The 113034-nt window shown below is 68.4% G+C and carries 114 protein-coding genes and 1 tRNA gene (2 of these 115 running past the window's edge); 57 read left to right on the top strand and 58 right to left on the bottom strand.

Features of this window, described 5'->3' with window-relative positions:
- The 3 genes from AMK34_RS36230 to AMK34_RS36220 all read right to left on the bottom strand — a co-directional run.
- Nucleotides 1-1739, bottom strand: partial view of an MMPL family transporter gene (locus AMK34_RS36230; protein ID WP_073848425.1) — the 5' portion only. It extends 361 nt beyond the left edge of the window; 1739 of the gene's 2100 nt are visible here — the first part of the coding sequence; its start codon is at nt 1737-1739; its stop codon lies beyond the left edge, outside the window.
- Nucleotides 1740-1848: 109 nt separating this feature from the next.
- Nucleotides 1849-2517 carry a response regulator gene (locus AMK34_RS36225; RefSeq protein WP_038508744.1) on the bottom strand — a complete coding sequence of 223 codons (669 nt, stop codon included), beginning with the start codon at nt 2515-2517 and terminating at the stop codon, nt 1849-1851.
- Nucleotides 2514-3590 carry a sensor histidine kinase gene (locus AMK34_RS36220; protein WP_038508746.1) on the bottom strand — a complete coding sequence of 359 codons (1077 nt, stop codon included), beginning with the start codon at nt 3588-3590 and terminating at the stop codon, nt 2514-2516. Before AMK34_RS36220 ends, AMK34_RS36225 begins: the two co-directional genes overlap by 4 nt.
- A gap of 84 nt (nt 3591-3674) precedes the next feature.
- On the opposite strand from AMK34_RS36220, the gene AMK34_RS36215 reads away from it, so the two are divergent.
- From AMK34_RS36215 to AMK34_RS36195, 5 genes are all read left to right on the top strand, one after another.
- Nucleotides 3675-4232 (top strand): ArsR/SmtB family transcription factor, encoded by a 558-nt coding sequence (locus AMK34_RS36215; protein ID WP_073848347.1) that lies wholly within the window; start codon nt 3675-3677, stop codon nt 4230-4232.
- The gene (locus AMK34_RS36210) at nt 4225-5112 is read left to right on the top strand and encodes an SRPBCC family protein (RefSeq protein WP_073848346.1); all 888 of its coding nucleotides are present in this window, start codon (nt 4225-4227) and stop codon (nt 5110-5112) included. The genes AMK34_RS36215 and AMK34_RS36210 overlap by 8 nt, the downstream gene beginning before the upstream one ends.
- A 9-nt stretch (nt 5113-5121) precedes the next feature.
- Entirely contained in the window at nt 5122-5874 is a 753-nt protein-coding gene (locus tag AMK34_RS36205; RefSeq protein ID WP_073848345.1) for an SDR family NAD(P)-dependent oxidoreductase, read from the top strand.
- 72 nt (nt 5875-5946) lie between these two features.
- Complete coding sequence (locus AMK34_RS36200) at nt 5947-6423, top strand: DUF3761 domain-containing protein (protein ID WP_241832941.1); 477 nt, start codon at nt 5947-5949, stop codon at nt 6421-6423.
- A 57-nt stretch (nt 6424-6480) separates the two neighbouring features.
- A complete protein-coding gene (locus AMK34_RS36195) occupies nt 6481-7908 on the top strand; it encodes an MFS transporter (RefSeq protein ID WP_073848343.1) in 1428 nt (475 codons plus the stop codon).
- Between the two features lie 51 nt (nt 7909-7959).
- Here AMK34_RS36195 and AMK34_RS36190 read toward each other — a convergent pair whose 3' ends face one another.
- The gene (locus AMK34_RS36190) at nt 7960-9513 is read right to left on the bottom strand and encodes an acetolactate synthase large subunit (RefSeq protein ID WP_038508753.1); all 1554 of its coding nucleotides are present in this window, start codon (nt 9511-9513) and stop codon (nt 7960-7962) included.
- A gap of 12 nt (nt 9514-9525) precedes the next feature.
- Entirely contained in the window at nt 9526-10908 is a 1383-nt protein-coding gene (locus tag AMK34_RS36185; RefSeq protein ID WP_038508755.1) for an FAD-binding oxidoreductase, read from the bottom strand.
- A gap of 188 nt (nt 10909-11096) precedes the next feature.
- Between AMK34_RS36185 and AMK34_RS36180 the strand changes: the two genes are divergently transcribed.
- A complete protein-coding gene (locus AMK34_RS36180; protein ID WP_073848342.1) occupies nt 11097-11888 on the top strand; it encodes a Calx-beta domain-containing protein in 792 nt (263 codons plus the stop codon).
- On the opposite strand, the gene AMK34_RS36175 is transcribed toward AMK34_RS36180, so the two are convergent.
- Nucleotides 11872-14859, bottom strand: coding sequence for a BTAD domain-containing putative transcriptional regulator (locus AMK34_RS36175; protein WP_241832940.1), 2988 nt, complete (start codon nt 14857-14859; stop codon nt 11872-11874). The genes AMK34_RS36180 and AMK34_RS36175 overlap by 17 nt on opposite strands.
- 149 nt (nt 14860-15008) lie before the next feature.
- Between AMK34_RS36175 and AMK34_RS36170 the strand changes: the two genes are divergently transcribed.
- Nucleotides 15009-15995 (top strand): hypothetical protein, encoded by a 987-nt coding sequence (locus AMK34_RS36170; RefSeq protein WP_073848340.1) that lies wholly within the window; start codon nt 15009-15011, stop codon nt 15993-15995.
- Between the two features lie 60 nt (nt 15996-16055).
- Here the strand turns inward: AMK34_RS36170 and AMK34_RS36165 are convergent, their stop codons facing one another.
- Together AMK34_RS36165 and AMK34_RS36160 are read right to left on the bottom strand one after the other, a co-directional pair.
- On the bottom strand, nt 16056-16553 hold the full coding sequence (locus tag AMK34_RS36165) for a DUF3830 family protein (RefSeq protein ID WP_073848339.1): 498 nt from the start codon (nt 16551-16553) through the stop codon (nt 16056-16058).
- The gene (locus AMK34_RS36160) at nt 16553-17803 is read right to left on the bottom strand and encodes an aspartate aminotransferase family protein (protein WP_038508766.1); all 1251 of its coding nucleotides are present in this window, start codon (nt 17801-17803) and stop codon (nt 16553-16555) included. Before AMK34_RS36160 ends, AMK34_RS36165 begins: the two co-directional genes overlap by 1 nt.
- An 88-nt stretch (nt 17804-17891) precedes the next feature.
- Between AMK34_RS36160 and AMK34_RS36155 the strand changes: the two genes are divergently transcribed.
- From AMK34_RS36155 to AMK34_RS36145, 3 genes are all read left to right on the top strand, one after another.
- Entirely contained in the window at nt 17892-19355 is a 1464-nt protein-coding gene (locus AMK34_RS36155) for an NAD-dependent succinate-semialdehyde dehydrogenase (RefSeq protein ID WP_073848338.1), read from the top strand.
- Entirely contained in the window at nt 19352-20413 is a 1062-nt protein-coding gene (locus AMK34_RS36150; protein WP_038508770.1) for a tartrate dehydrogenase, read from the top strand. Before AMK34_RS36155 ends, AMK34_RS36150 begins: the two co-directional genes overlap by 4 nt.
- Nucleotides 20414-20842: 429 nt before the next feature.
- Nucleotides 20843-21319, top strand: coding sequence for a DUF4262 domain-containing protein (locus AMK34_RS36145; protein ID WP_038508772.1), 477 nt, complete (start codon nt 20843-20845; stop codon nt 21317-21319).
- A 4-nt stretch (nt 21320-21323) separates the two neighbouring features.
- Here AMK34_RS36145 and AMK34_RS36140 read toward each other — a convergent pair whose 3' ends face one another.
- Genes AMK34_RS36140 through AMK34_RS36130 form a run of 3 tightly spaced genes read right to left on the bottom strand, consistent with a single transcriptional unit; the run spans nt 21324 to nt 23575 of the window.
- Nucleotides 21324-22016: a GntR family transcriptional regulator gene (locus AMK34_RS36140; RefSeq protein WP_073848337.1), complete on the bottom strand. Its 693-nt coding sequence runs from the start codon at nt 22014-22016 to the stop codon at nt 21324-21326.
- Between the two features lie 3 nt (nt 22017-22019).
- Nucleotides 22020-22790, bottom strand: a complete 771-nt coding sequence (locus AMK34_RS36135) for a maleate cis-trans isomerase family protein (protein ID WP_073848336.1) — start codon at nt 22788-22790, stop codon at nt 22020-22022.
- Between the two features lie 44 nt (nt 22791-22834).
- Nucleotides 22835-23575 (bottom strand): maleate cis-trans isomerase family protein, encoded by a 741-nt coding sequence (locus AMK34_RS36130; RefSeq protein WP_016336992.1) that lies wholly within the window; start codon nt 23573-23575, stop codon nt 22835-22837.
- 100 nt (nt 23576-23675) lie between these two features.
- On the opposite strand from AMK34_RS36130, the gene AMK34_RS36125 reads away from it, so the two are divergent.
- Together AMK34_RS36125 and AMK34_RS36120 are read left to right on the top strand one after the other, a co-directional pair.
- Nucleotides 23676-24665 carry a D-2-hydroxyacid dehydrogenase gene (locus tag AMK34_RS36125; protein ID WP_083650099.1) on the top strand — a complete coding sequence of 330 codons (990 nt, stop codon included), beginning with the start codon at nt 23676-23678 and terminating at the stop codon, nt 24663-24665.
- Nucleotides 24666-24673: 8 nt separating this feature from the next.
- Nucleotides 24674-26050 carry an amidase gene (locus AMK34_RS36120; RefSeq protein WP_073848335.1) on the top strand — a complete coding sequence of 459 codons (1377 nt, stop codon included), beginning with the start codon at nt 24674-24676 and terminating at the stop codon, nt 26048-26050.
- 52 nt (nt 26051-26102) lie between these two features.
- Here the strand turns inward: AMK34_RS36120 and AMK34_RS36115 are convergent, their stop codons facing one another.
- Nucleotides 26103-27323 (bottom strand): MFS transporter, encoded by a 1221-nt coding sequence (locus tag AMK34_RS36115; protein WP_073848334.1) that lies wholly within the window; start codon nt 27321-27323, stop codon nt 26103-26105.
- On the bottom strand, nt 27320-27838 hold the full coding sequence (locus tag AMK34_RS36110; RefSeq protein ID WP_073848333.1) for a winged helix-turn-helix domain-containing protein: 519 nt from the start codon (nt 27836-27838) through the stop codon (nt 27320-27322). Before AMK34_RS36110 ends, AMK34_RS36115 begins: the two co-directional genes overlap by 4 nt.
- A 107-nt stretch (nt 27839-27945) precedes the next feature.
- On the opposite strand from AMK34_RS36110, the gene AMK34_RS36105 reads away from it, so the two are divergent.
- Nucleotides 27946-28920 carry an aldo/keto reductase gene (locus tag AMK34_RS36105; RefSeq protein WP_073848332.1) on the top strand — a complete coding sequence of 325 codons (975 nt, stop codon included), beginning with the start codon at nt 27946-27948 and terminating at the stop codon, nt 28918-28920.
- Here the strand turns inward: AMK34_RS36105 and pqqB are convergent.
- From pqqB to pqqA, 5 genes are all read right to left on the bottom strand, one after another.
- Nucleotides 28917-29780: a pyrroloquinoline quinone biosynthesis protein PqqB gene (gene pqqB / locus AMK34_RS36100; RefSeq protein WP_073848331.1), complete on the bottom strand. Its 864-nt coding sequence runs from the start codon at nt 29778-29780 to the stop codon at nt 28917-28919. The two genes, AMK34_RS36105 and pqqB, sit on opposite strands and share 4 nt — an antisense overlap.
- A complete protein-coding gene (pqqE, locus tag AMK34_RS36095; RefSeq protein WP_198941818.1) occupies nt 29777-30856 on the bottom strand; it encodes a pyrroloquinoline quinone biosynthesis protein PqqE in 1080 nt (359 codons plus the stop codon). The genes pqqB and pqqE overlap by 4 nt, the downstream gene beginning before the upstream one ends.
- Complete coding sequence (gene pqqD, locus AMK34_RS36090; RefSeq protein ID WP_073848330.1) at nt 30847-31119, bottom strand: pyrroloquinoline quinone biosynthesis peptide chaperone PqqD; 273 nt, start codon at nt 31117-31119, stop codon at nt 30847-30849. Before pqqD ends, pqqE begins: the two co-directional genes overlap by 10 nt.
- A gap of 2 nt (nt 31120-31121) precedes the next feature.
- Nucleotides 31122-31811: a pyrroloquinoline-quinone synthase PqqC gene (gene pqqC, locus AMK34_RS36085; protein ID WP_038508790.1), complete on the bottom strand. Its 690-nt coding sequence runs from the start codon at nt 31809-31811 to the stop codon at nt 31122-31124.
- A gap of 76 nt (nt 31812-31887) precedes the next feature.
- Complete coding sequence (gene pqqA / locus AMK34_RS36080; protein ID WP_007033797.1) at nt 31888-31983, bottom strand: pyrroloquinoline quinone precursor peptide PqqA; 96 nt, start codon at nt 31981-31983, stop codon at nt 31888-31890.
- A gap of 254 nt (nt 31984-32237) precedes the next feature.
- Here pqqA and AMK34_RS36075 point away from each other — a divergent pair, with 254 nt between their 5' ends.
- Complete coding sequence (locus AMK34_RS36075; RefSeq protein WP_073848329.1) at nt 32238-33224, top strand: PQQ-dependent sugar dehydrogenase; 987 nt, start codon at nt 32238-32240, stop codon at nt 33222-33224.
- 51 nt (nt 33225-33275) lie between these two features.
- Here the strand turns inward: AMK34_RS36075 and AMK34_RS36070 are convergent, their stop codons facing one another.
- Nucleotides 33276-34652: a WS/DGAT/MGAT family O-acyltransferase gene (locus tag AMK34_RS36070; RefSeq protein WP_038508792.1), complete on the bottom strand. Its 1377-nt coding sequence runs from the start codon at nt 34650-34652 to the stop codon at nt 33276-33278.
- 96 nt (nt 34653-34748) lie between these two features.
- Between AMK34_RS36070 and AMK34_RS36065 the strand changes: the two genes are divergently transcribed.
- The 8 genes from AMK34_RS36065 to AMK34_RS36030 are packed head-to-tail and all read left to right on the top strand — an operon-like array spanning nt 34749 to nt 44435.
- Nucleotides 34749-35762, top strand: coding sequence for a glutathione S-transferase family protein (locus tag AMK34_RS36065; protein ID WP_073848328.1), 1014 nt, complete (start codon nt 34749-34751; stop codon nt 35760-35762).
- Entirely contained in the window at nt 35746-36903 is a 1158-nt protein-coding gene (locus AMK34_RS36060) for an NAD(P)/FAD-dependent oxidoreductase (protein WP_073848327.1), read from the top strand. Before AMK34_RS36065 ends, AMK34_RS36060 begins: the two co-directional genes overlap by 17 nt.
- The gene (locus AMK34_RS36055) at nt 36896-37519 is read left to right on the top strand and encodes a pyridoxamine 5'-phosphate oxidase family protein (RefSeq protein ID WP_073848326.1); all 624 of its coding nucleotides are present in this window, start codon (nt 36896-36898) and stop codon (nt 37517-37519) included. The genes AMK34_RS36060 and AMK34_RS36055 overlap by 8 nt, the downstream gene beginning before the upstream one ends.
- A gap of 51 nt (nt 37520-37570) precedes the next feature.
- Nucleotides 37571-39202 carry a thiamine pyrophosphate-binding protein gene (locus AMK34_RS36050; RefSeq protein WP_073848325.1) on the top strand — a complete coding sequence of 544 codons (1632 nt, stop codon included), beginning with the start codon at nt 37571-37573 and terminating at the stop codon, nt 39200-39202.
- Nucleotides 39199-41253: a hydantoinase/oxoprolinase family protein gene (locus AMK34_RS36045; protein WP_073848324.1), complete on the top strand. Its 2055-nt coding sequence runs from the start codon at nt 39199-39201 to the stop codon at nt 41251-41253. The genes AMK34_RS36050 and AMK34_RS36045 overlap by 4 nt, the downstream gene beginning before the upstream one ends.
- Complete coding sequence (locus AMK34_RS36040; RefSeq protein WP_073848323.1) at nt 41250-42947, top strand: hydantoinase B/oxoprolinase family protein; 1698 nt, start codon at nt 41250-41252, stop codon at nt 42945-42947. The genes AMK34_RS36045 and AMK34_RS36040 overlap by 4 nt, the downstream gene beginning before the upstream one ends.
- A 2-nt stretch (nt 42948-42949) precedes the next feature.
- Nucleotides 42950-43735 (top strand): SDR family NAD(P)-dependent oxidoreductase, encoded by a 786-nt coding sequence (locus tag AMK34_RS36035; RefSeq protein ID WP_073848322.1) that lies wholly within the window; start codon nt 42950-42952, stop codon nt 43733-43735.
- Between the two features lie 4 nt (nt 43736-43739).
- Nucleotides 43740-44435: a GntR family transcriptional regulator gene (locus tag AMK34_RS36030; protein ID WP_073848321.1), complete on the top strand. Its 696-nt coding sequence runs from the start codon at nt 43740-43742 to the stop codon at nt 44433-44435.
- Nucleotides 44436-44608: 173 nt separating this feature from the next.
- Here AMK34_RS36030 and AMK34_RS36025 read toward each other — a convergent pair whose 3' ends face one another.
- Entirely contained in the window at nt 44609-46561 is a 1953-nt protein-coding gene (locus AMK34_RS36025; protein ID WP_073848320.1) for an NPCBM/NEW2 domain-containing protein, read from the bottom strand.
- Between the two features lie 216 nt (nt 46562-46777).
- Here AMK34_RS36025 and AMK34_RS36020 point away from each other — a divergent pair, with 216 nt between their 5' ends.
- On the top strand, nt 46778-48049 hold the full coding sequence (locus tag AMK34_RS36020) for an aminotransferase family protein (protein ID WP_073848319.1): 1272 nt from the start codon (nt 46778-46780) through the stop codon (nt 48047-48049).
- 152 nt (nt 48050-48201) lie between these two features.
- Here the strand turns inward: AMK34_RS36020 and AMK34_RS36015 are convergent, their stop codons facing one another.
- From AMK34_RS36015 to AMK34_RS36005, 3 genes are all read right to left on the bottom strand, one after another.
- A complete protein-coding gene (locus AMK34_RS36015) occupies nt 48202-48624 on the bottom strand; it encodes a VOC family protein (protein ID WP_038508810.1) in 423 nt (140 codons plus the stop codon).
- Nucleotides 48603-48797, bottom strand: a complete 195-nt coding sequence (locus AMK34_RS36010; protein WP_007028443.1) for a hypothetical protein — start codon at nt 48795-48797, stop codon at nt 48603-48605. The genes AMK34_RS36015 and AMK34_RS36010 overlap by 22 nt, the downstream gene beginning before the upstream one ends.
- A gap of 134 nt (nt 48798-48931) precedes the next feature.
- Nucleotides 48932-49522 (bottom strand): TetR/AcrR family transcriptional regulator, encoded by a 591-nt coding sequence (locus AMK34_RS36005; protein WP_073848318.1) that lies wholly within the window; start codon nt 49520-49522, stop codon nt 48932-48934.
- Between the two features lie 60 nt (nt 49523-49582).
- Here AMK34_RS36005 and AMK34_RS36000 point away from each other — a divergent pair, with 60 nt between their 5' ends.
- On the top strand, nt 49583-50935 hold the full coding sequence (locus AMK34_RS36000; protein ID WP_073848422.1) for a flavin monoamine oxidase family protein: 1353 nt from the start codon (nt 49583-49585) through the stop codon (nt 50933-50935).
- A 10-nt stretch (nt 50936-50945) separates the two neighbouring features.
- Here the strand turns inward: AMK34_RS36000 and AMK34_RS35995 are convergent, their stop codons facing one another.
- Together AMK34_RS35995 and AMK34_RS35990 are read right to left on the bottom strand one after the other, a co-directional pair.
- A complete protein-coding gene (locus AMK34_RS35995; RefSeq protein ID WP_038508812.1) occupies nt 50946-51440 on the bottom strand; it encodes a GNAT family N-acetyltransferase in 495 nt (164 codons plus the stop codon).
- 41 nt (nt 51441-51481) lie between these two features.
- Entirely contained in the window at nt 51482-52261 is a 780-nt protein-coding gene (locus AMK34_RS35990; RefSeq protein ID WP_038508814.1) for an IclR family transcriptional regulator, read from the bottom strand.
- Between the two features lie 111 nt (nt 52262-52372).
- On the opposite strand from AMK34_RS35990, the gene AMK34_RS35985 reads away from it, so the two are divergent.
- Nucleotides 52373-53281, top strand: coding sequence for an SDR family oxidoreductase (locus AMK34_RS35985; protein WP_073848317.1), 909 nt, complete (start codon nt 52373-52375; stop codon nt 53279-53281).
- Here the strand turns inward: AMK34_RS35985 and AMK34_RS35980 are convergent.
- Both AMK34_RS35980 and AMK34_RS35975 read right to left on the bottom strand, forming a co-directional pair.
- Entirely contained in the window at nt 53272-54792 is a 1521-nt protein-coding gene (locus AMK34_RS35980) for a PH domain-containing protein (RefSeq protein ID WP_073848316.1), read from the bottom strand. The genes AMK34_RS35985 and AMK34_RS35980 overlap by 10 nt on opposite strands.
- Nucleotides 54789-55328: a PH domain-containing protein gene (locus AMK34_RS35975; RefSeq protein ID WP_073848315.1), complete on the bottom strand. Its 540-nt coding sequence runs from the start codon at nt 55326-55328 to the stop codon at nt 54789-54791. The genes AMK34_RS35980 and AMK34_RS35975 overlap by 4 nt, the downstream gene beginning before the upstream one ends.
- A 105-nt stretch (nt 55329-55433) precedes the next feature.
- On the opposite strand from AMK34_RS35975, the gene AMK34_RS35970 reads away from it, so the two are divergent.
- Nucleotides 55434-56354: a proteasome assembly chaperone family protein gene (locus AMK34_RS35970; RefSeq protein ID WP_038508819.1), complete on the top strand. Its 921-nt coding sequence runs from the start codon at nt 55434-55436 to the stop codon at nt 56352-56354.
- Nucleotides 56355-56453: 99 nt separating this feature from the next.
- Here AMK34_RS35970 and AMK34_RS35965 read toward each other — a convergent pair whose 3' ends face one another.
- Entirely contained in the window at nt 56454-57107 is a 654-nt protein-coding gene (locus AMK34_RS35965) for an NAD(P)-dependent oxidoreductase (RefSeq protein WP_083650097.1), read from the bottom strand.
- A gap of 141 nt (nt 57108-57248) precedes the next feature.
- On the opposite strand from AMK34_RS35965, the gene AMK34_RS35960 reads away from it, so the two are divergent.
- The gene (locus AMK34_RS35960; RefSeq protein ID WP_228694865.1) at nt 57249-58073 is read left to right on the top strand and encodes a class I SAM-dependent methyltransferase; all 825 of its coding nucleotides are present in this window, start codon (nt 57249-57251) and stop codon (nt 58071-58073) included.
- On the opposite strand, the gene AMK34_RS35955 is transcribed toward AMK34_RS35960, so the two are convergent.
- Nucleotides 58070-58396, bottom strand: coding sequence for a YciI family protein (locus AMK34_RS35955; RefSeq protein ID WP_038508823.1), 327 nt, complete (start codon nt 58394-58396; stop codon nt 58070-58072). The two genes, AMK34_RS35960 and AMK34_RS35955, sit on opposite strands and share 4 nt — an antisense overlap.
- An 8-nt stretch (nt 58397-58404) precedes the next feature.
- Nucleotides 58405-58839 (bottom strand): MarR family winged helix-turn-helix transcriptional regulator, encoded by a 435-nt coding sequence (locus tag AMK34_RS35950; RefSeq protein ID WP_038508825.1) that lies wholly within the window; start codon nt 58837-58839, stop codon nt 58405-58407.
- A gap of 110 nt (nt 58840-58949) precedes the next feature.
- On the opposite strand from AMK34_RS35950, the gene AMK34_RS35945 reads away from it, so the two are divergent.
- On the top strand, nt 58950-59621 hold the full coding sequence (locus AMK34_RS35945; protein ID WP_038508827.1) for a nitroreductase/quinone reductase family protein: 672 nt from the start codon (nt 58950-58952) through the stop codon (nt 59619-59621).
- Between the two features lie 166 nt (nt 59622-59787).
- Entirely contained in the window at nt 59788-60591 is an 804-nt protein-coding gene (locus AMK34_RS35940; protein ID WP_241832946.1) for a hypothetical protein, read from the top strand.
- A gap of 45 nt (nt 60592-60636) precedes the next feature.
- Here AMK34_RS35940 and AMK34_RS35935 read toward each other — a convergent pair whose 3' ends face one another.
- The 8 genes from AMK34_RS35935 to AMK34_RS35900 form a co-directional block, all read right to left on the bottom strand.
- Complete coding sequence (locus AMK34_RS35935) at nt 60637-61833, bottom strand: RNA polymerase sigma factor (protein WP_073848313.1); 1197 nt, start codon at nt 61831-61833, stop codon at nt 60637-60639.
- On the bottom strand, nt 61834-62226 hold the full coding sequence (locus AMK34_RS35930; RefSeq protein WP_241832945.1) for a YciI family protein: 393 nt from the start codon (nt 62224-62226) through the stop codon (nt 61834-61836). It abuts the gene before it with no gap.
- A 106-nt stretch (nt 62227-62332) separates the two neighbouring features.
- A complete protein-coding gene (locus AMK34_RS35925) occupies nt 62333-63325 on the bottom strand; it encodes an isopenicillin N synthase family dioxygenase (RefSeq protein ID WP_073848311.1) in 993 nt (330 codons plus the stop codon).
- A 31-nt stretch (nt 63326-63356) separates the two neighbouring features.
- Nucleotides 63357-64934: an MDR family MFS transporter gene (locus tag AMK34_RS35920; protein WP_073848310.1), complete on the bottom strand. Its 1578-nt coding sequence runs from the start codon at nt 64932-64934 to the stop codon at nt 63357-63359.
- Between the two features lie 69 nt (nt 64935-65003).
- Complete coding sequence (locus tag AMK34_RS35915; protein WP_038508836.1) at nt 65004-66353, bottom strand: UDP-glucose dehydrogenase family protein; 1350 nt, start codon at nt 66351-66353, stop codon at nt 65004-65006.
- A gap of 101 nt (nt 66354-66454) precedes the next feature.
- Nucleotides 66455-67645, bottom strand: coding sequence for a hypothetical protein (locus AMK34_RS35910; protein WP_038508838.1), 1191 nt, complete (start codon nt 67643-67645; stop codon nt 66455-66457).
- Nucleotides 67642-68739: a Gfo/Idh/MocA family oxidoreductase gene (locus AMK34_RS35905; protein ID WP_073848309.1), complete on the bottom strand. Its 1098-nt coding sequence runs from the start codon at nt 68737-68739 to the stop codon at nt 67642-67644. The genes AMK34_RS35910 and AMK34_RS35905 overlap by 4 nt, the downstream gene beginning before the upstream one ends.
- On the bottom strand, nt 68717-70159 hold the full coding sequence (locus AMK34_RS35900; protein ID WP_073848308.1) for an FAD-dependent oxidoreductase: 1443 nt from the start codon (nt 70157-70159) through the stop codon (nt 68717-68719). The genes AMK34_RS35905 and AMK34_RS35900 overlap by 23 nt, the downstream gene beginning before the upstream one ends.
- 574 nt (nt 70160-70733) lie before the next feature.
- Here AMK34_RS35900 and AMK34_RS35895 point away from each other — a divergent pair.
- The 7 genes from AMK34_RS35895 to AMK34_RS35865 all read left to right on the top strand — a co-directional run bounded on the left by AMK34_RS35895 (nt 70734) and on the right by AMK34_RS35865 (nt 77935).
- Nucleotides 70734-71729, top strand: coding sequence for an XRE family transcriptional regulator (locus AMK34_RS35895; RefSeq protein WP_274534460.1), 996 nt, complete (start codon nt 70734-70736; stop codon nt 71727-71729).
- A gap of 386 nt (nt 71730-72115) precedes the next feature.
- Complete coding sequence (locus tag AMK34_RS35890) at nt 72116-72853, top strand: class I SAM-dependent methyltransferase (RefSeq protein ID WP_038522435.1); 738 nt, start codon at nt 72116-72118, stop codon at nt 72851-72853.
- Nucleotides 72837-73928, top strand: coding sequence for a FecCD family ABC transporter permease (locus tag AMK34_RS35885; protein WP_073848307.1), 1092 nt, complete (start codon nt 72837-72839; stop codon nt 73926-73928). Before AMK34_RS35890 ends, AMK34_RS35885 begins: the two co-directional genes overlap by 17 nt.
- Nucleotides 73928-74716: an ABC transporter ATP-binding protein gene (locus tag AMK34_RS35880; RefSeq protein ID WP_083650094.1), complete on the top strand. Its 789-nt coding sequence runs from the start codon at nt 73928-73930 to the stop codon at nt 74714-74716. The genes AMK34_RS35885 and AMK34_RS35880 overlap by 1 nt, the downstream gene beginning before the upstream one ends.
- Complete coding sequence (locus tag AMK34_RS35875) at nt 74713-75696, top strand: ABC transporter substrate-binding protein (protein ID WP_073848306.1); 984 nt, start codon at nt 74713-74715, stop codon at nt 75694-75696. Before AMK34_RS35880 ends, AMK34_RS35875 begins: the two co-directional genes overlap by 4 nt.
- Entirely contained in the window at nt 75693-76748 is a 1056-nt protein-coding gene (locus tag AMK34_RS35870) for a cysteine synthase family protein (protein ID WP_073848305.1), read from the top strand. The genes AMK34_RS35875 and AMK34_RS35870 overlap by 4 nt, the downstream gene beginning before the upstream one ends.
- On the top strand, nt 76745-77935 hold the full coding sequence (locus tag AMK34_RS35865; RefSeq protein ID WP_073848304.1) for an ATP-grasp domain-containing protein: 1191 nt from the start codon (nt 76745-76747) through the stop codon (nt 77933-77935). The genes AMK34_RS35870 and AMK34_RS35865 overlap by 4 nt, the downstream gene beginning before the upstream one ends.
- A 102-nt stretch (nt 77936-78037) precedes the next feature.
- Here the strand turns inward: AMK34_RS35865 and AMK34_RS35860 are convergent, their stop codons facing one another.
- Nucleotides 78038-78616 carry a hypothetical protein gene (locus AMK34_RS35860; protein WP_073848303.1) on the bottom strand — a complete coding sequence of 193 codons (579 nt, stop codon included), beginning with the start codon at nt 78614-78616 and terminating at the stop codon, nt 78038-78040.
- A 48-nt stretch (nt 78617-78664) separates the two neighbouring features.
- A complete protein-coding gene (locus tag AMK34_RS35855) occupies nt 78665-79282 on the bottom strand; it encodes a TetR/AcrR family transcriptional regulator (RefSeq protein WP_073848302.1) in 618 nt (205 codons plus the stop codon).
- Between the two features lie 90 nt (nt 79283-79372).
- Here AMK34_RS35855 and AMK34_RS35850 point away from each other — a divergent pair, with 90 nt between their 5' ends.
- Nucleotides 79373-80077: an SDR family NAD(P)-dependent oxidoreductase gene (locus AMK34_RS35850; protein WP_073848301.1), complete on the top strand. Its 705-nt coding sequence runs from the start codon at nt 79373-79375 to the stop codon at nt 80075-80077.
- Nucleotide 80078: 1 nt separating this feature from the next.
- Here the strand turns inward: AMK34_RS35850 and AMK34_RS35845 are convergent, their stop codons facing one another.
- From AMK34_RS35845 to AMK34_RS35830, 4 genes are read right to left on the bottom strand one after another with little or no spacing between them, the layout of a single operon-like run.
- Nucleotides 80079-80456 (bottom strand): RidA family protein, encoded by a 378-nt coding sequence (locus AMK34_RS35845; RefSeq protein ID WP_037341290.1) that lies wholly within the window; start codon nt 80454-80456, stop codon nt 80079-80081.
- Nucleotides 80457-80514: 58 nt separating this feature from the next.
- The gene (locus AMK34_RS35840; RefSeq protein WP_073848300.1) at nt 80515-81774 is read right to left on the bottom strand and encodes a hypothetical protein; all 1260 of its coding nucleotides are present in this window, start codon (nt 81772-81774) and stop codon (nt 80515-80517) included.
- A complete protein-coding gene (locus tag AMK34_RS35835) occupies nt 81771-82106 on the bottom strand; it encodes a type VII secretion target (RefSeq protein ID WP_037341293.1) in 336 nt (111 codons plus the stop codon). The genes AMK34_RS35840 and AMK34_RS35835 overlap by 4 nt, the downstream gene beginning before the upstream one ends.
- Nucleotides 82100-82675: a YbaB/EbfC family nucleoid-associated protein gene (locus AMK34_RS35830; RefSeq protein WP_038508860.1), complete on the bottom strand. Its 576-nt coding sequence runs from the start codon at nt 82673-82675 to the stop codon at nt 82100-82102. The genes AMK34_RS35835 and AMK34_RS35830 overlap by 7 nt, the downstream gene beginning before the upstream one ends.
- A 151-nt stretch (nt 82676-82826) precedes the next feature.
- Here AMK34_RS35830 and AMK34_RS35825 point away from each other — a divergent pair, with 151 nt between their 5' ends.
- Nucleotides 82827-83288 (top strand): GNAT family N-acetyltransferase, encoded by a 462-nt coding sequence (locus AMK34_RS35825; RefSeq protein ID WP_073848299.1) that lies wholly within the window; start codon nt 82827-82829, stop codon nt 83286-83288.
- 25 nt (nt 83289-83313) lie between these two features.
- Here AMK34_RS35825 and AMK34_RS35820 read toward each other — a convergent pair whose 3' ends face one another.
- The 7 genes from AMK34_RS35820 to AMK34_RS35790 form a co-directional block, all read right to left on the bottom strand.
- Nucleotides 83314-83931, bottom strand: a complete 618-nt coding sequence (locus AMK34_RS35820) for an SRPBCC family protein (protein ID WP_038508864.1) — start codon at nt 83929-83931, stop codon at nt 83314-83316.
- 427 nt (nt 83932-84358) lie between these two features.
- Nucleotides 84359-84964, bottom strand: a complete 606-nt coding sequence (locus tag AMK34_RS35815; protein WP_038522440.1) for a response regulator transcription factor — start codon at nt 84962-84964, stop codon at nt 84359-84361.
- A gap of 156 nt (nt 84965-85120) precedes the next feature.
- Nucleotides 85121-85402 (bottom strand): DUF6235 family protein, encoded by a 282-nt coding sequence (locus tag AMK34_RS35810; protein ID WP_073848298.1) that lies wholly within the window; start codon nt 85400-85402, stop codon nt 85121-85123.
- A 93-nt stretch (nt 85403-85495) separates the two neighbouring features.
- The gene (locus AMK34_RS35805; protein WP_241832939.1) at nt 85496-87805 is read right to left on the bottom strand and encodes an ATP-binding cassette domain-containing protein; all 2310 of its coding nucleotides are present in this window, start codon (nt 87803-87805) and stop codon (nt 85496-85498) included.
- A gap of 125 nt (nt 87806-87930) precedes the next feature.
- Entirely contained in the window at nt 87931-88368 is a 438-nt protein-coding gene (locus AMK34_RS35800; protein ID WP_038508868.1) for an SgcJ/EcaC family oxidoreductase, read from the bottom strand.
- Nucleotides 88369-88380: 12 nt separating this feature from the next.
- A complete protein-coding gene (locus tag AMK34_RS35795; RefSeq protein WP_073848297.1) occupies nt 88381-89550 on the bottom strand; it encodes an acyl-CoA dehydrogenase family protein in 1170 nt (389 codons plus the stop codon).
- A gap of 76 nt (nt 89551-89626) precedes the next feature.
- A complete protein-coding gene (locus tag AMK34_RS35790; protein ID WP_073848296.1) occupies nt 89627-91027 on the bottom strand; it encodes a cation:proton antiporter domain-containing protein in 1401 nt (466 codons plus the stop codon).
- A 421-nt stretch (nt 91028-91448) separates the two neighbouring features.
- On the opposite strand from AMK34_RS35790, the gene AMK34_RS35785 reads away from it, so the two are divergent.
- The 4 genes from AMK34_RS35785 (at nt 91449) to AMK34_RS35770 (ending at nt 93160) form a co-directional block, all read left to right on the top strand.
- A complete protein-coding gene (locus AMK34_RS35785) occupies nt 91449-91862 on the top strand; it encodes a hypothetical protein (RefSeq protein WP_073848295.1) in 414 nt (137 codons plus the stop codon).
- 50 nt (nt 91863-91912) lie between these two features.
- Nucleotides 91913-92221: a hypothetical protein gene (locus AMK34_RS35780; RefSeq protein ID WP_038508875.1), complete on the top strand. Its 309-nt coding sequence runs from the start codon at nt 91913-91915 to the stop codon at nt 92219-92221.
- A 24-nt stretch (nt 92222-92245) separates the two neighbouring features.
- Nucleotides 92246-92764: a hypothetical protein gene (locus AMK34_RS35775; RefSeq protein ID WP_073848293.1), complete on the top strand. Its 519-nt coding sequence runs from the start codon at nt 92246-92248 to the stop codon at nt 92762-92764.
- Nucleotides 92765-92836: 72 nt separating this feature from the next.
- Complete coding sequence (locus AMK34_RS35770; protein WP_073848292.1) at nt 92837-93160, top strand: ankyrin repeat domain-containing protein; 324 nt, start codon at nt 92837-92839, stop codon at nt 93158-93160.
- A gap of 71 nt (nt 93161-93231) precedes the next feature.
- Here the strand turns inward: AMK34_RS35770 and AMK34_RS35765 are convergent, their stop codons facing one another.
- Nucleotides 93232-93852 (bottom strand): dihydrofolate reductase family protein, encoded by a 621-nt coding sequence (locus tag AMK34_RS35765; RefSeq protein ID WP_073848291.1) that lies wholly within the window; start codon nt 93850-93852, stop codon nt 93232-93234.
- Between the two features lie 519 nt (nt 93853-94371).
- Here AMK34_RS35765 and AMK34_RS35760 point away from each other — a divergent pair.
- From AMK34_RS35760 to AMK34_RS35740, 5 genes are read left to right on the top strand one after another with little or no spacing between them, the layout of a single operon-like run.
- A complete protein-coding gene (locus tag AMK34_RS35760) occupies nt 94372-94845 on the top strand; it encodes a YbaB/EbfC family nucleoid-associated protein (protein WP_241832938.1) in 474 nt (157 codons plus the stop codon).
- Nucleotides 94842-95153, top strand: coding sequence for a hypothetical protein (locus AMK34_RS35755; protein WP_073848290.1), 312 nt, complete (start codon nt 94842-94844; stop codon nt 95151-95153). The genes AMK34_RS35760 and AMK34_RS35755 overlap by 4 nt, the downstream gene beginning before the upstream one ends.
- The gene (locus AMK34_RS35750; RefSeq protein WP_073848289.1) at nt 95150-95533 is read left to right on the top strand and encodes a hypothetical protein; all 384 of its coding nucleotides are present in this window, start codon (nt 95150-95152) and stop codon (nt 95531-95533) included. The genes AMK34_RS35755 and AMK34_RS35750 overlap by 4 nt, the downstream gene beginning before the upstream one ends.
- Nucleotides 95530-96261: a hypothetical protein gene (locus tag AMK34_RS35745; RefSeq protein ID WP_073848288.1), complete on the top strand. Its 732-nt coding sequence runs from the start codon at nt 95530-95532 to the stop codon at nt 96259-96261. Before AMK34_RS35750 ends, AMK34_RS35745 begins: the two co-directional genes overlap by 4 nt.
- 32 nt (nt 96262-96293) lie before the next feature.
- Nucleotides 96294-96854 (top strand): DUF3558 domain-containing protein, encoded by a 561-nt coding sequence (locus AMK34_RS35740; RefSeq protein WP_073848287.1) that lies wholly within the window; start codon nt 96294-96296, stop codon nt 96852-96854.
- Nucleotides 96855-96905: 51 nt separating this feature from the next.
- Here the strand turns inward: AMK34_RS35740 and AMK34_RS35735 are convergent, their stop codons facing one another.
- From AMK34_RS35735 to AMK34_RS35730, 3 genes are all read right to left on the bottom strand, one after another.
- On the bottom strand, nt 96906-97415 hold the full coding sequence (locus tag AMK34_RS35735) for a hypothetical protein (protein WP_073848286.1): 510 nt from the start codon (nt 97413-97415) through the stop codon (nt 96906-96908).
- A 292-nt stretch (nt 97416-97707) separates the two neighbouring features.
- Nucleotides 97708-97878, bottom strand: a complete 171-nt coding sequence (locus AMK34_RS43060) for a hypothetical protein (RefSeq protein WP_158073315.1) — start codon at nt 97876-97878, stop codon at nt 97708-97710.
- 191 nt (nt 97879-98069) lie between these two features.
- Nucleotides 98070-98142: transfer RNA gene (locus tag AMK34_RS35730), tRNA-Arg, on the bottom strand.
- Between the two features lie 197 nt (nt 98143-98339).
- Here AMK34_RS35730 and AMK34_RS35725 point away from each other — a divergent pair.
- The gene (locus AMK34_RS35725; protein WP_198941822.1) at nt 98340-99467 is read left to right on the top strand and encodes an epoxide hydrolase family protein; all 1128 of its coding nucleotides are present in this window, start codon (nt 98340-98342) and stop codon (nt 99465-99467) included.
- A 151-nt stretch (nt 99468-99618) separates the two neighbouring features.
- Nucleotides 99619-100536 carry a cation diffusion facilitator family transporter gene (locus tag AMK34_RS35720; protein WP_073848285.1) on the top strand — a complete coding sequence of 306 codons (918 nt, stop codon included), beginning with the start codon at nt 99619-99621 and terminating at the stop codon, nt 100534-100536.
- A 68-nt stretch (nt 100537-100604) separates the two neighbouring features.
- Here AMK34_RS35720 and AMK34_RS35715 read toward each other — a convergent pair whose 3' ends face one another.
- Nucleotides 100605-101303 carry a DUF305 domain-containing protein gene (locus AMK34_RS35715; protein WP_038508891.1) on the bottom strand — a complete coding sequence of 233 codons (699 nt, stop codon included), beginning with the start codon at nt 101301-101303 and terminating at the stop codon, nt 100605-100607.
- A gap of 9 nt (nt 101304-101312) precedes the next feature.
- Complete coding sequence (locus AMK34_RS35710; RefSeq protein WP_073848284.1) at nt 101313-102104, bottom strand: DUF3105 domain-containing protein; 792 nt, start codon at nt 102102-102104, stop codon at nt 101313-101315.
- A 203-nt stretch (nt 102105-102307) separates the two neighbouring features.
- Here AMK34_RS35710 and argS point away from each other — a divergent pair, with 203 nt between their 5' ends.
- From argS to rho, 6 genes are all read left to right on the top strand, one after another.
- Nucleotides 102308-103963, top strand: a complete 1656-nt coding sequence (gene argS / locus AMK34_RS35705) for an arginine--tRNA ligase (RefSeq protein WP_073848283.1) — start codon at nt 102308-102310, stop codon at nt 103961-103963.
- Between the two features lie 6 nt (nt 103964-103969).
- The gene (lysA, locus tag AMK34_RS35700) at nt 103970-105403 is read left to right on the top strand and encodes a diaminopimelate decarboxylase (RefSeq protein ID WP_038508897.1); all 1434 of its coding nucleotides are present in this window, start codon (nt 103970-103972) and stop codon (nt 105401-105403) included.
- Nucleotides 105404-105406: 3 nt separating this feature from the next.
- Complete coding sequence (locus tag AMK34_RS35695; protein WP_073848282.1) at nt 105407-106717, top strand: homoserine dehydrogenase; 1311 nt, start codon at nt 105407-105409, stop codon at nt 106715-106717.
- Nucleotides 106714-107775, top strand: coding sequence for a threonine synthase (gene thrC, locus AMK34_RS35690; protein WP_038508901.1), 1062 nt, complete (start codon nt 106714-106716; stop codon nt 107773-107775). Before AMK34_RS35695 ends, thrC begins: the two co-directional genes overlap by 4 nt.
- Entirely contained in the window at nt 107772-108653 is an 882-nt protein-coding gene (gene thrB / locus AMK34_RS35685; RefSeq protein ID WP_038508902.1) for a homoserine kinase, read from the top strand. The genes thrC and thrB overlap by 4 nt, the downstream gene beginning before the upstream one ends.
- 419 nt (nt 108654-109072) lie before the next feature.
- The gene (gene rho / locus AMK34_RS35680; RefSeq protein WP_038508904.1) at nt 109073-111046 is read left to right on the top strand and encodes a transcription termination factor Rho; all 1974 of its coding nucleotides are present in this window, start codon (nt 109073-109075) and stop codon (nt 111044-111046) included.
- A gap of 530 nt (nt 111047-111576) precedes the next feature.
- On the opposite strand, the gene AMK34_RS35675 is transcribed toward rho, so the two are convergent.
- Nucleotides 111577-112122 carry a CHAP domain-containing protein gene (locus tag AMK34_RS35675; protein WP_073848281.1) on the bottom strand — a complete coding sequence of 182 codons (546 nt, stop codon included), beginning with the start codon at nt 112120-112122 and terminating at the stop codon, nt 111577-111579.
- A gap of 223 nt (nt 112123-112345) precedes the next feature.
- Between AMK34_RS35675 and rpmE the strand changes: the two genes are divergently transcribed.
- Nucleotides 112346-112573, top strand: coding sequence for a 50S ribosomal protein L31 (rpmE, locus tag AMK34_RS35670; protein WP_007028345.1), 228 nt, complete (start codon nt 112346-112348; stop codon nt 112571-112573).
- A gap of 81 nt (nt 112574-112654) precedes the next feature.
- Nucleotides 112655-113034, top strand: partial view of a peptide chain release factor 1 gene (prfA, locus tag AMK34_RS35665; protein WP_037341383.1) — the 5' end (the start) only. It continues 691 nt past the right edge of the window; only the first 380 of its 1071 coding nucleotides appear in the window; its start codon is at nt 112655-112657; the stop codon falls past the right edge of the window.

Here is a 113034-nt window from a genome sequence, read left to right as displayed (position 1 = left end):
GCGAAGATCAGCACCGGCACGAACGCTTCGATCGGTCCCGCCTGTGCCCCGAACAGGCCGTCGCCGAACACCGCCGTCATCACGCCGAGCGCGGCGCCGATGCTCAGCAGGTTCAGCACGGCCGCCTTGAGCGGGATCAGGATCGAGCGGAAGACGACCATCAGCAGCAACGCCGACAAGCCGACGACCACCAGCACGAACAGCGGCAACCGGTCGCCGACGGCGTCCGCGAAGTCGACCGCGGCCGCCACACTTCCGCCGACCAGGTACTTGCCCGGCAAGCCCGGCAGAACCTCGGTCCGCAGCCGTTCGACCAGATCGGCGGTCGCGGCGTCCTGCGGCGAAGACGTGGGGAAGGCGAGAACCGTCGTGACACCCTGGCCCATCGGCGGCGTCACCTCGGCGATTCCCGGTGTGGCCTCGAGTTTCCGTTGCAGAGCGGCACCATCGCCGTTCTCGGTGACCACGATCAACGGCTCGCTGAACCCGGGGCCGAAACCCTCCGCCATCAGGTCGTAAGCCTGCCGGGTGGTCGACGTCTCCGGGTCGGTGCCCGCGTCGGCGAATCCGAGGCGCATTCCCAGCGCGGGCAAGGAAAGCCCGACGAGGACGAGCAGCCCGATCGCGAGCGGCACCATCGGCCGTCGCTGCACCGCGTCCCCGAGCTTGCCCCACGCCTTGCCGTGCTCGCGTTTCGCGGCGTGCTTGCGGATGCCCTTTTCCAGGCGGCGCCCGAAAAGCGAGAGCAGCGCGGGCAGCAGGGTGATCGAGGCGAGCATCGTCACGAGCACCGTGAGCGCGACCGCGAGAGCCACCCCGCGCAGCGAACCGAGCCCGAGTGCGAGAAGGCCGAGCAGCGCGATGATCACCGTGCCGCCGGCGAACAGCACCGACCGGCCCGCGGTGTCCAGCGCCCGCCGCGCCGCCTGTTCGCGGTCGAGACCGCCGAGGATTTCGCCGCGATAGCGGGAAAAGATGAGCAGCGCGTAGTCCACGCCGACGCCGAAGCCGACCAGCATCATCAACGGCGCCGTGTAGCTCGCGATGTCGACGAACCTGCTGACGAGCACGATCACGCCGAGTGTGCTGCCGACGGCGAAAATCGCCGTGATCACCGGGAGCCCGGCGGCGAGGATCGAGCGGAACAGGAAGACGAGGATCACCAGCGCGGCGAGCAGCCCGACACCCTCCGACGGGCCGCCGCCCCCGCTGGTCCGCTTGATCGGTTCGCCACCGAGTTCGACCTGGAGCGCGGCGGTCTCCGCCTTCTTCGCGGTGTCGACGACGCGCACGATGTCGTCGTACGGCAGATCTTTCGACTCCAGGTCGAAAGCGACCGCCGCGTAACCGATCGTGCCCTCACGTGAGATGGCCGAAGGGGTGTCGAACGGGCTCGTCACCGACTTCACGTGCGGCTGGTTCCGGACTTCGGCGAGCATCGTGTCGATCGGCCCGCGTGCGGTCGCGAGTCCCCCCTCGGTCTGAAAGACGATTTCGGCCGTCGCGCCGGTCTGAGCGGGGGCCTGCGCTTTGAACAGGTCCAAGATCTGCTGGGATTCGGTACCCGGCAGGGAATGGTCGTCGTGGTAGGCGCTGCCCGCCAGCTGCGAGCCCAGCGTGACACCGACGAGGGTGAGCAGCCAGAGCGAAACGGCGAGCCAGCGGTGGCGCTGAGACCAGCCCGCCAGCTTCGAGAGACCGCCCCCAGGCCGCCTCTCGGAAAGAGTGATGGTGTCCATGGCGGAAAGCATCGGCTTTTCCCGGCCGCATATCGTCGGGCCCGGGCGGGCACTCGGGCCGCAACTTCTGGGTACCCCTAAGGCGCTTCCCGTACTACCGGGGTTGTGGTCACGGGGTCAACCAGCGGGGGGTGACCATGCCCGATTCGTAGGCCAGCACGACGAGCTGCGCGCGATCACGGACGTCCACTTTGGTCATGATCCGGCTGACGTGCGTCTTCGCCGTCGCCGGGCTGAGCACGAGTTCCTTCGCGATCTCGTCGTTGGACAGTCCGGCCGCGACCAGGCTCATCACCTCGCGTTCCCGCTCGGTGAGCCGGTTCAGGGTGGGCGAGGGGGCGGGCCGGTCCACCCGGCCGGCGAATTCGGAGATCAGGCGGCGGGTGATCGACGGCGCGAGCAACGCGTCGCCCCTGGCGACCACGCGGACACCGTGGATCAGCTCCTCCGGTTCGGTGTCCTTGACCAGGAACCCGCTGGCACCCGCGCGCAAGGCGCCGTAGACGTCCTCGTCGAGGTCGAAGGTGGTGAGGATGACGACCTTGGTCCCGGCCCGCGCCGGATCTCCGAGCAGATGCCGGGTCGCGGTGAGCCCGTCCATCACCGGCATCCGGATGTCCATCAGGACGACGTCGGGTTCGTGTTCGCGCGCGGCTTCGAGGGATTCACGCCCGTCGGCCGCTTCGGCGACCACGCTGATGTCATCTTCACCGTCCAAAATGGACTTGAACCCGGCGCGGACCAGCCGCTGGTCGTCGACCAGCAGGACCCGGATCATTTCCTCACCCGCAGCGGAAGCCGGGCGCGCACGCGGAAGCCACCGTCCTCGCGCGCGGCCGCGGTGAGTTCGCCACCGAGTGCCTCGGCCCGTTCGGTCATACCGCGGATCCCGTTGCCGGGCTCCGCCGTGCCTCCCCGGCCGTCGTCGTCGATCTGCACGGACACATCATGGGGCGTGTAGCCGATCCGCACCACGACGGTGTTCGCGGCGGCGTGGCGCGCGACGTTGGTCAGCGCCTCCTGGACGACGCGGAACGCGGCGTGCTCGACGTCGGGTGGCAGTTCCGTCGCCGTGCCGTCGATCTCGGTCCGGACGGTCAGCCCGTGCGCGCCCGCCGACTCGGCCAGTTCGGCGACCCTGGCCAGGCTCGGTGTGTCCGCCTGCCGCAACATGCCCAGGGTGGCGCGAAGTTCTCGTAACGCCTCCTTACTGGTCTTTTTGATCGTGGTCAGTGCCTCCTCGGCTTTCGCCGGATCCTTGCCGTGCAGGGCCGCACCGGCCTGGACGTTGATGAGTGCCAGGTTGTGGCCGAGGACGTCGTGCAGTTCGCGCGCGATCCGGAGGCGTTCGTCGGTGGCCCTTCGCTGGGCCTCGGCCTCCTTGGTGCGCTCGGCCTCTCGGCGGTAGTACGTCACGGCGCCGACCGCGACCAGCGCGATGAACCAGCCCGCCATCAGCAGGAAGGCGAAGTTGTCCACCTGCCGTGAGGCGCCGGCCCCCAGCTCGCCGATCGCGACGCCGCCCATCGAGGCCGCCGCGACGACCGCTGCGCTCCGGATCCGTCCGGTCGAGGCGTTGTTGTACAGCGCGAAGGCGAACGCGAGCAGGACGAACCCGTCCGGATCGGTCTGCGGGTAGTAGATCGCGCAGCACACCGCGGTGAAGATGGTGACAGGGAGCGGGAACCGGCGGCGCAGGAACAACGCCGCGCAGGCGAGCGCCACGCAGACCCAGCCGACGGCCGCGTTGCGCGGTGTCTCCGCGCCGTCCCCGAGCGAGGCCGCGACGGAGCCCGCGATCACCGCCACGGTGACCGCGATTTCCGCCGCGTACCGCCGCAGGATCGCCACACGACGAGAGTAGCGCGATCCGGGCCGATTGACAAAATGGATTTTTACGTTCAAACTGATTTTTGTGATCAAGGGTGTGACGCCGTGAAGGATGTGGAGTACCTCGATCGGCTGGAGCAGGCGGAGGCGTTGCTGAAACCGCAGCGGGTGGACGTCCTGCGGCAGCTGGCGGAGCCGCGGTCGTGCACCGAGGTGGCGGCGGTGCTGGATCAGACTCCCCAGCGGGTCTATTACCACGTGAAGCGACTGGTGGAAGCCGGTCTCGTGAAGCAGGTGTCGGAGCGGAAGGTGCGCGCCGTCAGTGAGGGCGTGTACCAGGCGACCGCCCGTTCGTACTGGCTGTCACCCGGACTGGTCGGACGGCTCGGCCCGCGGGTGGCGCGGGACGAGCTGAGCCTGGGCTACCTGGTGGACCTCATGGAGGAGGTCCAGGCGGACGTCGCCGCGCTCGACCGGACCGCGCCGGAGTTGCCGTCGATCGGCGTTTCCGGCGAGATCCGGGTGGAGCCCGAGCGGCGCCAGGAGTTCCTCGACGAACTGAAGACGACTTTGCAGGACCTGTTCACCCGCTACGGCGGAGCGGAAGGCGACGCCTTCAAGCTCGCCGTGGCCTGTTACCCGAAGGGAGAAGCCCGTGGCTGAGCCGACGACGTTCCAAGTGCGCCTGCGCGCGCCGATCGACGAGGTCTGGCACGCGCTGACCGATCCCGGGGCGCTGCGCGAGTGGCTTTCCGAGTACGCGGAAGTCGACCTGCCGTCCCGGTACGAGTTCTGGGGCCGCTACACGCCGGACGGCGATCGTCCGCGCCAGCGACTGTTGCTGGCCGAGGATAACGTCCTGCGGTTCGCGTGGACCGTCGACGGCAAGGAGACCGTCGTCGAGATCGTGCTGACGGAAGACGGGGACGGCACGTCCTTGTCGTTCAGTCAGAGCGGGCTGCCGGACTACACCGCGATGCTCGCCGACCCGGATTCGTCACTCGGCATGATGTACACGTTCTGGGCACTGTCCATCGCGAACCTCGTCGATTACGTCGAAGGACGGCCGCTCACCGCCCGCTGCGACCTCACTTCCCCGCTGATGAGCGAAGAGGTGCGGATCGACGCGCCGCGCGGCGAGGTCTACTCCTCGATCGCCGATCCCGCCGTGTTCACGCGCTGGTTCGGCGCCCGGATCGAGGCGGAGACCGAGGTCGGCGGCCGCTGGGCGATGGGGTCACTGGAGAACGACCCGGATCCGGCGAAGATCGTCGACCTGGTGCCCGACACCAAGATGTCGCTCGCGTACCAGGACGGCGTCGTCGCCACGTGGGAGCTCGAGGATTCCGGCGGCGGCACCAAGCTGACGTTCGTCCAAAGTGGATTCGCCGCCGAGAAGCCGCCCTACGGCTCGTGGATGGGCTGGCTCAGCGGTTTGGCGGAATTGCGCCGGTTCCACGAGATCGACCCGTGGCTCCCGCTGTGGGCCGACGTCCGGCTGGAAGGAATGCCCGAAGGTCTCATCACACTGGATGGAAAGTAGGAGGAAGCGATGTTGCTCGAAGGCAGGAACGCGATCGTCTACGGGGCGGCGGGCGGAATCGGGAGCGCGGTGGCCCGCGGCTTCGCGAGAGAAGGCGCGACCGTCCATCTCACCGGTCGCACGCTGAAGAAGCTCGACGCGTTGGCCGACGAAATCCGGGAGGCCGGCGGGAAAGCCGAAACAGCGGAGTTCGACGCACTCGATGAAGCCGCCGTCGACGAGCATGCCGCGTCGGTGGTTTCCACCGCGGGCAGTGTCGACATCTCGATGAACGTGATCACGCACAACGACGTCCAGGGCACTCCGCTCGTCGAGATGTCGTTGGAGGACTTGGAAAGCCCGGTCCGGACGGCGGTACGGACGAACTTCCTGACCGCACGGGCGGCCGCTCGGCACATGATCGAGCAGAGGTCCGGGGTGATCCTGATGTTCGGTGGCGACGGTGACCCGCTGCCGGGATATCACCTCGGTGGGCTCCAGGTCGCGTTCAGCGCGATGGAAGCGCTGCGGCGAGGACTGGCCTGCGAGCTCGGACCGCAGGGCATCCGTGTCGTGACCCTGCGCACCGGCGGGATCCCGGAGACGATCCCGGCGGAGGCCGGGCTCGAAGACGCCATCCGTGACATGGTCGACGCGACGATGCTCAAGCGGACGGCTTCACTCGAAGACGTCGCCCGGGTGGCCGCCTTCGCCGCGTCGGATCACGCGCGCAGCATGACGGCGACGGCGCTGAATATCAGTTGCGGCACGATGGTCGACTGACCCACAGCCGCCGTTAACACCGGCGAACGATCTCCCGACTACGCGGCACTACCAGGTGCTGGGGAGGTTGTTATGCCGAAGAGCACAACGAAGCTGGGCATGGCGCTGGCGATCGGACTTCTGGTCGCCGGAGCCTGCGGGGTGGAGACCGTGCCCACCGGGAGGGTCACGCCGGCGAGCAGTCAGATGTCGACGCCGACGACCACCGCGTGGACACCGCCGACGACCACGACCACGGCGACGCCTACGCCGACACCTCAGCAGTTCGTTCCACCGGCCACGACCGCGGTCGAGGTGCCGAAGCAGGTCGAGCCGAAACCGACGAAGGCACGTCCGAAGACCACGCAGGCGACGCCGAAGGCACCGAATCCGGCGGAATGCGGAAGCGACTATTACCGCAACACCGACGGCGTGTGCGTCCATCGGCCGGCGAGCGGTCCCGGCGCGGCCGACGGTGCGACCGCCCTCTGCAAGGACGGTTCGTACAGCTACAGCCAGAATCGCCGCGGCACCTGCTCCGGGCACGGCGGGGTCCGCACCTGGCTGTGATCCCGTCCGTCATTCATTCACTGGGAAGGGTGGTGCTGTGTAAGGTCGGATCATGGGATGCGCATGGTGAAACCGGTCGGACGGGCACCTTCGCCCCGGATCTTCGTGGTCGTGCTCGCCACTTGCGGGCTGGTGGCCTCGTTCATGCAGACGCTGGTCGTCCCGCTCATCCCGGCATTTCCCCGGTTGCTCGACACGACCCCGTCGGACGCGTCGTGGGTGGTGACGGCGACCCTGATCGCCGGAGCCGTGGTGATGCCGGTGAGCGGCAGGCTCGGCGACCTCTACGGCAAACGCCGGTTGCTGCTGATCAGCCTGGGGTTCCTGGTCGCCGGTTCCGTGGTGTCGGCGCTGACGAGTTCGCTCGCGCTGATGGTCGTCGGCCGGGGGCTCCAGGGCTGCGCGATGGGCGCGATCCCGCTGGGCATCAGCATCATGCGCGACGAGCTCGCACCGGAACGGGTCGGTGCGGCGATCTCGGTGATGAGTTCGACGCTCGGTGTCGGCGGTGCCATCGGGCTCCCGGTGTCGGCGCTGGTCGCGCAGAACGCCGACTGGCACGTCCTCTTCTGGGCGTCGGCGGGGCTTGGGCTCGTTTGCGGCCTGCTGATCCTCTTCGTGGTGCCGGAATCGCCGGTGAAGACACCGGCGCCGTTCGACTACCTCGGTGCCCTGGGGCTGACGGTCGGCCTGGTCTGCCTGTTGTTGCCGATCGTCAAGGGCAGCGAATGGGGCTGGGGAAGCGGCCGCACGCTGGCCTTCGGCGGGAGCGCGCTGGTGATCCTGCTGGTCTGGGGTGCCTACCAGCTGCGACGCCGGGATCCGCTCGTGGATCTGCGGGTCTCCGCGCGGCGTCCGGTGTTGTTCACCAACCTCGCGTCGATCATGATCGGTTTCGCCCTGTACTCGATGGCGTTGTCGTTCCCGCAGCTGCTGCAGGCGCCCGCGTCGACCGGCTACGGCCTCGGCCTGACGATGGTGCAGGCCGGTCTCTGCCTCGCGCCGAACGGCCTGGTCATGTTCATGCTGTCGCCGGTTTCGGCCCGGCTCATCGAGCGCTACGGACCGCGTACGACACTGATGGTCGGTGCCACCACCATCGCGACCGGGTATGTCTTCGCGACCGTGTTGATGGACAACGCCGTCGAGCTGATCACGGCGTCGATCATCATCGGCGGTGGTGTGGGCATCGCTTACGCGGCCATGCCCGCGCTGATCATGGGCTCGGTGCCGGTCACCGAAACCGCGTCCGCGAACGGGTTGAACTCGCTGATGCGCTCCGTCGGCACATCGACGTCCAGCGCGGTGATGGCGTCCATGCTCGCGTCGCTGGCGATCACCGTCGGCGGGGTCTCCGTCCCGTCCGCGGCCGGATTCCGGCTGAGCTTCGTGGTCGCCGCCGGCGCGGCGCTCCTGGGGCTCGTCTTGACCGCTTTCGTCCCGAAGCAACGTCAGCCCGAGCCGCTGGCCGCTTCGGTCCACTAGCGCGCCTTGCGTTGCGATGAAAGGACTTCATCGCAACGCAAGGGCGCTCGCTCAGAACAGCGTCGGGACGATCGCGTCGATCAGGTGCGGGCCCGGCTCGGCGAGCGCGCGCTGGAACTGCTCGGCCAGCTCCTCCGCGGTCGTCGCCCTGGTCGCCGGGACACCCATGCCTTCGGCGATCTTGACGAAGTCCATGTCCGGCCGGGAAAGGTCGAGCAGTTCGTTCGCCTTGGGGCCGTTGGCGTCCGCGCCGACGCGCTGCAGCTCCAGCCGCAAGATCGCGTATGCGCGGTTGTTCAGCAGGACGGTGGTGACGTTGAGGTTCTCCCTTGCTTGCGTCCACAGCGCCGAAATCGTGTACAGCGCGCTGCCGTCGGACTGCAGGTTGATCACCGGCCGGTCCGGTGCGGCGACGGCGGCCCCGGTCGCGACAGGCATGCCGTAGCCGATCGCGCCGCCGGTCAGGGTCAGCACATCGTGCCGGGGCGCACCCGCGGTCGCGGCGGGCAGCAACAGCCCGGACGTGTTCGCTTCGTCGGCGATGATCGCGCGTTCCGGCAGCAGCGCGCCGATCACCTCGACCCAGTTCTGCGGGGTCAGCGGCCCGGACGGCAACGCGGGCCGGGCGGCCTCCTGCAGTACCGGCTCGGTCTCGGCCGCGACCAGTTCCGCCACGTCGGCCAGAGCTCGCGGCACGTCCTGCGCTACTTCGGCCAGCACGTGGACCTGCGCGCCTTCGGGCACCAGGTTGCTCGCCTTGCCGGGATAGGCGAAGAACGAGACAGGAGCCTTCGTGCCGGCGACGATCACGTGCTTGATTCCGTCGAGCTGGTACGCGACCTGCTCGGCGAGGTAGCCCAGCCGCTCGATCGTCGGCAGGCCCTCGCCGCGTTCGAGCCGGGCGGGGAAGGTCTCGACGAACGTCTTGACGCCGGTCGCGGCCGCGATCCGGCTGGTCGCGCGCAGCCCGGCCTCGCGGCAGCCGCTGCCGCCGACGAGCAGGGCGACCGGTTCGCCACTGGTCAGCACTTCGGCGATGTTCTTCACCGTCGTCGCGTCGACGACCTGCGGGATCCGAGGCGGGATGGGCGCGCACGCTTCGCCGCCCTCGCCCCAGGACGCGTCGGCGGGGAGGATCAGCGTCGCCACCTGCCCGGGGGCGTCCTGCGACGCCGCGACCGCCGCCGCGGCGTCGGCACCGACGTCCTTCGTGTGCTCCGAACGGCGGACCCAGCCGTCGAGCGAACCGGCGACGGCTTCGATGTCCGACTCGAGCGGGGCGTCGTACTGCTTGTGGTAGGTCGCGTGATCGCCGATCACGTTGACGATCGGGGTGTGGGCGCGGCGCGCGTTGTGCAGGTTCGCCAGCCCGTTCCCGAGTCCGGGGCCGAGGTGCAGCAGTGTCGCGGCCGGCTTGTCGGCGATGCGCGCGTACCCGTCAGCGGCGCCGGTGACGACGCCTTCGAACAGGCCGAGCACGCCGCGCATCTCGGGCACGGAGTCGAGCGCGGCCACGAAGTGCATCTCCGAGGTGCCCGGATTCGAGAAGCACACGTCGACGCCCGCGTCGACGAGGGTGCGGATCAGGGACTGGGCGCCGTTCATCTCACTCACTTTTCAAGCCCTCTCAGCGAAAAGAACGCCGGGGTTGAGGATCCCGGCCGGGTCGAAGCTTTCCTTGATCCGGCGCATCAGCGCGATCTTCGCCGGGTCCTCCAGGTCGAGGAAGTAGCCGGCCTTGGCCCTCCCGAGGCCGTGTTCGCCGGAGATCGCGCCGCCGAGTTCCATGCCCAGCGCGAAGATGTCGGTCAGCAGCTGCTTCCGCTTGTCCGTGTCCTTGCAGAAGATGGCGAGGTGGACGTTGCCGTCGCCGGCGTGTCCGCAGCCGAGCGCGCCCGCCTCGCGCGACATCGCCATTTCCCTCGCCTTGCGCAGGAATTCGGGCATGGCGGACCTCGGGACCACCACGTCGATGACGTCGTCGGCACCGGCCGCCTTGGCCGTCCAGAACGCCTTTTCGCGTGCCTCGATGAGCTTGCGTGCCGAAGGGCCTTCGAGCACGTACACGTCCATCGCGCCGAGGTCTCCCAGCAGCCCGCCGAGCTCCTCGACGTCCGAGTGCAGCCGGTCGCTGTCGCGGTTTTCCAGCGCCACCACCAGATAGGCCTGCGCGGTGTCCCGGATGGAGTCGGGCACGCCGAGGCTGAGTTTCTCGTTGTAGCTGATCGCGGCGAGCGTCAGATTGTCGATGTACTCGAGGATGTGCGGCGCGAGCCCGCTGGAGATGATCTTCGGGACGACGGTCATCACCTCGTCGAAGGTCTCGAACGGGGCGAACACCGTGGCACCGTGCGGCAGGCGCGGGTACAGCTTCACGATGACCTCGGTGGCGATCGCGAGGGTGCCTTCGGAGCCGATGATCAGCTGGGTCAGGTCGTAACCCGTCGACACCTTCGAGGTCTTGCCGCCGGTCCGGATGATCTCGCCGGTCGGCAGCACGGCCTGCAGGCCCACGACGTTGTGGCGGGTGACGCCGTATTTGACCGCGCGCATGCCGCCCGCGTTCGTGCCGACGTTGCCACCGACACTCGCGCTCAGTTCCCCGGGATAGACGGTGTAGCCGAGTCCGGCCTCCGTGGTCTTTTCGTCCAAATCGGACAGTGTGACGCCGGGCTGGACGACGGCGACGTGGTTTTCGGTGTCGATCTCCAACACGGCGTTCATGCGTTCGAAGGAGATCACCAGGCCGTCCTCGCGAGGCCGCGCACCACCCGACAGGCCGGTGCCCGACCCGCGCGCGGTGACCGGCACGCCGTGTTCACTGGCCGCCTTCAGTAGCTCCGCGACCTCTTCGGCGCTTCCCGGTTTCGCCAGGTGGGCGGGCCTCTGCGCCGAGGTGGTCAAAGCCTCGTCGTGTGCGTAGTCCTCGGGGATCGCCTCGCCTGACAGCAAGTTCGCGTCCCCGACGATCTCGGCGAACCGTGCCGCAACATCGCCCATCGACTGCCCTTCCTCACGCTTCTTTGCCTGGTTACCGAAGCGTAGTACGTCGTGGGCGGGGATGGCCATGAATCATTTTCATGTTTGCTTCCCCCGGTCACAACCTCACGACAACCTCACTCGGATACCCATGTCGCAGCGGGCCGCGGCGGCCCGCCGGAAGGGGTGGACGCTCGATGGGATCAAGGATGAGGCGGATCGCGGCGCTGGGGGCGTCGTTCGCGATCGCGTTCGGGCTCGCGGTACCGGCGGCCGAAGGCGCGGGAACGGGCTGCACCACGCCCGTGGTGAACGTCAGCGGCGTCAGCCAGGCCGAGGGGACAAGCGCCGGGTACACCACCCTTCTCTTCACCGTTTCACTCGCCGACGGCGGTTGCGCACCGCAGGGCTCGGTCGAATACCGGACGATCGAGGGCAACGGTTCGCCGGTCGATCCGGCGTTCGTCGCGAAGGAGAGCGTCGATTACCTGCCGCGTGCGGGCACGCTGACCTGGTCCGGGCGGGCGGACACGCAGACGGTCGCGGTCAAGGTCCGCGCCGATTCCTTCGTCGAGAACGACGAGATGTTCTCGCTGCGCCTGTACGGGGAGAAAGGCGTGCGGATCGGGCACAGCGTCGGCGTGGCTTGGGTGGCCGACGACGACAAGGTCAAGACCGTGCCGTTGGCCACCACGCAGGAAGGCGAGATCTGCTGGTCGCTCCCGCCGAACTTCGCGCAGGCCACCAGCTGCAAGGTGCCGCTCGTGCTCTCCCGGCCGTGGCTCGCGGGACCGCTCACGATCCGCTACCGCACCGAAGGCTCCGCCCACGAGCCGGTGAAGGACGGTGTCGTCACCTTCGAGCGCGGTGAGACCAGGGGATACGCCGAACTCACGGTCCTGCCCGGGCAAACGGGGAAGGCGCGGGTCGAGTTCTTCGAGCCGTCGCAGGGCAGGCTCGTGTACGCGACCTCCACCGTGGTGATCAGCCCCGCCGGGTGACGAGGTCGGCGTCGGCCGTCGCGTTCGCCCGCCGGTACAGCTCGATCGCTCGAGCCCAGTGGGCGGCCGCGGCGGCCGTGTCGCCGCACCGTGTCTCCAGGTCGCCGAGGTCGCGGTGCAGATGAGCCTCCTCGTACGGATCCGGGACACCCGCCCGGACCGCGACGCCGCGCTCAAGGCTTTCCCTTGCCGACCCCAGATCGCCGAGCCCCAGGTGGGCGCGGCCGAGCCGGTCGAGGGCGGCCGCCTCGCTGTGCCGGTTCCCGACGTCCCGGCTGATCAGCAGCGCCTGGTCGAAGTCGTCCCGGGCGGCCCGGAAATCCTTGCGGGCGAGGTGGACCTGGCCGGCGTGCAACAGCGACTCCCACTCCTGCCAGCGGTCGCCGATCGCCCTGGACGCGGCAAGCGCCTTGCCGAGGTGGTCGAGCGCGACATCGTGATCGCCGAGTTCCTCGTAGGCCTCGCCGAGGGTGTCCAGGGTGGCCGCTTCCAGCCGGGCGTTGCCGAGTTCGCGGAACGTCTCCAGCGCGGCCGTCAGCGGGCTGAGACCGTCCATCGGCTGGCCGCGGCGAATGTAGGCGTGGCCGAGGTTGCGCTGGGACAGGGCGCGGCCGAGCCGGTTGCCCGCCGAGGTGCACCGCTCGACCGCGAGCCGGTACGCGGTGATCGCCTCGTCGAACCGGCGAAGCGCGGCGTAGGCGTTCGCGGTGTTGTTGTAGATGTGGCCTTCGCCTTCGAGATCGCCGGCCGCACGGGCGGCCTTCAACGCGCGGGCGTTGGTTTCGAGCGCGTCCGTCAGCCTGCGGGTCATGAAGTAGGCAGCGCCCAGCGCGCGCAGCATTTCCGCTTCCGCCAACGGATCGTCGAGCTCGGCGGCCGCCGCGGCCCCCTCGCGGCAGAGCCCGATCCGCTCGTTCCAGCCGCCCGTGGTGTCGTAAAAACTGGTGAGCAGGTAGGTGAGCTGCCAAGCGGCGGTATTGCGGCCGTGTTCGCGTGCGAACCGCACCACAGGCAGCAGGTTCGGGCGCTCGGCCCCCAGGAACGCCAGCGCCGCACGTCTTTCCGCCGGGAACGGCCTTCCGGGTGCCGGGTGTCGCAAGGCCGGGACGACCAGATCGCGGTTCGGGTCGATGATCCGGTTCGCCTCGGCGGCGACGTGCAGATACCAGTCGATCAACCGGTCCGCGGCCTCGGCGCGGCTCGCCGTCGTTTCGTCGGTGCGGACGCACGCGACGGCGAACTCACGGATCAGGTCGTGGAGGCGATAGCGATCCGGGCCCGCCGGGGTGATCAGGTGCGCCGCGGAGAGTTCGGCGGCCGCGGCCCGGCCCGCTTCGGCGGGCACCCCGCACAGCGCGCCGCCGAGTGCAGCGCTGAAAGACGTCCCCGGGATCAGTCCGGACAGCCGGAACAGGCGGGCCGGAGCATGCTCCAGTGGCAGGTAGGCGCTCGCGAGGACGGTTTTGACCGTCCGGGAATCCCCTTGCACCGCAAGGGTTTCCAATCGTCCGACGCCGGTCAGCTCATGGGTGAGTTCCGCGATCGGACGGCTCGGCTCGCCGGTCAGGCGCGCGGCGGCGATCCGCAACGCCAACGGCATCCCGTCGCACAGCCTGGCCAGCCGTGCGGCCTGCGCGGGTTCGCGGGCGACCCGGTCCGCGCCCAGCACCCGAGTGAGCAGCGTCATCGATTCCGGATCGGCCAGCGCGTCGAGCGCGAACACCCGGACGGCGTGCCTGCTGCCGAGCGCCGCCAGCGTCTGCCTGCTGGTGACGATCAGCATCGCCTTCGCCGTACCGGGGACGAGGGGAAGGATCTGGTCGACGCCGCCCGCGTTGTCGGCGACGATCACGCAACGCCTGCCGTGCAGCAGCGAGCGGTAGAGCGCCGCGCGTTCGGCCGTCGCGTCGGGCAGCCGGTCGTCGGGGAGGCCGAGACCCCGCGACAGATGCGCGAGCGCGTCGCCCGGCGACAGCGCCTCGTTCGGGTCGTGCCCCGCGAGATCGAGGAAGAGCTGGCCATCGGGGAAGCGATCCGCGATGCGATGCGCCCACTGCACGGCGAGCGCGGACTTCCCCATTCCCGCCGCCCCGGAGATCACCACGACCGGCGGCTCGGCTTCGTCGAGCAGTTCGTCGAGTGAAGCGAGCTCCTGCTGCCGTCCGGTGAAGTGTCCGACACGGGCGGGGAGTTGTGCGGGCGCGGTACCCCGTGCGGGTGCGTCGAGTTCGGGCGCGCGGCGCAGGATCGACGTGTGCAGTTCGACCAGTTCCGGTCCGGGATCGACACCGAACTCGTCCGCCAGCCCTCTGCGCACGGCCTGGAACGTCTCCAACGCCTCGGCATGTCTGCCGCAGCGATGCAGGGCGAGCATGTGCAGCGCGGCGAGCCGTTCGCGGTACGGGTGTTCGGCGCGGAGCCGTGGAAGTTCCCGGAGGACCTCTTCGTGTTCGCCGAGCCTGAGCTCGGCGTCCCAAAGTTCTTCCCAGGCGGACAGCCGTAGTTCCTGGAGCCGTTCGACCTCGCGCAGGCCCCAGCCGTCGAGTTCGGCGTCCGCGAAGGCCTCACCGCGCCAGAGCCGCAACGCCTCGCGCAACGCCGTCACCGCCTGACCGGGATTACTCCGCTTGGCGGCACGAAGTTCTTCTTCGAAGCGAAGAGCGTCGACAGAGGACGGTGCGACCGTCAGGACGTACCCGGGTTTGCGCGTCTGCAGGACCAGCGGGAACCCGCAGTCCTCCAGCGCCTGCCGGATCCGTGCGACATGGCTGTGCAGGGTCTTCACCGCGGTGCGCGGCGGATCTTCACCCCAGAGCACGTCGACCAGCCGGGGGATCGGGACGACCGAACCCGCGTGCAGGGCGAGAACGCCGAGCACGGCTCGCTGGCGGGCGCCGTGCAACTCCGCCCGCCCGGTGGGGCCGATCGCTTCGACCGGGCCCAGCACCCGTAGTTCCCCTGGCCCGGGCACCCTGCTCCCTCCGGCATGTGACCTCGGTGAGCGTATCCGGGCGAAGACTCACCGAAATCGGCCAATTAGGGCACACGATCTCGACAACCCCGCCACAACCGGTCTGACCGACGGTCAACGGGTCGAACGTTTCGCCCTAGGAGGGGAACATGATCAGCAGGAATCCGCGGCGCAGGCGAGCACTGCTCGCCTCGGCCATCTTGGCCGCCGCGACGCTGTTCGCGGGGGTCACGCCGGCGGTGCAGGCCGCACCGGGGGACCGGAGCGACGTCTTCATCCGCGACAACACGTCCGATGTCGGGTTCGAACCCTCGACCGGTTCGCTCTACTCCAGTCCCGACATCCGGGTGTGCAAGGGAATAACCCCCTGCCTCACCGACCAGCCGGTCCACCAGGGGGAACAGGTCTACATCCATGTCACGTTGAACAATCCCGGTCCGTACGGGGACGGGCTCGAGAAGGGAACGCTGCAGGTCTACTACACGAAACAGGGCACCGTGGCCCAATGGGCGAGCCAGTGGACCTACATCGGTTCGAAGACCGGCGTGTCCGTACCGTATGGCACCAAGACGGTCGTCATCCCGTGGACGGTCCCGTTCGGCTCACACTTCTGCCTGCTGGCACGGTGGCTTTCGCCGACCGACCTGCCGACCGAAGGTTTGAGCACGTCCACCAACGCACGCAAGAACAACAACATCGGCTGGCACAACGTGAACGTCCTGCCGTTCAAGATCAAGATCCCCGAGTACCGGCCGATCGTGTTCGGCTGGGACGGCCCCGATCCCACCGCGGTCGGCGACATCGTCTTCACGCAGCCGGGTAGGCCGTTCACCGGCCCGGGACGGATCACCATCGACCTCGGACCCGACCTCGCCGCACGCTGGCGGGCAGCCGGCGCGAAGGGTGAGGGTGTCGAACGGATCGGCGAGACCGAGCTGGCCATCGTCGATCCGCAGCGAGCCCGGATCAGTGGCCTGACGTTCAAGTCGGGGGAGCAGGTGGGCGCCAGACTGAGTTTCACCGCGGGAGCCGAAGCAGGAGGTGGGCAGCAGTACACCGTCAACGTGACTCAGGTCGACCAGCGCGGCGAAGAGGTCGGTGGCGTCGAGTACCGGCTCTCCGAATTGAAGCAGTAAGCCAGGGAGGGGTGCCGGCCCGTGGGCGGTGAGGGTGGAAACCCGCACCGCCCACGGGCTTCACGCGCGGGCGAACGAAAGCGTCTCGCCCTCGACACCGCGCAGCCACAGATCCTGTGCGGCTTCCGCCATCTCGGCCAGCCCCTCTTCGATCGTCGCGAACACGTTGCCGGGCACCCAGCCCGCGTCACCGTTGATCAGCAGGTTGTTGCGGCCGTAGAAGATCGCGAGATCCGTCGCACCCTGATCACTGTGCGCCTCACTGTCCTCGTCGTAGCCGTACGCCGGGTTGCCGATTTCCCAAGCCTCGAACCCGAAGTACACGACATCCCCTGGAATGGGGGTCACCGTCGGGTTTTCACGGCCTGGTTTCGGTTCGGCGAAGGGCGGCACGAGGGTGTAGACCTCGTTGCGCGCGTACTTCGCGTGGTAGGCCGAACCGCTCTGCGGCAACGCGTCCCACACCGCGCGGCAGGTCCGCGGGGCTTCGGAGTCGAGCAGCCGGGCGCGGCAGGAAACCCCGCGCTTGTCCAGGGTGATCGTGATGTAGCGGGCCATCACTCGACCCCCGCCACGACGTCGCCCCAGATCCGCAGCGCCTCGTCGACCTGTTCGGAGTCGACGATCAGCGGCGGCACCATCCGCACGACGTTCATGTACGCCCCGCAGGTCAGCAGGAGCAACCCGTTGGAGGACGCGGCTTTCTGCGCCGCCTGAGCCTTCGCCGTGTCCGGCTCGCCGTCCGGTGTGGTGAATTCGGAACCGACCAGCAGCCCCAGCCCGCGCACGTCACCGATCGACGGCGACTTGTCCGCGATCACCCGCACGCCTTCCAGGAGCTGACGTCCTCGTTCGGCGGCGTTCTCGACCAGACCTTCGCGCTGGATCACTTCGAGCGTGGCGATCGCCGCGGCGCAGGCCACCGCGTTACCGCCGTAAGTGCCGCCCTGGGAACCGGGGAGCGCCTTCGCCATCAGCTCCTCCGACGCGGCGATGCCCGAGATCGGGAAGCCGCTCGCGAGCCCCTTCGCGATGAGCACGATGTCCGGGCGTACCCCGAAGTGCTCGTGTCCCCAGAACCGGCCCGTCCGGCCGAAACCGGTCTGGATCTCGTCCATCACCAGCAGGATCCCGTGCTTGTCGGCGCGCTCCCGCAGCCCGGCGAGGAACGCGGGGTTCGCCGGGACGTACCCGCCCTCGCCGAGCACCGGCTCGATGAAGAACGCGGCCGTCTCGTTCGGCGCGCAGACCGTCGCGAACAGGTAGTCGAGCTCGCGCAGGGCGAACTTCGTCGCCGTCTCCTCGTCCCAGCCGTAGTGGAAGGCGTACGGGAAGGGTGCGACGTGCACCCCGGACATGAGCGGCGAGATCCCTGCGCTGAACCGGGTACCCGACGTCGTCATCGTCGCCGCCGCGACCGTCCGGCCGTGAAACCCGCCCTGGAAGACGATGACGTTGGGCCGCTTGGTCGCCTGCCGCGACAGCCGGAGCGCCGCTTCGACCGCCTCGCTGCCCGAGTTCGCGTAGAAGAGTGAATCCAAGCCCTCCGGCAGGACACCGCCCAGCTTCTCGGTCAACTCCAGCATCGGCTTGTGCATGACCGTCGTGTACTGCCCGTGGATGAGTTTGCCGATCTGCTCCTGCGCCGCGCTCACCACGTGCGGGTGGCAGTGGCCGGTGCTGGTCACGCCGATACCGGCGGTGAAATCCAGGTGACGTTTGCCATCGGTGTCGTAGAGGTAAACCCCTTCACCGTGGTCGACCACGACCGGCGTTGCCTGCTTGAGCAGCGGTGATAGCTGGGCCATGGGCTGCGCTCCTAGGTCGGCTGAGCTGTTGTCGATTGTTGACAATATCCATAGCATGGCGTTCGGGACAACATGGAGGAGCGTTGGGATGAGCTCGATCAGTGAGGCCGGCGTGGTCACGTCGGTCGACAAGGAACTGTTCATCGGCGGCAAGTGGGTGCCCGCCGCCGACGGGAAGACCTTCCCCGTTCTCGACCCCTCGACAGGCGAAGCCCTGTGCGAGGTGGCCGACGCGTCACCGGCGGACGGAGTCAGCGCACTCGACGCGGCCGTCGCCGCGCAGGCCGACTGGGCGAACGTCGCCCCGCGTGAACGCGGTGAGATCCTGCGCCGCGCCTACGAGCTGCTGATCAAGCGCGCCGACGAACTCGCGCTGCTGATGACCCTCGAGATGGGCAAGCCGCTCGCGGAGTCGAAGGGCGAGATCACCTACGCGGCCGAGTTCTTCCGCTGGTTCGCGGAGGAAGCCGTCCGGATCGACGGTGGCTACGCCGTCGCTCCCAACGGGACAGGCCGGTTCCTCGTGACTAAACAGCCGGTCGGCCCGTGTCTGCTGATCACGCCGTGGAACTTCCCCATGGCGATGGGCACCCGCAAGATCGGGCCCGCGGTGGCGGCAGGCTGCACGATGGTCATCAAACCCGCTGCTCAGACCCCCCTTTCGATGTTGGCCCTCGCGGCCATTCTCGCCGAAGCGGGATTGCCGGAAGGCGTGCTGAACGTGCTGACGACGTCGGATTCAGGCGGCGTGATGGAGCCGTTGATCCGGGACGGTCGCGCCCGCAAGCTGTCCTTCACCGGCTCGACCGGCGTCGGCCGGAAGCTGCTGGAACAGTGCGCGGACAAGGTGCTCCGCACCTCGATGGAACTCGGCGGCAACGCCCCCTTCCTCGTCTTCGAAGACGCCGACCTCGACGCGGCGGTCGAAGGCGCGATGACCGCGAAGATGCGCAACATCGGTGAGGCTTGCACGGCCGCGAACCGCTTCTACGTCCAGCGGGACATAGTCGACGAGTTCTCTCGGCGCCTCACCGAGCGCATGGAGGCCTTGCCCATGGGGCGTGGCACCGAGGAGGGTGTCGTGGTCGGCCCCCTCATCGACGAAGCCGCCGTCGAGAAGGTCAGTGGCCTGGTCGCCGACGCCACCGAGCGAGGCGCGCGCGTCCTCACCGGTGGATCCACTGTGGACGGTCCGGGCAACTTCTATCAGGCCACGGTGCTCACCGACGTGCCCAAGGACGCCAGGCTCGCGTCGGAAGAGATCTTCGGGCCGGTCGCCCCGATCACCCCGTTCGACAGCGAGGACGAGGCCATCGCAGCGGCGAACGACACCGAATTCGGTCTCGTGTCCTATGTGTACACCTCCGATCTCAAGCGGGCATTGCGGGTTTCGGAACGGCTGGAGGCCGGCATGATCGGCCTCAACCAAGGGCTGGTTTCGAATCCGGCGGCGCCGTTCGGCGGGATCAAGCAATCCGGCCTCGGCCGCGAGGGCGGCACCGTCGGCATCGACGAGTTCCTCGAGACCAAGTACATCGCGGTGGCTCTGTGACTTCTTCGTATCGGATCGCGAGCATCCCCGGCGACGGGATCGGCGTCGACGTGACGGTCGAGGCCCGCAAGGTCCTCGACCGCGCGGCGGCATCTCACGGTTTCTCTTTGTCGTGGCAGGAGTTCGACTGGAGTTGTGAGCGGTACACCAAGACCGGCTCGATGATGCCGGACGACGGTATCGAGCGACTCTCCCGGTTCGACGGGATCTTTCTCGGTGCCGTCGGCTTTCCCGGCGTCCCGGATCATGTTTCCCTGTGGGGCCTCCTCATTCCGGTTCGGCGCGCGTTCGGTCAGTACGTCAATCTCCGGCCGGTCCGGCTGCTGCCGGGGACGACGTCGGCACTGGCCGGCCGGAGCGCCGACGAACTGGAGATGGTGATCGTCCGGGAGAACTCCGAGGGCGAGTACTCGGAGATCGGGGGCAGGCACAACCGCGGTCTCGGCAACGAGTTCGTCTTACAGGAATCCGTGTTCACGCGGGTGGGGGTGGAGCGGATCATCCGCTACGCCTTCGAGTTGGCGAAGACGCGGACGGGTCGGGTCTGCTCGGCGACCAAGTCCAACGGGCTCATTCACTCGATGCCGTTCTGGGACGAGATCTTCGCCGAGATCTCTTCGGAGTATCCGGACGTGCACGCCGAACAATGTCATGTCGACGCGCTCGCCGCGCGGATGGTGCAGGCGCCGGACCGGCTCGACGTCGTGGTCGCTTCCAATCTGTTCGGCGACATCCTGAGCGACCTGGCGGCGGCCGTGACGGGCGGGCTCGGAATGGCGCCTTCGGGCAATATCAATCCGACCGGTGAGCTCCCTTCCATGTTCGAGGCGGTACACGGCAGCGCTCCCGACATCGCCGGACAGGGCATCGCGAATCCGGTGGCGCAGATCCTGGCGGGGGCGATGCTGCTCGAACATCTCGGGGAAACCGTTGCGGCACAAGATGTACGCGCCGCGGTGGAAAAGGTTCTCGAGGAGGGGACCGTGCAGACACCCGACCTCGGCGGGAAGTCCACCACCGCCGAACTCGGGTCCGCGGTGGTCGCCGCTCTATCTTGAACCATCCGCCCGGTGACGTGTCAAGTCCTGGATGTCATGAATGGTCCATTCATGGTTTCGGGTAGTACGTGAAGGCCCCCTTCGCTGCGTTAGGCGCAATGAAGGGGGCCTTCACGGTCCGGTTCGTGCGGGAGGGTTGCGAAAGCCACTTTCCCAACCTTCAGCGTTGCGAAAGTGGCTTTCGCAACACGTCACCTTGCCGTACCGCTCGATAGTGCCGGTCCCGCCGTTGAACTTCGCAGAGTTCGTTCCTCTCGGCAAACCTGCAGATTTTCTCACGACGGAAAACGTTGCCACGAAAGGGAATCTCGGCACGAAGTCCAGTATGAAAGCCCGCTCGTCGCACGTGCGCCGATCCGGGGCGCGAGTTTTTGTCGGTGCCCCGGTGCACAGTGTCGATCATCGGATTCGACGACTGGAGGAGTGCCGATGTGCTGGCATTGCGACAACCCCGGGAAGACCCGCGCCGACTACCTCACCGAGGAGGTCCGCCCGCTGATCCGGAAGTACGGCTGGATGGTGCAGACGGTCGAGCGCGGAATCGTGCAACCAGGATTCGCGTACACGGTCGGGCTCACCGACGCCGGGCTTCCGGAACTGGTCGTCACCGGCCTGAGAGAACGAAGATCCGGTCAGCTGCTGAACTATTTCGCCCAGCAGGTGGTCCGGTCGGGGCCGCCGGAGCCGGGCGAGGTGCTGCCCGCGGAGGTGGGATGGCCGTCATTGGAGGTCGTCCCGCTCAGTTCGCCGTCGGCGCATCTGCTCACCGCCGTCCTGCTGTACGGCGAGAACTTCCGCGCCCTGCAACTGGTCTACGAGGACGAGCACGGAAATTGGCCGTGGGACAGGGAGTTCCGTGGCGGGACCGGTGGGCAGCCGGTGCTGGGGGCGCGGGGCCGTGGCTGAATCCCTAGGGCACCGCGGGAGCTTCGCCCTCCCGCAGGCTGGTTCCCGGTGCCAGTCGCTGGACGGCGTCCTCCATATGGGCTTCCAGCAGCGAAAGCGCGGTCTCTTCGTCGCCCGCCCGCAGGGCCTCGATGATCCTGGTGTGCTCGGTGACCCGTTCTTTGACCTGCTGATAGGTGCCCTGCAGAGCGGTGAGGCACATCCGGGTCTCGATCAGCAGCGTCCGTGCCATGCGCACGAGCCGTTTGCTGCCGGAGGCGGCGATCAGCGCCTCGTGGAACCGGAGATCCGCCCAGGAGAGCGCGGTCGGGTCGTCGTCGTCCGCGGCGGCGGCCATGGCGCGCACGGCCTCTTCGAGTTCGGTGGCGACCCGTTCCCGGTCCCCGCGCAAGGCGCGCAGCATCGCGGCGCGTTCGATGGCCGAGCGCGCCGAGTAGATGTCGTAGACGTCGCCGGGTTCGAGGTCGATCACGAACAGACCGCGGTGGCGCTCACTGCGCAGGAGCCCTTCGGAGACGAGGTGCTGCATCGCCTCGCGCAGCGGTCCCCGCGAAACCTGGAACCGGGAGGCCAGGTCCGTTTCACCGAGCTGGGTGCCGGGAGGGAGGGCGCCGGTCATGATCGCGTCCCGCAGCTGGCGCGCGATGATCCCGGCGGTGGACTCCCGGCTGACCGGCTCGATTTCCGGCAAGGACATGGTTCAGCTGCTCCTCAGTCCGAACAGGGCGCCCAAGGTGCGGACGAGCGGGGCCTTGCCGGTGAGCCGCAGGCCCTCCCAGACGGTGACCTGGTTGGCGGTCAGCACTGGCTTGCGGAGCCTGGTTTCGAGCGTGTTGATCTCGCCGAGCGTCCGCATGGCGGTGTCGGGGACGAGCAGGGCGTCGGCGGCCGGGTGGTCGCGGCTCACCGCGAGTTCGACGACGGCTTCCGGGGCGAGTCCGCCGACCTCGGCGGCGGTGTCGATGTCCGCGCTGCCCATCGAGACCACTTCGATCCCGCCCGCGCCGAGGAATTCGACGAACAGGCGGGCGACGTCGTCGGGGTAGCTGGCGGCGACCGCGACCCGCCGGACGCCGAGGGCCTGTGCGGCGTTGACGAAGGCGAAGGAGGTGCTCGACGCCGGGACGCCGGCGACGGCGGCCAGCCGGTCGGCCTGATCGCGGGCGCCTTCCCAGCCGTAGACGAAACTGCCGCTGGTGCACGCCCAGACCACCGCGTCCGGTTCGTGTTTGGCCAGCAGTGCGGCGCCGTCGGCGAGCCGGCTTTCGCTGCCGAGGTCAAGGAGCTCGGGCACGGCGTGCAGGTCGGTCCCGTAGATGTGCTCGACCGGCAGTTTGATCCCGGCCATGTCCCCGCCGAGGAGCTGTTCCGCGAGCGGGTAGTCGTCTTCGGCCGCGTGATCGGGATAGATGAACCCGATGGTGGTCGTCTCGGACGGCGGCTCGGGTGGGGCGAACGGCGTGATGGGCACGGAACCTCCGGAGGGCAGATTGTCGACAATCGTAAGGGAAGAGGTCAGTCGACCTCCCGGAGCCACTTGCCGGGCCCGACGATCGGCAGGTTCATCCGCCGGAGGCAGGCCCACATCGTGAGCTGATTCGCGGTGAGGACGGGTTTGCCGAGCGCGCTTTCGAGTGGCTCGATCAGATCGTAGGTGGGGAGGTTGGTGCAACTGACGAAAATGGCTTCGGCGTCGGCGTGGTCGGCGGCGAGGATGCGTTCGGCGATGGTCCGGTAGCTGACCTTCCAGATGCCGCCGCCCAGGCCGAGATGGTCGCTCGAAACGGTGCGGACGCCGAGTTCGGCCAGGAAGTCGTGCAGCTTCCCGGTCAGGTCGCCGTCGTAGGGCGTCAGCACCGAGACCCGGTGGAGGTCGAGTTGATGCAGGACCTCCGCCAGCGCTCCGGACGTGGTGACGGCGTCCGTCGCGCCCGCGTCGCAGATCGCCTTGGTCAGAGAACGTTCGTAGTCCACACCGTTGACGAAACTGCCGGAGGTGCACAGATAGGCGACGACTTCGGGCTCCACGTGGAGCACGTCCCTCGTGGCGGCGGCGAGATGCCTGCTGTCGCTGACGAGCTGGGCCATCTCCATGCTGACGGGCACCGGCTCGTACGGTGTGCGCGCCAGATGGAGGGAGACCTCCATGGGAACCCAGCGCCACAGCTCGCGTTCCAGGGCGAGGTCGAAGGGGGCGATCACGCCGATACCGCGCTGCGCCAACGGGCCTTCGAACTCCAGTAAGTCGAAATCCAAGTCTCAGCCTCCGGAAAGCTTCTGCTGTCACAGGTCCGGTGCTCCGGGGGTCGTTCCTCGGATTGTTGACAATCATACGAGCCACTTTTACGGTGTCAACGTGATCGCCTCGGAGACCCCTGTGCTGGCGGTGCTCTGCGGAGACACGCGCCCACCGGACATGCGCGCTATCGAAGCCGAAGCGGTGGTTCGTTACACCGACGCGGCCGGGTTGGCCGATGCGTTATCCGGCGCCGACGCGTTCTTCGTCTACGACTTCCTGTCCACCGCCGTCCCGGGCGCCTGGCACGCGGCCGATCGGCTGCGCTGGCTGCACATCGCCAGCGCGGGCGTCGACCCGGTGCTCTTCCCGGGGCTGCAGGAGAGCGACGTCGTACTCACCAATTCGCGGGGGGTGTTCGACGGGGCGATAGCCGAGTACGTGCTCGGGGTCGTCCTCGCGTTCGCCAAGGATTTCGCCCGGTCGTGGGACCTGCAGAGGCAGCGGCAGTGGAAGCACCGGGAGAGTGAACGGATCTCCGGCCGCCGGGTACTGGTGGTCGGCACCGGACCGATCGGCCGGTCGATCGCTCGGATGCTGCGGGCGGCCGGGATGTCGGTGGCGGGTGTCGGACGCCGTGCTCGTGAGGGCGATCCCGACTTCGGCGACGTGTACGCGTCTTCGGAGCTGTCTCGTCATCTTCCCGGAGCGGACTACGTCGTCGCGGTCGCGCCGTTGACCGAGCAGACCAAGGGCATGTTCGACGCGGAGGCCTTCGCCGCGATGAAACCCGGCTCCCGGTTCGTCAACGTCGGCCGCGGTGAACTGGTCGTCACCTCGGATCTGATCGGCGCGCTGCGGGACGGCTCGCTCGCCGGTGCGGCGCTCGACGTCTTCGACACCGAGCCACTGCCTGCCGAAAGTCCTTTGTGGACTATGGAGAACGTGCTGATCTCGCCGCATATGTCGGGCGACTTCGTCGGCTGGCGTAATACTCTGGTAGAGGTGTTCGCGGACAACTTCCGTCGCTGGCGCGCGGGGGAGCCGCTGCGCAACGTCGTGGACAAGCAGCTCGGATACGTGCCGTCGGAGACGCTTCGCCAAGGTTAGGGGCCGGATTGAACGACACCAAGTTGACCGCGAGCGAGCTCGTCGCCGCGTATGCCACCGGAGAGCTGTCGCCGGTCGAGGCCACCCAGAACGCGTTGCGTGTCATCGAGGAACGCGACGGTGAGACCAACGCCTTCTGCCTGGTCGACGCCGACGGCGCGCTCGAACAGGCGAAAGCGTCCGAGGTTCGGTGGCGGGACGGTAATCCGATCGGCTGGCTCGACGGTGTCCCGGCGTCGATCAAGGACATGTTCCTGACGCAGGGCTGGCCGACGCTGCGCGGTTCGCGGTGCATCGACCCAGACCAGCCGTGGGACGTCGACAGCCCGGTCACCGCGCGACTGCGCGAGAACGGCTTGGTACTGCTGGGAAAGACCACGACGCCGGAACTGGCGTGGAAGGGCGTCACCGACAACACGCTGACCGGGATCACCCGCAACCCGGTCGACCCGTCGACGACGGCGGGCGGCTCCAGCGGGGGCAGTGCCGCGGCCGTCGCGGCGGGGATGGGCGAGCTTTCCGTCGGCACCGACGGTGGCGGCTCGATCCGGATTCCGGCTTCGTTCTGCGGAATCGTCGGTCTCAAACCGACACACGGCCGGATCCCGCTGTTCCCGGCGAGCCCGTTCGGGCCGCTCTCGCACGCCGGCCCGATGGCGCGGTCGGTGGACGACACGGCGCTGCTCCTCGACGTTCTCGCGATGCCCGATTACCGCGACCCGGCCGCGCTCGCCCCGCCCGTCTCGACCTACCGCGAGGCCGTCCGCCGGGACGTGCGAGGGCTGATCGCCGCGTACTCGCCGACGCTCGGCTACGTCGATGTCGATCCGGAGGTCGCGGAGATCGTCAAATCGGCGGTCCAGTCGCTCGGTGACGCGGGCCTGCACATCGAAGAGGCCGATCCCGGTTTCACGGATCCCAAGCCCGCCTTCGACATCCTGTGGTCGACGGGGGCGGCCAAGTGGCTGGACACCTTCCCCGCCGGTTCGGAGAACAAGGTCGATCCCGGGCTGCGGAAGGTCTGGGAATTCGGCAAGACCTTCTCGGCGAGCGACTACCTCGGCGCCAACGCCGAGCGGGCCGCGCTGGGCATCCTGATGGGCGAGTTCCACACGCGCTACGACGTGCTGATCACGCCGACGCTGCCGATCCCCGCCTTCGAAGCCGGACACGAGGTGCCGCCGGGAAGCGGGCTGAGCGGCTGGCCGGACTGGACGCCGTTCACCTACCCGTTCAACATGACCCAGCAGCCCGCCATCAGCGTTCCGGCCGGCCGCACCTCCAGCGGCCTTCCGGTCGGTCTGCAGATCGTCGGCCCGCGGCACTCCGACGACCTGGTGCTCGCGGTCGCGAAGCTCCTCGAGGAGGTCCGCCCCTGGCCGTGACCTGCGGAAAGGGAGCAAGGGACCTTTGCTACCACTTTCGCGGGGCGGGCGGTCAGGGCCGGGCGGCGTAGGTCTTCCGGACCAGTCCGCGCACCTGGCCGCTGCACAGGGCGAGACAGGTGGCGGCCACGACCAGGGCGGCGCACGCGAGCAGGGTCGTGCTGACCCCGAAGTGCTGTGCGGCCGGTCCGGCCGCCATCTGGCCAAGCGGCAGGGCGATGAAGGAACCGAGCATGTCGTAGGAGTAGACGCGCGCGAGTTTGTCCTCGGGCACGTTCTCCTGCAGCGAGACGTCCCACGCGACCACGAACTGCTCGATCGCCAGTCCGGAGACGAACATGGCCGCGAGCAGCAACGGGAGCAAGGGCGCCTGGCCGAGGAGGATCAGCGGCGGCGCTTCGAAGAGGATCACCGCGACCCCGACGAACAGCGCGCGCCGCGGCTGCCATCGGGCCACGAGGATCCCGCCGACGAGCGAGCCGATCGTCTGCGCGGCGAGGGCGAAACCCCAGCCGGAGCGTCCGAAGCTGCTGTCGGCGACGACGGGACCGAGCACCGCGATCCCGCCGGCGATGACGGCGTTCACCACCATGAACTGCACGACCACGACCCACACCCACGTCCGTGACCGGAATTCGCGCCAGCCTTCGGCGAGTTCCGCCAGCGGGCGGCTGCCGGGGACCCGTTCCCGGCGGTCGAGGCGGATGCGCCGGTAGGACAGGGCGGAGCCCAGGAACAGGAGCGCGTTGCCGCCGAGCGCCCAGCCGGGGCCGACCGCGGTGACCAGGATGCCGCCGAGTCCGGCACCGGCGATCCGGCCGGAGTTCGACAGCAGCCTGGCCAGCGCGTTCGCCTGCGCGAGCTGCGTGGCGGGCACCGTCAGCGGGGTGAGCGACGCCGACGCGGGTGCCGAGATCGCGGCGACCGCGCCGTTGACCACGCTCAGGCCGACCAAGAGCGGGATCGACGCGAATCCACATAGGACACTCGCGGCGATGGCGGCCTGGGTCAGGGTGGCGGCGACCTCGGTACCTTGCAGGATCACCGAGCGCGGCAGCCGGTCCGCGAGCACGCCGCCGAACAGGAGCAGGACCACGCTCGCCACCGAGCGGGCGCCGACGACGATGCCGATGTCGACGGCGGAACCGGTCAGGTCGATCACGGCGAACGCGAGCGCGAGCGGGGCGACGGCGTTGCCGAACTCCCCGAACGTGCGGCCACCGATCAGCCAGCGGAAGTTGTGCTGGCGCAGCGGTTCGCGCAGGGACGTCACGGTCGCCTCATCTCGAACATCGCGACCGTCGCGCTGACCGGGATCGTGCCCCGGGTGCGGGGTGGTTTCGCGGCCGAGTGCAACAGATCGCTCAGTTCGCGGGCGTGTTCGAGTGCCTTCTCCCAGGTCTCGCGGTCGACCCACATCTCCGCGTCGCTGATCGACCCGCGTTCGTCCGGCAGGCGGAACTCGCTGCGGCGCTTGAGTTCTTCGAGCATCGCCGCGATGAGCAGCTGTTCCTCGTCGGGGTTCTTCGAGGTGAACCGCATCCCGGACTCCGGATCGTGGCGGTAGCGTTTCGCCAGCCCGCCCCGGATCCGGACCTCCTCGGCGACGTCGAGCAGCCCGGCCTCGTGCAACCGCCGCAGGTGATAGCTGACATTCGCTTGTGTCTCACCGAGTTCGCGCGCGGCTTCGGCCGCGCTCATCGCGACACCGGTCAAAAGCGACAGAATGCGCAGCCGCACTGGATGGGCGAGGACGCGAAGCCCATCGAGGCTGGGGGAGTCGGACATGCCACGAGTATCGACTGCCGGGACGTCAACCGTCAAACAGTTATTTGGGGGTTTCGTTGGCCGGGAGAACCGGTGCGGTGATCCGATGTCTGTGCTCTGCTGGAGTCATGCGTACGACGACATTGGGCAGGAGCGGTCTCGAGGTGTCGAGGATCGCCTTCGGCACCTGGCAGCTCGGTGGGGACTGGGGTTCGTTCGACGAGGACACGGCGATCGCCGCGATCCACCACGCCCGCGAACTCGGCGTCAACCTCTTCGACACCGCGCAGGCCTACGGTTTCGGGAAATCCGAAGCCATGCTGGGGAAGGCGCTGCGCGAGGAACTCAAGCGCGACCGCGACAACCTCGTCATCGCGACGAAAGGCGGCATCAAACCGCGCTCCGAACGGCCACGCGACTCCCGGCGCGAGTGGCTGACGCAAGGCATCGAGGACAGTCTTCGCTTCCTCGACGTCGACCACATCGACCTCTACCAGATCCACTGGCCCGACTCCGACGCCCCGGCCGAGGAGACGGCGGGAATCCTGCAGGAGTTCGTCGACGCCGGGAAGATCCGGCATGTCGGCGTCTCGAACTACGACGCCGCCGGGCTGGCCGCCTTCGACAAGACCCGTCCGGTGGAAACCCTGCAGCCGCCGTATCACCTGTTCCGCCGCGACATCGAGACCGATCCTCTGCCGTACGCGCGGGAGAACGACATCGGTGTCCTCGTGTACAGCCCGCTCGGCAGCGGCCTGCTGACCGGAGCCTTCACGCCCGAGACGACGTTCGAGAAGACCGACTGGCGGTCCCGGTCGTCGGCGTTCACCGGAGACACCTTCCTGCGCAACCTCGCCGTGGTCGACAGGCTCAAGGAATTCGCCGCGGGCAAGGGGATCTCGGTCAGCCAGCTCGCGATCGCGTGGACGCTCGCCCAGCCGGGCGTGCACGTCGCGATCGTGGGCGCGCGCAAGGCGGCCAACATCGAGGCCAGCCTCGCCGCCGCCGACATCGACCTGTCCGCGGACGAGCTCGCGGAGATCGATCGTCTCACAGCCGACGCCGTTCCCGTTTCGGGCGCTAGCCCCGAAGGCGTCGCCTAGAGCTTGAAATCCGTACCGTCCAACGGAAGGGAGGCGCCGCCGGCCAGTACGGCGGCGTGCTCCGGCGAGGCCGGGTCGATCACCGGGTTCGTGTTGTTCAGATGCGTGTACGCCCACCGCGGGCCGGGCCGCAGCTTCGCGAGACTGCAGGTGATCGGCAGATGCCCCATCGCCAGCTGGGCGCCGTCGCCGACCTCGGCCGCGGTGGCGCCCGACATCTCGTCCGGCGCGTAGAAGGTTCCGTCCAGCAGCACCAGGCCGGCGTCGCGGGTGAAGTCGTCGAACCCGTCCGGCCAGCTCTTCAAGCATGGTGCGTATACGAAGACGCCGCCGGTCTGGACATCTTCGATCCGGTACGCCACCACCCACGGTCCGTCCTCAGTGGACGAACGGGCGTACTTCGGCCGCTTGTCGCTCACGGGAAGCATGCTCACGCGGAGACCGTCGATGGAGACATCCGACGACGGCAGCCACTGCCAGCCACCGTAACCGTCGATGATCGATCGCGCGGGAAACTGTTCGGACAAGGCACCCAGAACGGCGTCCGGTGCCCACACGGGAAGGCCGCCCGCTTCCCGCAACAGGAGCAGGCCGAGGGAATGGTCGAGTTCGGCGTCGGTCAGCAACACCCCGCGCAGCGGGATTTCCCGCGGCCCCGGCCCGGCGCGCAAGGGCGGCGTGGCGAGGATCTGCGCGCGGATGTCCGGTGACACGTTGAGCAGGTACCAGCCCTCGCCGTCCGCGCTCACCGCGACACAGTCCTGGGTCCGCGGCGGCGCGTCCGAGACGCACAGCGCGCAGGCGCAGTTCCATTGCGGGAAACCGCCGCCCGCAGCGGTACCGAGCAGGATCACCCTCATCGCGGCGCCCGCATCACGAGTTCGTCCGTTTTCGCTTGTGTGGACAGAATGAGGTCGACGACGCCGCGATGCGGTGAACGCGAGCACACCGGGTCGGTCGCGGCGGCGTCACCGGTGAGCTGGAACGCCTGGCACCGGCAGCCGCCGAAGTCGATCGCGCGCCGATCGCAGGTGCCGCAGGTGTCCGGCATCCAGTCCTCGCCGCGATAAGCGTTGAAGGAAGCGGATTCGTACCAGATCCAGGCCAGCGGCTTGTCCCGCACGTTGTCGAATTCCAGGGTCTCGATCGCCGTCGACGCGGGACACGGCAGCACGTTGCCGTCGGGCGCCACCGTCAATTGCCGCGCACCCCAGCCGTACATGCACGGCTTCGGGTACTGCTCGTAGTAGTCGGCGACGACGTAGATGATCTCCATCCGGCCGCGCAGCCGTTCGGTGGCCGCGCGCACGATCGGTTCGGCCTCGTCGAGTTGCCGCCGGGTCGGCATCAGGGCGTCGCGGTTGCGCAGGGCCCAGCCGTAGTACTGCGTATTGGCCAGTTCGAGCCGGTCCGCGCCCATTTCCTCGGCGAGGTCGATGATCCCGGCGAGCTGGTCGTGGTTCTGCCGGTGCAGCACGACGTTGACCGAAAGCGGCAGCCCGGCCTTCTTGATCAGTTCGGCGGCGACCAGTTTCCGGTCATGGGCCCGAGCGCCGGCGAGCCGGTCCGCACGGTCGGCGGTCGCGCCCTGGACGGAGAGCTGGATATGCGCGATGCCGCGTTCGACGAGATCGTCCAATCTGGACTCCGTCAGGCCCAGCCCGGACGTCACCAGATTGACATAGCAGCCCAGTTTCGTGGCGTGCTCGACCAGGATGGGCAGATCCGGCCTGGCGAGCGGCTCGCCGCCGGACATGTGCACCTGGAGCACGCCGAGTTCCCGCGCCTGCGAGAGTACGGAAAGCCATTCCTCTGTGGACAGTTCGCCATCACGGGCGATCAGCTCCACCGGATTCGAGCAATAGGGGCAATGCAGCGGGCAGCGATGGGTCAGCTCGGCCAGCATGCCCAGCGGTGCCGCGGTGTTCAGGTCCATTCGACGATCCGCCGATCTCCGAGCCGGGACAGGACGTCCAGGATTTCTTCCTCGCGGACACCGGCGTAGCGCTTGCTCAATGCCGATGCGATCCCAGCGACGTCCTCGACGCCGTCGCAGAGGGAAAGTACGGCCGCCGCCGTGGCATTCGGGACGAGCACGCCTTCGGGGAACAGGAGGACGTGCGTTTCCCTGGTCTGGTCGTAGCTCAGCCGGACCCCGCGCCGCAGCCGCGGCACCGAGCCTCTTTCGAGTGTGGTCATGGCTACTCCTTGGCCGCCGCGCGCTCGATGGCGTCGAGCATCGACCACAGCACGTCGGTCTTGAACGACAGCGCGGCGATCGCCTTCTCCTGCTGCTCACGGGTGACGGCGTGCCGCACCACGATGTCGAGCGTTCCCTTGCCCTCGCCGGAGACCTTGTCGATGCGATTGGTGAAGTAGGCGAGGTCTTCCGGGGCGATCCACGAATAGTTCGCCAGCATGTCGGCGACCCGCCGCTGCATGAGATGGCCGGCGAACATTTCGGTCAGCCCCGAAGCGACCGCTTCGAGCCAAGGTTTCGTGCGGGCGAAAGTCACGTAGGCGTCGACGGCGAACCGTACGCCGGGCGCGACGTGCCGCTGATCGAGAACCTCTTCGCGGTCGAGCCCGACCGCGGTGCACAAACGGAGCCATCGCTCGATTCCGCCGTCCCCGGCCCGCGCCCCGTCGTGGTAGACGATGCGGTCGAGCCATTCACGGCGGATCTCCGGCAGCGGGCAGTTGCTGATGATGGCCGCGTCCTTCTGCGGGAGCACACATTGGTAGTACCAGCGGTTCGCGGCCCAGATCTTCAGTTCGTACTCGGACAGGTCGCCTTCGTGCATCCGCACGTGGAACGGGTGCGTTCCCCAGTAGCGATGCGAAAGCCCGCGCAGAGCCGCGATGAACTCCGACGACGACATGACGGACATCGGGCTGCCTCCAACGGCTCGCTGATCGGGACGGCGGCGCGGTGGTGGGGGACGGCCCCCACCACCGGATGCGGATTCAGTCCTCCATGCGGGCCGCGTAAGCGGTGACCTCCATGGGGGTTTCGTACTCGACGAAGTCGGGCGTGGTCCATACCTCGATGGTTTCGATCATTTCCGCTCCTAACGTCCACATGGGATCGAACCGGGCCGAGCCCCGCCACCCTAGAAGCGCGCCGCCGATTTCCGGAGCTATTTTGTAAAGTTTCCTACCTATGGCGGATCGCACCGCCCGATTCGTCACGCTCGGCGCACACAACGGTTAACAGCCCGCATGCCCGATAGCCCGTCCAGTGGTGTCCGTTTCGTTATGTTGTGTGTTTCTATCCAACTCAACGGGGCTCCAGGGGTAGTTGAAGGAGGCGTCCCATGTCCTTACGTCGTACTCTCGCCGCCACGTTCGCCGCGGCGACGGCCGTGTCGATCGCGGCCGTCCCGGCCACGGCCGCCGAAGCGCCGTCCGTCCAGGCGATCAGACAGCTCGCGAGCGGCCTGAACCAGGCCTGGTCGATCGACTTCCTGCCCGACGGCACCGGCCTTTTCACGCAGAAGGACGCCAAGACGATCAGCAAGATCGACAAGGCGGGCAAGGTCACCACGGTCCAGACCATCCCCGGCGTGAGCGTCACCGCGGAGGCGGGCCTGCTCGGCATCGCCGTCTCGCCGAAGTACGCCACCGACGAGACGGTCTTCATCTACTACACGACCAGTTCCGACAACCGCATCGCCAAGCTGAAGCTGGGCCAGCCGCCGACGCCGATCGTCACCGGCATCCCGCGTGGTTCGCAGTACCATCACGGCGGGCGGATCCGGTTCGGGCCGGACGGCTACCTCTACGCGGGGACCGGCGACGGCCAGAACGGCGCCAACGCGCAGAACAAGAACTCCCTCGGCGGCAAGGTCCTGCGCGTCACCACCGACGGCGCCGCCGCGCCCGGCAACCCGTTCAACAGCCGCGTCTACTCCTACGGCCACCGCAACGTCCAGGGGCTGACCTGGGCGAACGGGCAGCTGTACATCTCCGACATCGGCGCGAACAAGCTCGACGAACTGAACAAGATCGAGCCGGGCAAGAACTACGGCTGGCCGACCTGCGAAGGCCCGTGCAACACGGCGGGGATGACCAACCCGGTCAAGTCCTGGCCGACGTCCTCGGCGACGCCGAGCGGGCTCGCGGCCTACAAGGGCTCGCTGTACATGGCGTCGCTCAAGGGCGGCACGTACAAGCTCGACCTGAACGGCAACGGCGGAAAGCTCTGGACCAACCTCGGCCGCACGCGTGACGCGACCGCCGGCCCGGACGGCCAGCTGTACACGATCACCCCGGGCGGCCTGTACGTCTCCGACGGCAGCTAGCCCCCGGCGCGTTCAGTCCTCTGGATGCGGTGGTCCACCGCATCCAGAGGACTAAACGCGGGGCAGGGAGACCGCGTGTTCCAGTTCGGCGAGCGCGGTGTCCAGATGGGTCAGGATGCGCTGCAGATGCGGCACGCTGCGGCGGCAGCCGGTGACCCCGAAGTCCAGGTTGTCGCCGTTGCTGGTCAGCGTGATGTTCAGCGCCTGCCCGTCCAGCAGTACCGACGCCGGATAGATGCCGTCGAGCGACGCGCCGTTCCAGTACATCTGCTTGCGCGGCCCCGGCACGTTGGAGATCACCAGGTTGAACGGCGGTTTCGTGTTGTTCACGAAACCGGGGATCGGGGACACGCCGAGCTGGGCGACGTTGATCCCGGACAGCAGCAGCGTCTGCAGCGGGGTCAGCTCCGAGAAGAGCTTCTTGCCGTTCCGCATGGACGCGTTGATCGTCGCGAGCCGCGCGGCCGGATCGGTCAGATGGGTGGCGAGGTTGCACAGCAGCGCGCCGATGTTGTTCCCCGCCGCGTCCCCACTGTCCTTGCGCCGCAAGGAAACCGGGACCATCGCGGTGAGCGGTGCGTCGGGGAGCGCGTTCTGTTCGATCAGGTAGTCCCGCAGTGCGCCCGAGCACATCGCGAGGACGACGTCGTTGCGCGACACCCCGGCGGCGGTCGCCACCTTGCGCACCCGGTCCAGCGACCACGACTGCGCGGCGAACCGCCGGGCCCCGCCGATCGGCACGTTCAGCATCGTCTTCGGCGCCTGCGCCGGCAGCGTGAGCGTGTGTTCCTGGAACGCTTCCCGTGCCACCTTCATCGCGGCGGGCGCGATACCGGCGAGCTGGTTGACGGTCTTGCCGAAGGTGCTGAGCATCGAGGGCGACGCCTTGCCGTTGCGGCCGCCGTCCGGTTTGGCGCGCCGCCCCCACGGCGGCGGGCAGTCGAGGTCGGCCGGGTCGTCCGACAGCGTGCCCTGCAGATGCCGCAGCGCCGAGACACCGTCCATCAGCGCGTGGTGGATCTTGCTGTAGATCGCGAACCGGCCGTCCTGCAGACCCTCGACCAGGTGGATCTCCCACAGCGGGCGGTGCCGGTCGAGCAGGGTGCTGTGCCAGCGTCCGGTCAGCTCCAGCAGTTCGCGGACGCGGCCGGGCTGGGGCAGCGCGGAATGGCGGAAGTGGTAGTCGAGTTCGAGTTCGGTGTCGGTCGACCAGGCGAGGTGGCCGGCGGTGTTGACCGGCCGGGCGGGACGGCGCCGGAACACCGAGCGCATGTTGTCGGACTCGAGCATGCTCTTGCGGATGTCGCGAAGATAGTCGGGACCGGCGCCCTCGGGTTTCTTGAACAACTGCAGACCGCCGACGTGCATCGGATGTTCGCGAGTCTCCACGAGAAGGAACATCGAATCGGTCACGGGCATGAACGGCATCGTCGGGACCACCTTCCGCGCGGCGGCGTGCGAACACGCCGGGTGCCAGAGTCTACGCACACCGAAACCACCATCTCACGCTTTAGGGTGGCTCACATGACGATCCCGACCGATCCGCAGACGGGTGAGTTCCGTCGGTCCGCCAACCATTTCGACGCGCGTGTCACCGCCGACGGCCGCGACGGCTGGCCGGTGGAGGCGGGGAGATACCGGCTGGTGGTCAGCCGGGCCTGTCCCTGGGCGAGCCGCGGGCTGGTCGTCCGGCGGTTGCTCGGTCTCGAATCCGCGCTGAGCGTGGCCGTGGCCGACCCGATCCAGGACGACAAGAGCTGGCGGTTCACCCTCGATCCCGGCGACCGGGATCCGGTACTCGGGATCAAGTACCTCGCGGAGGCGTATCACGCGGCCGATCCGCACTACATGGGCGGGATCAGCGTTCCGGCCATTGTGGACATTCCGAGCAAACGGCTGGTGAGTAACGACTATCCCCAGATCACCCTCGATCTGTCCACCGAATGGACCAGCCTCCACCGGCCCGGCGCGCCCGACCTCTACCCAGAGCGACTGCGCGGCGAGATCGACGACGTCAACGCGGGGGTCTACGCCGACGTCAACGCAGCCGTGTACCAAGCCGGTTTCGCGACCAAGCAGGCCGCGTACGAGGACGCCTACACCCGCCTCTTCACCATGCTGGACGTGCTTTCCGAACGGCTCGAAAAGCAGCGCTACCTCGTCGGTGACACGATCACCGAAGCGGACATCCGGTTGTTCACCACGCTCGTCCGCTTCGACGCCGTCTACCACGGGCACTTCAAATGCAACCGGAGCAAGCTGGCCGAGCTGCCGGTGCTGTGGGCCTACGCCCGCGACCTCTTCCAAACGCCGGGCTTCGGTGACACCGTCGACTTCGACCACATCAAGCGGCACTACTACGCGGTGCACGAGCAGGTGAACCCGACGCGGATCGTCCCCTTGGGACCGGACCTGTCCGGCTGGACGACGCCGCATCACCGGGAGCAGCTGGGCGGGCGCCCGTTCGGTGACGGCACGCCGCCGGGACCGCCGCCCGAGGACGAACGGATCGGGGACACGGATGGAGTCACTGCCTGAACGCACCGACGTCGTCGTGATCGGCGGCGGCATCATCGGGGTCGCCTGCGCGTACCGGCTCGCCGCCGCCGGGGTCTCGGTGCTGCTGCTCGAACGCCACACCCTCGGTGCGGGCTCGACGGCGAAGGCGGCGGGCGGGATCCGGTCGTCGTTCACCACCCGGGTCAACATCGAGATCGGGCTGCGCGGACTGGCCGAGTACGCGTCCTTCGCCGAGACGTACGGGACCGAGATCGACTTCCGCCGCGACGGCTACCTGTACCTGGTCACCGACCCCGCCGACCTGCCCGAGTTCGAGCGCTGCGCCGAACTGCAGAACTCCTACGGCGTCCGCAGCCGTCTCGTCGAGCCCGCCGAAGCGCGGCGGTTCTCCCCGCTGATCGACACCGAAGGCGTGGTCGCGGCGCTGTGGTCGCCGGACGACGCCAAGGCGACTCCGGACTCCGCGGTCCAGGGCTACGCGCGGGCGGCCCGCGGGCACGGCGCGGTGCTGCGGACCGGCGTCGAGGTCGTCGGGATCGACCGCGACGGCGACGAGATCACCGGCGTCCGGACCTCGGCCGGTTTCGTGCGGACGGACGCGGTGGTCTGCGCCGCGGGCGCGTGGTCGGGACGGATCGGCGAGCTGGCCGGTGTCGACCTCCCGGTGCGGCCGTACCGGCGGCAGGTCGTGTTCACCGGCCCGGTCGCGGATCTGCCCGGGCGAGTGCCGCTGACCATCGAGATGCCCTCGGCGTTCTACTTCCACCGCGAGGGCCCCGGCCTGGCGATGTCCTTCTGCGACGGTGACGGCGACCCCGGCTTCGACACCCGCTATCAGCCGGGCGAGTGGCTGCCGAAACTCGCCGAAATCGCCGCGCGCCGGGTGCCCGCCGTGCTCGGCGCCGGGATCCGCGGCGGCTGGGCCGGGCTGTACGAGGTGACCCCCGACCGCAACCAGATCGTGGGGGAAAGCGTCCACCTGTCACGGTTCTTCTACGCGACGGGGTTTTCGGGACACGGGTTCCAGATGGGCCCGGCCGTGGGGGAGCTGGTGCGGGACCTCTACCTGGGGCGGGTCCCGGCCATCGACATCACCGGGCTCGACGTCCGCCGGTTCGCCGGCGACCGGGCCGTGACGAGGGAGCACAACATTGTCTGAGTTCGTCGAAGTCACCACCGAGGCCGAGCTGCGCGAAATCCTGCCGCCGCCGCTAGAGCGGACCGCGAACAAGGCGCGCCCGAAGCTGCACGAGATGGACCGGCAGTGGCTCGCGGAGTCGCCGTTCGTGCTGATCGCGACCTCGGCGGCAGACGGCACCTGCGACGTTTCGCCGAAGGGCGACCCGGCCGGGTTCACGCTGGTGCTGGACGACACGCGGATCGCCATCCCGGAGCGGCCGGGCAACCGGCGCGCCGACGGGTTCCACAACGTGTTGTCGAATCCGCACGTCGGGCTGATCTATCTCATCCCGGGCCGTGGTGACACGCTGCGGATCAACGGCCGCGCGCGGCTCGTGCGGGAGGCGCCGTTCTTCGACGACATGATCGTGAAGGGCAGCAGGCCGAAGCTCGCGCTGGTCGTCGACATCGACGAGATCTTCCACCACTGCCAGAAGGCGTTCATGCGGTCGAAGCTGTGGTCGCCGGAGAGCTGGACGCCCGACGCGATGCCGTCGCGGGCGGCGATCGCGAAGACCTTCGAGCGGCCGGAGGAGAGCATGGCCGACCTCGAGGCGTACTACGACCCTGCCGCGTACTCGGCCGGTCTGTACTGACGCGCAGCGGCTGGTTGCTGGATCGTTGAACGATCTGGCACTATCGGCGGGGTGCCTGCACCCACCGGAGCCCAGCATTTCGTCGACGCGCTGACCGCTCTGGGGACCGAAGTCGTCTTCGGTCTCCCCGGGGTGCACAACCTGCCGTTATGGGAGGCGCTGGCCGACACGGACATCCGGCTCGTCGGGGTCCGGCACGAGCAGACGGCCGGGTACGCGGCCGACGGGTACGCCCGCGCCACGGGCAAGCTCGGGGTCGCGCTGGTGACCACCGGACCGGGCGCGGCGAACACGCTCGCCGCGGTCGGTGAGGCCATGGCGTCGGCGGCGCCGGTGCTGATCATCGCGACCGACATCCCCTCCACGCTGCGGCGGCCCGGCGTGGTCCGCGGTGTCCTGCACGAGACGTCGGATCAGCAGGCGATGTTCGCGCCGGTCACCAAGGCCGGGTTCACCGTCACGAGCGCCGACCAGGTCGCCGCCACCCTCCACCGCGCGGCCCGGCTCGCGCTCCAGCCGCAGAGCGGGCCGGTCTACCTCGGCATCCCCACCGACTTCCTGTCCGAGCGGACGCCCGCGCGCCGTCCGCCGCGTTCGCACGCCCGGCCGTCGGAGATCCCGGATCTCAGCGAGGCCGAAGCCCTGCTCGCCGCCGCCGACCGGCCGCTGATCTGGGCGGGCGGCGGTGCGTTGCGCGCCGAGGCGGGCGAGGCGATCGGGAAACTCGCCGAACGGCTGGCCGCGCCGGTGCTCACCACGTTCGGCGCCCGCGGGCTCCTGTCGGTCGATCATCCTTGTCTCGCCCCGAACCCGGTGCACGCGCCCGAGGTCGGCGCGCTGTGGGACGAGGCCGACGTCGTCCTCGCCATCGGCACCGACTTCGACGGGCTGATGACCCAGAACTGGCTGATGCCGCAGCCGAAGAAGCTCATCGCGATCAACGTCGACCCCGACGACGCGGCCAAGAACTACCAGCCGGACATCACGCTGGTCGGCGACGCCCGCGTGCTCGTCGAGGCGTTGAAGGTCGAGGAACGGTCCGGGATCGCGGCGCTCGTCGGCAGGCTCGCCAAGGTCTCCGCCCGGGTCCGGCAGCGGATCAAGGAAGAAGAGCCGCAGGCCGCCGACCTTCTGTCCACTTTGGACGAAGTGCTGCCGGCCGACGCGGTCGTGGTCGCGGACATGTGCGTGGCCGGGTATTGGATCGGCGGGTTCCATCGGGTCCGCGCACCGCGCAAGCTCGCGTATCCGATGGGCTGGGGCACGCTCGGCTACGGTTTCCCCGCGGCGCTCGGTGCCGCCGCCGCGGGTGGCGGACGCGCGATCTGTGTCACCGGTGACGGCGGCTTCCTCTTCGGCTGCGGTGATCTCCACACGCTGGCGCAGGAACAGTTGCCGGTCACGACGATCGTCGTCGACGACGGCGGGTACGGGATGCTCCGCTACGACCAGGATCGTGCCGGGCTGCCGCGGCGCGGCGTCGACTGGGACAGCCCCGATTTCGTCGGCCTGGCAAGGTCTTTCGGCGTGCACGCGGATCGCGTCTCGGGGTTCGGGCGGGCGTTCCGGCGGCTGCTCGGCGAGTTCGTCGAGTCCGACGAGCCGAACGTGCTGGTCGTCCGCGCGAGAATGGCGCCGCCGCTCAACACCTCGCCACGCTGGTACCGCAAGGAATCCCCGTGACCGGGCTCCGGGTCGGCGTGGACATCGGCGGTACGTTCACCGATCTCTGCGTGCTCGACGAAACCGGGGTCGTCGCCGTCGGCAAAGTGCTGACCACCCACGACGAGCCCGCCCGCGCGGTCGAGGAAGGTCTCAAAAGGACACTCGCGGACGCCGGGTTGGCCGCGCGCGACGTCGAGCAGTTCGTGCACGGCACCACGCTGGTCACGAACGCGCTGATCGAGCGCAAGGGAGCGCGCACCGCGTTGCTCGCGACCGCCGGTTTCCGTGACGTGCTGGAGATGCGCCGCGAGCATCGCTACGAGTTGTACGACCTGCTCATCGAACTCCCCGCCCCGTTGGTCCCGCGTCATCTGCGGTTCGACGTCCCCGAGCGGATCCTCGCCGACGGAACCGTCCACACAGGACTGGATGAGGAGTACGTCGCACGGCTCGGCCGAGAGCTCGACGCCCGTGGCATCGACGCGGTGGCGATCTGTTTCCTGCACGCCTTCACGAATCCCGCGCACGAACGCCGCGCCGCCGAGGTGCTCAAGGAGGTGGCGCCGCGGTTGCGGGTCGCTCTGTCGAGCGAGGTCGTCCCCGAGATCCGCGAGTTCGAACGCGCGTCCACCACGGTCGCGAACGTCTATGTCCAGGACCTCACCGAGCGCTATCTGCGCGACCTGGAACGGCGTCTGCACGAGGCAGGGGTGCGGCCGTCGCCGCACATCATGCTGTCCAACGGTGGGATCGCGACCGTCGACACCGCCGCCCGCTATCCGATCCGCATCCTCGAATCCGGCCCGGCGGGTGGCGCGCTGGCCGCGTCCGCGATCGGCGCCGCGGCCGGTGTCGAGGATCTGCTGGCCTTCGACATGGGTGGCACGACGGCGAAACTGTGCATGATCTCCGGCGGCGCCCCGCTGGTGACGCACGAGTTCGAAGTGGACCGGAAGTACCGGCTGCTGCCGGGATCCGGGCTGCCGGTCAAGGTGCCGGTCACCGACATGATCGAGATCGGCGTCGGCGGCGGCTCGATCGCGCGTATCGACGCGCTCGGCCTGCTTACCGTCGGCCCGGATTCGGCGGGTTCCGAGCCCGGCCCGGTCTGCTACGCCCGAGGCGGCACCGAGCCGACCGTGACCGACGCCGACCTCGTGCTCGGCTACCTGGACCCGGGATACTTCCTCGGTGGCGGAATGACTCTGGACGCCGAGGGCGCACGCGAGGCGATCCGCTCGAAGATCGCGGAACCGCTCGGCGTCAGCGTCGAGGAGGCCGCTTGGGGCATCCACACCAGTGTCAACGAGGACATGGCCAACGCCGCGCGCGTCCACGCCGTCGAGCGCGGCAAGGATCCGGCGAAGCTGCCGATGTTCACCTTCGGCGGCGCCGGACCGGTGCACGGTGTCGGCGTGGCGCGGGCGCTCGGCGCACCCGAGGTGGTCGCGCCGCCCGCCGCCGGGGTGCTGAGCGCGGCGGGATTCCTCACCGCGCCACTGGCGTTCGACTTCGTCCGTTCGGCGCGTTCGGCGGTGCTCGATCTCTCCTGGGAGCAGGTCGACGCGTTGTTCGCCGAGATGGAGGCCGAGGGTGCGGAACTACTGGAGAAGTCCGGTGTGGACAGTGTGACGCATCGCCGGATCGCCGAGATGCGGTACTCCGGGCAGGGCTACGAGGTCCGCGTGCCGGTCGAGCAAGGGAACTGGCCGGAGTCGCTCATCGGCGCGTTCACCGAGACCTATCGGACGTTGTACCGGCGGACCGGGCCGGACGTCGCCATCGAGGTGCTCAACTGGCGGGTCGTCTCCAGCGGGCCGGCGCCCGAGGTCACACTGAAACTCGCGGGCGCCGAGGTCGAGGGCGACGCGCGCAAGGGGAGCCGCCCGGCCTACTTCCCCGCCGAAGGTGGATTTGTCGACTCGGCGGTGTTCGACCGGTACCGGCTCAAGCCGGGCGATCGTGTCGACGGTCCGGCCATCGTGGAGGAACGAGAGTCCACTGTGGTCGTTCCGCCCGGGGCTCGCTGTGTCGTCGGCGAAGACGCCAGTCTGGCGGTGACGGTATGAGCGTCGACCCGATTCTGGTGGGATTGCTGGGAAACCGGCTGCACTCCATCCTGGCCGAACAGCAGAACGCGCTCGTCAACACGGCGTTCTCCTCCGTGGTGCGGGAGTCGCTCGACCTCGCCTGTGCGGTGTTCGACTCGCGCGGCGAGATGATCGGCCAGTCCGTCGGCGGCACCCCCGGCCACATCAACGCGATGGCGACCGGGATGCACCACTTCGTCGCCGCGTACCCGCCGGAGACCTTGGTGCCGGGCGACGTCCTGCTCACCAACGATCCGTGGCAGACCGCCGGGCAGATCAACGACATCACCGTCGCGACGCCGGTGTTCCTGCGGGGCAGGCTGGTCGCTTGGTTCGCTTCCTGTTGCCACGCCCCGGACATCGGCGGACGGCTGGTCTCGGCCGAGGCGCACGAGGTCTTCGAAGAGGGACTGCGCCTGCCGATCATGAAGTTCCTCCGCGCGGGCGAGGTCAACGCGGATCTCGAACTGCTGATCCGCGCGAACGTCCGTACCCCGGAGGAGACCATCGGCGATCTGTACGCCCAGGTCACCGGGAACGAGGTCGGCGCCGCCAGCCTGGTGCGGCTGCTGGAGGAATTCGGCCTCGATTCGCTGGACGAAGTCGCCGCGGAGATCATGAACCGCTCCGAACGCGCACTGCGCGACGCGCTGGCGAAACTGCCGGACGGCACGTACACCAGCGAATTGGCGACAGACGGCTTCGATGACGAGGAAGTCGTCCTGAAGGTCGCGGTGACCATCGACGGTGAGGACATCCACCTCGACTTCGCGGGATCGTCACCGCAGAGCCGCCGCGGGATCAACGTCGTTTTGAACTACACCAGGGCGTACGCTTCGTTCGCGGTCAAGGCGGCCATTTCACCGGAAGTGCCGCACAACGCGGGCTCTTTCCGGCCGGTGCACGTCACCGCGCCGGAGGGATCGGTGCTCAACTGCCTGCCGCCCGCGCCAGTCGCGTCGCGGCATCTGATCGGGCATTTCCTGCCGTCGCTGCTGATGACCGCCTTGCCCTGCAACGCCTTGGCGCACAGCGCGGACGCGCTATGGATGACGATCTGGCGCGGTACCGACGCCGAAGGCCGCGAGTTCATGCTCAACGTCTTTCAGACCGGCGGGATCGGCGCGCGGTCCACAAAGGATGGTCTCAGTACCACCGGTTTCCCGAGCGGCCTGCGCTCGACGCCGACGGAGGTCATCGAGACGATGGCTCCGCTGATCCAGCGGGAACGGGTGCTGCGCATGGACTCGGGCGGCGCCGGGAAGTGGCGCGGCGGCCTCGGCCAGTGCACGACCATGGCCGCCCGTGGCGAGATCTCGTGGAGTGTCAACGGGAACGTCGACCGGGTGCGTCGTCCGGCGTCCGGTGTGGACTCCGGGCACGACGGGGCGGCCGGCCGGTTCGAGCTGGCCCGCGGCGCCCTGCCGTCGAAGAGCCGGGTAAACCTGCGGCCGGACGACGTGGTGAACGTGGACCTGCCGGGCGGCGGCGGTTACGGCGATCCCTTCGAACGGGATCCGGGGGCCGTGCTCGCCGACGTCGTCGACGGCTACATCTCGGTGGAAGCGGCGCGCGAACTGTACGGCGTCGAGGTCACCTATCACGGGGATCCTGAGGCGCTGGTGCGTCTTCCGGAGGATTACACAGCGGTTTCGTCGCGAGGGAGGAAATGAGCATGGGTCGGCTGGCAGGCAAGGTCGCGGTGGTCTTCGGGGGAGCGAGGGGTATCGGGCTCGCCACCGTGAAGGAGTTCGTCGCCGAGGGCGCGACCGTGTTCTCCAGCGACATCCGCGAGCCCGCGGAATCCGTCGAAGGGGCGCGACACTCCCTTGTGGACGCGACCGACGAAGGACAGGTCGACGAGTTCGTGCGCGGCGTGGTCGCCGAAACCGGCCGGGTCGACGTGCTGTTCAACAACGTCGGCATCCACCTCGGGAAACCCTTGGCCGACACGACGTTGGCGGAATTCGACAACATCTTCGCGCTGAACGTGCGGGCCGCCTTCCTCGGCACGCGGGCGGTGCTGCCGCAGATGATCGCGAACAAGGCGGGCAGCATCGTCACGACGTCGTCCAACGGCGGCGTGATGGGCCGCCCCGGCGACCCGGTGTACAACGCCACCAAGCACGCGCTGGTCGGCATGATGAAATCGATCGCGGTCGCGCACGCGCACCAGGGGATCCGGGCGAACACGGTCAACCCGGGCGCGATCGACACTGACATGCTGCGCGGCACGCTCGCGTCGCCGGAGGACTTCGAGGCCAAACAACACCAGCTGGTCGCGAGCACGCCCGCGGGCCGGGTCGGCGAGGCATGGGAGGTCGCGAAGGCCGTGGTCTTCCTGGCGAGCGACGAATCCCGGTTTGTCAACGGGGTCGCGCTCCCGATCGACGGCGCGAAGGCCGCCGGTGCCATGCCCGGCAACCGGTACAGTCTCGACTTCGAACTCGGCGTCAGGTAACGCCGTGTCCACATCTGCCGCCGAGGAGACGCTGGCCCGCGACAGACCCTTGCTCGAACGAAGCGGGACCGCGGAACGGGTCGCCGAGATCCTGCGTCAGCGCATCACCGAAGGTGTCTTCCCGCCGGGGTCGAGGCTTTCCGAACCGTCGATCAGCGCCGCGCTGGGCGTCTCGCGCAACACCCTGCGCGAGTCTTTCCAGCTGCTGGCGCACGAACGGCTCGCGGTGCACGAACTCAACCGCGGCGTGTTCGTCCGCGAGCTGACCGCGCAGGACATCTCGGATCTGTACGTGATGCGGCGGGTCACCGAATGCGGTGCGCTGCGGCGCGCGTCGGAACTGTCCACTGGGGATCTTTCGGCCGTCGCGGCCGCCGTTCGGGACGGCCGTGCCGCGGCCGACGAAGGCGACTGGCAGGCCGTCGGGACCGCGAGCATCGCGTTCCACCAGGCGGTGGGCGATCTGGCGGGCAGCGAGCGGGTCAGCACGACGATGCGTCAGGTGCTGGCGGAGACGCGGCTGTTCTTCGTGCTGGCCGAGAACACGCGCGCGTTCTTCGAGCCGTTCCTGGAGCGGCACGAACGGATCCTGCGGGACCTGGAGCGAGGTCGCTTCGGGCCCGCCGAGACCGCGTTGGAGAAGTACTTGCGAGAGGCGGAGAAGCAGCTTCTGGCCGCTTATGAGCGCCGGGAGGCGTGAGCGGCAGGAACGCTAGGAAAGGACCGTTCCTTGCAAAATTTGCAAGGAACGGTCCTTTCCTAGCACGCGTAGGGGGCCAAGGCTGGCATTCACGCCTTCCCCAAGTACATGAAGGACCCCTTCACTGCGTCTAGCGCAATGAAGGGGTCCTTCATGTACCGCAGGAGCGAGCTTTAGCAGTGCAGCGTGGCGCCCGCCCAGTCCGCGTGGTCGGAGTCGACCCCGTCGCCGCCGTCCGTGACGACCAGATCGAGCACCTGAACCCCGTTCAGCGGCACGGAAAGCTTCTCGGCCGCCTGGCCGCGCTTGAGCACGCCGGTGTTCACCAGCCGCTTGCCGTCGCCGACGACCTCGAAGGCCACACTGCCGCCGGCCTTCTCGTCGTCGACCCCGACGGACGACGTGAACGACGCGCATCCGCCGCCGAGGTAGACCCGGACCTTCGACGGCGCGTGGACACCCAGCCCGTCGTCGTAGGTCACCCCGCCGATGCTCATGCGATGGCCGTCGCCCGCTTTCGATTCACCGTTGCTGGTCCCGCGTTCCACCGGGCCGTAGCCGTTGTCCGCCGTCATGAACACCGCCTTCGACAGCGCGTTCGTCCCGGCGGCGGGCGGTTTCACGACGGGAGCGCTTCCGTCCGCGGACAACGATCGCGCACCCCAGGACGTCCGGTAGCCGAACCGGCCGGAGACCTCGACCCGGTCGCCGCCGGGGGACGACGGCCGCACCGTCCACGTTCGTTCCCACGACTTCCCCGGCGCGACAGCGGGAACGCGTGCTTCGGTGGCACCGTCGGGCTTCCAGCCCGCGCCGACCGCCAGCTTCACCACGCCCGACCGGACCGGGGTCCGGCCGTCGTTGAACACCCGCAGCGTCGTGGTGAACGGCTTGTCGACGGCCGCGTATTCGGGTGAGGCCAAGGAAAGCGTCGTATGCGGCGCGGCATTCGGCTGGTTCGACGGCCAGACACGGAACACCGCGGAGCCGTGGCTCGGCAGCCCGGCACGCAAGGTACCGGCGGATTCGGTTTCCGCGCCGGTCCACAGATCCCGGACCCGGTAGCCCGACGCCGCGGGGGCGCCGATCTCGGCGGCGGTGGCGGACAGGGTCGCCGGGGCGCCGCCGCGGTTGAACAGCACGACGACGTTCGAGCCGTCGGACATCGGTTTGGCCCAGACCTCGGTGTCACCGTCGTCGCGGATCTTGCGGCCCTGCTTGCCGCCCCAGTCCTGGTCGACCGCGAGAAGATCCTTGTTCATCAAGATCTTCTTGGTCGCCTCGGACATCGAGCGCAGGTCGTTGCCCGCCAGCAGCGGCGCGTTGAGCAACGACCAGAGCGCGAAGTGGGAGCGGTATTCCGTGTCGGTCATGCCGCCGTTGCCCACTTCGAGCATGTCCGGATCGTTCCAACCGCCCGGCCCGGCATAGCCTTCCAGGCCGACCTGCTGGTCGAGGAGATTGGTCATACTCGACCAGGAGTCGCTGATGTCGCCGGTGGTGCGCCACAACTGCGCCCCCGCGCTCTTGCCCCACTCCCACGGCTTGTTCTCACCCCATTCGCACAGGGCGTAGACGATCGGGCGGCCGGTCTTCTTCAGTGCCTCGCCCATTTTCGTGTACCGCTCCAGCGCGGGTCGGCCCTGGTTGTGGCAGTTGTCGTATTTGAGGTAGTCGACTCCCCAGTCCGCGAACGTCTGCGCGTCGACCTCTTCGTGGTCGAGCGAACCGGGCATGGTCCGCGCGCAGGTTTCCGTGCCGGCGCTGGTGTAGATGCCGAGTTTCAGGCCCTTCCCGTGCACGTAGTCGGCCAATGCCTTGATACCACTGGGAAAGCGCGTCCGGTGTGGTGCGTACTTCCCGTCGGGGGTGCGGTTCTTCTCGGCCCAGCAGTCGTCGATGTTGACGTACTGGTAGCCCGCCGCCTTCATCCCGGACGAGACCATCGCGTCCGCGGTCTCCCGGATCAGCTCTTCGGTGATGTCGCAGCCGAACTTGTTCCAGCTGTTCCACCCCATCGGCGGGGTCGCGACCGGTGGCGGGCTCTCGGCGGCGGTCGCCGCCGGAACGACGCAGAGGGCGGTGAGCGTGCAGGCGGCGACGAGCGTGCCGGCGAGACGACGCATAAGTTCCTCCCAGAATGCTCAACTTTGAACAAACTCACTCATCAAACAACAGGATCGCTCGCCGCCGGTCAAGGGCCGAAGGGATGGTGTTGGAGATTCACCGGCGGCCGCCGCGACAAGCCGGACAGGTCCGGAGCGCGAACTGTGCACGATGGAGTGTTCGCGTCCCGGCCGGATCCGGGTGAGGATGGGGGCACGAGCACGAGGAGGAAGATCATGGTTTCGTCGGCGTCCGCGCGCAATCCGCTGTGGCACCCCTTCGCGGACATGGGAGCGGTCGACGGCGACCGGCTCGTCATCACCCGCGGTGAGGGTTCCTACGTCTGGGACGACGAGGACAAGCGGTATTTCGACGCGACGGCGTCACTCTGGTACGCGAACTTCGGGCACGGGCGCGAGGAGATCGCGCAGGCCGTCGCGGACCAGTTGCGGACGCTCGATTCGTACAACCTGTTCGGCTACAACGCCAACGAACCCGCGCTGAAGCTCGCCGAGCGCGTGTCCGCGCTCGCGCCCGAACCGGGTTCGAAGGTCTTCTTCGGATCGGGCGGCGGTGACGTCATCGACACCGCGGTCAAGATCGCCCGTTCGTACTTCGCCCATACCGGGCGGCCGGAGAAGGTGCACGTCATCGGCCGGGTGCAGGGGTACCACGGCACACACGGTTTCGGCACGGCCGTCGGCGGCATCGCGGCCAACGCGGCGGGCTTCGGGCCGCTGCCCGGCGACATCTCGCACGTGCCCTACGACAGCGCCGAAGCGCTCGAAGCGGAGATCCTGCGGGTCGGCGCGGAGCGGGTCGCGGCCTTCTTCTGCGAACCGGTGATCGGCGCGGGCGGCGTCCTGCTTCCGCCGGACGGGTACATCGAGACGGTCGCCGAGATCTGCCGCAAACACGACGTGCTGTTCGTCGCGGACTGCGTGATCGCCGCGTTCGGGCGGCTGGGCACCTGGTTCGGGATCGACCGGTGGGCGGTGAAACCGGACATGATCACGACCGCGAAGGGCATCACCGGCGGGACGATCCCGCTGGGCGCGCTGGTCGTCGCGCCGCGGGTGGCAGAGCCGTTCTTCACCGGCGCGCCCGGTGCGCCGGTGCTGCGGCACGGCGCGACCTACGCCGGGCATCCGGTGGCCTGCGCCGCGGGGAACGCGACGCTGGACCTCTACGAGCGCGACGGGCTCATCCCGCGCGGGCGGGAACTGGAGAAGCCGCTGGCGGACGCGCTTTCCGGGCTGGCCTCGCATCCGCTTGTCGAGGAGGTCCGGGCCGGGTTGGGCTTCCTCGGCGCGGTCGAACTGAAAGCGGACATCGTCGCGGCGAACCCCGGCGCGGCGAACCGGCTGCAGCGGTTGGCGCGGGACGAAGGCGTCCTCGTGCGGAACCTGGCCAAGGGGATCGCGGTGTCGCCGCCGCTGATCGCCGGGGAGACCGAACTCGACCTGCTCGCGACGGCCTTGCCGCGCGCACTGGACAAGCTCGCCTAAGCGAAAGCCTCGTGAGTGGTAAGGACGGTTGGAACCCGTCCTTACCACTCACGAGCCGCGCACGAGGGCCGCGCGCTCGGTCATGAAGGGCACAGCCGACGGGACCAGGTCCCTTCATGACACCCCCAGTGGCGGGCCCTCGTGGGCCCGCCTCAGGAGAGGCAGAGTTCGTTGCCTTCCGGGTCGGCGATCGTGATCCACTCGGCGGGACCCTGCTTGCCGCGGTGCAGGAACGTCGCACCGCGCGCGGTCAGCCGCTCGAGCTCGGCCTCGATCTTGTCCGCCCCCATCCGGATGTCGAGGTGCAGGCGGTTCTTGACCGTCTTCCCCTCCGGCACCAGCTGGAAGAGGAACCGCTGCTTCGTCTCGGGATGGACGATCGCCGCGCCGTCCTTCCACACCAGGACACCGTTGTGCGTGGTCGTCGCCTCTTCCGGGGCATACCCCTTGGCGACCATCTCGCGGATGAACTCCTCGTTGCTCCCCTCGACCTGCCAGCCGAGCATCTCGGCCCACCAGTCGGCGAGGTCGTGCGGTCGAGCGGAGTCCACGGTCACCTGGAAGTCATACGCCATACCGGCACATTAACGACCCGCCCCGACAATTCCGGGCGCTCATGCCCGCTGACCACGGTGAATCGCCATTTGTCGACCCCGCCGCCGATGATCTCGGCGTAGCGACGGGCGCCGTCCGCGTTCGCGAAGCGCACCTGCTGCCCGTTGGTGAGATGGGTGATCTTGACCGCCATCCATGCCTCCTGAAGTCCGGTGCCGGCCCGCGGAGCTTCCCCCTCCGGGACCGGCGCGGACAGTAGAACACATGTTCGACAGTCGTCGCCAACCCAACCCCCCGCGCGGGTCAGCGCCGGGTGGTCGTGGCGTTTCAGCGGGTGGTCAAACCGGCGATCAGGTCGTGAACCAGTTCCGCGGCCTGTGCTCGCGCCTGGTCGGGATCGTCGGTCTCGGCGACGACCAGTGCCAGCTCGGTCAGTGCTCCGTAGAAGGCGGCCGCGACCAGCTTGGCTGGATGCGGCCGGATCCGAGAGGTGGCGAGCATCGCCTGGACCGTGTCGTCGACCAGGCCGCCCAGATGCTTCTGATCGAGTTCGCGCCATCGGCGCCAGCCGAGCGCGATCGGCCCCTGCAAGAGCACGACGTGGCGGTACCGGGGCTCGGCGCAGACGGCCAGGAATTCCGTGACTCCGCGTTCGGTGCGCTCGACCGGGTCCTCGGACGAGGCGATCGCGGTCCGGATGCGGCCCGCCGCCCGGTGTTCCAGCTCGTCCACGACCGCCTCGAACAGTCCGCGTTTGCCGTCGAAGTGGTGGTACAGCGCCCCGCGCGTCAGGCCCGCGGCGCGGACGAGCTCCTCCGCGGAGAGGCTCGCGTACTCGTGTTCGGCGAACAGGCGCAGGCCGGTGTCGAACAAGGCCTGGCGGGTGTGTTCCGCGTACTTCACGCGCACCGATTCCATTCGTCATGACTATCACATACACTCCGAATGTCAGATACACGTTGTATGAAGGTGGTGGCGATGGAGCGGTCGGTGGATGTCGTGGTGATCGGAGCGGGGATCGCGGGCCTGGTCGCCGCACGTGATCTCGCCCGGACCGGGGCCGAGGTGCTGGTGCTGGAGGCACGTGACCGAGTGGGCGGCAGGCTGCTGAACGACGAGCTCCCCGGCGGCGGCCCCATCGAGGTGGGCGGCCAGTGGGTGGGGCCGGGGCAGCACGAGGTGCTCGCGCTGATCGGCGAGCTGGGACTGAGCACCTATCCCACGTATGACACGGGCAGGCGCATCGCCGAGTTCGCCGGGCGCCGGGCCGAGTACACGGGCCGGATCCCGCGCCTGGGACCCGTGGCACTGGCCGACATCGGCCAGACTCAGCTACGGCTGGACCGCCTGGCGCGACAGGTGCCGACGGCGGAGCCGTGGCTGGCGAAGCGGGCAGCGGAACTGGACGGCCAGACCCTGGCGACCTGGCTGCGGCGGACCGCCCGCACCTCGGCGGGACGGTCGTTCTTCCGGGTGATCACCGAGGCGTTGTTCTCCGCCGAGCCCGAGGATCTTTCCGCGTTGTGGGTGGCCTGCTATCTCGGCGCCGGAGGCGGGCTGGACTCGATGATCGACACGGCGGGCGGCGCACAGCAGGACCGGGTCGTCGGCGGTACGCAGCGCATCGCGCTCGCGCTCGCCGACGAACTCGGTGACCGCGTCGTCCTCGGCGCGGCGGTGACCGACATCGACTGGGAGAGCTCGGGAGTCCGGGTACGGGCGGGCGCCACGACCGTCCGCGCCCGCCACGCCGTGGTCGCGGTGCCACCGACGCTCGCGGCGCGCCTGCGGTTCACCCCCGGCCTGCCCGGCGATCGCGACCAACTCGTCCAGCGTATGCCGATGGGACGGGCGATCAAGGTCAACATCGTCTACGACGAGCCTTTCTGGCGCGAAAAAGGGTTGAGCGGTCAGGCGAACAGCGACCGTCGCTCGCTGGGCACGGTGTTCGACAACACTCCGCACGGCGGATCGCCCGCGGTGCTCGTCGGCTTCCTCGAAGGGCGGCACGCCGACGCCGGCGCGCGGCTGGACCCCGCGGACCGCCGCGCCCTGGTCCTCGACGACCTCGCCGGGTATTTCGGGCCACGGGCCAGGAGGCCGATCGCGTACCTGGAACGTGACTGGGCGGAGGAGGAGTTCAGCCGCGGCTGCTACGGCGCGTTCACCACACCCGGCACCCTCACCCGTTTCGGTCCGGCCTTGCGCACGCCGGTCGGGCCGTTGCACTGGGCGGGCACCGAAACCGCCACGCGCTGGGCGGGTTACATCGACGGCGCCGCCGAATCCGGGCATCGCGTCGCCCGCGAAATCGCCTCCGCGCCCGGATGAGCCGCGATGGTCACCGCCGCATGGTCACCCGCGGCCACGCGTCCAGGCCGCGGGCGATTTCGTGGGCGCGGACGGCCCGAAGGCCCTCCGTGAGGCTCTCTTCGTCGAGTGTCGTGAAGCCGAGCCGGGCGTAGTACGGCGCGTTCCACGGCACCTCGGCGTACGTCGTCAGCGTCAGTCCGGCGAGGCCTTCTCGCGAGGCCCACTCCGCGGCGTGCTCGATCAGCCGCCGCCCGAGACCCCGGCGCGCGTGATCGGGATGGACGGACACCTGCTCGATGTGACCGTGGCCGTCGACGACCTCGGCGAGCAGGTACGCCACCGGGCCGTCGCCGGCGTCCCAGACCCAGGCCCGGCCGTCGCGCTGGAAGGCCGTGAGGTCCGCGATCGACGGCGGATCGTCGTCGGCGATCGCGGCCATGCCGAGCGCGCGGAACGGTTCGCCCGCGGCGCGTTCGATGTCCTGGAGGGCGGGCAGGTCTTCGGTTGTGGCGAGTCGGATCACGGATCGAGTTGTACCCGCCGGGGTGAGCGGCCGCCTGTCATTTACAGCGAGAACGACGAAACGGCGCGATGGATCCGGCTCGCGTACGACTGGAGCGCGACGATGGCGGCCCGTTTCGCGTCGTCGCCGATCCGGGTCGCGGGGGCGGCCAAGGTGAGCACCGCGGGCCGGTGCCCGGTGCTCGGGATCGGCACCGAACACGACCAGACGCCGTCGTCCAGTTCGCCCCAGCTCACCGAATACCGGTTCGCCCCGGCGCGTTTGACCTCTTCCCGCACACTCGGGCCGCGGCGCTGGACGATCGACGAAAGCCGTCTTTCGCGTTCGCCCTCCGGCAGCATGGCGAGCAGCATCTTGCCCGACGCACCGGTGCCGAGCGGGACGGAATGCCCCGGCTGGAAGGTGAACCGCATCGCGCGTTCGCATTCGACCCGGTCCGCGCAGACCGCGGAATCGCCGAAATGCTGGAACAGCAGCACCGTCTCGCCGAGGTCGCGGGCCGCCTCCTCCATCGACGGCCGGGCGAGGCGGGCGAGATCGTTGGCCAGTTGCGCGGCCCGCGCGAGCGGCATCACCTGGCTCGTCACGTGATAGCGCCCCGTCTTGCCCTCCTCCAGGAGCTGGAGTTCCTTCAGCAGCGCCACATAGCGGTACGTCGTGGCGACCGGGGTGCCGATCCTCGCGGCCAGTTCGGCGACGCTCGCGTCCCAGCGGCGTTCGGAAAAGGAGAGCAGCAGCTGCAGTACCTTGCGTGAACTGCTGGCGCCGGGGGTGCGTTTCGGCGGGGCGGTGCTGTCCAGGGATCGTGCGGCAGGCGTCATCTCGACCTCTCGCCGGAGAATCACGAAGAGTCAAGAAAGTAGCACATTGTGTGAATTGCGGACCAGGGACTTTGGTCCACGAACAAGCGGACTTCTTGCTAGGTTCGGACCATGGAAAAGCCATTGGCGGGCAAGATCGCGTTGGTCGCCGGGGCGACTCGCGGGGCCGGTCGGGGAATAGCGGTCCAGCTGGGTGCCGCGGGCGCGACCGTTTACGTGACCGGCCGCAGTACCGGTTCCCGGCGATCGGAAATGAATCGCCCGGAGACGATCGAGGAGACGGCGGCGCTCGTCGACGAGGCGGGCGGGCGCGGGATCGCGATCGGTGTGGACCATTTGGAGGCGGACCAGGTCCGCGAACTGGTGGAACGGATCGACGCCGAACAGGGCGCGTTGCACGTGCTGGTGAACGATATCTACGGCGCGCCCATCGAATGGGACAAGACGGTCTGGGAGTCCACTTTGGACGTCGGGCTGCGGACGCTGCGGCTCGCCGTCGACACGCATGCGATCACCAGTCATTTCGCGCTTCCGCTCATGATCAGGAATCCGGGCGCGCTGGTCGTCGAGGTCAACGACGGCACCACCGAGTACAACTCGGAGAACTACCGCGTTTCGTTCTTCTACGATCTCGCCAAGACCGCGGTGAACCGGATGGCGTTCGCACTCGGGCACGAATTGGCACCGCATGGCGGTACCGCGGTGGCCGTCACGCCGGGCTGGTTGCGTTCCGAAGCGATGCTCGACGCTTATCGGGTGACGGAAGAGAATTGGCGTGACGCGACGAAGGTGCAACCGCACTTCGCCATTTCTGAAAGCCCCGCGTTCGTCGGCAGGGCGGTCGCGGCGCTGGCCGGTGACGCGGAAGTCGCCCGCTGGAACGGGAAATCGATGTCCAGTGGCGAATTGGCGAAGGAATACGGATTCACCGACCTCGACGGCAGCAGGCCCGACTGCTGGCGCTATCTCGTCGAAGTCCAGGACCCCGGTCTGCCCGCGGACGTCACCGGCTATCGCTGAGCATCACGGCGAAGGAAAGGCGTGAGCAGGCCGGGCGCGGCGCGCTCCGCCATCGCCAGCCCGGCCGATTCGCCGACGTCGACCACCTGATAGCCGCCCCTGCCCGCCGCGATCGGGGCCGTCACGGTGATCAATCCGGCGCGGCGCTGGAAGAACGAGCGGCTGACGACGATGCCGGTGACGCCTTCACGCCGGATCGCCACCGTCGCCCGCGCGAGCGAACCGGACCGGCTGACCAGATACCGCCCGACGATCGCGTGGCCGAGGTTGCGGTAGCGGTCCCAGCCCACCAGCGCGGCGAACGGCACCAGGCCGAGCGCGGCCTGCCACATCCACGACGGCAGGAAATCGATCCACGCCAGCCCGAACAACGCCGCCGTGAGCAGCAGCACGCCACCGACCGCGCGGGTGAGCCGCCTCGTCAGCGCCCGTCGCGGATGCCGGTTCAGCGGCACGGTGGCCGGGTCGAAGTTCTCGCGCAGCACCTCGGCGGCGACCTCGTGGACCCGTCCGACGGGCGCGGGCGGGAGCAGGAGGCCACCACCCTTGTCCCCGCCCTTGCCTTCGCGTAGCCCGCCCGCGATCGCGGTGAGCCGCGCGCCGCCCGCGATCCGCAACGGCAGCGGCTCCTTCACCTCGACGCCGCGAAGCCGTTCTTCTTCGATGGACACCGAACGCGTGGTGATCAGCCCGCGCCGGACGTGCAGGGTGCCCTCGGATTCCCTGGTGAGCTTGAAGTTCCAGAACGAGAGCACGTAGCCGCCGACGGACAGCAGCGAGACGACCACGAGCAGGCCGACCGCCGCGACGACCACGATCAGCCACAGCGCCGTGTTCGCCAGATCGTCCAGGAGATCCCGCAGCGGTCCGACGTTCTCCGGGGCGATGTCCAGCTGGTGCGCGAAATGCCAGACCGCGGCGAACACCGCGCCCACCACGGCGAGCCCGGACAGCGTGAACGGCGCGTACCGCACCCACTTCCGGTCGACCTCCGCCACGACCTGCTCCTGGGGTGCCGCCTCGGCTTCCGGAGAGATCTCCTTGCGGTGCAACAGAACCGTGCGCAGCCGGTGCGCCTCGGTCTGGCTGACGGCGTCGAGCACCAGCTGGTCGCCGCCCGAGCCCTGTGCCACGGAATGCCGTCCGGTGCCGATGCGCACGGCGCTGAGGGAGAACAAACGGTGCTTCGGTTCCGACGTGACGTCGACCGTGCGGATCCGGTCCAGCGGGATCGCGCGATGCTTCCGCAGCAACAGCCCCGTGGTCCATTCCACCTGGCCGTCCGCGACGCGGTACCGCGACGTGAGCACGTGCGAGACACCGACGAACACGGTCAGCGCGGTGACGCCCAGCCCGAACCATTCCCAGCCGTTGCCCCGGCCGAGGATCACCGTGCCGATCAGCACCGGCAGCGATTTGACGACGTCGAGGACGGGGCGGATCAGCAGCATCCGCCGGTCGAGCCGATGCCACTGGCCGACGTCGGTGTCCGGTGGTGCCTCCGTGCTCATGTCGCGTCACCCGGCGTGGCCTGCGTGGTCCTGGTGAGCTCCGCGGCCAGCGCGAGTGCCTGGGTGTGGTCGAGACCGGAGATCTTGACCGGGCCCGCGGCCGACGCCGTCGTCACGGTGATCTTCGCCAGCCGGAACAGCTGCTCGACCGGGTCGCGTTCGATGTCGACGGTCTGGATTCGCGAGATCGGCGCGATCCGCCAGTCCTGTTTGAGCCAGCCCTCCTGGGTGTACACGGCCTCGCCGGTGACCTCCCAGCGGTGGATCCGGTACCGCCACTGCGGCATGACCAGCAGATGCAGGGGTGCGAGCACGCACGAGATCGTCAGCGTCACCGTGAGCCACGTCGGCGCGTCGTCGCTCGTGAACACGAACACGGCTTGCGCCGCGACGAGGATCACCCAGCCGACCGCGGCCCACACCGTCCAGTAGCCGATGGCGCGCCTGCTCACCCGATTGGCGGGCGGGCGTAGGCCGAGGATCTCTTCCGTCACCCCTCCACCCTGCACCACCTCGACGCGGACCGCCCACGACACCTGTCACGGACCGATAGGATTTCGGCCACGGCCGGCGGAATGGATACCCCCTATCGGGGCGTTGCCACCCGTAGACGGTTGCACGCACGAAACCTGGAGGATCTGGTGGCGCTGGACCCGGAAGACCTGTACGAGGTGGACTCGGACGTCCCTGACCTCGGCGGGGCCGTGCTCCTGCACTACTTCGACGGCTTCATGGACGCGGGCTCGGCGGGCAAACTCGTCGCCGAGCAGCTCCTGAACTCCTCCGAGCACCGCGTGATCGCGCGGTTCGACGTCGACCGGCTCATCGACTACCGCTCGCGGCGCCCGGCGATGACCTACTCCATCGACCACTGGGAGGACTACGACGCCCCCGAGCTGGTCGTCCACCTGCTGCACGACGCCGACGGCGTGCCGTTCCTGCTGCTCACCGGGCCGGAACCGGACCACGACTGGGAGCGGTTCTGCGCGGCCGTGCGCGGACTGGTCGAGCGCTGGGACGTCCGGCTCACCACCGGTTTCCACGGCATCCCGATGGGCGCGCCGCACACCCGTCCGCTCGGCGTGACCGCGCACGCGACGCGGAACGAGCTGGTCGGCGAACACCGCCCGCTGCCCAACCGGATGCAGGTGCCGGGCAGCATCGCCGGGCTGCTGGAGTTCCGCTTCGGCGAGTGGGGGCACGACGCTTCCGGGTTCGCGGCGCACGTGCCGCACTACCTGGCGGACTCGACGTACCCGAGCGCCGCGCTGAACCTGCTCGGCGCCGTCGCCGCGGCGACCGGGCTGAACCTGCCGGACGGGGAGCTGCGGGAGGCCTCGCACGAGGCGGAGGCCGAGATCGCCCGCCAGGTCGCCGGCTCGGAGAAGGTCGCCGACGTCGTGCGGGCGCTGGAGCAGCAGTACGACACGTTCATGGAGGCGTCGGGCAAGGAAAGCCTGCTCGCGGAGTCGGTTGAGCACATGCCGACCGCCGAGGAGCTGGGCAACCAGTTCGAGCGGTTCCTGGCCGAGCAGAACGGCGGGGACTCGCCGGAGCGCTGAGTCACGCTCGTGAAGTACATGAAGGCCCCCTTCCTTGCGCTAGACGCAAGGAAGGGGGCCTTCATGTACTTCCGGCCGACGAGCGAGGCCGGAGCCGGGTCAGTAGTCGACGGCCACCATCGCCCTCGAATGCGCCGGCCGTTCGACCTCGTCGACCAGCGCCACCGCGAGATCCGCGTACGAGAACGGCTTCGCGTCCTCCGCGCGCGGCAGTACCCGGTGGTCTCCGCTGCGGTACACGCCTGTGCGCTCGGCGTGTTCGTCGAGGAACACCGGCGGCGGCGCGACGATCACCCAGTCGAGCCCGCCGCCGGACGTACGGAAGACCTCCAGTCCCGCCGTGTGCCCGAGCGAGAACTCGCGGTGCTCGGGCGGCACACCCGGCTGATCGTGCAGGGCGACGCCCGGTTCGATCTCCAGCGCCGTTCCGATACCGACGACGACCAGTCTCGCGACCCCGGCGCGCCCGAGGCCGTCTATCAGCGCGTGCGCGGCGGCCGGGTAGTACTCGCGTGACGGGAGATCCGCGCGGTAGACGGAACTGATCGCGGCGTCGTGTCCGGCGGCGGCCTTCGCGACGTCGTCCGCGACGGTGACGTCGGCGGCGATCAGGGTGACGTTGTCCCCGGCGAGATCCGCGTGGCGGCGGGGATCCCGGACGGCGGCGGTGACCAGGTGCCCGCGGCTCACGGCTTCGGCGACGGCACGGCGCCCTCCGCGTCCGCCCGCTCCGAAGATGACGATGCTGCTCATCGCGCTCCTTTTCTCGTGCCGGTACCCGAGTACCGGCGGCGAACGCGATGCTAGGAGCGGACCCCTCGGTTACCGCAACGAAACCGGGCCCGGGATGTTCTGGTCCCGTTCACTCGAACGGTCCTGGTGTATCGTCCCGGAATGCGTCACCTGGTACCCCATTCAGCACTGAAGACCTTGGGCCGCTCGGCCCGCGGAACGTTCGGCCGGGGCCTGCACCGGCTCGCCCGGCGATTCCATGATCCTTATACGGCGGAACTGGAACGGGTCGCCGCGGAATTGCGGGCGGAGATCGTCCGGCAGGGGGACCGCTGTTTCGACCGGATCGTCGAGTTCGAAATCCGGAGCCGTCGCGACATCATCTACGCGGGCGATCAGGACGCGGCCCGCGACAGCAACCGGTTCGCCCGCGAGCATTTGACCGGGACCAAACACTTCGCACGTCCACAGGAGACTCTCGCGTACGCGCTTTCCCTTGCCCCGTCAGGGGGAATGGCCCTCGAATTCGGCGTCGCGAGCGGGAACACGCTGCGCGTGATCGCCAAGGCGCGTGGCGGTGTCGAGACCTACGGGTTCGACTGGTTCCAGGGCCTGCCCGAGAACTGGCTCAATGGCATGCCCGCCGGTTCGTTCGCGCGCGACGATCTGCCGGACGTCCCCGGCGCCGAACTCGTCGTCGGCCTTTTCGCCGACACGCTTCCAGGCTTTCTCGAGCGGCATGAAGGCGTCGTCGATTTCCTGCATGTGGACGGTGATCTGTACAGCTCGGCGAAAACCGTGCTCGACCTGGCGGGACCGCGTCTGCGCTCCGGCAGCATCGTGCACTTCGACGAGTTCTTCAATTACCCCGGCTGGCAGCGGCACGAGCACCAGGCGTGGCTGGAATACGTCGAGCGCACCGGTGTCGAATTCGAATACGTGGCCTACACTTATGCCGACAATCAGGTCACCGTGCGGATCACCTAAAGCAGCTCGCGCACTTCGATCGTCCCGATCGCGGCCCACGGGTGGGTCTTCGCCGCCTCGACGGCTTGTTCACGGCTCTCGCATTCGAGGATGGCGATGCCGCCGATCTGCTCCTTCGTCTCGGCGAAGGGGCCGTCGGTGAGCAGTGCCTCGCCGCCTCGGACGCGGACGGTCGTCGCTGACTCGGGCGGGTGCAGGCCCATCCCTTCGACGCGCAGACCGCGCCGCGTCAGCTCCCCGGACCAGGCGCGGCAGGGTTCGGTGATGTCCGTGTCGAGCCCCTCGTCGCCGGCGGTTCCGCCGAGCATGAGCAGGTAGCGCACTGGACCTCCTAGTCCGTGAGTCCGTCTTCGTACGCGCGCAGGGTGTCGATGAACGTCCGGCGCTCGGCCGGGCTCAGCGGTGCGAGCGCCTTCTGCCAGGCGCGGGCACCCTGCGCGAGCCAGCCGTCGATCGCCGGCCGCATCCGTTCGGTGATGGCGACGATCCGGCGACGCCGGTCCGCCTCGTCCTCGCGCCGGTCGAGCACGTCCTTCTTGCTCAGTTCGCCGACCATCAGGCTCACCGTGGTCGGGGCGACCTCGAGCCGTTCGGCCAGCTCGTTCACCGTCATCGGCCCGTCGAAGAGCAGGTACGACAAGAGCGACAGGTGCCGCGGAGCCAGCGACAGAGACTGGAGTTCTTCGGGGATCTTGATCCGCTTCGCCCGCCCGACCATCCGGGGCATGAGCAGCAGCAAGGCCCGCACGGCGTCGTCGACTTCCATGTCCTCGGTTGACACCGGCCACCCTCCTGGATACCTTTGCAAACAAAGAGGCTTTGCTTGCAAAGCAAAATAGCTTTCACGCTGATGCTACCTGGGGAGTTCCGTTGCTGATGACCACCGCGGACGCCGAATCGGGGCGTCCCCGCACCACTCGTGTCGCTTGCCGCCCTTCCGGAAGCCGGTATCTGGTTTACGCGCCCGACGACGCTTCGCCTTGGTATCGCGACCTCCTCGTCAGTCCACAAGCGACACTCGAAATCGACGGGGTGCCGCAGGCCGCTCGTGCCGTGCCGCTCGACGGCGGGGAACGCGGGTTCGCGTTGCACCTGCTGGAAGTCGATGCCGCCCGTGGCCGCGCGATCGCGGATCAGCTGCTCGTCCATCACGGCGAACTCAGGAAGACCTTGGCGGCCGCGCGAGCCGAACTCGACGGCGGACCGGTCGTGGACCGGTCGGGCCTGCGGCGCGAGCTGTTCGGCCATTGCGTGACCTTCTGCAACGACCTGCGCATGCACCACCTTCGCGAGGACGGCGCTTTCACCGCGATCGAGAAGGCCCATCCCGGGCTCGCGCCGGCGCTGAAACGGCTGCGCCAGGAGCACGAAACGGTGTCCCGCGCGCTGCTCGATCTCGACGCGTTGCTTCAGGGTGGGGGAGACCGTGGCGCCGTGCGCGAGAAGTTCGACCGGGTCGCCGCCGGGCTGGAGGAACATTTCGCCTACGAGGAAGCGAATCTGCTTCCGGCGCTTCGCGGGAAGGACCCGGTTACTCCGATAGGGTGAGGCGGGCGAGCCACTTGGCGGGGGACAGCGGTAACGAATGTCCGTTCCTGGGCGACTGATCGTTGTCCGCACCGATCGGCGCGACGCCCCCGACCGGAATAGTGAGAACCGAATGAAGCTTCGAAGAGCCTCACTTCTGTCTCTCGTGGCCGCAGTGGCCACGATCATGCTCGTGGCGCCCACCTCCGCTTTCGCCGCCCCGCCGACCAGCGCGGTGGAGGTCTCGCCGACAACCGTCCAACGTGGACAGACGTTCACCGTGACGCAGACCGTCTACAACGCCGACGCGACGTCGACGATCGAGGGCGGCAAGGCGACGCTCTACGGCAAGGAATCCTCGCTGCCGGGGATCGTCGACCTGGTGTCCTGCCCCGGCGCGTTCGCCTGCGACATGCTCGGCGGCAGCATCCGCGGCGGCGTCGGCACCGTGACCCCCGGGCAGAGCAAGACCGTGGTGTTCACCTTCCGGGTCAAGGACGACGCCCCGCTGGGCCCTGTCACGCTGCAGCACCAGTTCGTCGGCGACAACTACAGCTTCGAGATCCTCGACGGCCCCGTGCTGACCATCACCGACACGCCGAGCGCGGCCGACCTCGGGGTCACGCTGACCGCGTCTCCGCGCGGGATCCTGACCTCGTCGATCGACTACACGGTCAAGGTCACGAACGCGGGCCCGGCCGCGGCGTCCGGGATCCGGGTGGTGTCGCCCCTCGGCAACGGGCTGCGCTTCACCGGCTCGTCCGTCTGCTCGAACCCGAGCGGTACGAAGGTCGTCAATTGCGACTTCTCGTCACTCGCGTCCGGAGCCAGTGCGACGGCGAAGTTCTCGGTGGCCGCGGGTCTGTTGAGCATCGGGCCGGTCAAGACGACCGCGAAGATCACGCAGAGTTCCGTCGCCGACCCGAACGCGGCCAACGACACCGCCTCGGCGACCTGCACGGCGATCACCGGGCTTCTGCTCACCTGCTGAGTCACGCCGTTCGGCACCCGCTCGCGAGCGGGTGCCGAACGGTGGTCAGCGCAGGCGTTCGGCGCGAGCGTGGAGATAACGCCGGTGCGGCAGGCCGGTCGCCAGTCGCGCCGCGTCCACATAGGACTCGATGGCTTCGGCGATGTCCCCGGCCATCTCGAGCAGATGCGCGCGGGCGGCGTGGAACCGATGGTCACCGGAGAGCCGGTCACCGAGTCCTTCCAACGCCGCCAACCCTTCTCGCGGCCCACGGGCCATCCCGACGGCCACGGCGTGATTCAGCGCCACCACGGGATTGTCGGAGAGCCGCAGCAGAACTTCGTACAGTGCCTCGATCTGCGGCCAGTCGGTCTCCTCGGCGCTCGGCGCCTCGTCGTGCAGCGCGGCGATCGCCGCCTGGATCTGGAACTGCCCGGTCGGCCCGTTCGGCAGCGCTTCGGACAGCAGCGCGATGCCCTCGGCGACGTACCCGGCGTTCCACCGGCCCCGGTCCTGTTCGGACATCGGGATCGGCGCGCCGTCCGGCCCCGTCCTCGCCGGACGGCGCGCGTCGGTGAGCAGCATCAGCGCGAGCAGGCCGGTGGCCTCGCCGTCGTCCGGCACCAGCCGGTGGACGATCCTGGCCAGCCGGATGGCTTCGGCGGAAAGGTCACTCCGCACCAGATCGGGGCCGGACGTGCTGGCGTAGCCCTCGTTGAAGATCAGGTACAGCACGTGGAGCACCGCGTCGAGCCGTCCCGGTTCCGCCGGCAGGGCGAACGGGACGCCGCTCGCCTTGATACCCGCCTTCGCGCGGCTGATCCGCCGGGTCATCGTCGCCTCGGGGACCAGGAACGCGCGCGCGATCTCCGCCGTCGTGAGACCGCCGACCGCCCGGAGGGTCAGCGCGATCTGCGACGCGGGCGAAAGAGACGGGTGACAGCACAGGAAGAGCAGGACGAGCGTGTCGTCCGCGGACGTGACGTGCTCCTCCGGCAGTCTCCACTGGAAGACGGTGTCCTCGCGACGGCGCCGCGCCTGCTCGGCGCGGAGCAGATCGGTCAATCGCCGTGAGGCGACCGTGACGAGCCACGCGCGTGGATTCTCGGGCCGCCCTTCGGCAGGCCATTGCGTCGCGGCCGCGAGAAGCGCCTCCTGCGTCGCGTCCTCCGCCAGGTCGAAGTGACCGTAGCGACGGACGACGGCGCCGAGGACCTGCGGCGACAGTGTGCGCAGCAGGTCCTCGATGCCGTTTTCCGGCATCTAGAGCTCCAGGTCTTCGAAGCCGTCGGCGCACGGCCGGATGTCGACGTACCACTCGCGGCCGAGGTCGCTGTCCTCCGGATGCGGGGTGTCGGCCAGCCGGGCCGCGATCTCGGTCGCGCGGTCGTAGCTCACGCAGTCGACGGTCGTGTACCCGACCAGGACCTCCTGCGTCTCGGCATACGGCCCGTCCGTCACCACAGGGGCCCCGTCGCGCAGGGAGACCCGGCGGGCGTGCGCCGGCTGGGAGAGGCCCTGCGCGTCGACGAACTCGCCGGACTCGACCAGGTCGTTGTTCCACTCGGTCATGAACTCGTGCAGGGCCTTGACGTCGTCGGCGTTCCAGGCGCCGATGCCGTCGAGGTCCTTCTGCGAACCGAACATCATGATCATGTACTTCACGGTTGTCTCCTCTCGGCGGGCACCGTCGCGGTGCCTTCTGCCGGAGACGTCGAAGCCGCCGGAGGAGGACCGGACATCGTTCGCCGGGAATTCTCCCTCAACCGCGGTCGGCCGCCGTGTTCATCGCGTCGGCCGGTGCCAGGGTTCGCCCGCCGGTGATCTTGGCGTAGAGGTGCGCGCCGCCGAGGACCGGCGGATATTTCGGCGGGTTCCCGGCGGACTGGCAGGTCGGGAGGCATTCGAACCGGGCGTCGTGGTCGCCGTCGAAGAAGAACGCCACGCTGCGCCGCCGCGACGGTCCCGGCCCGGACGGCGGCACGACCCGGTGCAGGGTCGAGCGCCAGCGGTCGTTGGTCCACTGCGCGGTGAGGTCCCCGAGGTTCACGACGAGCGCGTCTTCGGCGGGGATCACGTCGTGCCAGGCGCCGTCGGGGCCGTGGATCTGCAGGCCGGGGACGGGATCGGCGTAGAGCACGGTGACGATGCCGTAGTCGGTGTGCGCGCCGAGCCGCATCTGTCCGGGCAGGGGTTCGGGCGCTCCGGCGCGGCGCTCGAAATGATTCACCCGCAAGGTGCGCGTCGGGTGCCGGGTGTACGCGCCGAGGTAACCGTCGGGGAGGCCGAGCGCAGTCTCGAAGATCTCCAGCAGCATCCGCGCGACGCGGTGTGCTTCGTCGGCGTACTCGGTGAGCGCGGGACGCAGGTTCTCGGGCAGCTCAGGCCAGATGTTGGGGACGAAGAAGCCGTACGGGTCTTCGCCGTCGATGTGCTCCGCGCCGATGACGAACGATTCCGACAGGTCGGGCGGCGTCGTCTCACCAAGGCTGTACGCCAGCCCTTCGGTGCCTTCGGCGGCGTACCCGCGATCCGAGGCGCGGTCGGCGGGCGCGGAACGGAGCTTCTCCTCGACGGGGAGTGCGAAGAAGGCCGCGGTGGCTTCGCACATGGCGTCGATCGTCGCTCGCGGGATGCCGTGCCCGACGACCTGCAGGAACCCCACCCGCGTCAACGCCTCGTCGACGGTGTGCGCGAGCTTCGCGCGGTCGCCGTCGTCCCAGATGCTCAGATCGACCGTCGGTACGAGTGTCATGACGTGACGGTAACCAGGGTGGTGCCGGTGATCACCGGGTCACGGTCATCCGATCGGGCGATCTGTCCTGCCCGATCGGCCCGCGCAGGCTCGCCGCGCACACCACGCCGACGAGCAGCGCGCCTACAGGAAGCAGGAAAGCGGCCTTGACGGCGTCCGTGAGCGCGGCGCCGGTGACCTGGGCGAGGAGTTCCCGTGCCTGGACGGGCAGATCCGCGGCGACCTCGGGGACGCCGCCGAACTCGCCCGCCGCGACCGCCGAACCGGCCTCTCCGGCGAATCCGTCCACGAAACGCTGCCGGATCCCGGCGGGCAGCATGGCCGCGGCCTCGTTCGCCCGGACCGCCATCGAGGCCCTGGTCTGCGCCTCCAGCAGGACTCCGACGGCCGCGCTGCCGAGGACCCCGCCCACCTGGCGCGCGGTGTTGAAGATGCCCGACGCGCTGCCGACCAGCGACCGCTCGACGGAGTTGATGGTCACGTTGTTCATCGGGGAGAAGGTGAACCCGACGCCGAGACCGCAGAGCAGCAGCCCGGGCAGCAGGGCCAACGGCTCACTCACCGGGATGAGCACGAGCGAGACGACGCAGAGGCCGCCGCTCAGGGCGAGCATCCCCGACATCAGCAGGTACTTGGGGTTCACCCGGTCCGACAGCCTGCCCGCGAACGGCGCGACACCGCCGGACACCACGGCGAGCGGCGCGATGAGCAGACCGGCGTCGGCCGAGGACAGGCCGAGCACGGACTGGAGGTAGATGACGAACACCAGGAGCAGGCTGGTCATCGCGAAGCCGACCATCACCGCGGACGCGGTACCGAGGGAGAAGTCGCGATGGCGGAAGATCCGCAACGGCAGCAGCGGTTCGCGACGGTTGGCCCGCTGCCACAGCACAAAACCGCTCAGCAGCAGCACACCGGCCCCGATGATGTCGAAGGCCGTGCCCCAGCCGTACGTCTGTCCATTTTGGATACCGAAGACGACGCAGACGAGACCGGTGCCGAAGAGCAGGATCCCGGGAACGTCGAAGCGGTGCGAGTTCCCCGGCCGCCAGTCGGGGACGAGGACGACGGTGAGCGCCAGCGCGATCAGCCCGACCGGGACGTTCGCGAAGAAGATCCACTCCCAGCCGAGGTGATCGACGAGCACGCCGCCCAGCACCGGACCGGCGATCATGGCGAGACCCGCGACACCGCCCCACGCGCCCATCGCCGGGCCACGTTCGTCCGGCGGGAACAGATGCGTGATGAAGGCCGTGGTCTGCGGGGTCATCAACGCGGCGCCGAAACCCTGCACTGCCCTGGCGACGATCAGCGTTTCCACGTCACCGGAAAGCCCGCACCACAGCGACGCCCCGGTGAACACCAGCAGCCCGGCGACGAAGACGCGCTTCGGTCCGAACCGGTCGCCGAGTCTGCCGGCCGGCAGGATCGGGACGGCGTAGGCGAGCAGGTACACACTGGTCACCCAGATCACCGCGGTCAGCTCGGTGCCGAGTTCGCGCACCATCGACGGCACCGCGATGTTCACGATGCTGATGTCCAGCATGACCATGAAGAAACCCAGGCACAGCGCGAAAAGCGCGGACCAGGGCCGGGTTCGCTTCGGCATCCGTCCTCCTGTTCCCGGCGCCGGAAGGGTGGGACGACGAGCGCGACCACTCGCCGTCCACCCCGGGGGTCATCCTGCTCGCGCGGCCATGGCGACGGCGGGCACGCGGGGTCCGCCCGGACGGCCGATGCCCTGATAGGAGAGTCCCGTCCTGGCCACGGTGAGCGGGTCGAGCAGGTTCCGGGTGTCGATGACGGACCGGCCGTGGAGCCGGTCGGCGATCCGCCCCCAGTCGAGGTCGCGGAACTCCGGCCATTCGGTCAGCAGCACGATCGCCGCCGCGCCCTTCGCCGCGTGGTAGGCGGTCCCGGCGATCCGCACGTCGTCGGTCACGCCCGGCACCGGCGCGTGGACGCTGGGGTCGTAGCCGGACAGCTCCGCGCCTTCGGCGGCCAGCCGGGCCGCGATCGCCAGCGAGGGGGAATCCCGCAGGTCGTCCGTCCCGGCCTTGAACGTCAGACCGAGCAGGCCGATCCGGACTCCGGCGAGGTCGCCGCCGACGGCCTTGCGCACCTTGCCGACCACCAGTTCCTGCTGTTTGACGTTGGTGTCGATCGCCGCGCGCAGCAGGGCGAAATCGCTGCCTGCCGATTCCGCGGTGCGCAGCAGCGCGAAAGTGTCCTTCGGCAGGCAGGAGCCGCCCCAGCCCGGCCCGGGCCGCAGGAACGCCTTGCCGATGCGGTCGTCGTAACCCATCCCGGCCGTCACGTCGTCGATACTCGCGTCGAGGTATTCGCACAGTTCGGCGACCGTGTTCACAAAGGACAGACGCGTCGCGAGATAGCAGTTGGACGCGTACTTGATCAGCTCCGCGCTCGAGGAATCGGTCACCAGTACCGCGGTGTCGAGGTGCTCGTACAGCGCCGCGACCCGCCTGGCGGGGACCGGGTCGCGGTCCGCCGAGCCGACCACGATCCGGTCGGGATTCAGGAAGTCGTGGACGGCGAACCCTTCGCGCAGGAATTCGGGATTGGACACGACCGCGACGTCGGCCCGGTCGATCAGGTGCGCGACGTGCGCCGCCGTGCCGACGGGGACCGTCGACTTGTTCACCACGACGCAGCCGTGCGGCAGCAGATCCCGCACCTCGGTCACGACGGATTCCAGCGCGGTCAGATCCGCCGCGCCGGTCGCGCCCATCGGCGTCGGCACGCAGAGGATCACGATGTCCGCGCCCGCCACCGCCGCGCTCGCGCCGAGCACGAAGTCCAGCCGCCCGGACGCCAGCCCGTCCACCACGAGTTCGCAGATCCCGGGTTCCCTGATGGTCGCTTCACCGCGCCGCAACGCGTCGAGCTTTTCCTGGTCCACGTCCGCGCAGACGACGCGGTGTCCCAAGGACGAAAGGCACGCGGCCGTGGTCAGCCCCACGTAGCCCGCGCCGATCACGGCGACCTTGACCCCCGATGTTGCACCCATTCTCTTACCCTCCAGTTTCGATGCCGCCGGGCGGCGCGGAGTCGCCCCGCCCGGCGGCATCGCGAGATACGGATTTTGTGTTCAGCCGGAAAAGCCTGGTGTCACTTGGCGTGCGGGATCGCGCGGATCCCCTCGTACGGGGTCTCCTTGCCGAGGTAGTCCACCGTTTCGAACAGGCCGATCGCGTGCATGGGGTACCGTGCGCCCGCTTCCGCCGCGAAGACGCAGGGAAGGATCTGCTTCCGCTCGGAGGCGGCGGCCTGGCCGCCCTTGCGGATGTGCTTGTGGGTGTGGATCAGGATCGGCATGTAGCCGCCGCCGAGGAACGAACCCGACTGCAGGACCGCCCCGCCGACGCAGTCGATCACGCAGCCCTTGCCGAGGATCGCGTCGCGGCCCTGGTAGTAGTACGAAGGCGTGGCGAGCGTGCCGTGCTCCACATGGAACACACCGGCCGAGAGGCCGATGATCGAGCGGCCGCAGGTGCGCAGCACCGACCGGTAGAAGTCGACCAGGATCGGCCGGACGGTCGTGTCCGGAAGCGAGAATTCCCCGCACATCAAGGTGATGCGCACCAGTTCCGCGAGCGTGAGGCCGGAGCCGTGCTCCCCGGGGAACTCCTGGTCCCACGGCACCAGGTAGTCCGACGGCGCCACCATCGTGGTTCCGACGTCTTCCAGGATCAGCCGTTCCGCCTCGCCGACCTCCTCCGACGGCACGACACCGTTCGCCAGGACGCGCACGGCGAGCAGGTGCCTGCTCTCCAGCGTCTTCGCCCTGCTGGCCGCGATCAGCAGGTTGAGCCTGCCGGTCACCGTTTCCGGGATGTCGAAGAGGTGGTCGATACCGTCGGTGGGGACGGCGATCTTGGCCTGCAAGCCGCGTTTGGGCAGCGGCTCGTAGGAATCGACGACCTCCTGGAAGGCGCCGGTGAACTCGCCCGCCCCGACCTGGACGAGCCTTTCCGCGGCCAGCGCGCGGTAATCGAACGGGATCGAGGTCGACGTCGAGAGCACGACGTCGGCGAGCAGGGCGCGATAGCGGTCGTCGTCCAAAGAGGACGCGGCCAGTTCCAAGGACAGGTAAGGGGATTCGTCGCCGGGGCCGTGGATCCAGCTCGCGGTGTAGGGCGCCTCGAACCGGCACGCCTTCGCGAACAGCGCGCGGGCGTCGTCGTCGTTCTTGACCTGGCCGGTGACCTCGGCCAGCGCCACGTCGCGGTCCGCGACCTCGGGCAGCATGTCCTTGGCCGGTCGCAACAGTGTCGAAAGGTCCTCGATGCTTCGCGTCATGCTTCGCTCCCAATCCGTGCGTACTTCTCGTTTTCCGTTGTCTGCGGGAAGGTTCCGGTGAACATCGCCGAACCCAGCGCGGCGAGGAACCGGTGCTCCGCCGGGCGGACCACGGTGGTGCCCTCGTCGAGGTGCCGCAAAAGGTCCAGCTGCGTCAGAAGTGCCTCCTTGAAATGATTGACGGCGATGAGGAAATGGCCCTCCGGCACCGCGTCCCGGACGTGGACCGCGTGGATGTTCTTGTAGCCGGGATCCGCGCCGAAGAAGGGCTCGAAGACCAAGGTGACGTGCTTCCCGGACAGCAGCTCGACGTCCGCGAAGCGGTACCGGAACTCGGAGCCGTACGGGATGCTCGACGGGACGATGAAGTCCTTCACAACGTCGTCGGGGAACGCGAATCCGGCCAGTTCGGGGAAGGCGATGGCCCCGGTCGACGACGTGTACAGCTCGACGTCGGGCAGGCCGGGGGCCGCGGTCCGCACCCGCATTTCCGCCGTCACCGAAGAGGGCACCGTGCGCAGATAGGACCGGTACTGCTCGGCAGGGAGGATCGCACGCAGGATGCTCAACATGTGGAAGCCCTCGTAGCCGGCTTCGCCGTACTGCGTGTCGACGAACCTGCCGTTCGCGACGTCGAATTCCCGGTTCTTGGTGAATTCGACGGTGATCTTCCTGATCGGATCGGACGCGCCGAGCTCCCGCACGGAGGCCGCGAAACGCTGCACGGCTTCGCTGTGCGAATACACGTCGTTGACGATGATCCTGGCGCGGGGATGACGCCGGACGGTGCGACCGAGGCCGTCGAGGTCCTCCGGGTAGCAGGCCGGTTTCTCCAGCAGGACACGGGCATCGGGCTGCCACCGCAGGATCTCGTCGACGACCGCGAGATGGGTCGCCGTCGGGGTGGCGACCACCCAGGCGTCGACCGACGCCGGATCCGGCACCTGGGCGACCCGCTCCCAGTCGGCCCCGTCGCCGATGTCCACCGTGCGGATCCGGTGCCCAGCTTGGCCGTAACAAGCGGCGTACAGCGACCCGATCTTGCCGAGCCCGACGATGACGATCGTCTTCTCAACCGGCGACGGTGCCGACACGGGCTTCCCCTCCCCGTGCTCGGATGGCGTGGCGGGCGGCGGACGTACCGGCGGCCCGGCCGAGCACGGCGCCCGCCATCAGGCCGGTGCCACCCGGATAGCCCTGGTCGTAAAGGCCACCGACGATCACGCCTGCCGCGTAAAGGCCGCTGATCGGCTCGCCACCGCCGCGCACTTCGGCGTCGGGGGTCACGGAGAGCCCGCCGTAGGTGAACGTCAACCCGCACACCACCGGGACGAACAGGTACGGCGGGGTGTCGAGCCGTTTCTCGTCCTGATCCGCGTGCAGCCGCTCGATTTCGGCGGTCAGGTTCGCGGCGTCGATCCCGAGCCGCCGGGCGCCTTCCTCGATCGAGGAGACGGTCACCGACGCGGGGTCGCCGACATAGCCCTTGGGGAGCGCGCCCGCCGAGACGACCTTGTCGTCGAAGATCTGGAAGGCCGTCCTCCCCGGCTGCTCCTGGATCTTCTGGCCCAGCGTGACGTAGGTGAGGTTGCTGTAGCCGCCGGATTCGTCGAAGAACCGGCGTCCCTCCCGGTTGACCACGACGCCCAGCGGATAGGCGTACCGGGCGAGGCCGTGAGACTTGTGCATCTGTCCCGGCAGCATGTGGTCGGGCAGTTCGATGCCCTGCGGTGTGGTGTGGCACTTCTCCCAGTTGCCCGCGGTGTCGGCGCCGAGCTCGACGGCGGCCGTCAGGGGAGCGCCTTCGTTGAACGGGACGCCTCGCAGCTTCACGTCCCGCCACGCCTCGCCGAGATGACGTTCCCGCAGCCGGTCGTTCGCCTCGAAACCGGCCGACGCCAGCACCAGCGCGTCGGCGATCACCGGGAACGCGGGCCCGGAACCGTGGAGCAGGTACCGGCCGTCGGCGGTCTTCTCGAAGCCGGTGACCGCGCTGTCGTAGAAAACCGTTCCGCCGAGCCGTTCGAACCGGTCGAAGTTCCGGTCCTGCAGGCTCTGGCCGCCGCCGTCGAGGACGATCGGCACGTCACCGGGAAGCGGGGTCGGTCTCGGGGCCCAGCGCTGACCGAAGTCGCGCATCCAGGCGATCGTGTCCGTCGAACGGCGGATGATGGACTCGATGAGCGCGACGTCCACCTGATCGCCGGAGACCCGCAACCAGTCTTCGAGGTACTGCTCGTCGCCATAGCCGGAGCGGCCGGCCAGGATCTCTTCGACCCGCTCCTTGTCCGCCTCCCGCAACAGGGCGGCGATGAAAGGGCTTCCCTGCCAGGAGAAACGCATGGTCCTGGTCAGGGAGCTGTTCCCGCCACGCAGTTCTTTCGGCGCGGCTTCGAAGACGCTGACGGAGGTCGCGCCGGCCTGCACCGCGGCTATCCCCGCGCAGAGCCCCGCATTACCCCCGCCGACGACGGCTACCTGCCATTCGGCCGCATCATTTTGCCCGTTATGCATCGACAACGCTCCACAATCCGGTGTTCGCCATTCAGGACGACCGAGTTCGAACAAGACCGAGCCATATCGCCGGAGAACGGTGCGAATGCTTATGTCGACGCACGGTCACCGGGCGAATACAGGTCGAATCTGTGAACAAGTGGTCTGCTACTGGATTCGCAGCCCTATTCCCTCGTGTGTGCTCAGACCGGCGGCGCACGAGGACTATTCTTCGGAATCGGCGGCCGACGCCGCATTCAGGCGACGGCAGACGTCATCCGGTGTTCAGTACGGAGATTTCAGTGGACGCCTTCCGAGATGAACCAGCTGTTTCCGCCGGGTTCACCGTCGCCCTTGACGATGGTCGTACGGATTCCTCTGGTTTGCTCATTTTCTTCGGCTCGGTATTCCCGAGCCTCCCCAGTCGTGGCCGGCGTGGGGGCCGACCGAGGTCAGCCTGACTTCCTGACCAGCGCAGGGGCAACCTTCGGGTAGTTCGGCCTTGTTCGAAATCGTTCGAGTGGTCCGAACAGCAGATTCCGGCGCCGCTGAATGGCGGTATCGCGGCTCAGATCGGCTCAGTCAATCTAGAGCGATGATCGTTGACGAGGGGGACGGCGACGGGGAGTCGCCGACGACGGTTCACCCACCGGACTCCACGGCTTCACCGGCTGAGTTCACGGCAGCACTGCGTGTATTGAGAACGTGGTCCGGATTGACTTATCGGCAGCTGGCCGGAAGAGCCAAAGAACTCGGCGGAACACTTCCGGCGAGTACGGTCGCGACCACCCTCGGCCGCACCACACTGCCGCGCGAATCGTTCGTCGAGACGTTCACGCGCGCGTGCGGATTGACCGACGAAGAGGTGCGGCGGTGGCTCGACGCCCGGACGCGGATCGCGATGGGGGCTCCGCCGCGGCCCGCCGACGAACCGAAGTCGGAAGCCGTCGCGCCACCGGAACCGGAATCGCGGCGCCGTCGGCGCTGGCGGACACCGATGATCGTGGCCGCGTTCATGAGCGTCGTCCTCGTCGGGACGCTCGGTTATCTGACGCGCTCCTTCGGGGCGTCCTCCAAACCCAAGGACACCGTGGCCGTGGTGCCGGGCCTCGACGTGCGCGAGGTGGGCAGCTGGGCGCGGATCCGGCCCGCGCGCTCACCCGAGTTCTGCCTGGCCGAGGGGACGGACCGGACCCGGCTCTACCCCGGCACCATCGTCGCCCAGCAGACCTGCGGTGGTGACGCGTCGCCGCACCTGTTCCTCGATCCTGTCGGGGAAGAGAACGCCGTGCAGATCCAGTGGCACCATCCGGACACCGGGGTCGGCTGTCTCACGGTCGTGAACGAAGGGCTGGGGCACGACCTGCTCGAACCCCGCGACGACTGTGACGACGATGGTATGGACCAGCTCTTCACCATCGGCGCGGCCGGCCCGGCGGAACCGGGACGGTTCGTCATCCGGCCCGTCGGCACCAGCCAGTGTCTCGGCCTGCGCGACCTGGACACCGTGGCGGGCACCGAGGTGGTGCGGGAACGCTGTTCGGGGGCGCCGGACCAGACGTTCTTGATCGATCTGATCCCGCCTCCGTGAGTGCCTGGTGCGGTCCCGTGTGATCCGACGGACGACACGTGTGATCCGACGGACGACACGTGTGATCCGACGGACGACACGTGTGTCTGGACGGACGACACGCGGCGGAGCTTGGTCGTGGATGTGTCGTCCATCTGGTCACGTGTGTCGTCCGTCGGATCACACGTGACGTCCGACCAGTCACGGGAGGCCCGTTTCCGGCTAGGTCGAAGGCTCCTTTCGTCGCATCGGACTCGGCGAAGGGAGCCTTCAGCCCACTACCGGCCCCCGCAGCGACTGGTTCCAACCGTCCTTCTCACTCACGAGGATTTGGCGACGCCGGGAACCGAAGACGACCTTTCGACGACTTGTGGGGCTGAATCGTGCGGCCCGGCGAGCGGAGAGAGATGCACTGGTACGAGGACGACGACCTGTGGGTCGGCTTCGCGGACGTGATGTTCCCGCCCAGCCGGGCCGAAGAGGCCGAACGCCTGACGGCCACGTCACCGCTGCTCGAAGTCGCCGACGGCACGAAGGTGCTCGATCTGGCGTGCGGCCCGGCGATCCACGTCGTGCCGCTGGCCAGGAGGGGCGCCGACGTGACCGGCGTCGACCTCAGCCCGGCGATGCTCGAACGCGCCCGCGAGGCCTGCGAAAACGCGGGAGTCGCCGCGAAGCTGATCCAGGCCGACATGCTCGAGTACACCGAGCCCGGCGCGTACGACCTGATCATCAACATGTACACGTCGTTCGGCTACTTCACCGAGCCCGGCGACAACCTCACAGTGCTGCGAAACGCCCACGCCAGCCTCGCGCCCGGCGGCAGGCTGCTGGTGGACGTGCTCGGCAAGGAGGTGCTGGCCGGCTGGGTCGGGCGGCCGAAAGCGGTCGACATCGACGGCGGGACGGTGTTCATGCGCGACACCATCCTCGACGACTGGACCCGCCTCGAAACCGAATGGACCCTGGTGCGCGGTGGCGAGGCGAAGCGGGCGTCGATCCTCTCCTTCTTGTACAGCGCCGCGGAACTGAAGGCGCTGTTCGAGACCGCGGGCTTCACCGGCGTCGAATGCTTCGGCGACTTCGACGGCTCGCCGTACGACAACCACGCGCGCCGCCTGATCGTGCGTGGTGAACGTGCCTGAGCCGCTCCGCCTCTTCGCGGAACCGGACGACGAGACCTCACGCCCGCTCCGGCTCACCGGCCCGGTGCTCCTGCTCTCGGCCGCGCTCGCGATCTCGCTGATCGCGGGCATCGCGCTCGGCCCGTCCACCGTCGCGCTCGCGGATGTCCTGCGCTACCTGGGAAAGGCGATCACCGGCGGCACCATCACCGGCGACGAGGTCACCGGGTACTCGATCGTCTGGCAGGTCCGCACGCCGCGGGTGCTGCTGGCGGCCGTGGTCGGCGCCGGGCTCGCGGTGGTCGGAGTTGCCGTGCAGGCGCTGGTCCGCAACGCCCTCGCCGATCCGTTCGTGCTGGGGATCTCCTCGGGCGCCTCGGTCGGTGCCGCCGCCGTTGTCGTGTTCGGCCTGTTCGCCGGGCTCGGCGTGCTGGCGCTGTCGACGGCCGCGTTCCTCGGCGCGCTCGGTGCGACCGCGCTGGTGTATCTGGCCGCCCGCAGCAAATTCGGGCTGACGCCGTTGCGGCTCGTGCTCACCGGAGTCGCGCTCACGTACGCCTTCCAGGCCGTGATGAGCGTGCTCGTCTACCTCTCGCCGAACGGCCAGGCCGCGCAGACCGTGCTGTTCTGGCTGCTCGGCAGCCTCGGCTCGGCGACGTGGGCGTCACTGCCGCTGGCCGCGCTCGGCGTGGCCGTCGCGGTCGTGGTCCTGCTGCGCTACGGCACCGCGCTCGACGTCCTGTCCATGGGCGACGAGACCGCGATGAGCCTCGGCACCGACGCGGCCGCCTTGCGACGCTGGCTGTTCCTGCTCACCGCGGTCGTCACCGGATTGCTCGTGGCGGTCAGTGGTTCGATCGGGTTCGTCGGGCTGGTCCTGCCGCATGTGGTGCGGATGATCGCCGGTTCGGGGCATCGCCGGGTGCTGGCGCTCGCGCCGCTGGTGGGCGCGGTCTTCCTGGTGTGGGTCGATCTGCTGGCCCGCACGCTCGTCGCCCCCGAGGAACTGCCGCTCGGCGTGATCACCGCGTTGATCGGCGTTCCGGTGTTCCTCGTCGTGATGCGGCGCCGCGGCTACACGTTCGGAGGCCGCTGATGCTGTCGTTGCGCGAACTTTCGGTCGAGGTGGCCGGGACGACGTTGATCCGCGAGCTGCGTCTGGACGTCGGCGAGGGCGAGGTCGTCGGCCTCCTCGGCCCCAACGGGAGCGGCAAGTCGACGGCGTTGCGCTGTGTCTACCGCGCGTTGGCCCCGTCCGGGGGCGCGGTCCTGCTCGACGGGACCGACATCGCGGAGCAGGGTCTGCGCGACACCGCCCGCCGGATCGCCGCGCTCACCCAGGACAGCCGGGCGGATCTCGACTTCACCGTCGAGGAGGTCGTCGCGCTCGGCCGGTCGCCGCATCAGCGCGGCAACCTCCGGCTCTCGGCCCGTGAACGCGCGCTGTGCCGGGAAGCGTTGCGGCGCATGGACATCACCCATCTCGCGCAGCGCGGTGTGCTGACGCTTTCGGGCGGCGAACGGCAGCGGGTCCTGGTGGCGAGGGCGCTCGTGCAGGAACCGGAGGTGCTGGTCCTCGACGAGCCGACCAATCATCTCGACGTCCGCCACCAGGTGGAACTGCTGAAGTTCCTGCGTGACTGCGGGCTCACCGTGCTCGTCGCGCTGCACGATCTCAACCTCGCCTCCGCCGTTTGTCACCGGATCGCGTTGCTGCGCGCGGGATCGCTCGCCGCCTGCGGCACGCCGTCCGAAGTGCTCACGCCGGAAACGATCCACGCCGTCTTCGGTGTCGAGGTCACCCAGGTGACCCATCCCGTGACCGGCGCGCTCCAACTGCTCTACGACCTTCCCGCCGACGAAACCGAGGGGATCTCACGATGAAGCCGTCCAGGGTGACCGCGTTCTTCGCCGCGGCACTGCTCCTGAGCGCCTGCGGTGCCCAGGTCGAAGCAGGGCCGAGCGCACCGGCACAGGCCACGGTGACCAACTGCGGCGCGCAGGTCACCTTCCCGGCGCCGCAACGTCCGGTGGCGTACGACGTTTCCGGTGCCGAGAAGCTGTTCGCGCTCGGGCTCGCCGGCCGGATGCGCGGCTACGTGATGAATTCGCTCGGCGACCCGTCGATCGCCGGTTCGCCGTGGAAGGACGACTACGCCAAGGTCGAACGGCTCGGCACCTCGCGGGTCACCCGCGAGATCCTTGTGAACGCCAAGGCGGACTGGGTGATCGCGGGCTGGAACTCCGGATTCAGCGAGGAACGCGGCATCACGCCGAAACTGCTGGAGCAGGTCGGTATCCGCAGCTATCTGCACACCGAGACCTGCTGGGAGTACCCCACCGCGAAGTCGGAGGTGACGCCGCTCGAAGCGCTCTACACCGATCTGCGCAACCTCGGTGACATCTTCGGCGTCCGTCAGCGGGCCGACGAACTGGTCGCGGAACTCAAGGGGCGCTTCGACAAGGTCCGTGCCGGAGCGCCGAAATCGCCGCCCGCCAAGGTGTTCGTCTACGATTCCGGCACCGATCAGCCGTTCACCGCCGGGAAACACGCCGCTCCCAACGACATCATCGACGCCGCGGGCGGGACGAACGTCTTCCGCGACCTGCAGGACGGCTGGGGCAGTGTGGGCTGGGAAGCGGTGGTGAAGGCCGAACCCGAGGTGATCGTCGTCGTGGATTACGCCGACCGGTCCGCGCAGGACAAGATCGCGTTCGTGAAATCCTCGCCACAGCTGAAGAACACGCCCGCCGTGCGCGACAACCGGTTCCACGTCATCTCCTACGGCGATCTCGTGAGCGGCCCGCGTAACGCCGCGGGCGCCGAGTCGCTGGCCGCGTACCTGCGCTCGATCGGCCGGTGACCGCGATGTCCGCGCTGGTCCACGAACACGTCACCGACGCGATCAAGACGCCGTCGTTGATCCGGCTCGAACCGAACGTCGTGCTGATCCGCTTCGAAACCTTGAAGGTCTACGCCGCACTCGGCGCGGTCCGGTCACTGCTCGCCGACGGATCCGTCCGAAAAGGACAGACATTGATCGACAGCTCCAGCGGGATCTACGCGCTCGCGCTGGCGATGGCCTGCCACCGCTACGGCCTGCGCTGTCATATCGTCGCGTCCACCACCGTCGATCTCACCATGCGTTCGCAACTGGAGATCCTCGGTGCGACGGTGGATCAGATGCCGCCGTCGGACGACCTCCGCCTCGACCAGCGGCGCCGGGTCGCGCGCGTACGCGAACTGCTGGACCGGCATCCGGACATGCATTGGATGCGCCAGTACCACGATCCCGTGCATTACCTCGGGTATGCCGAGGTCGCCGACCTCGTCGCCCGCGCCCTGCCGTCCGGGCCGCTGACCGTCGTCGGCAGCGTGGGCACCGGCGCGTCGACCGGCGGGATCGCGCGCTCGTTGCGCGAACGCGATCCGGACGTCCGGCTGACCGGCGTCCAGCCCTTCGGCAGTGTCACCTTCGGCAGCGAACGGTTCACCGATCCGGACGCGATCATCGCGGGCATCGGCTCGGCCATCCCGTTCGACAACGTCGATCACGAGCTGTACGACCGGATCCACTGGCTGGATTTCGTGCACGCCATGGCCGCGACCGTCGGCCTGATGCGCGAGCACGCCGTGTTCGCGGGGCTGTCCACCGGCGCCGCGTACCTCGTCGCGGGCTGGGAGGCGGCGCGGCATCCGGACCGCACGCATGTCGTGATCGGCGCCGACACCGGTCATCGTTACACGGCAAGGGTTTTCTCCCGGCATCGGGAGGCCGTCGACCCGGCTACGCTCGCGCCGCGTGAGATCGCGTCGCTGGACGACCTCGCCCTGCCGTGGGCGGCCATGGACTGGCGGCGCCGCCGCTTCGGGAAACCCTCACTGCCGTTGTACCGGAAGGAGCGGGCGTCGTGACCGTCGTCCTGTTGGAAGCACTCACCTTCGGCCTGGGCAGGCTGGCCGACGCGGCGGCGGATTCCGGGCGGAAACTGGTGCTGTTCACCGGAAACCGCGACATCTACCGCTATGAACTCGGCACGCTGGGGCCGGACAGGGTCGAGGTCGTCGACATCGACACCACCGACATCGAGGCCTGCGAAACCGCGTTGCGCGCCATCCCGGACCTCGCCGGGATCATCAATTCGACGGACACCTGGGCGCTGCCGGGCGCGGAACTCACCGCCCGGCTCGGCCTGCCCGGTCCGGACGCGGCCGCCGTCCGGGTGCTGCGGGACAAGGGCGCCGTGCGTGACCTGCTGTACGAACACGGGCTCACCCGCGGCAGGCCGGTGCCCGTCATGGTCGCCGAAGAACTCGGATTTCCTTTGGTGGTCAAGGACTCTTCGGGAACGTCGTCACGAGGGGTGTGGCTCGTCCGCGATCAGGACGAACTCGACCGGGCGAGGCTGGAGGCGAAGGAAACGCCGCTCAAGGGACATCTGATCGCCGAGCCGTATTTCGCCGGGCCGCTCTACAGCGCGGAAACCGTCACCTGGCAGGGAAGGACCCGGCTGCTCGGGATCCTCTCCCGCCAGCTTTCGCCGGAACCCGTGCGGCGGGAGGAAGCGGCGGCGTTCCCGGTGGCGTTCCCCGAGGCCGAGTACGCCGAGTTGGCCGACTGGATCGGCCGGGTGCTCAAGGCCGCCGGACACGAGCAGGGTTTCGCGCACACCGAATTCGTGCTCACCGCCGACGGCCCGGAGGTCGTCGAGATCAACATCCGGATCGGCGGGGCGATGCTCGGCGAGGCGTTGTGCCGGTCGCTGGACACCAACGTCTATTCCGCGATGATCGCCATGGCGCTGGGCGAGGAACCCGCTCTGCTCACCCAGAAGATCGGGGGAGGACCGGGGATCGGGTTCGTCCTGGCGTATCCGGCCGTGGCGGGCGTGCTGAAGGGCTGGTCGGGACTCGACAGGTTGCCCGGGCTGCCCGGTGCGCCGGAGTGGTATCCGACGGCGAGCCCTGGCGACGAGATCCGGCATCTCGCGGATCAGCGGTCGTGCACCGGGATCGTCCTCGCCGAAGGGCCGACGGCGGAACTCGCGCTGCATCGCGCGCTCGCGGCGGCGGGCGGGATCACGCCGGAGATCGATGCTTGAGAGTTCGTCAGTGGTGGCGCGTTGTGAAAGCCACTTTCGCAACGTTGAAGGTTGCGAAAGTGGCTTTCGCAACGCGCGTGGACGCCGGGAGCGGAAGACGCCTTAGCTCGGAGCCGCGCACTTCTTGGCCTCCGCGGCGGCGGCCATCAGTTCCTGCGTGTCGATTTTGAGCGCGGGCATGAGGTCGGGGGTTTCCGTGATCGGCTTCTGGGTGGCGTCCATCGCCTTGATGCCCGCGTCCATGGCCGCGCTGTTCCCGGACTTCTCCAGCCGCTGCTTGCCCGCGTTCGCCGCGTCCCTCGCGGCGGTGTATTGGTCCACAAGGGACTTCCGCACCGTGTCGCCGCCGGGAATCGGAGACGGGGGCAGCGCGGTCAGTTCGTCGACCGCCTTGCCCGCGAATCCCGCGCGGATCCCGAGTTCTTCCTTCAGCGCGTTGCGGGTCACTTCGGTCCCCGATCGCTGCTTGCTCGCGTAATCGTTGGAAGCCTTCATGTAGCCGTATATCGCGCCGCACATCCCGTCGAGCCAGGCGACGGTCTTGGCGTCCGGCCCGGCGGGCGCTTTCGGCGCCGAGGACGACGGGGTGGCGGTGACCGTCGCGGGAGCCGGCGGCGGCTCCCCGGAACAGGCGGTCGTCACGAACAGCGCAAGGGCGATGAGCAGAATTTTCGTCTTCATGGAATCCCCTCCGGGATGAACACGCGCCGGAGGGGCGGAGGGTTGCCTTCAGCCGCAGCCACCCATGATGCGGGCCAGTTCGGCGGGCTTCAGCGGGGGCTCCGGCAACGGGTTCGCGGCAGGTGCCCGCATCCCGTCGAACAGCAGCGCGAGATGACGTCGCCAGACCTCCGGCCGGACGGTCGCGGTCGCCTCCACGGTGCGCGCGATCCCCCAGGTCACGAAGGCCATGTCCTCGAGGGTGAAGTCTTCGCGCAGGGCGCCGCTCTCCTGGGCGCGTTCGACGATCCGGGTCATGAGTTCGTAGCCGCGTTCGAGGTCTTCGGCCTGCGGTGGCCGCGTCGAGGCGAGTTCGTTGTAGCCGCGGTCGGCGGCCTGCAGTTCGCAGACCCGTTCGACGAACGACGTCAAACCGATCCACGCGTCGTCGAGGGAGAGCGCGTGTTCGGCCAGCTTCGCGACGGTCTCGGTCCGGTCGGCGAACACGGCGTTCACCAGATCCGCGCGTTGCGGGAAGTGGTTGTACAGCGTGCCGATGCTGACGCCGGCGGTCTTGGCGATCTCTTCGAGCGCGACGTCGAGGCCGCGTGCCGCGTAGAGCCCCCTGGCCGCCTCGATCAGCAGGTCGCGGTTGCGCCGGGCGTCCTTCCGCAGGGGTTTGGTCATGACCGCATCGTAGTCAAGTTGAAGGTGGCCTCAAGTTGTGTGTACCTTCGAAGAAGTTGAGGACACCCTCAATTTAACCTGGGAGGACAGATGACCAAGACGCTCGCGATCTTCGGCGCCGGGCCGGTGCTGGGACTTTCGCTCGCCCGCCGGTTCGGCCGCGAGGGCTTCCGGATCGCCCTCGTCGCGCGTACCACCGAAAACCTCGACGCGCTCGTCGCCGAACTCGCCCGCGACGGCATCGAGGCGAGCGGGTTCGTCGCCGATGTCTACGAGCCGGCTCGGATCGCCGCCGCCGTCACCGCCATCGGCCGGATCGACGCGGTCGCGTTCAATCCCGGCGGCGGGACCATGGGGGAGGGCATCGTGCCGGTGCTCGACGTGGATCCGGAGAACCTGCGGCTCATCCTGGACCGGTTCCTGGTGTCCGCGGTGGCGCTGGTGCGGGCCGTGCTGCCCGCCATGACCGAGCGCGGCGACGGCGCGATCCTGTTCACCGCCGGGCAATCCGGCCGGTACCCGGCGCCCTTCCTCGGCAACGTGGGCATGGCGCAGGCCGGGCTGCGGAACTACTTCCTCAACCTGAACGCGGTGCTCGCGGAGATGGGGGTTTACGCCGGGGCCGTCAACGTCGGCGCGCTGATCGAGGGCAGCGTGCCGCATCGGGCGATCACCTCGAGCCCGTTGGACTTCGAGCCCGAGGTGATCCATCCGGACGTCTTCGCCGACGCCTTCTGGAAGCTTTACGAGACGCGCGAAGCTCCTGAAGCGCTCGTCGGGTCTTTCGGGAGGTGACTTACTTCTCGACGGCGTAAGCCTCGATCTCGACCTTCATCTTCGGGTCGAGCAACGCCGACACCTCGACCATGGTGGCCGCGGGCAGCACGTCGGCGAAGGCTTCGCGGTGCGCCCGCGCGACCAGGTCGGCGTCCTTGATGTCGGTGACGTAGGTGACCGTGCGCACCACCGCGGCGAGGCTCGAACCGGCCTCTTTCAACGCCGTCTCGATGAGCGACAGCACGGCCGAAGCCTGCTCGTACGCGTCGCCCGAGCGTTCCGGCTCGCGCGCCGTCGTCCCGGAAACGTGGATGTGCTCGCCGACGCGCACCGCCCGGCTGTAGCCGAAGACCGGCTCGTAGTCCCCGCCGGAGGAGATGTTCACCCGTTCAGTCATGACCGAACGAAAGCACAGGCGGTCCCGCGCCGGAACACCGGGACGGGACCGCCTGCTTTCACTTCTCTTCCTTGTCCTCCGGCGGCTTCTCGTTCGCGGCGGGCGGGATGGCCTTCGTCAGCTCGACGACGGTCTTCCCCGCCATGCCCGACGCGCCGTAGGTCGGGTCGCTGAGGATCTTGAGCCCCTTTTCGAGCTTGTCGAGCGCGTCCGCGGCCTTGGGGAACCTCGTTTTCAGGTCGCCGACCGGGAAGCTGTTCCAGTAGTCGTACCGCTCCAAGATCTTCTTGGCGTCGGGGTGCCCCTCCAGCTCCTTCGCCAGCTTCTCGCGCACCACCCTCGGGGGGATGTCGCCGAGCTTCTCCGGTTTGGGCTTCGGAGCGTCGGGCGTCGCGTCCGGAGTGCTGTCGCCCGGCTTCGGGGGCGGGCCCTCGATCGGCTTCTTGCCACCGGGCATCGGGGTACCGCCGGCGGGTTTCGGCTTGGGCAGCTTGATCTTGCCGCCGCCGAGCGTCAACTTGACGACGTCGTCGGCCGCGCCGCGGGTCTTCGCCAGGATCTTGAGCATCTCGGCGAGCTTCTTGGCGACGTCGGCGATCTGCTTGGCGATCTTGGCGATCGCCACCCCGACCGTGGTCATGATGGAGGTGATCGCCGCGATGATCGAACCGCCGAAGGTGACCGGCGCCAGTGCCACCGCCACGATCGCGGCCTTGAGGATGCCCGCCAGCGTCATGGCGATGATGTCGCGGACGATGCCGCGGACCGCGCCGATGACGGCACCGGCGATCCCCATCTGCTTGCCCGCGAATTCGATGTAGCCGGCGAGCGCGTCGATCTGGGCGGCGACGCCCTCCATGTCGGCGCGAAAGGTGTCGGCGGCCTCGCCGTCCCACTTCTCCATGAACTTGGTGGTGGCGGCCCCGTGTTCCTTCGACCACTCCCGCACTTCGGCGGCCTCTTTGTAGATCGCCGTCTTGGCCGCCTCGATGCCCTTCGGGTCTCCCAGCAGGAAGTCCAACGGCCAGCGGAAGATGACGATGTGCTCGATCAGCCAGCCGATCCCGGCGGTGAGCAGCGATCCGATCGGATCGGCGACCATGCCGAGGATCTCGATCGCCATCCCCGCCGAGGCCAGTCCGATGCTGAGGCTGTCCCCTTCGTCGACGGCCTTCTTCAGCGAGAACGCGGAATCGAAGAAGCCCGCGCCCGTGGTGTCGCCACTGCCCGCGAGGAAGTTGTTCTTCTCGTCCTTGAAGTCACTGGCCTTGGTGCCGGTGTTGTTCCCGAAATCGCCGCGGTGGTACTCGTCGCTCACTTGACCTTCACCTCGTCGATCCCCTTGCCGGCTTCGGTGATCAGCCTCTCGGTCTCCTGCTCGTTGGCGTTGTACTGCTTCGCCGCCTCGCGCAACCTGTCCGAGAACTCCTGCACGTTCTCCGAGTACTTGTTCAGCTGGTCCCGCGCCTTCCCGCAGTGCATGCTCGCGCCGGCGCCGTAGATCTGGCCGCCGAAGATGCCGAAGATGCCGGGATCCGCCACGCAACTGCCCACCATGTCGGCGCTCTTGCGCAGCTCGTCCTCGAGTCTGTCGAGGTGACCGGCGAACTCGGTCATGGTCTCCGTCTTGACACCGAATCCGGTCACCACGGGCTCATTTCGTCGTCGTCGGGGGAAGCCGGTCGCCGGGTTCGCGGCGCCGGGGGGTTCGGGGGCCGCACGGGACGGCCGGGCTGCGGCGGCATCGGGGGACCCGCCTGCGGAGGTGGCGGCGGCCGGTACCCCGCCTGAGGACGCGGCGGCTCGTTGTGCGCCTCGGGGGCCCACTTGTCCTGCTCCGGGTTCTCCGGGGCGCCTTCCTCGTCCTCCACCTTCGGCAGGAACGTGCGGACCAACTGCGCGGCTTCGTCTTCGCCGTTGATCTCGGTGTAGGACTCCGTGACCTTCTCGACGGTCTTGCGCTGGGCCTGGCGCACCGTCTGCATGACCAGGGAGGAGAGCCTTGCCGGTCCCAGTGACGTGGCCCGGTTGCCGAACTCGATGGCGCTCAGCGAGCCGTTGGCCTCGACCGTCACCGTCACCGAGCCGTCGGGAGAGGTCACCGTGGACGCCGAGGCGGTGAACGCGGCCGTCAGGGCCTGGGCTTTTTCCTCGAGTTTCTTGGCCTCTCGCTCCAGAAGGAGTGCGAAGTCCTCACCTGCGTCGAAATTGGGTTGCATGCGTCGCCTTGGCTCGAGGGGGATGGGCACGAAAATGCGAGAGGTCGCGAGGTGGATCGCCCGTATCGTTACCACCGGGCGGACGGTCGGACAAGCCCGATGATCAGAGAATGCCCGAAAGTGCCTCAGGGGTGGCGGATCGGGGCAGGCCATGGAAAGCGGACCGATCGTGCGGGACGCGGATCGCGACGACGTCATGGCCGTCTGCCGTTTCGGCGAAGAGCACGTCCGGGCCCACTACGCGCCGTTGATCGGCGACGAAGAGGCTGCCCGGCAAGTGCGGATGTGGTGGAACACGGCGAACATCGCCGGGGCCGTCGCCCTCGGCGAGGTCGTGATCGCCGAGGACGGCGGGCGGCCGGCCGGCGTCGGGCAGCGTGGTCTCGACGGCGACGAGCACGTGATCCGCAAGCTGTACACGCTTCCTCGGTATCGCGGATTGGGCTCGCGGTTGCTCGAAGTCCTCATCGGACGGTTGCCCGTGGCCGCCGGGCGGGTGTACGCCGAGCATCTGGTGGCGGACGAACGGGCGGGCGCCTTCTTCGAGCGCGAAGGTTTCACGGTGGAGCGGGTCGAGCCGAGCGGCGTCGTCCGGCGGGTCCGGAGCAGGTGAGCCCGGCCCCGCCCGGACGTCCCCGCTACCGGTGTTCGGCGGCCTTCTTGAGGTCCTTCAGCCAGATCTCGAGGCCCTGCCCGAGCATCGCGGTGGAGCCGGGCACGTCCTTGTCGACCTGCGGGCCCGTGTGGCTCTCTTCGGTGCGGACGATGACCCCGCCGGGCACCTTGACGAAGTTCCAGACGTGGACGCCGTCGATGTGCATACCGCCGGGACCGTCGAGCGGGCCGGTCCAGCGGAGGCATTTGCCGGGCTGGAGTTGGCGGACGGTCGAAACGATGGTCACGTCGCCGGGCGGGTACGGCATGCCGGGCGGGACGGGGATGGTCCACTGGAAGCGGGAATGCTTGCGCAGCGGGCCGTCGTCCAGCCGCTTCATGGTGACGGGGATGGCCGGGTTCTGCCAGGACGGCCAGGCCTCCACGTCGGTCTGCAGGTTCCAGATGGTGCGCAGCGGCGCCTTGACGAAGGTCTCGGTCCGGTAGTGCACCTTGGCCGACCGGTCGATGCCTTTTCCTTGGCAGGTAAGCGAAGCCGGTTTGGTGTGGTGGGTGGGGGCGGCCTGGGCCGGTGCCGTGACGCCGAGGACGCCGGCGATGGCCAGTGGGATCGTGAGCAGGGCCGCGCGCTTGCCGGACATGGGCTTCTCCTTCGCTCCTGTTGTTATCGCCTGTCGCGATAGTTAGAAGCTATAGCGAAGCTGTCGTGAACGTCAAGAGCGAAAGTGAGAAGGTCTAACGAGGGTAAGTCTTCGCCGGCTTTCCGCGTGTCGAACGTGTCGCGAAAGCCACTTTCGAGACATCTAGCGTCGCGGAAGTGGCTTTCGCGACACAGGCGCCGGCGGCGAAGTGGCCGCGGCGGGTGAGTGACCGAGGTGAAGGCTGCCTTCACCGCAGTAGACGCGGTGAAGGGAGCCTTCGCTCCATCATCGACCCGTCCGCCACCACGACACGTTTGCCTTACCCCTCAATAACTCGCGTGGGCAGTGGTCCACGGTCCACGGACCACGGTATCGGCGCGGCGTAAGGGTTTGGCCGCAGTGGGCTCTTCGCTACTTCAACGAGAAGTCACAGCCATTCCGCCTCCGTCGCGATGCGGATCGCGTGCACCCGGTTGCGCGCGTTGAGCTTCGTGACGATCGCGGCCAGATAGTTCCGGACCGTGCCGGGCGACAGGAACAGCTCGGCCGCGATGTCGGCGACGGTGCGCCCGCGCGCGGTCACCCGCAGGATCTCGACCTCGCGTGTGGTCAGCGGGCAGTCGTCGGTTTCCCAAGCGGCGAGCGCCAATTCGCTGTCGATCACCCGTCGTCCGATCGCGACCGACCGCACCGCGTTGGCCAGCCTGTCCGACGGCGCGTCCTTGAGCATGAAGCCGTTGACCTTCGCGTCCAGCGCGCGCCGGACCGTGCCGGGACGGCCGAGACTGGTGAGGATCAGCGTATGGCAGCCGGGCAGGCTTTCGCGGAGCTCCATGGCCGCGGTCAGACCGTCCTTGCCCGGCAGATCGATGTCGATGACCGCGACGTCGGGCCGGACGGATTTCGCCGTCGGAAGGATCTGGTCACCCGCGGCGACTTGGGCGACCACTTCTATATCGGATTCCATGTTCAGCAGGGCGACGAGCGCCCCGCGAACCATGTGCATATCTTCGGCAAGCAGCACTTTGATCACCACGAAGCACCTCGCACCCCAGTTCAGTGGCTCCGCCGTCATCCTACGGGATTCTCACCCCATGCGGTGATATCGAAGAATACGCTTTCCGATCATGCGAACGGCATAGGCCGGTCGCGCCAGCGCCCGCGGCCGGATGCCGCAAGGGAAAGCGCTTCAGAGTACGTCCAGCTCTCGCGGCCACTCGACGGGTTCCCTGCTGAGCCCCAGCAACTCGAACTCCGAACGCACCCAATCGATCCGCACCCGGATCGCCAGCGCGGGCGCCACGGTCAGCAGGAATCGGCCGGGACCGCCGCCGAGTTTGAAAACCCCGTAGGTCAGGAACGCGGATCCGTCGCAGACGGCGAACAACGCGGTGAAAACCGTCGCGCGTTCGCTTTCCGGAATCGAATCCAGCCATTCCATCCCGCCGGTCAGCACCAGTCGCACCGTCATCCGTGCCTCCTCGCCGCACCGGCTTACAGTATGGCCGCCACCGAGGGCGTGGGGCGTCTCGTCTCCTGCGCCGAACGCGGTGCGGGGGACTGCTCAGCCCGCCTGCCGGTAGCGCTTGAGGTACTCGCCGGTCACCGAGCTCTCCGCGGTCAGGAGCTTCTCGGGCGGGCCGGTGAAGACGATCTCGCCACCGTTCCTGCCGCCACCGGGCCCGAGGTCGATGACCCAGTCCGCCTGTTCGATCACCGCCAGGTCGTGCTCGATCACCACCACCGTGTTGCCAGCGTCGACCATGCCGTTGAGCAGGCCCAGCAACAGGTCGATGTCGGTCAGGTGCAGACCGGTGGTCGGCTCGTCGAGGATGTAGACGTTGCCGCCGCCGCCCGAAAGCCGGTCCGCCAGCTTGATCCGCTGACGTTCACCGCCGGACAGCGTGCTCAGCGCCTGACCCAGCCCGAGATATCCGAGCCCGGTCTCGATCAGCGCGTTCACCTTCGCCAGCACCGGGGCCTCGGTGAAGTACTCCGCCGCCTGTTCCGCGGACAGGTCCAGCACGTCGGCGATCGACTTGCCCCGCAGCTTGTGCGCGAGCACCTCGCCGGAGAACCGGCGCCCGTCGCAGCTCTCGCAGCGCTTCGTGATCGGGTCCATATAGGACACTTCGGTGATCAGCACGCCGCGGCCCTGGCATTCCTCGCAGGCGCCCTGGGAGTTGAAGCTGAACAACGCCGCGTTCGCGCCGCTCGCCTTCGCGAAGAGCTTGCGCACCGGGTCCATCAGGCCGAGGTACGTCGCCGGAGTCGAGCGGGACGACGCCGCGATCGGCGTCTGGTCCACGAAGATCGCGTCCGGATGCGCCTCGCGGAAGACACCGGAGATCAACGAGCTCTTGCCCGAACCCGCGACACCGGTGACGGCGGTGAGCACGCCGGCCGGGATGTCGACCGACACGTTCTTCAGGTTGTGCAGCGAGGCTCGCTTGATCGAAAGCTTTCCCTTGGCCTGACGCGGATCCTCCTTGACGGCACCCGAGCGTGCCAGCCCGGCCCCGGTCAACGTCTTGCCGGCGCGCAGCTGCCGGTACGTCCCTTGGAAGACGACCTCGCCGCCGTGCACGCCCGCACGCGGCCCGATCTCGACGACATGGTCGGCGATCTCGATGACGTCCGGGTCGTGTTCGACCACGAGGATCGTGTTTCCCTTGTCCCGCAACGCCCGCAGCAGCTCGTTGAGCCGTCCGACGTCGCGGGGGTGCAGGCCGACGCTGGGCTCGTCGAAGAAGTAGGTCAGCCCGGTCAGGTCGCTGCCCAGGTGCTTGACCAGCTTGAGCCGCTGTCCCTCACCGCCGGACAGCGAAGTCGTCGCCCGGTCCAGTGAAAGGTAGCCGAGGCCGATCGCTTCGATGCGTTCGAGCGCGGCCAGCACGCCCTGCGCCATCGCGGCGGTCTGCTCGTCCTTGACGGACTTGATCAGCTCGATCAGATCGGTGATCTGCAGTTCGCACCACTGCGCGATGTTCTTGCCCGCCAGTTCGGTCGCCAGCGCGGCTTCGCTCAGCCGTCCGCCGCGGCAGGCCGGGCATGGTCCCTCGGTGATGAACTTCTCCGCCTGGGCGCGGGTCTTCTCGCTCATCGATCCGGTGTCGCGTTTCAGGTGGCGGCGGGTGAAATTCGCGACCAGGCCTTCGAACGTCAGCGTTTGCGTCTTGCCGTTCTTGAAGGTGAGCTGGACCTTGCCCTCCTTGCCGTGCAGAAGGGTGTCCATCTCCTTCGCGGTGTACTTGCCGAGCTTCTTGGCCGGGTCGATGGCGTCGTGGTTGGCGTAGAACTGCCAGCCGGGGCTGCCGACCGGGTAGCCCGGCACCAGGATCGCGCCCTCGTCGAGCGATTTCGTCCTGTCGAGCATCAGCTCGGGGTCCGGGCGCAGCGCGCGGCCGATGCCCTCGCAGTCGGGGCACATCCCGTTGGGGTCGTTGAACGAGTACAGCGATGGATTGCCCGCGCTGGGCTTTCCCTGCCGGGAGAACAACACTCGCAGCAGCGGATGGATGTCGGCGACCGTGCCGACCGTCGAGCGCGCGTTCCCGCCGAGCGGGCGCTGGTCGACGACGACCGGGGTGGTCAGGTTCTCGATGCCGTCCACGTGCGGGCGTTCGTGCTTGGGCAACTGGTTGCGGATGAACCAGGGGAAGGTGGCGTTCAGCTGGCGCTGCGCCTCGACGGCGATCGTGTCGAACACCACGGAGGACTTCCCGGAACCCGAAACCCCGACGAAAACCGTGATCTGGTTCTTCGGGAGCTCGAGCGAGACGTCCTTCAGGTTGTTCTCGTGAGCGCCGGTGACGCGGATTCCCTCACCCGCCCCGTCCAGGGACATGAACAATCCGGCGGCGATTTCGCGCATGATTCACCTTCCCACCGCCGCGCGCGACGCTCCAAAGGATCGAGCACTTCGGAAGAGGTTCAGCGGACAGGCAGGGCGGAACCCGGGCCCTGAGGAGGGAAGGCCCGGGTTCCGATGTGGAGGGTTCAGGCGGCCGTGCCCGGCTTCGGCAGCTGCTGCTTGGCGGGCGTGTTCTGATAGGACGCCAGCTGCCAGGCGCCGTCCCGTTTGACGACCGTCCACGACGCACGGATCGACTGGGAGTCCGCGACCTCGGTCTCGCCGGGGCCGAGCACCCCGCCCTGGGTGATCAGGACACCGGAGTCCGGGGTGAAGAACCGGATCTCCAGCGGGCGGCCGGTGACCTGGGTGCCCTTGTAGTTGCCCGCGAACGATTCCACGAGGAACGCCCGGATGTCGTCGCGGCCCTTCCTGAACACACCGGGGAGGATCATCGTGCCGTCCTCGGTGAAGACACCGGCGAAGGCGTCGGCGTCGTGGTACGCCCACGCGGCGATCACCTTCTGGGTCAGCGCCGCGATCGCCGCCTGGTCGGCGGCCGTGCCGGTTTCGGTCGTGGTCATCGGAGGATCCTCCTAGATGTAGAGGGTGTTGGGCTCGAGCCCGCAGAGCACGCGGCCGTACAGCTCGGTGTTGGTGTTGGGGTGCATCAGCGCGTGGAGGTTGACCGCGGCGACGTCGCGGGCGATGCGCTGGATCGGGATGCCGTGGTAGATCGACGAGCCACCGGAGGCGGCCGCGAGGATGTCGATGCCTTCCTTGGCCCGGCGGACCACGGCGCCGAGGTCGGCCCGCGCGATCGCGCGTTCTTCGAGTTTCCACGGGCTGCCGTCCGCGGTCTTCGTGTCGACCAAAGTGGACAGACGGTGCGCGTGGAACCCGGCCTCGTCGATCTTCAGCGCCGCTTCGGCCACCTGGTGGTGCGTGATCGGGGCCTCGCGCTGGGATTCGTAGGCAGTGTAAGTGATCTTGCGGTCCGGCAGGCGCTTGAGGAAGGTTTCCTGCGCGCCCCGCGCCATCCCGACCAGCGTGCCCACCGACGACGCCGAGGCGACCGGCAGCAGCGGCGCCCGGTAGATCGAGGCCGAAGCCCCGCCCTGGCCTTCCAGTACCGCCGGCAGCGGGAGCACGCGCTCCGCCGGGATGAAGACGTCCTGTGCCACCGTGGACACGCTGCCGGTGCCGCGCAGACCCGAGGTGTCCCAGTCGTCCACGACCAGCAGATCCGAGATCGGCACCAGCGCCATGATCGGGTACGGCTCGCCCTCCGGCGGCACGAGGATCGCGATGATCTCCTGCCACTGCGCGTGCAGGGCCCCGCTGATGAAGCCCCATTTGCCGTTCACCACGACCCCGCCGTCGACCGGCGCGGCCATCGCGGACGGGCTCAGCGTGCCGCAGACGCGCACGTCCGAGGTGGCGAACACCTCGTCCTGCACCGCCTCCGGGAACTGGCAGGCCATCCAGGTCGGGATCCAGTACACCGAGGCCACCCAGGAGGTCGAGCCGTCGGCCCGGCCGATCTCGGTGGCGACGTCGACCAGGGTGCGGGTGTCGGCCTCGTAGCCGCCGTAACGCTTGGGGCGGCGCAGCTTGAAGACGCCGGCCTCGGCCAGTGCTTCGATGGATTCCTCGTGCACCCGCCGGTTCTGTTCCTGCCAGGCCGAGTGCTTCTTCAGTGCGGGTGCCAGTTCGGCCACGCGGCGAACCAGTTCCTCCCGCGTCGGAACATCGGTGCTCGACACCTTGACCTCCTAGATCGTCGACTGGTCCAGCTTCGCAGCGGACGGACGCCGAGACGTCTTCCCGCTTGCCGGTGCGTCAAGCTGCCGCACGTTCGGAGGTGCGGCCGAGGAAATCCACCACGTTCTGGCCGTCGCGGCGGGCGAACCAGGTCGCCATCGGCGCCGCCATCGCGGTCGAGACCAGCGCCATGATCACCAGCATGGTGAACAGCGTCGGGGAGAGCACGCCGAGATCGAGCCCGATGTTGAGCACCACCAGTTCGGTCAGGCCGCGGCAGTTCATCAGCGCGCCCACTTGCAGCGACCGATTCCAGTTCTCGCCGACCGCCCGCGCGGCCAGTGCCGAGCCGCCGAACTTGCCCGCGACGGCCACGAGCAGGATCGCGCCGCACCAGAGCCACGCGCCGCCGCCGGAAAGCAGGCCGAGGTCGGTGCGCAATCCGCTGTAGGCGAAGAACAACGGCAGCATCAACGCCGTCGTCAGCCCACCGGCCTTGTCGTGCAGCCAGGTCGCCACCGGGTTGTCGCGGGGGAACACCACCCCGAACACGAACGCGCCGAACATCGCGTGCACGCCGATCCACTCGGTCGCCATGGCGCATATCAGCACCCCGACCACCGAGAGCGGCGCGACCCGGTGCAGCCGTGCCGCCGGAGCGCCGGCCACGAACTTCCGCAGCAGGGGCCGCACCACCAGGCCGAGCAGTGCCACGAAGGCCGCGGTGAGTACGACCGTCAGCACCACTCCGAACAGCGAGGAAGCCGTGGTCAGCGCGATCACGAGTGCCAGCAGGCTCCACGCGGTCACGTCGTCGACCACCGCGCAGGTCAGCGCCACCACGCCGATCTCGCTGCGGAAGAGCCCGATCTCGTGCAGGATCCGCACCAGCACCGGCAACGCCGTGATGCTCATCGACACCCCGAAGAACAGCGCGAACGGCAGGAATCCGCCGCCCGCCCCGAACCGGGTGTAGGCGACCATGGCGAGCCCGACGCCGAGCAGGAACGGCAGCGCGATGCTGACGTGACTGACGACCAGCGCGAGCCGTCCGCGGCCGCGCAACAGCCTGGTGTCCAGTTCCAGCCCGGCGAGGAACACGAAGAAGATCACGCCGAGCTGCGCCACGACGTTCAGTTGCGGCACCGCCGCCTTCGGGATCAGCACGGCCGCGCCCGAAGGCCACAACGCACCGAGCACGGACGGGCCGAGCAGGATGCCCGCGGTGACCTCGCCGATCACCGCGGGCTGCCCGATCCGCTGGGCCAGCCACCCGACCATCTTGCAGGCGCCGACCACCACGGTGATCGCCAGCAGTAGCTGGGCCAGCGAGGGTCCGGTCGCCTCCTTCGCGGCGGCCACACCGGCACCGCCTTCGCCCTGCCCCAGCAGGATGATCGCGGCCACCACGGGAACCACGACCAGTCCTATGTAGACGAACAATGCCCGGCGACCGGGTCGGGGTTCGCTCTCCACCATGTCCCTTCCGCTCAACGTTCGGTGACGTTCGCGACCAACCGTCGAGGGTGATCGGATCGTGCCGACAGCCGGAATTGCTTGACCGAAGCTAACAATCCCGAATGGAGATCCAGTCAAGAACCGGTTGTCTCGTAACGCTTTTCGGAACAGCAGTCGAAGAGACGCTCCCAGTGCCTCCCGCGCCGCCGGACGACCACGGAGCGCCACAGGCCATGCGTCGATCGGACGCACGCTTAGTCCACCCGATGCTGTGCCGGCCTCGTGGCCCGGCGGCGCGGTGACGACTCGGACACGGAGGCGTGACAGGTCGTCACGTCGGATTGGTCGGCGTTCGCCGCTCTGGTTTTCACGGTCGTGTGGCGAGATTCTGGATATCGCGCGCCGATCGGCGCGCGAAAACACGCCGGAAAGGGAGAAGCCCGTGACCGAGGTACCCGTCGGAACGCCCACGTCCCAGAACGAAGCGATTCTCGGCACCGATCGCGACTGCCCGACGTTCCTGACCAACTACACCGGGAAAACGATCACGGTGAACGAAATAAGACATATGTTCAAAGGGAAGCCGACCAGTACGAAGACCGACTTCTCCCTGGACAACCACGAGCGGGTCCCGGTGTTCACCTCGTACTACGAGACCGGGGCCGGCACGTCGTTCGACTACTGGTACATCGACTTCACCGACGGCGAAGACACCTACACGGTGCCGAGCAACTTCTACTGCTCCCTCACCAAGTTCGACGAAGGCATGAACGTCGAACTGAGCTTCGACCTGGAGCTCTTCTACGTGAACCCGCCGCAGTCCAGTAGTTGCCGTAAGACGCTCGACAAGTCGTGACGTCCGGGCACTGCCCGACCTACCTGGCGAATCACACCGATCGCGAAGTCGTGGTCGACGTCGTGCGACATTCCTGTTCCGGCAGGCACGTGGCGGAGCGAACGGGCTTCGTGCTGCGCGCGGGCGAGCGGGTCCACGTTTTCGGCGCCCGATTCGACGACGACACCGAACCTGGCCGCGACCATTGGTACGTCGAGTTCACCTGCGAGGGCAGAGCATATCGGCCGCGCGACAATTTCCATTGCGACTTGTCCGTCGAGGACGACGGAACAGCTGTCGAACTCGCATTCACCTGGGATCGGTTCAGTGCGAGTCACGTGAGCGTCAGCTGCGATACGAAAATTCGCGAGCGACGCTGATGAGTCGACGACCAAGGGAAAATCATGAAGAACCTTTTCACGTCCACTTCGCGCGCCGCCGGGACACTGGCGGTCATCGTGCTGGTCGCGGCCGGGATCGCGCCCGCGGCCGAAGCGTCCGTGTTCTCGACTTCGCCCGGTACGATCGCCGCCGGACCGGACGAAGTCGAGAACAGACCGTCGCCGGTCTCGGCGAGAGGCCCCGGGGACGCGGTGATCACCTGCACACCCAAGGTGCATCACCCGCACCATTCCACCCACCGGCCCGGCAGGGTCAACGTCGTCGTCGAAGTCCGCTGTACGGCGCAGGTGGCGAGGATCAGGATCTGGGCACGGCTGTACCGCGACCGGACCAGGGTGTCCGTTTCCGACGAGCGGAACGTGCACAACACCTGGGGGGCGCAGAACAACGCGGCCACGGACTGCAGGGACGGTAAATACAAGGGCTGGATGCGCTACATCGTCGACTTCCCGGTCCGCTTCAGGCCGGATTCCGGCGAGAGCAGCGGCATGGGCAGGTTGGTGCGGATCGTCTGCCCGTGATCACCGGGAGCCGCCTGCGGCCGGACTCGGTAGAAATATCGAGTCCGCTTCAGGAAGCTGGGTGATCTGACGGTGAACGACTTGAGCCCTGCTCATCGGGCTGTCGAGATGTGCGACCTTCCGCTGCTTCGTGAACTCCTCGATGGCAGCGCCGACATCAACGAAGAACATGGCGGGCTCACATTGCTGCACCATGCCATCGACGTCGAGATCGACGGTCACGTGCAGACGGGTGAGCCGCTGCGTGTGGACGTCACGGCTTACTTGCTGGCGCGAGGAGCGGACCCGAAACGTCGTTCTGATGGCGGTTGTGGCGTCAGCGCTGAGCACATGGCCTTCGTAAGCCGCCATTGGCTGGCGTCGGCTCTCTTCGAGGCATGGGCGTCCAGGCCCTGATGATGCCTTGACTATGACGTGCGGCCATCCGGCTGACTCCCTGTCTGGTGGCGACTATCGGTCACGCGCTCTCATGTCGATGTCGATCGGTGGACGATGGCTCGGTGCGAACGGCGCTCTTGGTGGACTACGCGGTATCGCAGGTGTGTGACGTCGCGGCCTTCGAGCCGCCGGACGGGCTCCAGTTCGATGTTGCCGAGTTCGGTCGCCTCGAACAGCCGCCGTCCGTCGCCGAGCAACACGGGGACGAGGTGCAGTTCGAGTTCGTCGAGCTGGCCTGCCGCCAGCAGAGCCCGCGCCGCACCCGCGCCGTGGACCAGCACGGCTCGATCTCCCGCCGCTTCCCGGGCCTCGTCGGCACACGCGTTGACATCGGTGTAGAACTTCGCGCTGCCCGGTGGCTTGTCGGCCGGGTCGATGGTGTGGGTGAGCACATGGATCGGCACGCCGTCGTGGTGATCGCCGTTCCAGCGGCCGGCCAGCTCGAACGTGCGGCGTCCGGATATCACGGCGCCGGTCGAACCGGCCTCGGCGTACACCTGCCCGTTGATCCCCTCGGACATCCGGTCGTCGAGCCAGTTGAACAGCCGCCCTCCGCCGCGGCCGAGTTCCTGGCCCGGCCGGTCGTCCGGCCCGGTGATGTACCCGTCGACCGACATGGACATGTACAGCCGCAGCGGTGTCCTAGGCATCCTGAATACCCTTCTCTGGTCAGTCGGCGGGGCTGTCGGTGTGACATGCGATCCACTGGCACGTTCGATCCGTCGACCGTCCGCCGCTCTCACCCGTACGTCGATCGCGCGGCGCCGGGTTCGACAACAGGTCCGAGATTTCCTCCCCACAGATGGCCGGCTCTCCGGCCGCATGAAGCACGGCGACCTGCCCAGGGCTATGGCCCGATCATCGGGGTGGACTGCGCCACGTCGACATCCGCTCATGCCGCCTAGCGTGCGTTCGTGGGGCAGACCCGATAGGGCCGGGGGAGCGGTTGTGCAGCCTTCCGCCGCCTGCCTCGGCACAGGTTCCCGCCGTCGGTCATGGTGCCGACCTGTGGGTTGCTGGCCCCGTGCAGCGAATGACGAGACACAGGATTGAGGCTCGACTACGCTGGCCACTCGGCCGGTTACGCTCGTGTAGTAGTCGCGGGCGTCGCGGTCAAGCCGTGGGGGCGGCTGTAAGGGGTATGTCGGGCGACGGGGAGGCGAGCCGGCGTGTCGTTGAATGTGGCCAAGCTGCGGCAGCAGGCTGGTGATCTTGATGCTGAGCTGGAGCAGGCCCGGTTTACCGGGCGATCGGCTGACGGTATCGCCTCGGCGGTGGTGACCGGCCGAGGCGAACTGGTGGATCTGACGATCGCGGATCATGTGATCCGGAGTACGCATCCACAGCGGCTGGGGCCCGCGGTGCTGGAGGCGGTGTCGGCGGCCCGGCGGGCGGCCGCCGAGGTCGGTGTCGCCAAGGTCCGCGCGGTGGTGGACAAGGACCAGGAGTGGATGCCCGAACCCGCCCCTAATCCTGTGGCACCTCAGAGGAACAACGTCACGGCGTCATCTGCTCCCCGTGCCGCGGCGGCGGCCGAGCCACGTGGAGCGCGTCCCGATACCGGGGAGGTCGAGGAGGAGAGTTTCGATCAGCTCGACTTCCTGGACGCTGATCTCGAAGACGAGGGGCGGGACCGCTGGTGAGCTACCAGGACGAGCTGTATCACCTGGCGCGAGAAATCGACGCGACGGTGGCCGCGGTCGAGCAGGCCGCGATGAGCGCGGCGCGGGATCGCGTCACGTGGACGTTGCCCGGGGAGCTGGGGTCGGTGACGGTGACCGGGGCTGGTGAGCTGGTCGATGTGTCGGTGGACGTGGCCGCGATGAAGGACTACAGCGCGCCGAGTCTGTCGCGTCAGTTGCTGCTGGGGATCCAGCGGGCGGAGGAGACCGCGGCCCAGCGGTACGAGACGGCCATCGCTGTGGTTCGGGATGAGGAGCGGCTGGTATGAGCTTTCCGGATCCGTTCGACCCCGGTCCCGGTCAGGGCTATCACGTCTACCCCGAGAAGTTGCGGGCCGCGGCCGACGCGATCGCGGAGGCGGCGGGACTGCTGCAGAACTTCGCGATCGTGGACTTGGCAGACGTCGCGCTCGGCCCCCATGACTTGGGTTTGCCGGGGACGGCGACGAACCTGATGCCCGGGCTCAACGGCCTGGGGACGGTGGACCGGTACAACGCGGCCATCGACACGATTCAACGGATCACGGCCGAGAATTCGGCCCAGCTCGCCGTGCTGAGCGCGGCGTTGGGCAAGGCCGCGAACCACTATGAACAGCTGGATCAGGAAGCGTACGACCGGATGAAGAAGCTGGAGGGTGAGATCAAGTGACCACCTCCGACCCGGGCCAGGCCGCCGCGGAACTCGCCACCATGACCTATCCGGAGGCCGCGGACGCGAAGATCCGGGAGTACGCGGACCTGATCGGCGCGCACGGGATCATCGGGCTGCTCGACAAGCTCCGCGTGTTCGTCGCTGGCAACCTGGAAAAGGCGTTGAGGCTGGCTGAGGCGTTCGCCAAGCAGAGCAAGCTGAAGGACGCGGCCGATATCGTCAATGACACGAAGCTGTCATTGACGGCCGCGTGGCATGGGGACGCGTTCGACCAGTACTCCATGTATTCAGGGATGGCCGTCGACAGCCTGACCAAGGGGCAGGCCTCCGTCACGAGCCTGACCAAAACGGTGAGCACGGTCGCGATCACGGTGATCGACACGTACAAGAACCTGTTGCTCGCGCTCGGGAACTGTGCGGCGAACCTCGCGCAGCTGAGCGGGAAGTTCGCGATCGTTCTCGGGTCGTTGGTCGTCCCGCCACTGGCGGTGTTGTCGGCCAAGGACTTCGTGGACGCGATCAACTCGGCGTTCGAGAAGTTCTGGCGTGACTGCAACACCCTCCTCGCCGGCATGATCACCAACATCGGAGCGCTGGTCGGGAGCGGTCTCGAGCTGACGGCCATCGAGACTACGTTCCCCAAGATCCCGGATGTCGGCACGAGTGCCGAGGTGGTCGGGGAACCCCGTCGCTGGCGGATCAAACCGGGGGCCGATCCTTCGTGACACGTCGTCTCGCCCGAGGGCTCGCCCTGCTGATGGCCGGTGGCCTGGCGGTGTTGGCCGGCTGCGGAACGAGCCCGCCGCCTCCGCCGCCGGAACCGTCGGTGTCGGTCCCGCCTATCCCCGCACAACTGAACGGCAACAAGTTCATTGCCGATCCGTGCTCGGCGATCACTGTGGAGCAGCTGCGGAGCATCGGTTTCGGCGAGGGCAAGCACGAACAGACCCGGCAAGGCCAATGCCTGATCGTGCTCGGCCGCTCGGTCGACGTGACCACATCCTGGTTCCCGCCGCTGCGGGAGAGCATCAGCACCTTGTACAGCGACCGCGCCCGAGGCCGCGATACCGGCAACCACTGGGAAGAGCTGACGATCAACGGCTACCCCGCGGTGATCGTGGACGTCGAGGAGAACATCTCGACAAAGCGAGACGAAGGGCCTCTGGCGTGCAGGCTCGTTCTCGGCGTCGATGACAACACATTGGTACACATCAAGACCAACACACGGGGAAAGCCGGAAGCGGGTCCCTGGCAGAACGATCCTTGTGGTGCGGTCACGAAGATCGCCGAGTTCGTCATCGACAACCTTCGCGGCTAGACGCGACGGCCCGGCCCTGATCCAGGAAACGAAGTCGGCTGGGGCGTGACGCTAGACGGCGAAGCCGCTCGTAGCCTCCGCGTCGTGACGGAGTGATGTCTGTGCGCTGGAGGGCCAGGCCTGGAGCAGCCATCGCTCGTGTCGATAGTCGAGATCCGGGAAGTCGGCGTTCGTGGTGGGGGCGCTGCTGCGGAACGCGCGTAGCTGGAAAGGGCCGGGGACGGGAAGGTCGATGACGACATCCGCTGGCGAGCCGGTGACGGAGCCGAGGACGACGCGACCCGTGTCCACGGTGAAAGCCCCGTCGAACCGATCTTCGAACGGTGACGTGGGCGGCGCGGGATCTGCTGTCCAGAGTTCGAAGTCCACCACGACATCCGTCATCTCACCCAAGGTGAAGAACCTGCCTCCTCCATGGCCGCTGACAGCGATAGCCCCGTCCCCTGCCGGGGCAAGGTTTGCCGGCCGGGCCTCGGTGGACTCGACGTCGAACAGCATGAACTGGTGGTAGCCGATCCAGGGGCTTCCGGTCTCGCGGAGCAGGAGAGCGGCGTCGGTCATCGTGGCCCTTGCTGCGCGTGGGTGAAGGTGAGGATATCCACCATCATCCACGCGCAGCAAAGCTACTTCTAGGCCATGGTCTCTTGTTTGCGTTCCCGCGCGGAAGGTGGATGTGCTGGTCTGGATCGGTCAGGTCCAGAGCCGACGTCGCTGCTGGGCCTGAGCGATCTCAGGCCGCTGCGTCTGGCCCATCACAGTCGGAAGCGAGCTGTCTCATTGCCATTCAACTGGGTTCTTCCGCGTAGCCACCCGGTGTGGTGGTCCACCGCTGAAGCAGCGCTTCGGGGACGTGCTATTCCCCCGAAGCGCTGCAGACAGCGATCTGGTTGTCGGTGGTGAGCAGCCAGTCATCGGCCCCGTCGAAAGCCGGGAAAGTCGGCGGGTCGATGTTTTCGTCTTCGATGAGGAAGTGCCCTTCGACGATCCTGACCCGGATGGTGGCCTGAGCGATCGGCTGGCTCATGGGGCTCAATCTATGATTTCGCCATGCCTGACTCGTCGATCGAATCGCGGGGACTGCCGAACGACTTCGAGAGGCAATACGCAATCGGGGGAAGCTGGCTAAAGGCGCGAGACCAGCTCTTTGGAGAGTCCATGTCACGAATCATGGTTTGATCGATGTGGGTGAACAGCCGAAAGTGCTGTTCACCAGTGTGCCCTCGGCAGGATTCGAACCTGCGACACCTGCCTCCGGAGGGCAGTGCTCTATCCCCTGAGCTACGAGGGCGTTGCCGCCTGAGCGACGTTGGAAGCTTAGCGCATGTCCCCGCGGGCTCTCGCGAGTGGTGGTCGTTAACCGGCGCGGCGCTCGACGAGGCGGCCCTGGATGGCTCTGACCAGGTCTTTCAGCTGGTTCAGGCGCAAGAGTGAGCCGTTGGGCAGCCGAAATGCGTAGCGTTGGTGGTACCGACGAACTGGGAGGACCTGGTGATCGAACCGTTCGAGGTGAGGATCCCCGAATCCGACATCGAAGACCTGCGCATCCGGCTACGCGCGACGCGCTGGCCCGAGCCTGCCACTGTCGACGATTGGGAACAGGGGGTCCCGCTGGAGTTCGCGCGGGAGTTGTGCCGGTATTGGGCGGAGGACTACGACTTCGGATTGGCCGCCCGGGTCAACGCTTTCCCGGGCTTCAAGACCACTGTGGACGGTCTCGGCATCCACTTCCTGCACGTTCGCTCGCCGGAGCCGGACGCGACACCGCTCGTGCTCACGCACGGCTGGCCGGGTTCGGTCGTGGAGTTCCTCGACGTGCTCGGTCCGCTGACCGATCCCGCCGCGCACGGGGGCGATCCCGTGGACGCGTTCCACGTCGTGGCGCCGTCGTTGCCGGGGTTCGGCTGGAGTGACAAACCATCGTCGACCGGGTGGAACGTCGAGCGCATCGCCCGGGCTTGGGACGAGCTGATGGGGCGGCTCGGTTACGAGCGGTACGCCGCGCAGGGCGGCGACTGGGGTGCCGGCGTGACGAACATGCTCGCCAAGGAGGCCCCGGAGCGGCTGATCGGCGTCCACGTGAACATGGCGGGCGTCGCGTACGACGAGTCCGTTCTCGGCGAGCCGACGGCGGAGGAGAAGGCGGCGATCGGCGACCTCGCGCGGTTCCGCGCCGTCGGGTCCGCGTACGCGCAGCAGCAGGCCACGCGTCCGCAGACGGTGGGCTACGGGCTCACCGACTCGCCGGCGGCGCAGGCCGCGTGGATCGCCGAGAAGTTCTGGGAGTGGACCGACAACGACGGCTCGCCCGAGACGGCGTTGTCCTGGCGGCAGATGCTCGACGCGATCTCCGTCTACTGGTTCACCGCGACGGCGGCCTCGTCGGCGCGGATCTACTGGGAGAACAAGGAGCGCGACGTCAGCGCCGTTGAAGTTCCTTCGGGTATCTCCATCTTCCCTCGCGAGATCATCCGGCCGTCCCGGCGTTGGGCGGAGCTGCGCTACACCGATCTTCGCTGGTACGAGGTGTTGGCCGAGGGCGGCCACTTCGCCGCGTTCGAGCAGCCCGAGGCCTTCGTCGGCCAGTTGCGGGGGTTCTTCCGGTCGCTTCGGTAGCGGTGCGTGGCGGTTTCAGGTTTCGGGAAGGCCCTCCTGGGGGATGGCTTCCTTGTGTGGCTTAAGACATGGTGAACTTAGGCTCACCTGTATTGCACATATGCGCATGTGACAATATATTCGGCCTGTCGACTTCACGAGAGGCGGAGCAATGGGTCACGGGCACGGGCATGGGACGGCCGCGCCGTCGAGCGCGTCAGGCCGCTACCTCAAGAGCCTGACGATCGCGCTGGTCATCGGTGCCGGCTTCATGGTCATGGAGTTCATCGTCGGGTTCGCCACCGGCTCGCTCGCGCTCATCTCCGACGCCGCGCACATGTTCACCGATGTCCTCGGCGTCGGCATGGCGCTGGCGGCCATCCTGCTCGCCCGGCGCAGCGGCCCGACGCTCACCAGGACCTTCGGCTTCTACCGCGCCGAAGTGCTCGCGGCGCTGGGCAACGCCATCCTGCTGTTCGGCGTCGCGGGCTACGTCCTGGTCGAGGCCATCGGCCGGATCAGCGACCCGCCCGCCGTGCCCGGCCTGCCCGTCCTGCTGGCCGCGGCCGCGGGCCTTGTCGCCAACATCGTTTCCTTCATGATCCTGCGCAAGGGCGCGGAAGAGAGCATCAACGTCCGTGGCGCGTACCTCGAAGTCCTCGCCGACCTGATCGGCTCCGTCGGTGTCCTGCTGAGCGGCGCGATCACGCTGCTGACCGGCTGGCGCTACGCCGACCCGATCATCGGTGTCGCGATCGGCCTGTTCGTCCTGCCCCGCACCTACGCCCTCGCCCGGCGCGCGCTGCGGATCCTGTTCCAGCACGCGCCCAAGGGTGTCGACGTCGCCGGGATCCAGGCCGAACTCGGCGAGCTGAAGGGCGTCGAGGACGTCCACGACCTGCACGTCTGGACGCTGACTTCGGGTATGGAGGTCGCTTCGGCGCACCTCACCATCGCGCCGACCGTCGAGCAGGCCGAGGTGCTCACCGAGGCGCAGAACCTCCTGGCGAACCGCTACTCGATCGAGCACGCGACCTTGCAGATAGAAGTGCCCCAGTGCGCGCAACGCTGCCGGGAACTCTCCTGGTAACCACGCATTTCGTCCTCTGAATGCGGTAGTCGGCAAAGCGAACTACCGCATTCAGAGGACGAAATGCGTCAGGCGGGGAGGGGAGCGGCGCCGCGCTCCTGGAGCAGGCCCTTCATCAGGGTCATCTCCGCACCCTGCGAAACGAGCATGCTCTGCGTCAGCGACTTCACGTCGGCGATAGACGTGTGGTCGTAGCCGTACTGCGCCATCTCCGTCCCGCCCATGTGGTGCCGGAGCATCAGCTGCAGGAAGAAGACGTCCATCTCCTTGCCGGTCAGCGACCGCAGTTTGGCGAGTTCGGCCGACGTCGCCATCCCCGGCATCGGGGCGCCGTTCGACGGCTTCATGTCGGCGCCACCGTGCCCGCCGTGGCCGGCCATCGGCTCGGTCATCCAGGTCATGTAGGCGCCGGTCGTCTGCTCGGGCTGGCCCCACAGACCGAGCCAGCCCTTCATCCGGCCGACCTGGCCGGTCTGCGTGCGCTCGATGTCGAACGCGAGGGTCTTGATCGCCGGATCGGTCGTGTGGTCCCGCGCCCAGCCCGCCATGGTGACGGCCTGGAGGTGGTGCACCGACATGTCCTGTGCGAAGCCGACCTCGACCGAGCCCGTGCCCGGGGTCTTCTGCTCCGGCTCGGAGTCGATCAGCCTGGTCGTCAGCGCGCCGAGGCCGAAGCCGAGGATCAGCATGACGACCAGGGCGGCCCCGATCACCAGCCATCGGCTCTTGGCCGACCGTGAGACGTCTTCCTGGAGATCGGGGTCCACTTGGCTCACTTACTTGTTCGCGGGCGCCGAGGGCTGGGTCGCGGGCGCGGACGGCTGACCGGCGCCGGGCTGGTCCGGCTGGGTGCCCGCGCTGCCCTTGTAGTCCATCGGCTTCGCGTCCGGCCCCGGCGGGGTCGGGTCGAAGTCGCCCGGCTCGATCTGCGCGTCGCAGGTGGCGTCACGCTCGGGGTACGCGCCGTACGGGTTGGTGCGCAGGGCGGCGATGAACTGGTCGATCCGCTCGTCGGAGGCGGAGTCCAGCTTCAGCTGGTGGCCCCAGGACTGCACGGAGATCGGCTTGTCCAGGTTCGGGTACGGCGACATCACGGTGTACGGCTTGCCCTCGACGCGGACGCGCAGCAGCTCCAGCGCGTCGCCGGAGATCTGCGCCGGGTTGTAGGCGATCCAGACCGCGCCGTGCTCGAGACCGTGGACCATGTTCTCGTTGCGGACGGCCTTCTCGTAGACGACGCCGTTGCACGCGGCCCAGGCCTGGTCGTGCGGGCCACCGAAGGGCGGGGTCTTGTCGTAGGCGACGCGCTCGGCGGCGCTGACGTGCACGGAGCCCTCGTAGGTGGCCGTGGTCACGCCCGCGATCCGCTTCGACGGGTCCGGGTCCTGCTGAGAGGGGGCGAAGGCGGCCGCGGCCTCTTCGCGGGTCTTCTGCTCGCGCTTGGGCGCCGAAGCGACCATGTAATAGGTGACCACCGAGGCAGCCAGGACGACGATCGCGACGACGGCGATGATCGTGCCCCAGGGCGTGCCCTTCTTGGACACGACGGAACTACGGGCGGCCTTCATCGCGTTCTTCGACGACGCGCCCTTTTTTCTGGTTGTCCCGTTAGCCATGGCTCCTGCGTTCTCCGAAGGGGGTGGTCCCTGCGCGGGCCAGTGTAGAGACCGCGCGTCTGATCACCGTGAACAGTTCGAAGATCACCGGCTTGGCTCACACCTTCCGGCGGTCGCTGCGAAGCCCGGACCAGGTCACACCTAGAATTCCGCGAGTGACTCCCGCAGCTCTCGCCGACCTGGTCCGTAACTCCGCCGTGCAGGTTCTCACCGCGCGCGGCCTCGACGATTCCGTGCTGCCGGAGAAGGTGACGATCGAGCGTCCCCGCAATCCTGAGCACGGTGATTACGCGACCAACCTGGCGCTGCAGGTGGCCAAGAAGGCGGGCATGAAGCCCCGCGACTTCGCCGACGCCCTGGCCGAGGCGCTCTCGGCCACCGACGGCATCGACTCGGCCGAGGTCGCCGGGCCGGGCTTCCTCAACCTGCGGCTCGCCGCCGACGCGCAGGGCCAGATCGTCCAGCAGGTGCTCGACGCCGGGGAGAGGTACGGCCTCGGCGACGCGCTGGCGGGCGTCAAGATCAACCTCGAGTTCGTTTCGGCGAACCCGACCGGTCCGATCCACCTCGGCGGCACCCGCTGGGCAGCGGTCGGCGACGCGCTGGGCCGCGTGCTGTCCGCGCAGGGCGGCCTGGTCACCCGGGAGTACTACTTCAACGACCACGGCGCGCAGATCGACCGCTTCGTCCGCTCGCTGATCGCCGCCGCCAAGGGCGAGCCCGCCCCCGAGGACGGCTACGCGGGCGGCTACATCAACGACATCGCCGCCGAGGTCATCCGCCAGGAGCCGAGCGCGCTGTCGCTGCCCGACGACGAGCGGGCCGAGACCTTCCGCCGGGTCGGCATTGAGCTGATGTTCACCGAGATCAAGCAGAGCCTGCACGATTTCGGCACCGATTTCGACGTCTACTTCCACGAGAACTCGCTGCACGAGTCCGGCGCCGTGGCGACCTCGGTCCAGCAGCTGAAGGACTCCGGGAACCTGTACTTCGAAGACGGCGCCTGGTGGCTCAAGTCCAAGGAGCACGGCGACGACAAGGACCGCGTCGTCATCAAGAAGGACGGCAACCCGGCCTACATCGCCGGTGACCTCGCCTACTTCCAGGACAAGCGCAAGCGCGGTTTCGACCTGTGCATCTACATGCTCGGCGCGGACCACCACGGCTACATCGCCCGGCTCAAGGCCGCGGCGGCCGCCTTCGGTGACGACCCGGCCGTCGTCGAGGTGCTGATCGGCCAGATGGTCAACCTGGTCTCCGAGGGCAAGCCGGTCCGGATGAGCAAGCGTGCCGGCACCGTGATCACCATGGAGGACCTCGTCGGTACCGTCGGCGTGGACGCCGCCCGCTACGAGCTGATCCGCTACTCCGTCGATTCCACTTTGGACATCGACCTGGACCTGCTTCGCAAGCACTCCAACGACAACCCGGTCTACTACGTCCAGTATGCCCACGCGCGGCTGGCCTCGTTGCAGCGCAACGCTTCCGACCTCGGACTGAAATCCGATGGCGAAGTCGACTTCGGCCTGCTTACGCTGCCCGCCGAGGGCGATCTGATCCGCACGATCGGCGAATTCCCGACCGTCCTCCGCCGGGCCGCACAGCTGCGCGAACCGCATCGCGTCGCCCGGTACCTCGAAGAGCTCGCCGGCGCGTACCACAAGTTCTACACGGTCGGCCGTGTTCTTCCCCAGGGCGACGAGGAGGCCACCCCCCTCACGTTCGCCCGGCTCGCGCTGTGCCAGGCCGCCCGCCAGGTGCTGGCGAACGGCCTCAACGTGCTCGGTGTCTCTGCTCCGGAACGGATGTAACCCAGAATGGCTCACCCCGCGGGCCCCCGCCACGCCGACGTCTACCCTCACGCCGACGCCTCCGGTTTCCCGCCGTCGAGTCCGGAAGAACTCGACAGGCTGTACCCGAAAGTCTGGCCCCGCAACACTTTCCGGGGCGGTGACGGCGTCGTCCGCATCGCGGGTGTCGACGTCCGCGAACTCGCCGAGAAATACGGCACGCCGCTGTTCGTCGTCGACGAGGCCGACTTCAAGTCCCGGTGCGCCGACTACGCCGAGGCGTTCGACGACCCGGCGCTCGTGCACTACGCGTCCAAGGCGTTCCTGTCCATCGAGATCGCCCGCTGGGTGGCCGAGCAGGGGCTGAGCCTGGACGTCTGCAGCGGCGGCGAACTCGCCGTGGCGCAGCGCGCGAACTTCCCGGCCGAGCGGATCACCTTCCACGGCAACAACAAGGCGCTCTCCGAACTGGAAGCCGCGGTCGAAGCCGGCGTCGGCACGGTCGTGGTCGACTCCTACTACGAGATCGCGCGGCTGGCCGACGTCGCCGCCCGGCACGACATCGTGCAGAACGTCCTCATCCGGGTCACGGTCGGCGTCGAGGCGCATACGCACGAATTCATCGCGACCGCCCACGAGGACCAGAAGTTCGGTTTCTCGCTGGCCTCCGGTGACGCGGCCGAGGCCGTGCGCCGGGTGCTCAACGCGCCGTCGCTCAAGCTGATCGGCCTGCACAGCCACATCGGTTCGCAGATCTTCGACGCCGACGGTTTCGAGGTCGCGGCCCGCCGCGTGGTCGGCCTGCTGGCCGAACTCGGCAAGGAACACGGCCCCGAACTGCTCGACCAGCTCTCGATCGTCGACCTCGGCGGTGGTTTCGGTATCGCCTACACCGACAAGGACAACCCGCCGCCGCCCGCGCAGATGATCACGCAGATCCGCGAGATCGTCCGCAAGGAATGCGAGTACGCGGGCCTTCCGGTGCCGAAGATCGCCGGCGAGCCCGGCCGCGCCATCGCCGGTCCCGGCACGATCACGCTGTACGAGGTCGGCACCATCAAGGACGTCTCGCTCGGCGACAAGGCCGCCCGGCGTTACGTCAGCGTCGACGGCGGGATGAGCGACAACATCCGCACCGCCCTCTACGACGCGGTGTACGACTGCCGTCTCGTATCCCGGTCGGCCGACGACGACGGGGACGGCCAGGTGGGTGCCGCGCTGTCCCGGGTCGTGGGAAAACACTGTGAGTCCGGCGACATCGTCGTCCGTGACTGCTGGCTCCCCGACACCCTTGCTCCCGGCGACCTGCTCGCCGTGGCGGCCACCGGGGCGTACTGCTACTCGATGGCCAGCGGGTACAACCGGCAGCCACGGCCCGCGGTGGTGGCCGTGCGCAACGGCAGCGCCCGCGTGCTGCTGCGGCGGGAGACGACGGACGACATGCTGCGCCTGGAGGTCTAGCAAGTGTCTACTGTGGACGGACGCGTGATCAGGGTCGCCCTGCTGGGCTGCGGGACGGTCGGCGGCGAGGTGGTCCGGCTGCTCACCGAGCAGGCCGGGGAGCTCGCCGCCAGGGCGGGCGCCAGGGTGGAGCTGGCGGGTATCGCGGTGCGGCGCCCCGACAAGCACCCCGAGCTGCCGCCGGAGCTGGTGACCTCCGACGTGACGAAGCTCGTGACCTCCCCGGACGTCGACGTCGTCGTCGAACTGGTCGGTGGCATCGAGCCGGTGCGGCAGTGGCTGCTCGACGCGCTCAAGGCCGGGAAATCCGTTGTCACGGCGAACAAAGCGCTTCTGGCCGAGCATTCCGCGGAGCTGTTCGAGGCCGCCGACGCGGCAGGCGTCGACCTCTATTTCGAGGCCGCCGTGGCCGGGGCGATCCCGCTGCTGCGCCCGCTGCGCGAATCGATGGCCGGTGACCGCATCACCCGCGTGATGGGCATCGTCAACGGCACCACCAACTACATCCTGTCCGCGATGGACTCCACCGGCGCCGGCTACGCGGAAACGCTGGAAGAGGCCAGCAGGCTCGGATACGCCGAGGCGGACCCGACGGCCGACGTCGACGGCTACGACGCGGCGTCCAAGGCCGCGATCCTCGCCTCGCTCGCGTTCCACACCCGCGTGACCGCGTCCGACGTGCACCGCGAGGGCATCGCCGACGTCACCGCGTCGGATCTCGCCGCGGCGAACGTGCTGGGCCGCACGGTGAAACTGCTCGCCATCTGCGAGCGCGTCACCGCCGACGACGGCACCGAATCCGTTTCGGCGCGCGTCCATCCGGTGATGATCCCGCGCGGTCACCAGCTCGCCGGGGTCGGCGGCGCGTACAACGCCGTCTACGTCGAGGCCGACGCCGCCGGTGAGCTCATGTTCTACGGTCAGGGCGCCGGTGGCGCGCCGACCGCGAGTGCCGTGCTCGGCGACCTCGTCGCGGTGGCTCGAAACCGGGTCGTCGGCGGCCGTGGCCCGCGCGAATCCGCGCACGCCGCGCTCCCGGTCAGGCCGATGGGCCAGACGCCGACGCGGTACCACGTCAGTCTCGACGTGGCCGATCGAGCGGGCGTCCTCGCCCAGGTGGCCCAGGCGTTCGCCGGGCACGGTGTCAGCATCGCCGCCGTGCGCCAGCGCGACGCGAACGACACGGCCAGCCTGGTCGTGGTCACCCACCTGGCGCCGGACGCGGCATTGCGGTCCACTGTGGACGACATTGCCAAACTCGATGTGGTGAACCAGGTCGTCAGTGTGATGCGTGTGGAAGGCGAAGACCAGTGATTCCCCAACCATGGCCAGGAATCATCCAGGCTTATCCCGACCGGATCCCGGTCCCGTCCGGCGCGAAGGTGATCACGCTCGGCGAAGGCAACACCCCGCTGCTGCCCGCGCCGCACCTCTCGGAACTGACCGGTTGCGAGGTCCACCTCAAGGTCGAAGGCGCGAACCCGACCGGGTCGTTCAAGGACCGCGGGATGACCGTGGCCATCACGCACGCGCTCGCCAGCGGGCTCAAGGCGGTCATCTGCGCCTCCACCGGCAACACGTCGGCCTCGGCCGCGGCGTACGCGGCCCGCGCCGGGCTCACCTGCGCGGTGCTCGTCCCGCAGGGCAAGATCGCGATGGGCAAACTCGCCCAGGCCGTCCTGCACGGCGCGCGGATCCTGCAGGTGGACGGCAACTTCGACGACTGCCTCGAACTGGCGCAGAAGACCGCGATCGACTACCCGGTGACCTTGGTCAACTCGGTCAACCCGGTGCGTATCGCCGGCCAGAAATCGGCCGCGTTCGAGATCTGCGACGTGCTCGGCCGGGCACCGGACATCCACTGCCTGCCGGTCGGCAACGCGGGCAACATCACCGCCTACTGGGCCGGATATTCCGAGTACGCGGGCGACGGTGTGGTGAAGAACACCCCGCGCATGTTCGGTTTCCAGGCGGCGGGTGCCGCGCCGCTCGTGCACGGCGAGCCGGTGGCCGACCCCGACACCATCGCGACCGCGATCCGCATCGGCAGCCCCGCGTCTTGGGACGGCGCGATGAAGGCGAAGAACGCGTCCGCGGGCCTGTTCGAGGCGATCACCGACGAGAAGATCCTCGAGGCGTACCGGCTGCTGGCCCGCAAGGAAGGCGTGTTCGTCGAGCCCGCCTCGGCGACCAGCGTCGCGGGCCTGCTCGCCACGGCCGCCGACGGCCGCCTGCCCAAGGGCTCGACCGTTGTGTGCACCGTCACGGGACACGGTCTGAAGGATCCGGCCACGGCGCTGGAGGGCAACGTCGAGGTCGAGCCGCTCGCCGTCGACCCGACCGCCGTCGCCGCCGCGCTGGACCTGCGATGACCCTGCTCAAGATCAAGGTTCCGGCGTCTTCGGCGAACCTCGGCCCGGGGTTCGACGCGCTCGGCCTGGCGCTCGCGCTGTACGACCGCGTCGAACTCCAGATCACCGACGCCGGGCTCAAGATCGAGGTGACCGACGTCGGCGCGGGCGGCGTGGACGACGTCCCGACCGACGAATCGCACCTGGTCGTGCGGGCCTTCCGGCGCGGTTGCGAGCACCTCGGTCTCCGGCCGCCCGGCGTGCACCTGCGCTGTTTCAACGCCATCCCGCACGCCCGCGGCCTCGGCTCGTCCGCGTCCGCCGTGGTGACCGGGGTCGCGGCGGCGTACGCGCTGGCTGAGAAGCCCCTGGACGACGACGCCCTGCAGCTGGCGGCCGAGTTCGAGGGGCACGCCGACAACGCCGCGGCGAGCCTGCTGGGCGGCTTCGTGGTGGCGTGGAACGAGGGCGAGCGGTTCCGCGCCGAACGGCTCCAGCCGCATCACGACATCCGGCCCGTGGTCGCCGTCCCGGCGCTGCGGTCCTCGACCGACGCCACCCGCGGGCTGCTTCCGGACCGGGTCCCGCACGCCGACGCGGCGTTCACGGCCGGTCGCGCGGCGCTCGCGGTGCACGCGCTGACCGCGCGCCCCGACCTGTTGCTCTCCGCGACCGAAGATCGGCTCCATCAGCATTACCGGGCGTCCGCGTACCCGGCGAGCAGCGAATTGGTGCGCGCGCTGCGGGCCGAAGGGGTGGCCGCGGCCATCTCCGGGGCCGGTCCGACGGTGCTCGCCTTGACGACCGAGGGAATACTCCCGGCGGGCGTCGACGTTACGTCTTTCGACGTCACCGAGCTGCCGATCGATCCGGGCGGCGTTCAGGTTGCGGCTCAGTAAAGCCTCGGTCACATGCCGGAGCCCCGCCCCGCCACGCGGGGGGTGGTTGTTGCACCGGACCGTGGCGCGGTCTACCCTCGGGGGCGTTCGATCACCGTGCGTTTCCGCACCCGGTGCCGGTCCAGGTGACCAGTGTCATCCTTGGCCCGCATCCTTCGTTGATCCGCCAGTTCCGTACACCGCCTGGCAAGCGGGGAGTAGCGGATGGACGCAGGCGGGTTCCCGGTTCCGGCGGTGCCGAATTCCGCTTCCTCCGTTTGGAGGACGCAAATCCCTGTGCTGGAGGCCTTCTAGCTGTGTTCAACACGGCCGAGGAGCTGATCGCCCGTATCGGGGGCCAATTACGCCGTTTCGCAATCGGACGCGAGCGGCGGTCCGCTGATCCACCTGGAGGCGTGGATCGGTCAGGAAGGACATTTGTGAGCAACACCGATCTTTTGAGCGACGTCGAAGGTGGCGCCGCCGAGTCGAACGGCGTCGTCGCTCCCAAGCGCACGGTCGGCGGATTGACCGGCAAGACCGTCGCCGAACTGCGCTCGATCGCTGGGGACCTTGGCATCGGCGAGACGACGGGCATGCGCAAGGGCGATCTGATCGCGGCCATCCGCGAGCGCCAGGGCAAGACCAAGCGCAAGACCCCCGCCGCGGCGAGCGAAACGCTTCCGCTCGAGGGGATCGACGCACCGCGCAAGGCCCCGAAGGCCGAAGCGCCCAAGACCGAGGCCCCGAAGCAGGAGGCCCCGAAGGCGGAAGCCGCTCCGGCCGAGGCTCCTCGTGCGGAGAAGGCCGAGAAGGTTTCGGAGAACGGCTCCGCGCCCGCCGCCGAGCGGCCCGCGCAGCAGGACAACGGGGCGTCGCAGGACGGCCAGCCGCAGCAGGAAGAGGGCGGCCGCAGCCGTCGTCGTCGCGGCTCCAACCGTGCCGCGGGTTCGCCCGAGCAGGGCGGCCAGCAGCGTGACCGCAACGAGCGCGGCGACCGGGGTGACCGGGGTGACCGCAACGAGCGGGGCGACCGCGGTGACCAGGGCGGCAACCGTCAGGGCAACCGCGACGGCCGTGGCCAGGACAACCGCCAGCGCAACCAGCAGGGCGGCGGCCAGGACAACAGCCAGCGCCAGGGCCAGGGCCCGCAGGGTGACGACGACGAGGAAGGCGGCCGTCGCGGCCGTCGCTTCCGCGACCGTCGCCGCCGGGGTTCCGGCGGTGGCCGCGAGCAGGGCGGTTCGCCCGACACCGAGATCCGCGAGGACGACGTCCTGCTGCCCGTCGCGGGCATCCTGGACGTGCTCGACAACTACGCGTTCGTGCGTACCTCGGGCTACCTCGCCGGGCCGAACGACGTGTACGTCTCGCTTTCGCTGGTCCGCAAGTACGGCCTGCGCCGCGGTGACGCCATCACCGGTGTCGTGCGCCAGCCGCGTGACGGCGAGCAGCAGCGGCAGAAGTTCAACCCGCTGGTGCGCGTCGACTCGATCAACGGCCTGGAGCCGGACGAGTCCAAGCGTCGTCCGGAGTTCACCAAGCTGACCCCGCTGTACCCGAACGAGCGGCTGCGCCTCGAGACCGAGCCGCACAAGCTCACGACCCGCGTCATCGACCTGGTGATGCCGGTCGGCAAGGGGCAGCGTGCCCTGATCGTGTCGCCGCCGAAGGCGGGCAAGACGACGATCATGCAGGACATCGCGAACGCGATCTCGACGAACAACCCCGAGTGCCACCTGATGGTCGTGCTCGTGGACGAACGTCCCGAAGAGGTCACCGACATGCAGCGGTCGGTGAAGGGTGAGGTCATCGCCTCGACCTTCGACCGCCCGCCGTCCGACCACACCTCGGTCGCGGAGCTGGCCATCGAGCGGGCGAAGCGCTTGGTCGAGATGGGCCACGACGTCGTCGTGCTGCTCGACTCGATCACCCGCCTCGGCCGTGCGTACAACCTGGCGGCCCCGGCGTCCGGCCGGATCCTCTCCGGTGGTGTCGACTCGACGGCGCTGTTCCCGCCGAAGCGGTTCCTCGGCGCGGCGCGCAACATCGAGAACGGCGGCTCGCTGACGATCTTCGCCACGACGATGGTCGAGACCGGTTCCACCGGTGACACGGTCATCTTCGAAGAGTTCAAGGGCACCGCGAACGCGGACCTCAAGCTCGACCGGAAGATCGCCGAGCGGCGCGTGTTCCCCGCGGTGGACATCAACCCGTCCGGTACCCGCAAGGAAGACCTGCTGCTCTCGCCGGACGAGCTCGCGGTCACCCACAAGCTGCACCGGGTGCTGCACGCGCTGGACTCGCAGCAGGCCATCGACCTGCTGATCTCGCGTCTGCGCAAGACGAAGACCAACATCGAGTTCCTCATGCAGGTCTCGAAGACGGCCCTCGGCTCGAACGACGACGACTGATTTTCGGCCTAGTACATGAAGGCCCCCTTCCTTGCGCCAGGCGCAAGGAAGGGGGCCTTCATGTACTTCCGGCGAAGTCGTTTCGCCCTGTTCGGAGGCGCTGGCGTGAGTTGCCCGGTTCGTTCGGTGTCCCCAATGTGGCATTGGAGACACTCAGCGTCTCCAATGCCACATTGGGGACACCAGGATCGGGGCACTGGACTATCCGCGCTGGGGTGTAGGTGGTGCGGCTGATCGCGCCGCGCGCGACCGAACGCTGGCTGGCCCTCGTGAGTGGTGATCGGGGTGAGATGGGCGATCACGCGTGATCAGGCGACGATCATTCGTGATCAGAGACGGATCTCGCGTGATCAGACGGCGTTCACCGTGTTCGCCGTCTGATCACGCGAGTTACGTCTTTGCTCACCTTCCGCTCGGGCACGACGCCGCACCCCCTGTAGCGCGTGAAGGCCCCCTTTCCTCGGCTCAGCCGAGGAAAGGGGGCCTTCACGCGCTGTCGGGGCGCCTTAGCTCACGAGAGCGGGAGGAGATCAGCGGTGCGGAACGGCCGCGGGGGTCCAGCCGCGGTAGTTGTTGAAGTAGTGCACGCTCGAAGCGTGGCCGATCTTGCCGCCGATGCTGGAGGCGTAGATCCCGCCGGAGCCGTCGGCGATGCCGACGTGGCCCCACTGGCTGATGTTCCAGTAGACGAACGAGCCCTTCGGCGGCGTCCCGGTCGTGTGCTTCGGGCTCGCGCCGTTCCAGTGCGCGTTGGCCGAGGCCCAGACACCGGTCGTCCCGTACGCGTTCTCGACGGCCTTCTCGCAAAGGCCCTGGTACGCGGTCGAGCCGGCGTGGTTCTTGAACCACTGGACGGCGCCGGCGGGCGTGCCGTCACCGGCGCCCTGGATGGCCAGGTCGCCCTCGGGCTCGGTGGTGAACGTTCCCGCGGCCGGGTTGATGTCGGCGGCGGTGATGGTGGCGCCCGCTTCGGGGGCGGCCGGAGCGGCCCCGGCGACCGGAGCCACGGCGAGGGCCGCGATGGCCAGCGCGGCGACGGACGCCGGCTTCGCCACCTTGGCGAGGATGGTGCGCATGATCAGTACCTCCTGTTGAGGAATTACCAACAGTGAGGACGATCCCGTGATCAAGTACAAATTTCGTACAACTCAACGTCGATAGTTGATAACTCAACGTGTTGGAATATGCCGGAGGTGGGGTGCGTTGACGCCACTGCCAGCACATCTGGCAAAATCACCCGCTGAAGTCCGGCACCGGTTCACCCCGCTCGGGGACCCGGGGCCAACGAGAGAGGACACCATGAAAAGCGGTATTCACCCCGAGTACGTCGTCACGCACGTGAACTGTGACTGTGGCAACGAATTCACCACGCGCAGCACCAAGACCTCCGGCAACCTCCACGTCGAGATCTGCTCGAACTGCCACCCGTTCTACACCGGCAAGCAGAAGCTCATGGACACCGGCGGCCGCGTCGCGCGCTTCGAGGCTCGCTACGGCAAGCGCAAGAAGGCCGAAGACGCCAAGTAGCTTGAACGACGGCGCCTACCCGCATGTCCGGGTGGGCGCCGTTTTTCATGGTTCTATCAGGGTCCGTTGAGAGGTGGAGTGGTGGATTCGAGTTCGCTGAAGGGTCTGCTCGAAGAGCACGCCCAGCTGGAAGAGCAGCTGGCCGACCCGTCCGTGCACGCCGACCAGGCGCGCGCCCGCAAGCTCGGCCGCCGGTACGCGGAGCTGAGCCCGGTCGTCAAGACGGTCCGTGAGCTCGACACCGCCCGCGACGACCTCGAGACGGCGAAGGAACTGGCCGCGGAAGACGCCGCCTTCGCGGCCGAGGCCGAGGAGATCTCCGCCAAGATCCCCGTGCTCGAGGCCAAGCTCACCGAACTGCTCCTGCCGCGCGACCCGTACGACGGCTCCGACGTGGTCATGGAGATCAAATCGGGTGAAGGCGGCGAGGAGTCGGCGCTGTTCGCCGGCGACCTGCTGCG

Source organism: Amycolatopsis sp. CB00013, from assembly GCF_001905755.1.
Lineage (GTDB): Bacteria > Actinomycetota > Actinomycetes > Mycobacteriales > Pseudonocardiaceae > Amycolatopsis > Amycolatopsis japonica.
The sequence above is the reverse complement of the archived record's forward strand: the minus strand, read 5'-3'. Positions and strand labels throughout refer to the sequence as shown.

Bases quoted from the DNA above. Each gene is read 5' to 3' on its own strand.
- AMK34_RS36185 (WP_038508755.1), bottom strand. From the start codon at position 10,908: ATGGGCGATGTTGCGGCACGGTTCGCCGAGATCGTCGGGGACGCGAAC.
- thrB (WP_038508902.1), top strand. From the start codon at position 107,772: ATGACCCTGCTCAAGATCAAGGTTCCGGCGTCTTCGGCGAACCTCGGC.
- AMK34_RS36000 (WP_073848422.1), top strand. From the start codon at position 49,583: ATGGAGCGGTCGGTGGATGTCGTGGTGATCGGAGCGGGGATCGCGGGC.
- AMK34_RS35800 (WP_038508868.1), bottom strand. From the start codon at position 88,368: ATGACCACGACCGAAACCGGCACGGCCGCCGACCAGGCGGCGATCGCG.
- AMK34_RS35895 (WP_274534460.1), top strand. From the start codon at position 70,734: ATGATCGTTGACGAGGGGGACGGCGACGGGGAGTCGCCGACGACGGTT.
- AMK34_RS35710 (WP_073848284.1), bottom strand. From the start codon at position 102,104: ATGAAGGCCGCCCGTAGTTCCGTCGTGTCCAAGAAGGGCACGCCCTGG.
- AMK34_RS36165 (WP_073848339.1), bottom strand. From the start codon at position 16,553: ATGGCCCGCTACATCACGATCACCCTGGACAAGCGCGGGGTTTCCTGC.
- AMK34_RS35860 (WP_073848303.1), bottom strand. From the start codon at position 78,616: ATGAAGACGAAAATTCTGCTCATCGCCCTTGCGCTGTTCGTGACGACC.
- AMK34_RS35830 (WP_038508860.1), bottom strand. From the start codon at position 82,675: ATGCAACCCAATTTCGACGCAGGTGAGGACTTCGCACTCCTTCTGGAG.
- AMK34_RS36075 (WP_073848329.1), top strand. From the start codon at position 32,238: ATGTCCTTACGTCGTACTCTCGCCGCCACGTTCGCCGCGGCGACGGCC.
- AMK34_RS35915 (WP_038508836.1), bottom strand. From the start codon at position 66,353: ATGGGTGCAACATCGGGGGTCAAGGTCGCCGTGATCGGCGCGGGCTAC.
- AMK34_RS36070 (WP_038508792.1), bottom strand. From the start codon at position 34,652: ATGCCGTTCATGCCCGTGACCGATTCGATGTTCCTTCTCGTGGAGACT.
- AMK34_RS36190 (WP_038508753.1), bottom strand. From the start codon at position 9,513: ATGAACGGCGCCCAGTCCCTGATCCGCACCCTCGTCGACGCGGGCGTC.
- AMK34_RS36015 (WP_038508810.1), bottom strand. From the start codon at position 48,624: ATGGCGTATGACTTCCAGGTGACCGTGGACTCCGCTCGACCGCACGAC.
- AMK34_RS35900 (WP_073848308.1), bottom strand. From the start codon at position 70,159: ATGCATAACGGGCAAAATGATGCGGCCGAATGGCAGGTAGCCGTCGTC.
- AMK34_RS36140 (WP_073848337.1), bottom strand. From the start codon at position 22,016: ATGTCCTTGCCGGAAATCGAGCCGGTCAGCCGGGAGTCCACCGCCGGG.
- AMK34_RS35850 (WP_073848301.1), top strand. From the start codon at position 79,373: ATGACCAAGACGCTCGCGATCTTCGGCGCCGGGCCGGTGCTGGGACTT.
- AMK34_RS35765 (WP_073848291.1), bottom strand. From the start codon at position 93,852: ATGCCTAGGACACCGCTGCGGCTGTACATGTCCATGTCGGTCGACGGG.
- AMK34_RS36110 (WP_073848333.1), bottom strand. From the start codon at position 27,838: ATGTCCGACTCCCCCAGCCTCGATGGGCTTCGCGTCCTCGCCCATCCA.
- AMK34_RS36005 (WP_073848318.1), bottom strand. From the start codon at position 49,522: ATGGAATCGGTGCGCGTGAAGTACGCGGAACACACCCGCCAGGCCTTG.
- AMK34_RS36155 (WP_073848338.1), top strand. From the start codon at position 17,892: ATGAGCTCGATCAGTGAGGCCGGCGTGGTCACGTCGGTCGACAAGGAA.
- AMK34_RS35910 (WP_038508838.1), bottom strand. From the start codon at position 67,645: ATGACGCGAAGCATCGAGGACCTTTCGACACTGTTGCGACCGGCCAAG.
- AMK34_RS36195 (WP_073848343.1), top strand. From the start codon at position 6,481: ATGCGCATGGTGAAACCGGTCGGACGGGCACCTTCGCCCCGGATCTTC.
- pqqC (WP_038508790.1), bottom strand. From the start codon at position 31,811: ATGTCCGTCATGTCGTCGTCGGAGTTCATCGCGGCTCTGCGCGGGCTT.
- AMK34_RS35935 (WP_073848313.1), bottom strand. From the start codon at position 61,833: ATGCCGGAAAACGGCATCGAGGACCTGCTGCGCACACTGTCGCCGCAG.
- AMK34_RS36160 (WP_038508766.1), bottom strand. From the start codon at position 17,803: ATGGCCCAGCTATCACCGCTGCTCAAGCAGGCAACGCCGGTCGTGGTC.
- AMK34_RS36065 (WP_073848328.1), top strand. From the start codon at position 34,749: ATGACGATCCCGACCGATCCGCAGACGGGTGAGTTCCGTCGGTCCGCC.
- AMK34_RS35990 (WP_038508814.1), bottom strand. From the start codon at position 52,261: ATGACGCCTGCCGCACGATCCCTGGACAGCACCGCCCCGCCGAAACGC.
- AMK34_RS35960 (WP_228694865.1), top strand. From the start codon at position 57,249: ATGCGTCACCTGGTACCCCATTCAGCACTGAAGACCTTGGGCCGCTCG.
- AMK34_RS36060 (WP_073848327.1), top strand. From the start codon at position 35,746: ATGGAGTCACTGCCTGAACGCACCGACGTCGTCGTGATCGGCGGCGGC.
- AMK34_RS35950 (WP_038508825.1), bottom strand. From the start codon at position 58,839: ATGGAAGTCGACGACGCCGTGCGGGCCTTGCTGCTGCTCATGCCCCGG.
- AMK34_RS35880 (WP_083650094.1), top strand. From the start codon at position 73,928: ATGCTGTCGTTGCGCGAACTTTCGGTCGAGGTGGCCGGGACGACGTTG.
- AMK34_RS35855 (WP_073848302.1), bottom strand. From the start codon at position 79,282: ATGACCAAACCCCTGCGGAAGGACGCCCGGCGCAACCGCGACCTGCTG.
- AMK34_RS36200 (WP_241832941.1), top strand. From the start codon at position 5,947: ATGCCGAAGAGCACAACGAAGCTGGGCATGGCGCTGGCGATCGGACTT.
- AMK34_RS36040 (WP_073848323.1), top strand. From the start codon at position 41,250: ATGAGCGTCGACCCGATTCTGGTGGGATTGCTGGGAAACCGGCTGCAC.
- AMK34_RS43060 (WP_158073315.1), bottom strand. From the start codon at position 97,878: ATGAGCCAGCCGATCGCTCAGGCCACCATCCGGGTCAGGATCGTCGAA.
- AMK34_RS36105 (WP_073848332.1), top strand. From the start codon at position 27,946: ATGCGTACGACGACATTGGGCAGGAGCGGTCTCGAGGTGTCGAGGATC.
- AMK34_RS35740 (WP_073848287.1), top strand. From the start codon at position 96,294: ATGGCCGGTGGCCTGGCGGTGTTGGCCGGCTGCGGAACGAGCCCGCCG.
- AMK34_RS36020 (WP_073848319.1), top strand. From the start codon at position 46,778: ATGGTTTCGTCGGCGTCCGCGCGCAATCCGCTGTGGCACCCCTTCGCG.
- AMK34_RS35825 (WP_073848299.1), top strand. From the start codon at position 82,827: ATGGAAAGCGGACCGATCGTGCGGGACGCGGATCGCGACGACGTCATG.
- rpmE (WP_007028345.1), top strand. From the start codon at position 112,346: ATGAAAAGCGGTATTCACCCCGAGTACGTCGTCACGCACGTGAACTGT.
- AMK34_RS35790 (WP_073848296.1), bottom strand. From the start codon at position 91,027: ATGGTGGAGAGCGAACCCCGACCCGGTCGCCGGGCATTGTTCGTCTAC.
- AMK34_RS36180 (WP_073848342.1), top strand. From the start codon at position 11,097: ATGAGGCGGATCGCGGCGCTGGGGGCGTCGTTCGCGATCGCGTTCGGG.
- AMK34_RS35735 (WP_073848286.1), bottom strand. From the start codon at position 97,415: ATGACCGACGCCGCTCTCCTGCTCCGCGAGACCGGAAGCCCCTGGATC.
- pqqA (WP_007033797.1), bottom strand. From the start codon at position 31,983: ATGATCGAAACCATCGAGGTATGGACCACGCCCGACTTCGTCGAGTAC.
- AMK34_RS35845 (WP_037341290.1), bottom strand. From the start codon at position 80,456: ATGACTGAACGGGTGAACATCTCCTCCGGCGGGGACTACGAGCCGGTC.
- AMK34_RS35985 (WP_073848317.1), top strand. From the start codon at position 52,373: ATGGAAAAGCCATTGGCGGGCAAGATCGCGTTGGTCGCCGGGGCGACT.
- AMK34_RS35890 (WP_038522435.1), top strand. From the start codon at position 72,116: ATGCACTGGTACGAGGACGACGACCTGTGGGTCGGCTTCGCGGACGTG.
- AMK34_RS35920 (WP_073848310.1), bottom strand. From the start codon at position 64,934: ATGCCGAAGCGAACCCGGCCCTGGTCCGCGCTTTTCGCGCTGTGCCTG.
- AMK34_RS35980 (WP_073848316.1), bottom strand. From the start codon at position 54,792: ATGAGCACGGAGGCACCACCGGACACCGACGTCGGCCAGTGGCATCGG.
- AMK34_RS36025 (WP_073848320.1), bottom strand. From the start codon at position 46,561: ATGCGTCGTCTCGCCGGCACGCTCGTCGCCGCCTGCACGCTCACCGCC.
- AMK34_RS35810 (WP_073848298.1), bottom strand. From the start codon at position 85,402: ATGACGGTGCGACTGGTGCTGACCGGCGGGATGGAATGGCTGGATTCG.
- AMK34_RS35875 (WP_073848306.1), top strand. From the start codon at position 74,713: ATGAAGCCGTCCAGGGTGACCGCGTTCTTCGCCGCGGCACTGCTCCTG.
- pqqD (WP_073848330.1), bottom strand. From the start codon at position 31,119: ATGACCACACTCGAAAGAGGCTCGGTGCCGCGGCTGCGGCGCGGGGTC.
- AMK34_RS36035 (WP_073848322.1), top strand. From the start codon at position 42,950: ATGGGTCGGCTGGCAGGCAAGGTCGCGGTGGTCTTCGGGGGAGCGAGG.
- AMK34_RS36145 (WP_038508772.1), top strand. From the start codon at position 20,843: ATGTGCTGGCATTGCGACAACCCCGGGAAGACCCGCGCCGACTACCTC.
- AMK34_RS36205 (WP_073848345.1), top strand. From the start codon at position 5,122: ATGTTGCTCGAAGGCAGGAACGCGATCGTCTACGGGGCGGCGGGCGGA.
- AMK34_RS35945 (WP_038508827.1), top strand. From the start codon at position 58,950: ATGACCACCGCGGACGCCGAATCGGGGCGTCCCCGCACCACTCGTGTC.
- lysA (WP_038508897.1), top strand. From the start codon at position 103,970: ATGGCTCACCCCGCGGGCCCCCGCCACGCCGACGTCTACCCTCACGCC.
- AMK34_RS35820 (WP_038508864.1), bottom strand. From the start codon at position 83,931: ATGTCCGGCAAGCGCGCGGCCCTGCTCACGATCCCACTGGCCATCGCC.
- AMK34_RS35965 (WP_083650097.1), bottom strand. From the start codon at position 57,107: ATGAGCAGCATCGTCATCTTCGGAGCGGGCGGACGCGGAGGGCGCCGT.
- AMK34_RS36225 (WP_038508744.1), bottom strand. From the start codon at position 2,517: ATGATCCGGGTCCTGCTGGTCGACGACCAGCGGCTGGTCCGCGCCGGG.
- AMK34_RS35775 (WP_073848293.1), top strand. From the start codon at position 92,246: ATGAAGAACCTTTTCACGTCCACTTCGCGCGCCGCCGGGACACTGGCG.
- pqqE (WP_198941818.1), bottom strand. From the start codon at position 30,856: ATGGACCTGAACACCGCGGCACCGCTGGGCATGCTGGCCGAGCTGACC.
- AMK34_RS35720 (WP_073848285.1), top strand. From the start codon at position 99,619: ATGGGTCACGGGCACGGGCATGGGACGGCCGCGCCGTCGAGCGCGTCA.
- AMK34_RS36170 (WP_073848340.1), top strand. From the start codon at position 15,009: ATGATCAGCAGGAATCCGCGGCGCAGGCGAGCACTGCTCGCCTCGGCC.
- AMK34_RS35930 (WP_241832945.1), bottom strand. From the start codon at position 62,226: ATGATCATGATGTTCGGTTCGCAGAAGGACCTCGACGGCATCGGCGCC.
- AMK34_RS35940 (WP_241832946.1), top strand. From the start codon at position 59,788: ATGCTCGTGGCGCCCACCTCCGCTTTCGCCGCCCCGCCGACCAGCGCG.
- AMK34_RS35750 (WP_073848289.1), top strand. From the start codon at position 95,150: ATGAGCTTTCCGGATCCGTTCGACCCCGGTCCCGGTCAGGGCTATCAC.
- AMK34_RS35675 (WP_073848281.1), bottom strand. From the start codon at position 112,122: ATGCGCACCATCCTCGCCAAGGTGGCGAAGCCGGCGTCCGTCGCCGCG.
- AMK34_RS36010 (WP_007028443.1), bottom strand. From the start codon at position 48,797: ATGGCGGTCAAGATCACCCATCTCACCAACGGGCAGCAGGTGCGCTTC.
- pqqB (WP_073848331.1), bottom strand. From the start codon at position 29,780: ATGAGGGTGATCCTGCTCGGTACCGCTGCGGGCGGCGGTTTCCCGCAA.
- AMK34_RS35925 (WP_073848311.1), bottom strand. From the start codon at position 63,325: ATGACACTCGTACCGACGGTCGATCTGAGCATCTGGGACGACGGCGAC.
- AMK34_RS35805 (WP_241832939.1), bottom strand. From the start codon at position 87,805: ATGCGCGAAATCGCCGCCGGATTGTTCATGTCCCTGGACGGGGCGGGT.